This is a genomic window from Burkholderia sp. Bp9015, assembly GCF_003853505.1.
GTDB lineage: Bacteria > Pseudomonadota > Gammaproteobacteria > Burkholderiales > Burkholderiaceae > Burkholderia.
Genome location: NZ_QTPZ01000011.1, coordinates 1 through 115,343, shown reverse-complemented (window position 1 = coordinate 115,343; position 115,343 = coordinate 1). Strand labels below are relative to the sequence as shown.

At 64.3% G+C, this 115,343-nt stretch carries 87 protein-coding genes, 1 tRNA gene and 4 pseudogenes (1 of these 92 running past the window's edge); 44 read left to right on the top strand and 48 right to left on the bottom strand.

Translation table 11 applies throughout. The features are described 5' to 3' along the window. From DIE12_RS14255 to DIE12_RS14240, 4 genes are all read left to right on the top strand, one after another. On the top strand, positions 1-130 hold the 3' portion of the coding sequence (locus DIE12_RS14255) for a YggL family protein (protein ID WP_044844709.1). The gene continues 206 nt to the left of window position 1, outside the view; only the last 130 of its 336 coding nucleotides appear in the window; its start codon lies beyond the left edge, outside the window; the stop codon is at positions 128-130. A gap of 300 nt (positions 131-430) precedes the next feature. Then, positions 431-1,396 carry a PRC-barrel domain-containing protein gene (locus tag DIE12_RS14250; RefSeq protein ID WP_124487208.1) on the top strand — a complete coding sequence of 322 codons (966 nt, stop codon included), beginning with the start codon at positions 431-433 and terminating at the stop codon, positions 1,394-1,396. After that, positions 1,393-2,652, top strand: a complete 1,260-nt coding sequence (locus DIE12_RS14245) for an MFS transporter (RefSeq protein WP_124487207.1) — start codon at positions 1,393-1,395, stop codon at positions 2,650-2,652. Before DIE12_RS14250 ends, DIE12_RS14245 begins: the two co-directional genes overlap by 4 nt. A 35-nt stretch (positions 2,653-2,687) precedes the next feature. After that, positions 2,688-3,266 (top strand): aromatic acid exporter family protein, encoded by a 579-nt coding sequence (locus tag DIE12_RS14240; protein WP_044844713.1) that lies wholly within the window; start codon positions 2,688-2,690, stop codon positions 3,264-3,266. A 67-nt stretch (positions 3,267-3,333) separates the two neighbouring features. Here DIE12_RS14240 and DIE12_RS14235 read toward each other — a convergent pair whose 3' ends face one another. Further along, positions 3,334-3,726 (bottom strand): RcnB family protein, encoded by a 393-nt coding sequence (locus DIE12_RS14235; protein ID WP_124487206.1) that lies wholly within the window; start codon positions 3,724-3,726, stop codon positions 3,334-3,336. A gap of 88 nt (positions 3,727-3,814) precedes the next feature. Beyond that, positions 3,815-5,566, bottom strand: a complete 1,752-nt coding sequence (gene msbA, locus DIE12_RS14230) for a lipid A export permease/ATP-binding protein MsbA (RefSeq protein WP_260426288.1) — start codon at positions 5,564-5,566, stop codon at positions 3,815-3,817. 223 nt (positions 5,567-5,789) lie between these two features. Here msbA and DIE12_RS14225 point away from each other — a divergent pair, with 223 nt between their 5' ends. From DIE12_RS14225 to DIE12_RS14215, 3 genes are all read left to right on the top strand, one after another. After that, a complete protein-coding gene (locus tag DIE12_RS14225) occupies positions 5,790-6,542 on the top strand; it encodes a glycosyltransferase family 2 protein (protein WP_124487204.1) in 753 nt (250 codons plus the stop codon). Between the two features lie 146 nt (positions 6,543-6,688). After that, a complete protein-coding gene (locus DIE12_RS14220) occupies positions 6,689-7,531 on the top strand; it encodes a glycosyltransferase family 2 protein (protein ID WP_044844717.1) in 843 nt (280 codons plus the stop codon). A 134-nt stretch (positions 7,532-7,665) separates the two neighbouring features. Beyond that, complete coding sequence (locus DIE12_RS14215) at positions 7,666-8,946, top strand: O-antigen ligase (protein ID WP_124487203.1); 1,281 nt, start codon at positions 7,666-7,668, stop codon at positions 8,944-8,946. Positions 8,947-9,134: 188 nt separating this feature from the next. On the opposite strand, the gene DIE12_RS14210 is transcribed toward DIE12_RS14215, so the two are convergent. The 3 genes from DIE12_RS14210 to dnaE all read right to left on the bottom strand — a co-directional run bounded on the left by DIE12_RS14210 (position 9,135) and on the right by dnaE (position 15,602). Further along, on the bottom strand, positions 9,135-10,313 hold the full coding sequence (locus tag DIE12_RS14210) for a glycosyltransferase family 9 protein (RefSeq protein WP_124522469.1): 1,179 nt from the start codon (positions 10,311-10,313) through the stop codon (positions 9,135-9,137). 331 nt (positions 10,314-10,644) lie between these two features. Further along, positions 10,645-11,748: a glycosyltransferase family 9 protein gene (locus tag DIE12_RS14200; RefSeq protein WP_124522467.1), complete on the bottom strand. Its 1,104-nt coding sequence runs from the start codon at positions 11,746-11,748 to the stop codon at positions 10,645-10,647. A 323-nt stretch (positions 11,749-12,071) separates the two neighbouring features. Beyond that, entirely contained in the window at positions 12,072-15,602 is a 3,531-nt protein-coding gene (dnaE, locus tag DIE12_RS14195; RefSeq protein WP_124487200.1) for a DNA polymerase III subunit alpha, read from the bottom strand. 222 nt (positions 15,603-15,824) lie between these two features. Here dnaE and DIE12_RS14190 point away from each other — a divergent pair, with 222 nt between their 5' ends. Both DIE12_RS14190 and gluQRS read left to right on the top strand, forming a co-directional pair. Beyond that, complete coding sequence (locus DIE12_RS14190) at positions 15,825-16,679, top strand: sulfurtransferase (protein ID WP_044844723.1); 855 nt, start codon at positions 15,825-15,827, stop codon at positions 16,677-16,679. Between the two features lie 22 nt (positions 16,680-16,701). Then, positions 16,702-17,595: a tRNA glutamyl-Q(34) synthetase GluQRS gene (gene gluQRS, locus DIE12_RS14185; RefSeq protein WP_124487199.1), complete on the top strand. Its 894-nt coding sequence runs from the start codon at positions 16,702-16,704 to the stop codon at positions 17,593-17,595. 282 nt (positions 17,596-17,877) lie between these two features. Here gluQRS and DIE12_RS14180 read toward each other — a convergent pair whose 3' ends face one another. The 4 genes from DIE12_RS14180 to purT form a co-directional block, all read right to left on the bottom strand. Continuing rightward, positions 17,878-19,428, bottom strand: a complete 1,551-nt coding sequence (locus DIE12_RS14180; protein WP_124487198.1) for a DEAD/DEAH box helicase — start codon at positions 19,426-19,428, stop codon at positions 17,878-17,880. Between the two features lie 432 nt (positions 19,429-19,860). Next, positions 19,861-20,244, bottom strand: coding sequence for an MliC family protein (locus DIE12_RS14170; RefSeq protein ID WP_124522465.1), 384 nt, complete (start codon positions 20,242-20,244; stop codon positions 19,861-19,863). An 82-nt stretch (positions 20,245-20,326) separates the two neighbouring features. Further along, complete coding sequence (locus tag DIE12_RS14165) at positions 20,327-20,521, bottom strand: DUF6726 family protein (protein WP_044844727.1); 195 nt, start codon at positions 20,519-20,521, stop codon at positions 20,327-20,329. A gap of 18 nt (positions 20,522-20,539) precedes the next feature. After that, on the bottom strand, positions 20,540-21,754 hold the full coding sequence (purT, locus tag DIE12_RS14160) for a formate-dependent phosphoribosylglycinamide formyltransferase (RefSeq protein WP_044844728.1): 1,215 nt from the start codon (positions 21,752-21,754) through the stop codon (positions 20,540-20,542). Positions 21,755-21,991: 237 nt separating this feature from the next. Between purT and DIE12_RS14155 the strand changes: the two genes are divergently transcribed. The 3 genes and pseudogenes from DIE12_RS14155 to DIE12_RS39050 all read left to right on the top strand — a co-directional run. Next, the gene (locus tag DIE12_RS14155) at positions 21,992-22,537 is read left to right on the top strand and encodes an META domain-containing protein (protein ID WP_124487195.1); all 546 of its coding nucleotides are present in this window, start codon (positions 21,992-21,994) and stop codon (positions 22,535-22,537) included. A 180-nt stretch (positions 22,538-22,717) separates the two neighbouring features. Further along, positions 22,718-24,031: pseudogene (locus DIE12_RS39055) on the top strand (DNA translocase FtsK); the annotation flags it as partial. Between the two features lie 1,194 nt (positions 24,032-25,225). Next, positions 25,226-27,472 (top strand): annotated as a pseudogene (locus tag DIE12_RS39050) (DNA translocase FtsK); the annotation flags it as partial. A gap of 110 nt (positions 27,473-27,582) precedes the next feature. Here the strand turns inward: DIE12_RS39050 and DIE12_RS14145 are convergent. Continuing rightward, positions 27,583-28,830 carry a lactonase family protein gene (locus DIE12_RS14145; protein WP_124521605.1) on the bottom strand — a complete coding sequence of 416 codons (1,248 nt, stop codon included), beginning with the start codon at positions 28,828-28,830 and terminating at the stop codon, positions 27,583-27,585. A gap of 166 nt (positions 28,831-28,996) precedes the next feature. Between DIE12_RS14145 and DIE12_RS14135 the strand changes: the two genes are divergently transcribed. Further along, positions 28,997-30,826 (top strand): glycoside hydrolase family 15 protein, encoded by a 1,830-nt coding sequence (locus DIE12_RS14135; protein ID WP_044849192.1) that lies wholly within the window; start codon positions 28,997-28,999, stop codon positions 30,824-30,826. A gap of 208 nt (positions 30,827-31,034) precedes the next feature. Next, positions 31,035-32,522 carry a polyhydroxyalkanoate depolymerase gene (locus DIE12_RS14125; RefSeq protein ID WP_124487192.1) on the top strand — a complete coding sequence of 496 codons (1,488 nt, stop codon included), beginning with the start codon at positions 31,035-31,037 and terminating at the stop codon, positions 32,520-32,522. A 138-nt stretch (positions 32,523-32,660) separates the two neighbouring features. Here DIE12_RS14125 and DIE12_RS14120 read toward each other — a convergent pair whose 3' ends face one another. Beyond that, positions 32,661-33,293 carry a TetR family transcriptional regulator gene (locus DIE12_RS14120; protein WP_044849194.1) on the bottom strand — a complete coding sequence of 211 codons (633 nt, stop codon included), beginning with the start codon at positions 33,291-33,293 and terminating at the stop codon, positions 32,661-32,663. A gap of 162 nt (positions 33,294-33,455) precedes the next feature. Here DIE12_RS14120 and rsxB point away from each other — a divergent pair, with 162 nt between their 5' ends. After that, positions 33,456-34,451, top strand: a complete 996-nt coding sequence (gene rsxB, locus DIE12_RS14115) for an electron transport complex subunit RsxB (RefSeq protein WP_124521603.1) — start codon at positions 33,456-33,458, stop codon at positions 34,449-34,451. Continuing rightward, positions 34,448-35,092 carry an endonuclease III gene (gene nth / locus DIE12_RS14110; RefSeq protein ID WP_124487190.1) on the top strand — a complete coding sequence of 215 codons (645 nt, stop codon included), beginning with the start codon at positions 34,448-34,450 and terminating at the stop codon, positions 35,090-35,092. The genes rsxB and nth overlap by 4 nt, the downstream gene beginning before the upstream one ends. Before the next feature lie 115 nt (positions 35,093-35,207). Here the strand turns inward: nth and DIE12_RS14105 are convergent, their stop codons facing one another. After that, positions 35,208-36,137 (bottom strand): DMT family transporter, encoded by a 930-nt coding sequence (locus tag DIE12_RS14105; protein ID WP_124487189.1) that lies wholly within the window; start codon positions 36,135-36,137, stop codon positions 35,208-35,210. A 279-nt stretch (positions 36,138-36,416) separates the two neighbouring features. Here DIE12_RS14105 and DIE12_RS14100 point away from each other — a divergent pair, with 279 nt between their 5' ends. Next, complete coding sequence (locus tag DIE12_RS14100; RefSeq protein WP_374692714.1) at positions 36,417-36,884, top strand: DUF1841 family protein; 468 nt, start codon at positions 36,417-36,419, stop codon at positions 36,882-36,884. 72 nt (positions 36,885-36,956) lie between these two features. On the opposite strand, the gene DIE12_RS14095 is transcribed toward DIE12_RS14100, so the two are convergent. Together DIE12_RS14095 and DIE12_RS14090 are read right to left on the bottom strand one after the other, a co-directional pair. Further along, complete coding sequence (locus tag DIE12_RS14095; RefSeq protein ID WP_011885615.1) at positions 36,957-37,316, bottom strand: cytochrome c; 360 nt, start codon at positions 37,314-37,316, stop codon at positions 36,957-36,959. 40 nt (positions 37,317-37,356) lie between these two features. Further along, a complete protein-coding gene (locus DIE12_RS14090) occupies positions 37,357-37,716 on the bottom strand; it encodes a c-type cytochrome (protein ID WP_011352793.1) in 360 nt (119 codons plus the stop codon). A gap of 244 nt (positions 37,717-37,960) precedes the next feature. On the opposite strand from DIE12_RS14090, the gene DIE12_RS14085 reads away from it, so the two are divergent. The 5 genes from DIE12_RS14085 (at position 37,961) to DIE12_RS14065 (ending at position 43,096) form a co-directional block, all read left to right on the top strand. Then, complete coding sequence (locus tag DIE12_RS14085) at positions 37,961-38,803, top strand: MoxR family ATPase (RefSeq protein WP_124487188.1); 843 nt, start codon at positions 37,961-37,963, stop codon at positions 38,801-38,803. A gap of 21 nt (positions 38,804-38,824) precedes the next feature. Continuing rightward, complete coding sequence (locus DIE12_RS14080) at positions 38,825-40,000, top strand: VWA domain-containing protein (RefSeq protein WP_124521601.1); 1,176 nt, start codon at positions 38,825-38,827, stop codon at positions 39,998-40,000. Between the two features lie 56 nt (positions 40,001-40,056). After that, positions 40,057-41,268 (top strand): benzoate/H(+) symporter BenE family transporter, encoded by a 1,212-nt coding sequence (locus DIE12_RS14075; protein ID WP_044846441.1) that lies wholly within the window; start codon positions 40,057-40,059, stop codon positions 41,266-41,268. Positions 41,269-41,436: 168 nt separating this feature from the next. Next, positions 41,437-42,390 carry a transaldolase gene (tal, locus tag DIE12_RS14070; RefSeq protein WP_044846440.1) on the top strand — a complete coding sequence of 318 codons (954 nt, stop codon included), beginning with the start codon at positions 41,437-41,439 and terminating at the stop codon, positions 42,388-42,390. A 250-nt stretch (positions 42,391-42,640) separates the two neighbouring features. After that, entirely contained in the window at positions 42,641-43,096 is a 456-nt protein-coding gene (locus DIE12_RS14065) for a VOC family protein (protein WP_124487186.1), read from the top strand. Positions 43,097-43,186: 90 nt separating this feature from the next. Here DIE12_RS14065 and mctP read toward each other — a convergent pair whose 3' ends face one another. The 3 genes from mctP to DIE12_RS14050 form a co-directional block, all read right to left on the bottom strand. Next, positions 43,187-44,737: a monocarboxylate uptake permease MctP gene (gene mctP / locus DIE12_RS14060; RefSeq protein WP_044846438.1), complete on the bottom strand. Its 1,551-nt coding sequence runs from the start codon at positions 44,735-44,737 to the stop codon at positions 43,187-43,189. Further along, positions 44,734-44,976: a DUF3311 domain-containing protein gene (locus DIE12_RS14055; protein ID WP_011657556.1), complete on the bottom strand. Its 243-nt coding sequence runs from the start codon at positions 44,974-44,976 to the stop codon at positions 44,734-44,736. Before DIE12_RS14055 ends, mctP begins: the two co-directional genes overlap by 4 nt. Positions 44,977-45,174: 198 nt before the next feature. Further along, the gene (locus DIE12_RS14050) at positions 45,175-46,092 is read right to left on the bottom strand and encodes a spermidine synthase (protein ID WP_124487185.1); all 918 of its coding nucleotides are present in this window, start codon (positions 46,090-46,092) and stop codon (positions 45,175-45,177) included. 148 nt (positions 46,093-46,240) lie between these two features. Here DIE12_RS14050 and DIE12_RS14045 point away from each other — a divergent pair, with 148 nt between their 5' ends. The 4 genes from DIE12_RS14045 (at position 46,241) to DIE12_RS14030 (ending at position 49,416) form a co-directional block, all read left to right on the top strand. After that, a complete protein-coding gene (locus DIE12_RS14045) occupies positions 46,241-46,495 on the top strand; it encodes a hypothetical protein (protein ID WP_124487184.1) in 255 nt (84 codons plus the stop codon). A 325-nt stretch (positions 46,496-46,820) separates the two neighbouring features. Next, the gene (locus tag DIE12_RS14040; protein ID WP_044846435.1) at positions 46,821-47,183 is read left to right on the top strand and encodes a type II toxin-antitoxin system RelE/ParE family toxin; all 363 of its coding nucleotides are present in this window, start codon (positions 46,821-46,823) and stop codon (positions 47,181-47,183) included. Beyond that, on the top strand, positions 47,180-47,503 hold the full coding sequence (locus DIE12_RS14035; RefSeq protein WP_039319579.1) for a helix-turn-helix domain-containing protein: 324 nt from the start codon (positions 47,180-47,182) through the stop codon (positions 47,501-47,503). The genes DIE12_RS14040 and DIE12_RS14035 overlap by 4 nt, the downstream gene beginning before the upstream one ends. Before the next feature lie 110 nt (positions 47,504-47,613). Next, complete coding sequence (locus tag DIE12_RS14030) at positions 47,614-49,416, top strand: alkaline phosphatase (protein ID WP_124521599.1); 1,803 nt, start codon at positions 47,614-47,616, stop codon at positions 49,414-49,416. Between the two features lie 2 nt (positions 49,417-49,418). Here DIE12_RS14030 and DIE12_RS14025 read toward each other — a convergent pair whose 3' ends face one another. After that, positions 49,419-49,607: a hypothetical protein gene (locus tag DIE12_RS14025; RefSeq protein ID WP_124521597.1), complete on the bottom strand. Its 189-nt coding sequence runs from the start codon at positions 49,605-49,607 to the stop codon at positions 49,419-49,421. Between DIE12_RS14025 and DIE12_RS14020 the strand changes: the two genes are divergently transcribed. Together DIE12_RS14020 and DIE12_RS14015 are read left to right on the top strand one after the other, a co-directional pair. Beyond that, positions 49,606-50,301, top strand: a complete 696-nt coding sequence (locus tag DIE12_RS14020) for a mobilization protein (protein WP_039319584.1) — start codon at positions 49,606-49,608, stop codon at positions 50,299-50,301. The genes DIE12_RS14025 and DIE12_RS14020 overlap by 2 nt on opposite strands. 75 nt (positions 50,302-50,376) lie before the next feature. Continuing rightward, positions 50,377-51,180, top strand: a complete 804-nt coding sequence (locus DIE12_RS14015; RefSeq protein WP_124487181.1) for a hypothetical protein — start codon at positions 50,377-50,379, stop codon at positions 51,178-51,180. 35 nt (positions 51,181-51,215) lie between these two features. Here DIE12_RS14015 and DIE12_RS14010 read toward each other — a convergent pair whose 3' ends face one another. The 4 genes from DIE12_RS14010 to DIE12_RS13995 form a co-directional block, all read right to left on the bottom strand. Further along, positions 51,216-51,692, bottom strand: a complete 477-nt coding sequence (locus DIE12_RS14010) for a DNA-deoxyinosine glycosylase (protein WP_044846432.1) — start codon at positions 51,690-51,692, stop codon at positions 51,216-51,218. Then, on the bottom strand, positions 51,692-52,291 hold the full coding sequence (locus DIE12_RS14005; protein ID WP_044846453.1) for a chorismate lyase: 600 nt from the start codon (positions 52,289-52,291) through the stop codon (positions 51,692-51,694). The genes DIE12_RS14010 and DIE12_RS14005 overlap by 1 nt, the downstream gene beginning before the upstream one ends. Before the next feature lie 8 nt (positions 52,292-52,299). Next, positions 52,300-54,198 carry a molecular chaperone HtpG gene (htpG, locus tag DIE12_RS14000; protein ID WP_124521595.1) on the bottom strand — a complete coding sequence of 633 codons (1,899 nt, stop codon included), beginning with the start codon at positions 54,196-54,198 and terminating at the stop codon, positions 52,300-52,302. A 158-nt stretch (positions 54,199-54,356) separates the two neighbouring features. Beyond that, positions 54,357-55,817 (bottom strand): PLP-dependent aminotransferase family protein, encoded by a 1,461-nt coding sequence (locus DIE12_RS13995; protein ID WP_124487178.1) that lies wholly within the window; start codon positions 55,815-55,817, stop codon positions 54,357-54,359. 230 nt (positions 55,818-56,047) lie between these two features. Between DIE12_RS13995 and DIE12_RS13990 the strand changes: the two genes are divergently transcribed. The 7 genes from DIE12_RS13990 to DIE12_RS13960 all read left to right on the top strand — a co-directional run bounded on the left by DIE12_RS13990 (position 56,048) and on the right by DIE12_RS13960 (position 64,418). Continuing rightward, positions 56,048-56,740, top strand: a complete 693-nt coding sequence (locus DIE12_RS13990) for a VOC family protein (protein ID WP_124521593.1) — start codon at positions 56,048-56,050, stop codon at positions 56,738-56,740. Between the two features lie 55 nt (positions 56,741-56,795). Further along, positions 56,796-57,704, top strand: a complete 909-nt coding sequence (locus DIE12_RS13985; protein ID WP_124521591.1) for a DMT family transporter — start codon at positions 56,796-56,798, stop codon at positions 57,702-57,704. Positions 57,705-57,856: 152 nt separating this feature from the next. Next, positions 57,857-59,038 (top strand): PLP-dependent aminotransferase family protein, encoded by a 1,182-nt coding sequence (locus tag DIE12_RS13980; protein ID WP_124487176.1) that lies wholly within the window; start codon positions 57,857-57,859, stop codon positions 59,036-59,038. Between the two features lie 50 nt (positions 59,039-59,088). Beyond that, positions 59,089-59,547, top strand: a complete 459-nt coding sequence (locus DIE12_RS13975; protein ID WP_034190720.1) for a RidA family protein — start codon at positions 59,089-59,091, stop codon at positions 59,545-59,547. A 13-nt stretch (positions 59,548-59,560) separates the two neighbouring features. Beyond that, a complete protein-coding gene (locus DIE12_RS13970) occupies positions 59,561-60,442 on the top strand; it encodes a PhzF family phenazine biosynthesis protein (RefSeq protein WP_124487175.1) in 882 nt (293 codons plus the stop codon). A gap of 220 nt (positions 60,443-60,662) precedes the next feature. Next, on the top strand, positions 60,663-63,002 hold the full coding sequence (locus tag DIE12_RS13965; protein WP_124487174.1) for an EAL domain-containing protein: 2,340 nt from the start codon (positions 60,663-60,665) through the stop codon (positions 63,000-63,002). Positions 63,003-63,209: 207 nt separating this feature from the next. Beyond that, positions 63,210-64,418 (top strand): chromate transporter, encoded by a 1,209-nt coding sequence (locus tag DIE12_RS13960; protein WP_124487173.1) that lies wholly within the window; start codon positions 63,210-63,212, stop codon positions 64,416-64,418. A gap of 43 nt (positions 64,419-64,461) precedes the next feature. Here DIE12_RS13960 and DIE12_RS13955 read toward each other — a convergent pair whose 3' ends face one another. Next, positions 64,462-64,908, bottom strand: a complete 447-nt coding sequence (locus DIE12_RS13955; RefSeq protein WP_124521589.1) for a multidrug/biocide efflux PACE transporter — start codon at positions 64,906-64,908, stop codon at positions 64,462-64,464. A 113-nt stretch (positions 64,909-65,021) separates the two neighbouring features. On the opposite strand from DIE12_RS13955, the gene DIE12_RS13950 reads away from it, so the two are divergent. Then, positions 65,022-65,906, top strand: coding sequence for a LysR family transcriptional regulator (locus DIE12_RS13950; RefSeq protein WP_124521587.1), 885 nt, complete (start codon positions 65,022-65,024; stop codon positions 65,904-65,906). Between the two features lie 67 nt (positions 65,907-65,973). Here DIE12_RS13950 and DIE12_RS13945 read toward each other — a convergent pair whose 3' ends face one another. The 5 genes from DIE12_RS13945 to DIE12_RS13920 all read right to left on the bottom strand — a co-directional run bounded on the left by DIE12_RS13945 (position 65,974) and on the right by DIE12_RS13920 (position 73,925). Beyond that, positions 65,974-66,432 carry a CopD family protein gene (locus tag DIE12_RS13945; RefSeq protein ID WP_044846424.1) on the bottom strand — a complete coding sequence of 153 codons (459 nt, stop codon included), beginning with the start codon at positions 66,430-66,432 and terminating at the stop codon, positions 65,974-65,976. A gap of 246 nt (positions 66,433-66,678) precedes the next feature. Then, positions 66,679-69,000, bottom strand: a complete 2,322-nt coding sequence (gene parC / locus DIE12_RS13940) for a DNA topoisomerase IV subunit A (RefSeq protein ID WP_044846423.1) — start codon at positions 68,998-69,000, stop codon at positions 66,679-66,681. A 62-nt stretch (positions 69,001-69,062) separates the two neighbouring features. Next, positions 69,063-71,045: a DNA topoisomerase IV subunit B gene (locus DIE12_RS13935; RefSeq protein WP_124487170.1), complete on the bottom strand. Its 1,983-nt coding sequence runs from the start codon at positions 71,043-71,045 to the stop codon at positions 69,063-69,065. Between the two features lie 258 nt (positions 71,046-71,303). Next, positions 71,304-73,289 carry an ATP-binding cassette domain-containing protein gene (locus tag DIE12_RS13930; protein WP_185500430.1) on the bottom strand — a complete coding sequence of 662 codons (1,986 nt, stop codon included), beginning with the start codon at positions 73,287-73,289 and terminating at the stop codon, positions 71,304-71,306. 228 nt (positions 73,290-73,517) lie between these two features. Continuing rightward, entirely contained in the window at positions 73,518-73,925 is a 408-nt protein-coding gene (locus tag DIE12_RS13920; RefSeq protein WP_124487169.1) for a DUF4399 domain-containing protein, read from the bottom strand. 198 nt (positions 73,926-74,123) lie between these two features. On the opposite strand from DIE12_RS13920, the gene DIE12_RS13915 reads away from it, so the two are divergent. Next, positions 74,124-74,306 (top strand): rubredoxin, encoded by a 183-nt coding sequence (locus DIE12_RS13915; RefSeq protein WP_006478164.1) that lies wholly within the window; start codon positions 74,124-74,126, stop codon positions 74,304-74,306. Between the two features lie 331 nt (positions 74,307-74,637). On the opposite strand, the gene DIE12_RS13910 is transcribed toward DIE12_RS13915, so the two are convergent. From DIE12_RS13910 to DIE12_RS13880, 7 genes and pseudogenes are all read right to left on the bottom strand, one after another. After that, positions 74,638-76,398: a ShlB/FhaC/HecB family hemolysin secretion/activation protein gene (locus DIE12_RS13910; RefSeq protein ID WP_124522800.1), complete on the bottom strand. Its 1,761-nt coding sequence runs from the start codon at positions 76,396-76,398 to the stop codon at positions 74,638-74,640. An 8-nt stretch (positions 76,399-76,406) separates the two neighbouring features. Continuing rightward, a complete protein-coding gene (locus DIE12_RS13905) occupies positions 76,407-76,796 on the bottom strand; it encodes a hypothetical protein (RefSeq protein ID WP_124522798.1) in 390 nt (129 codons plus the stop codon). 35 nt (positions 76,797-76,831) lie between these two features. Continuing rightward, on the bottom strand, positions 76,832-77,296 hold the full coding sequence (locus tag DIE12_RS13900) for a hypothetical protein (RefSeq protein ID WP_124522796.1): 465 nt from the start codon (positions 77,294-77,296) through the stop codon (positions 76,832-76,834). Beyond that, entirely contained in the window at positions 77,293-86,268 is an 8,976-nt protein-coding gene (locus DIE12_RS13895; protein ID WP_124522795.1) for a hemagglutinin repeat-containing protein, read from the bottom strand. Before DIE12_RS13895 ends, DIE12_RS13900 begins: the two co-directional genes overlap by 4 nt. A gap of 207 nt (positions 86,269-86,475) precedes the next feature. Then, positions 86,476-87,264 (bottom strand): DNA adenine methylase, encoded by a 789-nt coding sequence (locus tag DIE12_RS13890; protein WP_124522793.1) that lies wholly within the window; start codon positions 87,262-87,264, stop codon positions 86,476-86,478. 167 nt (positions 87,265-87,431) lie between these two features. Continuing rightward, entirely contained in the window at positions 87,432-87,926 is a 495-nt protein-coding gene (locus DIE12_RS13885) for a DUF2514 family protein (protein ID WP_124522791.1), read from the bottom strand. Further along, a pseudogene (locus DIE12_RS13880) lies at positions 87,923-88,174 on the bottom strand (lysozyme); the annotation flags it as partial. The pseudogene DIE12_RS13880 and the gene DIE12_RS13885, both read right to left, overlap by 4 nt. Before the next feature lie 128 nt (positions 88,175-88,302). Here DIE12_RS13880 and DIE12_RS13875 point away from each other — a divergent pair. Genes DIE12_RS13875 through DIE12_RS13860 form a run of 4 tightly spaced genes read left to right on the top strand, consistent with a single transcriptional unit; the run spans position 88,303 to position 89,973 of the window. Further along, positions 88,303-88,779: a hypothetical protein gene (locus DIE12_RS13875; protein WP_311768013.1), complete on the top strand. Its 477-nt coding sequence runs from the start codon at positions 88,303-88,305 to the stop codon at positions 88,777-88,779. A gap of 1 nt (position 88,780) precedes the next feature. Continuing rightward, positions 88,781-89,239, top strand: a complete 459-nt coding sequence (locus DIE12_RS13870) for a hypothetical protein (protein WP_124522790.1) — start codon at positions 88,781-88,783, stop codon at positions 89,237-89,239. 12 nt (positions 89,240-89,251) lie between these two features. Beyond that, positions 89,252-89,746: an ead/Ea22-like family protein gene (locus tag DIE12_RS13865; RefSeq protein WP_124522789.1), complete on the top strand. Its 495-nt coding sequence runs from the start codon at positions 89,252-89,254 to the stop codon at positions 89,744-89,746. Then, positions 89,743-89,973 (top strand): hypothetical protein, encoded by a 231-nt coding sequence (locus DIE12_RS13860; RefSeq protein WP_124522787.1) that lies wholly within the window; start codon positions 89,743-89,745, stop codon positions 89,971-89,973. Before DIE12_RS13865 ends, DIE12_RS13860 begins: the two co-directional genes overlap by 4 nt. A 51-nt stretch (positions 89,974-90,024) precedes the next feature. Here the strand turns inward: DIE12_RS13860 and DIE12_RS13855 are convergent, their stop codons facing one another. Continuing rightward, a complete protein-coding gene (locus DIE12_RS13855) occupies positions 90,025-90,879 on the bottom strand; it encodes a hypothetical protein (protein WP_124522786.1) in 855 nt (284 codons plus the stop codon). Next, positions 90,863-92,044 carry a site-specific integrase gene (locus DIE12_RS13850; protein ID WP_124522785.1) on the bottom strand — a complete coding sequence of 394 codons (1,182 nt, stop codon included), beginning with the start codon at positions 92,042-92,044 and terminating at the stop codon, positions 90,863-90,865. The genes DIE12_RS13855 and DIE12_RS13850 overlap by 17 nt, the downstream gene beginning before the upstream one ends. A 174-nt stretch (positions 92,045-92,218) precedes the next feature. Here DIE12_RS13850 and DIE12_RS13845 point away from each other — a divergent pair. Beyond that, a tRNA-Arg gene (locus DIE12_RS13845) sits at positions 92,219-92,293 on the top strand. 163 nt (positions 92,294-92,456) lie between these two features. Beyond that, positions 92,457-93,644 (top strand): phage integrase central domain-containing protein, encoded by a 1,188-nt coding sequence (locus DIE12_RS13840; RefSeq protein WP_124487168.1) that lies wholly within the window; start codon positions 92,457-92,459, stop codon positions 93,642-93,644. 131 nt (positions 93,645-93,775) lie between these two features. On the opposite strand, the gene DIE12_RS13835 is transcribed toward DIE12_RS13840, so the two are convergent. The 11 genes from DIE12_RS13835 to DIE12_RS13785 all read right to left on the bottom strand — a co-directional run bounded on the left by DIE12_RS13835 (position 93,776) and on the right by DIE12_RS13785 (position 114,896). Then, positions 93,776-99,349 (bottom strand): DEAD/DEAH box helicase, encoded by a 5,574-nt coding sequence (locus DIE12_RS13835; protein ID WP_221622581.1) that lies wholly within the window; start codon positions 99,347-99,349, stop codon positions 93,776-93,778. After that, positions 99,315-100,388, bottom strand: coding sequence for a hypothetical protein (locus DIE12_RS13830; RefSeq protein WP_124487167.1), 1,074 nt, complete (start codon positions 100,386-100,388; stop codon positions 99,315-99,317). Before DIE12_RS13830 ends, DIE12_RS13835 begins: the two co-directional genes overlap by 35 nt. Continuing rightward, positions 100,385-102,319, bottom strand: coding sequence for a hypothetical protein (locus tag DIE12_RS13825; RefSeq protein ID WP_124487166.1), 1,935 nt, complete (start codon positions 102,317-102,319; stop codon positions 100,385-100,387). The genes DIE12_RS13830 and DIE12_RS13825 overlap by 4 nt, the downstream gene beginning before the upstream one ends. Further along, complete coding sequence (locus DIE12_RS13820; protein WP_124487165.1) at positions 102,316-103,068, bottom strand: hypothetical protein; 753 nt, start codon at positions 103,066-103,068, stop codon at positions 102,316-102,318. The genes DIE12_RS13825 and DIE12_RS13820 overlap by 4 nt, the downstream gene beginning before the upstream one ends. A gap of 974 nt (positions 103,069-104,042) precedes the next feature. Continuing rightward, entirely contained in the window at positions 104,043-105,428 is a 1,386-nt protein-coding gene (locus DIE12_RS13815) for a DUF4338 domain-containing protein (protein ID WP_260427345.1), read from the bottom strand. 350 nt (positions 105,429-105,778) lie between these two features. Next, positions 105,779-106,042, bottom strand: a complete 264-nt coding sequence (locus tag DIE12_RS13810) for a PAAR domain-containing protein (RefSeq protein WP_124487164.1) — start codon at positions 106,040-106,042, stop codon at positions 105,779-105,781. An 18-nt stretch (positions 106,043-106,060) separates the two neighbouring features. Beyond that, positions 106,061-107,743, bottom strand: a complete 1,683-nt coding sequence (locus DIE12_RS13805; RefSeq protein WP_124487163.1) for a DUF2875 family protein — start codon at positions 107,741-107,743, stop codon at positions 106,061-106,063. Beyond that, a complete protein-coding gene (locus DIE12_RS13800) occupies positions 107,740-109,824 on the bottom strand; it encodes a DUF3274 domain-containing protein (RefSeq protein WP_124487162.1) in 2,085 nt (694 codons plus the stop codon). Before DIE12_RS13800 ends, DIE12_RS13805 begins: the two co-directional genes overlap by 4 nt. 13 nt (positions 109,825-109,837) lie before the next feature. Next, a complete protein-coding gene (locus DIE12_RS13795; protein WP_124487161.1) occupies positions 109,838-112,624 on the bottom strand; it encodes a type VI secretion system Vgr family protein in 2,787 nt (928 codons plus the stop codon). A 550-nt stretch (positions 112,625-113,174) separates the two neighbouring features. After that, the gene (locus DIE12_RS13790) at positions 113,175-113,633 is read right to left on the bottom strand and encodes a hypothetical protein (RefSeq protein ID WP_124487160.1); all 459 of its coding nucleotides are present in this window, start codon (positions 113,631-113,633) and stop codon (positions 113,175-113,177) included. A 957-nt stretch (positions 113,634-114,590) separates the two neighbouring features. After that, positions 114,591-114,896, bottom strand: a complete 306-nt coding sequence (locus DIE12_RS13785; protein ID WP_311768012.1) for an XRE family transcriptional regulator — start codon at positions 114,894-114,896, stop codon at positions 114,591-114,593. Between the two features lie 187 nt (positions 114,897-115,083). Between DIE12_RS13785 and DIE12_RS13780 the strand changes: the two are divergent. Continuing rightward, positions 115,084-115,343 (top strand): annotated as a pseudogene (locus DIE12_RS13780) (hypothetical protein); the annotation flags it as partial.

Here is a 115,343-nt window from a genome sequence, read left to right as displayed (position 1 = left end):
CTCCGGCGCGCCGCGCGGCACGACCACCGACGCCGACCGCGAGAACGTGCGGGCGTGGCTGGCCGCACGTCCGGAGCTGACCGACGTCCGGGTCAGCGAATTCACCGACGCGTGGTATCCGGACGCCTGACGCTCCGTTTTCTCCCTGCTTCATGCAGCGCCCGCGCCTGCCCGCCACGACGGCGGCGGGCCGGGGCGGCACCCGTGTGAGCCGCCCCTCATCCGCCGGCCTTCCCCGTCGCCCGACTGCGACGCGACGGCCGCCGATCCCTACCTTTCCCCGACAGTCCGCCTCCAGCAAGCCATCGAAATCGGCCCTGAAAGGAAGACACGTTAAACTCTCACCTCGCGTGGTGCGCCGCCCGCACCCGCCATCCATCGCCAGCCGCGCGCCTCCGGGCCCGGCCCCCGACCCATGGAGTGAGTGTCAATGAGCGGCGGATTTCCGTTTCCCGCATCCCGCATGTCGTTCCCGTCCTCGACGGTCTTCCTCGTTCTCGCCGCCGCGCTGCTGTCCGGCTGCGGGCTGCTGCCGACGCAGAATCCGCCCGCGCCGATCAGCGAAGCGCTCGTCGAGCCCGTCGAGGAAACCGCCGGCGAACCGCTGACGATGCCGCCCGTGCCGGCGCCGACGCAGCCGGAAGCGCCGGAAGCACCGAAGAAACCGCACCGCGAAGTGACGCGGCCGAAACCCGTGCAGCGCCCCGAAACACCGACGCCTCCGCCACCACCGCCCGCCCCGATCGTCGCGACGCGCCCGCTCGACCGCACGCAGATCCATGCGCTGCTCGACAGCGAGGTCGCGCGCCGCAACGGCAAGGTGATCGGCCGCGCGGTCGACATGGTGGCCGACGCGAGCGGCAAGCCGCGCGAGATGATCGTCAACCTGCAGGGCTTCATGGGTGTCGGCGACCGCAAGGTCATCTTCCCGTGGAACGTGTTCCGCTTCACGCCGGGCGGCAAACAGGAGCCGATCGTGCTCGACGTGCCGTCGGGCGACCTGCCTCCGGCCGCGCGGCCGAAGGCCGTGCCGCTGTCGGGTTCGGCCGCGGCGTCGCCCGCGACGCGACTGCCGATGCTCGACAGCGATGTCGAGCGCCCGAACGGCACGAAGATCGGCCGCATCGTCGACGTGCTGATCGACCGCGCCGCGCAGCCGCAGGCGGTCGTGCTCGACCTCGGCGGGCTCGTCAACACCGACCGCCGCTCGATCGCCGCGAGCTGGGGCGCGCTGCGCTTCGTCACGCGCGACAAGGCGCTGCATCCGCAGCTCGACCTGAACGATGCGCAGATCAAGGCGTCGCCGCCCTACGCGGCCGACAAGCCGATCATCGCGGTCTTCCCGCCCGTTGCCCCGGCACCGGTGCCGGCTTCGTCTGCGAGTGCCACCCGATGACGATCAAGCATTCCGTCAGCGTGCGCAGTCTGCGGTCCCTCGACTGGCTCAACTTTTTCGTTGCAAACGTTCAAACCGGGTTCGGTCCGTTCATCGCGTCCTACCTCGCGTCGCACAAGTGGACGCAGGGCGAGATCGGCATGGTGCTGTCGATCGGCACGATCAGCGCGATGGTCAGCCAGGTGCCGGGCGGCGCGGCCGTCGATGCGCTGAAGAACAAGAAAGGCGCGGCCGCGTGGGCGATCGCGGCCATCATCCTGTCCGCGGTGCTGCTCGCGTCGAGCCCGACGATCGTGCCGGTGATCGCGGCCGAGGTGTTCCACGGCTTCGCGAGCTGCATGCTCGTGCCGGCGATGGCCGCGATCTCGTTCTCGCTGGTCGGCCGTGCCGATCTCGGCGACCGGCTCGGCCGCAACGCACGCTGGGCGTCGATCGGCAGCGCGGTCGCGGCGGGCCTGATGGGGCTCACCGGCGAGTATTTCTCCGCGCGCGCGGTGTTCTGGCTGACCGCCGTGCTGGCGTTGCCCGCGCTGTTCGCGCTCGCGATGATCCAGCCGACCCACGAAGTGATCCCGCAATCGTCGAAACCCGACGATCACGACGAAGGCGAGCACCGCGAGACACTGCTCGAACTGCTGCGCGATCGCCGGATGCTGATCTTCGCGGCGTGCGTCGTGCTGTTCCACCTGTCGAACGCGGCGATGCTCAACCTCGCGGCCGGCGAAGTGACGGCCGGGATGGGCGAGAACGTGCAGCTCGTGATCGCCGCGTGCATCATCGTGCCGCAGGCGATCGTCGCGATGCTGTCGCCGTGGGTCGGCCGTTCCTCGCAACGCTGGGGACGCCGGCCGATCCTGCTGCTCGGCTTCTCCGCGCTGCCGGTGCGCGCGCTGCTGTTCGCCGGCGTGAGCAGCCCGTACCTGCTCGTGCCGGTGCAGATGCTCGACGGCATCAGCGCGGCCGTGTTCGGCGTGATGCTGCCGCTGATCGCGGCCGACGTCGCGGGCGGCAAGGGCCGCTACAACCTGTGCATCGGGCTGTTCGGGCTCGCGGCCGGGATCGGCGCGACGCTCAGCACGGCCGTGGCCGGCTATGTCGCCGATCACTTCGGCAATGCGATCAGCTTCTTCGGGCTCGCCGCTGCTGGCGCGCTCGCGGTCCTGCTCGTCTGGCTCGCGATGCCCGAAACGCGCGTCGAGAACGGCGACGCACCCGAGGGCACGCCGGCCGCCGCCTCGTCCGAACAGGCGCACTGACACACGCACCGCCGCCCCGCTTCTTGGCCGACACGATGGATACGATCAGGACCCTCAACGAAGCCCGCCAACAGATCCAGCAGTCGATCTTCGATCTGTTCAAGGGGCTGACTTTCGGCGAACGCCTCACGCAAGGCGCGCTGATGGCGCTGCAGGCCGTGTGCGGCGCGTGCCTCGCATACGCGATCGGCCGCGCGTTGCACACCGAGCAGGCCGTGTGGGCGGCGATCACCGCGATCGCCGTCACGCAGCACAACTATTCGGACACGATGTCGCTGTCGCGCGACCAGTTCATCGGCGCGATGATCGGCGGCGTGGTCGGCTTCGCGGGGGCCGCGCTCGGCGGCGATCGCCTCGTCGCCTATGCGATCGCGGTCGCGATCACGATCGTCGGCTGCTGGTGCCTGAACGTCGGCAGCGCGGCGCGTCTCGGCGGCGTCACCGCGACGATCGTGCTGCTGTTTCCGGGTAACGGCCCGCTGTGGGACATTCCGCTGATGCGGCTCGGGGAAGTCGCGCTCGGCACCGTTTGCGCGCTGGCGGTGTGCTGGGCAATGTCGCGGATCGAGCGACGCTGGTTCCGCCGGGCGGCGAAGTCGGACCAGGACAAGTGACGCGATTGCCGGGACGCACGCCCCGGCAACCGGATGAAGCGATGAGCGGCGGCAGGTGTGGCCGGTGTTACGGACCGACCCGCAGCACGATGCCCGAGCCGATCTGCACGAGCAGATAGTCGCCGCCGACGCCGACCCAGTGATAGCCGCGCGGCGGCGGGCTCAGCCGATAGCCGCGCCAGTCGTCGACCACGTACTGGCGATCGCGGAATTCGTCCGGGAGCCGGTCGCCCTTGTGCCAGTCGCGGCGCGGCTGGTCGGCCCAGCGCGGCGGTACGTCGTCGTCGCGATGCATCGCCTGGCCGGGCGGCATGTGCTTCGGGCCGTGGCCGCGGTGCATGCCGTGATTGCCGTGGTCACCGTGGTTGTCGTCGTTGCCGTGCCCCTGCGCCATCGCGACCGGCGCGGCGAAACTCGCCGCAACCAGCGCGGCCAGCATCATCCCGTGCATCTTCCTCATCGTCCTTCCCTCCGTGTTGTCACGTCGAACCGGAAACAACTGGACTTGCCCGATCAAGACTAGCACACGGGTGCGACCCGACTTTGTGTCACGCCGCCTGCTGCTGGTACTGGATCCGGTGCAGGTGCGCGTACAGCCCGCCGTGGCGCAGAAGTTCTTCGTGGCTGCCCTCTTCGACGATCTTGCCGGCTTCGAGCACGAGGATCCGGTCCGCGCGCTCGATCGTCGACAGCCGGTGCGCGATCACGAGCGTCGTGCGCCCTTCCATCAACCGCTCGAGCGCGGCCTGCACGTGACGCTCGGATTCCGAATCGAGCGCGGAAGTCGCCTCGTCGAGGATCAGGATCGGCGCGTCCTTGTAGATCGCGCGCGCGATCGCGAGCCGCTGCCGCTGACCGCCCGACAGTCGCATCCCGTTGCCGCCGACCAGCGTGTCGAGCCCGTCGGGCATCGCGGCGACCGCGTCGGCGAGGTTCGCGGCCTCGAGCGCCGCCTGCACGCGTGCGCGGTCGGGCGTCTGCCCGTACGCGACGTTCGCGGCGATCGTGTCGTTGAACAGCACGACGTCCTGGCTGACCATCGCCATCTGGCCGCGCAGCGCGTGGATGTCGTAGTCGGCCACCGGCACGCCGTCGACCAGGATCGCGCCGCCAGTCGGATCGAAGAAGCGCGGCAGCAGGTTCACGAGGGTCGTCTTGCCGCTGCCGGACGGCCCCGCGAGCGCGATCATCTCGCCCGGCGCGACCTTGAACGAAATGCGGTCGAGCGTCGGCCGCTCGGAGGCGCCGTAGTCGAACGACACGTCGCGGAATTCGATCTCGCCGCGCGCGTGCGCGAGCGCCCGGCCGCCGCCCTGCGGCTCGGCGGGCTCGTCGATCAGCCCGAAGATCAGCTCGGCGGCCGTCATCCCGCGCTGCAGCGGCTGGTTGACATCGATCAGGTGCTTGAGCGGCGAAATCACCAGCAGCATCGACGTGACGAACGCGACGAAACCGCCGACCGTCGTCTGGTCGTTGGTCGACTGCACGACCGCGATCGTGATCACGACCGCGAGCGCGATCGACGCGAGGAACTGCGTCAGCGGCTGCGCGAGCCCGCCCGAGATCGTCATGCGCATCGCGTAGCCGCGCAGGCGCTTGCTCATCGTCGTGAAGCGGTCCATCTCGTACGCTTCGCCGTTGTGCACCTTGACGACCTTGTAGCCGCCGACCGTCTCCTCGACGATGTACGACAGCTCGTTGGTCAGCGTCTGGTGCTCGCGGTTCAGGCGGCGCAGGCGGCGGTTGATCTTGCTGACGAGCCAGCCGATGCCCGGCAGGATCACCGCGACGATCAGCGTGAGCCGCCAGTTCAGGTAGAACAGGTAGCCGAGCAGGAACACCACGGTCAGCGAGTCGCGCACGAGCGTGACCATCACGCCGGTCAGCACCGACAGGATCTGGTTGACCTCGAACACGATCGCGTTGATCACCGTGCTCGCGGTCTCGCGCTGGAAGAACGACGCGCCGGTGTGGAGCATCCGCTGGAACATCTCGAGCCGCAGTTGCAGCAGGATGCGGTTCGATACGTAGTTGAGCAGGTAATTCGACGTGTACTGCGACACGCCGCGCACGAGCGCGAGGCCGATCACCGCGATCGGCACGTACCATTTCGCGCTGTCGCTGCCGTGCGAGCCGAAGCCGTGGTCGAGCAGCGGCTTGAGCAGCGCCGGGATCCCGGCTTCCGTGGCCGCGACGACGCCCATCGTCATCACGGCGAGCAGCACGATGCCGATGAGCGGCCGGATGTACGGCCACAGGCGCTTGAGGACCGTGAGCGGCGAGGTACCGGTGCCGTCCATCGGTTTGCGAAGAGTGTTCTGGGTTTCCAAGGCAATCCTTCTTGAGCCGCGACGCGGCGCCCGGGGCGTGACTGCCCGGAATTCGCCCCGTCCGGCGGGTGCCGAAAAAGGCCCAACATTATAGCTGGACCGCCCCCGCCGGCATGGCCGTCGCCGAAGCGGCCTCCTGCCTGCGCGCGGGTATACTGCCGCTCACCGTTTTCTCCGCCTTTTCGACGATTTCATGGCAGAACCCACCCTCGGCGTCGCCCTCATCGCCCTCAACGCGGCCGCGCGGCTCGCGCAGTGCCTCGACGCGCTGACCTTCGCCGACGACGTCGTCGTGATCGACGGCGGCAGCACCGACGATACGGTCGAGATCGCCCGCGCGCACGGCGCGCGCGTGATCGTCGAGCGCGACTGGCCGGGCTTCGGCCCGCAGAAGAACCGCGCGCTCGACGCGCTCGACACCGACTGGATCCTGTCGCTCGACACCGACGAGGTAGTCAGCCCGGAACTCGCGCAGTCGATCCGCGCGGCCATCCGCACGCCGGCCGCGCAGGTCTACGCGCTCGACCGGCTGTCGAGCTTCTGCGGCCAGTGGATCCGCCATAGCGGCTGGTATCCGGACTGGGTGCCGCGCCTGTTCCGGCGCGGCACCGCCCGCTTCTCCGACGACCTGGTGCACGAGCGGCTCGTCTTCGACACCCCTGCGCAGCGGCTGCCGGGCAAGCTGATGCACTATTCATACGAGGATTTCGAAACCGTCGTGCGCAAGCTCGATGCGTATTCGACGGCCGGCGCGCGCCAGCGCCGCGCGGCCGGCCAGCGCGGCGGCTTCGGCAAGGCGCTCGCGCGCGGCGCATGGGCGTTCGTGCGGACCTACGTGCTGCGGCGCGGGTTTCTCGACGGCCGCGCGGGCTTCATGATCGCCGTGTTCAACGCGGAAACCGTCTACTACCGGTTCCTGAAGCTCGGCCACGAAGCGGCCCGCTGACCGCGCCCGCCCTGCCGCCACCCTGACGCCGCCGGCATGCGGCCGGCCCGGCGTTACAATGCCGGGCTGCCCGCGCGCCATGCGCGCCCGAGCACACGGCGCAGCGCTGCGCGCCGCCGATACGACGACCACCGAATCCGACCGCCATGTTCTCCATCATCATCCCGACCTGGAACAACCTGCCGTACCTCAAGCTCGTCGTCGACAGCCTGCGCCGTCATTCGGCGTACGACCACCAGATCATCGTGCACGTGAACGACGGCGCGGACGGCACGCTCGACTGGGTGCGCAGCGAAGGCATCGAGCACACCGCGTCGCCGGCCAACATCGGCATCTGCCACGCGGTGAACCTGGCCGCCGCCCGCGCGACGCGCGACTACGTCGTCTACATGAACGACGACATGTACTGCTGCCCGGGCTGGGACGCGGCGCTCGTGCGGCGCATCGAGCAGATGCCGACCGACCTGTTCATGCTGTCCGGCACGATGGTCGAGCCGGTCGACACGCGCAACCCGTGCGTCGTCGTCAGCAACTTCGGCCGCGACGCCGAACAGTTCGACGCGGCCGGCCTCGTCGCGGCCACGCCGCGGCTCGCGCGCGCGGACTGGCTCGGCTCGACCTGGCCGCCGACGCTCGTGCACCGCGACTGGTGGAACCGCATCGGCGGCTACAGCAGCGAGCTGTCGCCGGGGATGAGCAGCGACAACGACTTCTCGATGAAATTCTGGGACGCCGGCTGCCGGATCTTCCTCGGCGTGGGCGACAGCCTCGTCTATCACTTCCAGCAGAAGAGCACCGGCAAGATCGTCAAGAACGACGGCCGCCGCCAGTTCCTCAACAAATGGGGCATGACGCAGGCCACGTTCGACCGCTATTACCTGCATCGCGGCGAGCCGGCCGGCGCGCGTGTCGCGCTCGACACGCCGGCCGTCGAAGGGCGCCTCAAGCGTGCGCTGCTGCGCTCGCGGATCAAGCGCGCGTTCAGCTGACCCGACCCCGGAAACGGCACGGAAACGCCCGCGGCTTCGCGTATACTGCGCGCTTCGTCCCGCGCGGTGCCGCCGGGACGCGCGGCGCGCAGCACGGTGCCCGCATGCCGCATTCGTCCATTCGACAGGTTCCGATGCTTTCGTTTTCCGCTCCCGCCTCGCGGCGCCTGACCGCCGCCCGCGCCTTCGCCGTCGTCGCGCTCTGCATGGTGCCCGTCTCGACCGCGCTGACCAACGTGTTCTGCGGGCTGTTCGCGGCCGCGCTCGTCATCTCCCCCGAATTCTGGCGCGACCTGCGCACGTTCGTCGCCGAACCGGCGTCGCTCGCGGCGCTCCTGATCCTCGCGGCACTGGCCGCGAGCGTCACCTATACGGTCGCGCCGCACCCGAAGGCGTGGAACTGGGTCGCCAAGTACGACAAGCTGTTGCTGCTGCCGTTTGCCGTGCTGGCCTTCCGCCATTCGAACTGGGCGCCGATCGTGCGGCGCGCCTGGTTCGGCACGCTGTGCGTGATCCTGCTGCTGTCGACCACCAACTATCTCGGGCTGACCGCGATCGGGCCCGCGCATTCGAGCGAGCTGCCGCTGTCGCGCGCCTGGGTGTTCAAGAACCACATCGCGGCCGGCATGTTCGGCGCGCTGCTGTTCTACCAGGCGGCCGACCTCGCGCTGTCGGCCCGCACCGCGCTGTCGCGTGCCGCGTATGCCGCCGTGGCCGCATGGTCGCTGATCAACGTGTTCGTGATGCTGCAGGGACGCACCGGGCAGGTCATCGCGCTGCTGCTGATCCTCGTCGTCGCGGTGCGCTTCGTGCTGCTGCTGCGCCGCCAGTCGGCGCTGCGCGCGGGGCTCGCCGCCGGGGCGCTGGTCCTGGCCGGCGTCGCGCTCGTCGTCGCCGCGTGCACGGTGCACAACGGCCGGCTCGTGAAGGTCGTGTCGGAAGTGCAGCAGTATCGGCAGACCGATGCGGTCACGTCGACCGGGCTGCGTCTCGAGTGGTACAAGAAGGGGCTCGAGCTGTATCGCCAGCGCCCGGTGATCGGCTACGGCGCCGGCGGCCTCGAGTTCGAGTTCGAGAAGCTCACGGCCGGCAAGACGGCTGCCGAAGGCCAGCTCACGTCGAATCCGCATAACGAATACCTGCTGATGGCCGTGCAGCTCGGCACGCTCGGCGTATTGCTGTTCGTGAACCTGATCGTGCAGATCGCGCGCGGCAGCCGCGCGCTCGACCCGCGCTCGCGGCATGTGCTGCTCGGGTGGCTCGCGATCTTCGCGATCGGCAGCCTTGCGAATTCGCTGCTGCTCGATTTCGCCGAAGGTCACCTGCTGGTGCTGCTTGCCGGGATCCTGCTCGGCTGCGGCACGCGCACGGAAGCGCTGCCGCGCGAAACGTCGGCGATCCGGCGCAGCGCGTAACGCATCATCCGCCGGGCCGGCGGGCAGCGCGCGTTGCCGCCTGCCGCCGGTTCGGCTTCTACGGCTACTACGGCTTCAGTGGCTTCAGTGGCGGCGCATGCGTGCCGCTTGTCGGAAGCACGGCCGCGCGGCGGCGCCGCGTCGCCACTCCCCGCTTTTCGACTCAGGAAACGTACCGCTTTCGCGCGTCAGGCCGGGCGCGCGCGGTGCAGTCGCGACGTGTCGACGACCGCGTCGGCGGCGCCCGGCGGATTCAGTCCGAGCATCTCGGCGGCCGCCGCCTTCACGCGCTGCGTGCCGAGATTGACGAGACAGTCGCTGTGGCTGTCGACATGGCGCTCGCAGCCTTCGTGCCGGCACGGCACGCAATCGCCCTCGCCCTGCAGCAGCCATACGTTGCCGTGCCGCGCGGAGCCGCGCAGCGCCCACGGGTTCTCGGTCGCCGGCCAGTGCTGCGGCCACGGCCCCCAACGCACCGGATCGGACGGACCGAACAGCGCGATCGTGTCGGTGCCCGTCGCGGCCGCAACGTGCGTCGCGCCCGTATCGGGCCCGATGAACAGCCGCGCGCGCCGCACCAGCTCCGCGCTTTCGCCGAACGTGAGGCGGCCGACCAGGTTCAGCACGTCGCCGCCCGCCTCGGCCGCGACCTGCTCCGCGTACTCGCGCTCGCGATCGGCCGGGCCACCCGACAGCGCGATCGCAAACCCCTGCGCGCGCAGCCATTCGATCATCTCGACCCAGCCCTCGAGCCGCCATTGCTTGTAGCGGAACATCGGATACGGATGCAGCACGACGAGCGGCTTGCCGTCGCGGATCGCCGGCGATTCGGCGAGCCACGCGTCGAAACGCGCGCGCCGCGCGGGATCGTCGCCGATGCCCGGCGCGACCACCTCGGATACGGGCTCGATGCCGATCACCGGCGCGAGCGCGAGCGTGCTGACGACCGTATGCGCGGACTCGTGATGATTGATCGCGATGCCGTTCAGCATCATTCGAGTCAGCCACGTGACGCGGTTCGGATCGACGAGACCGACGCGCTTGCGGCCGGCGAACCAGCTGTAGAAGCGCGGCCGGTCGGAGCTCAGTGCCGCGCATGCGAGATCGTAGCGGCGCCACATCGACAGCGCATCGCGCAGCCGCTCGCGGAACCCCGCGCGCTGCGCGACGACGATCACGCGCCGCACGTCGGGGTTGTGCTCCAGCACGCCCTCGGTGCCGCGAAACACCAGCATGTCGATCTGCGCATCGGGCCAGCGCGCCTTCAGCGAACGCACGAGCGGCGTCGTCAGCAGCACGTCGCCGATACGGCGCGGGGCTGCGACGAGGATGGTTCGGGGCGGGCGGGCGGAAGAAAACAGGGCCACGGCGATCGTTCCGTCTAGCTGGCTGGACAAGGCTCGCAATGTACAGGATTTTGCGGCCGGTGGCGTGGCGTCGGGTGCGGGCGTCGGCGAAGTGCCGCGGTTGGCGGTTGGCGGTTGGCGGTTGGCGGTTGGCGGTTGGCGGTTGGCGGTGGGCGGTGGGCGGTGGGCGGTGGGCGGTGGGCGGTGGGTGGTGGCCGGTCGCCGGTCGCCGGCGGTTGGCAACACGGCAGGCAACGACGCACGGCGGGGCCTGCCGCCGCCGCGCCGCGTGGCCCCGTTTGCGCGTCCGATGGCGGTGCCGGCAATGCAGGCGCCGCCGGCCTTCCGGGGGCTACGAAACGATCGCGCCGACCGCGGGTGCCGCGGGTGCCGCGAGCGTCGCGGCCGGGAGCGGCATCGCACCCCCCATCGCGTCGTCGAGCTGTCCGGCCTGCGTCAACAGATGAAGCACCGCGCGCTCGAGCGCGTCGATGCCGATCGCGTCGACCGTCGCGCCGGCCCGCAGGATCATGTGCGGCACGCCGAGCGGATGCCAGCGCCGGTATTTCTCGGGGCGGTCCTCGAACAGCGCGGCGACCGGCACGCCGAGCGCCGACGCGAGATGCACGGGGGCGCTGTCGGCCGACACGATCGCGTCGAGCAGGCTCGCGGCGGCCACCAGTTCGACGACCGACGACGGCGCGACATGCCGGGCGTTGACGTCCCGCCACGCGTCGCGGTCGGCGTCGGCCTCGGCCGACACGGCGGAATCGCGGAACACGATCACGTCGGCGAACGGTGCGAGCCGTCGGCCGAGGTCGCGCCATCGATCGGCCGGCCAGCGCCGCTCGGCCGCCTTGTTCGACACGAACAGCCCGACGCGCGGTTTCGTGCGCGGCCCGAGCAGCCGATACCACGTGTCCTGCAGCGCACGGTCCGGGTGGACGGACAGCACGAGACCGTCGAGATCGGCGCGGCCGAGTTCGGGCACGAGCCGGAATCCCGACAGCGCTTCATGGCAAATCGGCCGCGACGCGACATGGTCGGGCTTGCGGTCGTCGAATTCGGAATCGGCATCGTGCCAGCGGCAATCCTTCACGCCGAGCTGCCGCGCGAACCGGATGCTGCTGCGATGCATGCCGCCGTTCGGCACGACCACGAGGTCGAACCGCAGGCGGCGCAGCCGGCGCACGAGCCGCAGCCGGTCGAAGAACGCGCGCATCCGTCCGGGGCGGTCGTTGCGCTCGCACTGACGGCTGTACACGTAGGTATGGACCGTGTGCACGTCCGGGTTGCCGGCCAGCGCGGCCGCGTTGTAGCGGTTCGCGACCACGTGCAGCTCCTTGCCCGACCAGCGCTGTTTCAGCGCGCCGAGAAAAGCGGTCGTGCACAGCATGTCGCCCAGAAAATCAATCCGGATCACGAGGATCCGCCCCGTCGGTTTCCCGTTGGCCATCGTTGTTGTGATGCTGTCGATTTTTTATCGTCGCGCACCAGCCGGCATCCTGGCGTTCTTTACCGTGCCGGCTTCGTCGCGTGGTCGCTCGCGGCACCGCGACGCATCGCGTGCCGCGCGGAACCGTCCCCGTCTGATTCGCGCGCGCGATGTCGCCGCCGGCCGGCGGACAGACCGCAACCGGCGCCGTATCGGCGTCGCGCGACGGATTGTATAGCGTCCGGATGACGGCCCCAAGCATCCGCCGACATGAAAACGGCCCGCCGCACCGCACGATGGCGATGCGACGGGCCGCGCAGGCAACGACCGTCCGGCGGGGACCGTCAGTAAGTGATTTCGACGATGCTGCCGTCGAACGTCGCGCGCAACTCCGCGAGCAGCGTGTCGCTCGGCTTCACGCGCCACGCGTCACCGAGACGCATTTCCCCTTGCGCGCGCGCGTTGCTGTAGTGAACCTGGACCGCGAGCCCGTTCGGCAGCGGCGCCTGCGGGCGACGCCCGCCGTCGCGCCCGCCGCCGCGCGGCGCGGGTACCTCGACCGCGGGCGCGGCCGAATCGTCCTTCGACACGTGCGGCTCGAGCACGCGGCGCAGCGCCGCCGCATCCGCATTGCCGTTCATCGTGAGCCGCACCGCCTGCGCGTAGCGGCTACGCGCGCGTTCGAGATCCATCACCGTGTCGGCCGTGAAGCGGATGCCGCCGGTGAACGCATCGTTGCGCGCCTGCCCCTGCACGATCAGCAGTTCGTCTTCCTTGAACAGCGCCTTGTTCGCCTCGAACTGCTCGTTGAAGATCGTGATCTCGCACTGGCCCGAGCCGTCGTCGAGCAGCGCGATCAGCATCTTGCCGCGCTGGGTCATCTGCGTGCGCAGCGATGCGATGATGCCCGCGACGAGCTTGTCGCGCCCTTCCTTCAGGTCGCCGACCTTCTGCCGCACGAACCGGCGCACTTCGTCGCGATACGCGTCGAACAGGTGGCCGGACAGGTAGAAGCCGAGTGCGCCCTTCTCTTCCTGCAGGCGGCGCTTGTCGTCCCACGCGGGTTCGTCGACGAGCGCATGCGCGTGCGGCGACTCGGCGCCCATGTCGAACAGCCCGGCCTGCATCGCGTTCGCTTCGGCCTGGTCGGCCGCTTCCATCGCGAGCGGCACCGACGCAATCAGCTGCGCGCGGTTCGCGTTCAGCGAATCGAACGCGCCGGCGCGGATCAGCGCCTCGACCGTGCGGCGGTTGACGACGCGCCGGTCGATCCGCTCGCAGAAGTCGAACAGGTCGGTGAACGGCTTTTCGTCGCGGGCGCGCAGGATCTCCTCGATCGCGTTCTGGCCGCTGCCCTTCACCGCGCCGAGACCGTAGCGGATCGTGCGCGAGCGCTTGCCGTCGGCTTCGGCGACCGGCTCGAATCGGTAATGCGATGCGTTGATGTCCGGCGGCAGCACGGCGAGGTTGTTCACGACGCAGTCGTCGTACAGGATCTTCACCTTGTCGGTGTCGTCCATCGCGAGCGTCATGTTGGCCGCCATGAATTCGGCCGGATGGTGCGCCTTCAGCCACGCGGTGTAATACGCGAGCAGCGCATAGGCGGCCGCGTGCGACTTGTTGAAGCCGTAGCCCGCGAACTTCTCCATCAAGTCGAAGATCTCGTCGGACTTCTCGCGCGTCAGGCCGTTCTTCGCCGCACCCTCGGCGAAGATCTCGCGGTGCTTGGCCATCTCCTCGGGCTTCTTCTTGCCCATCGCGCGACGCAACAGGTCGGCGCCGCCGAGCGAGTAGCCGCCGATGATCTGCGCCATCTGCATCACCTGCTCCTGATAGACCATGATGCCGTAGGTCTCTTTCAGGACGGGTTCGACGCGCGGATCCGGATAGTCGACCTTCTCGCGGCCGTGCTTCCGTGCGCAGAAGCTCGGGATCAGGTCCATCGGGCCCGGACGGTACAACGACACGAGCGCGATGATGTCCTCGAAGCGGTCGGGCTGCGCATCCTTCAGCATGCCCTGCATCCCGCGGCTTTCCAGCTGGAACACGGCGACCGTGTTGGCCTTCTTCAGGATCTGGAACGACGCCGGATCGTCGAGCGGCACCTGCGCGAGCGACCAGTCGGCCTTCGACGCATCGAGGCGGCGAATGTAGCGCTCGGCCCAGTCGAGGATCGTCAGCGTCGTGAGACCCAGAAAGTCGAACTTCACGAGGCCGACGGCTTCGACGTCGTCCTTGTCGTACTGGCTGACGACGCCGCCGTCGTCGCCCTGCGTGTACAGCGGGCAGAAATCGGTCAGCTTGCCGGGCGCGATCAGCACGCCGCCCGCGTGCATCCCGACGTTACGCGTCAGGCCCTCGACGCGCTGCGCGAGGTCGAGCAGCTGGTGCACTTCGTCCTCGTGGTCGTAGCGCTCCTGCAGCTGCGGCTCTTCCTTCATCGCGTCGGCGATGGTCACGTGCTTGCCCGGCTTGAACGGGATCAGCTTCGCGACGCCGTCGGTGAACATGTAGCCGAGATCGAGCACGCGGCCGATGTCGCGCACGGCCGCCTTCGCGGCCATCGTGCCGAAGGTGGCGATCTGCGACACGGCATCCGCGCCGTATTTTTCCTTCACGTACTGGATCACGCGATCGCGGCCGTGCTGGCAGAAGTCGATGTCGAAGTCGGGCATCGACACGCGTTCCGGATTCAGGAATCGCTCGAACAGCAGGTTGTAGCGCAGCGGGTCCAGATCGGTAATGCCGAGCGCGTACGCGACCAGCGAACCGGCACCCGAGCCGCGGCCCGGACCGACCGGCACGCCGTTGTTCTTCGCCCAGTTGATGAAGTCGGCCACGATCAGGAAGTAGCCCGGGAAGCCCATCTTCGTGATGGTCCCGCACTCGAATTCGAGCCGCTTGTAGTACGTGTCGCGCTGCGCGTCGCGCTCCGTCGCATCCGGATACAGCTGTTCGAGGCGCTTCTCGAGCCCCTCCTTCGACAGCTGGACGAGGTAGTCGTCGAGCGACATGCCGTCCGGCGTCGGGAACAGCGGCAGCTTCGGCTTGCCGAGTTCGAGCTTCAGGTTGCAGCGCTTCGCGATCTCGACCGTGTTCGCGACCGCCGACGGCAGGTCGGCGAACAGCGCGACCATCTCGTCCTGCGTGCGGAAGTACTGATCGGTCGTGAAGCGCTTCTGGCGCCGCGGATTCGCGAGCATGTCGCCTTCCGAGATGCACACGCGCGCTTCGTGCGCGGTGAAATCGTCGTCGGTCATGAACTGCGTCGGATGCGTCGCGACGACCGGCAGCTTCAGCGACGCGGCGAGCGTCGCGGCCTGCTGGATGTACGCCTCGGCGCCCGGCTGGCCGTAACGCTGCAGCTCGATGTAGAAGCCGCCCGGGAACACTTTCGCCCAGCGCTCGGCGTGCCGGCGCGCGGCCTCCTCGTTACCGGCCGCGAACGCGAGCCCGATATCGCCCTGCTGCGCGCCCGAAAGCGCGAGCAGCCCTTGCGACAGCTCGCCGTCGAGCCAGCTCGCGTCGAGCTCCGCGCGGCCGCGGTACTGGTTCGTGAGCCACGCCTTCGACAGCAGTTCGCACAGGTTCAGGTAGCCGGTCTTGTCCTTCACCAGCAGCAGCAGGCGCGACGGTTTGTCGCGATCGTCCGGATTGGTGATCCAGACGTCGCAGCCGGCGATCGGCTTGATGCCCTTGCCGCGGGCTTCCTGGTAGAAACGGACGAGGCCGAACGCGTTGCCGAGATCGGTGAGGGCGAGCGCGCCCTGGCCGTCTGCGGCCGCCGCCTTGACGATGTCGTCGAGACGCACGATGCCGTCGGCAATCGAGAATTCGGAGTGAACGCGAAGATGGACGAAGCGGGGATCTGACATGGGCGTTATTGTAGCCGCGTCGCCGCGCAGGCTGCCCAAAAAATCCCCGCGCCCGGCCGTTCGGCCGATGCGCGCGACGCCGGCCGAACGGCCGGGTGCCGGCAGACGTGCAGTTTGCGGGATAATACGGGTTTTCGAATCACCGCCCCGGCTTCGCACCCTTTTTTGCGGGGCCGCCGTGCGCCCGCCGCACGGCCGCGGCCGTTTTCCCGTCGGACCACCATGACCATCGTCAACCTCGCCGCCTACCACTTCGTGTCGCTCGACGCGACCGAGCAATGGCGCCCGCTCGTCACCGCCCGCTGCAACGAACTCGGCCTGCGCGGCACGATCCTGCTCGCGCCGGAAGGCATCAACCTGTTCATCGCCGGCCCGCGCGACGCGACCGACGCTTTCATCGACTACCTCCGCCACGATCCGCTGTTCGAAGGCAAGTTCGCGACGCTGCAGTTCAAGGAGAGCCTGTCCGACTCGCAGCCGTTCCGCCGGATGCTCGTGCGCCTGAAGCGCGAGATCATCACGATGAAGAAGCCCGCGATCAAGCCGGAGCTCGGCCGCGCTCCGTCGGTCGACGCGCACACGCTGAAGGCGTGGCTCGACCGCGGCCACGACGACGCCGGCCGCCCGGTCGTGATGCTCGACACGCGCAACGCGTTCGAAGTGGACGTCGGCACGTTCGACGACGCGCTCGACTACCGGATCGACAAGTTCAGCGAGTTCCCGGAAGTGATCGACGCGAACCGCGCCGATCTCGAGGGCAAGACGGTCGTGTCGTTCTGCACCGGCGGCATCCGCTGCGAGAAGGCGGCGATCCACATGAAGGAAATCGGCATCGAGAACGTGTACCAGCTCGAGGGCGGGATCCTGAAGTATTTCGAGGAAGTCGGCGGCGCGCACTATCACGGCGACTGCTTCGTGTTCGACTACCGCACCGCGCTGAACCCGCAACTGCAGCCGACCGAGAACGTCACGTGCTTCGCGTGCCGCGCGGTCGTCACGCCGGAAGCCCAGCAAGCGCCGAGCTACGTGCCCGGCAAGTCGTGCCCGGCCTGCGCGCAGGCAGCCAGCGCCGCGTAAGCGCCCGTCGCACCGCGTCCCGATGAACGGCTACCGCGGCCGCTTCGCGCCGTCGCCCACCGGCCCGCTGCATTTCGGCTCGCTGGTCGGCGCGCTCGCGAGCTGGCTCGACGCGCGCGCGCACGGTGGCGCATGGCTCGTGCGCATCGAGGACATCGACGGCCCACGCACGGTGCCCGGCGCCGCCGACGACATCCTCGCGACGCTCGCGCATTTCGGCATGACGCCCGACGAGCCGCCCGTGTGGCAAAGCACGCGCGAGGCCGACTATGCGGCCGCGCTCGAACGGCTCGTCGCCGCGGGGCTCGTCTATCCGTGCGGCTGCACGCGCAAGGAAATCGCCGATTCGCTGCGTGCCGCGCACGAGCGCCACACGACGCTCGCCTACCCGGGCACCTGCCGCACCGGCCTGCACGGCAAGCCCGCCCGCGCGTGGCGGCTGCGCGTGCCGGACGGCGACGCGGCGCTCGTCACGTTCGACGACCGCTGGCAGCACACGCAAGCGCAGAACCTCGCGACCGAGGTCGGCGATTTCGTGCTGAAGCGCGCCGACGGCCAATGGGCGTATCAGCTCGCGGTCGTGGTCGACGATGCCGACGCGGGCATCACGCACGTCGTGCGCGGCGCCGACCTGCTCGACTCGACCGCGCGCCAGATCTACCTGCAGCGCTGTCTCGGCGTGCCGACGCCGGCGTACCTGCACGTGCCCGTCGTCGTCGACGCGAACGGCGAAAAGCTCAGCAAGCAGACGGGCGCGATCGCGCTCGAGCGCGACGATCCGCTGCCGGCGCTGCGCGCCGCCGCCGCGCATCTCGGCCTGTGGGCCGACGGCGATCCGTCGATCGATACGCTCGATGCGTTCTACGCGGCCGCGACCGACGCGTGGGCGCGTCGCTTCGGGCCACGCGCCGGTTGAGGCGCTCGCGGGACACCCGTTCGTGTCGACCGTGTTCCTGCGTCCGTCAGCGGTGAGTCCGGTCGCATGCAAGCGTGATGGCAGCCTGAACGGAACGCCCGCCGGCGACACGGCATCGGAGTAGTCCCGCAGGCTGCCCCCGCCCCACGCGACAAGTCGCCGCCCATCCCGCCCGCTCCTTCACGAATCGTCTCGCCCAATGAAAAACGGGCACATGCTCATCGCATGCACCCGTTTCCGCGGCAGCGCTCGCGCGCCGCACCGACCGCCTGAACCGCCTGCTTACGCCGACGGCTTGCGCGGCATCCCGAAGCCGCCCAGCAGCGCGGCGACCTGACGCTTCGGCCCCTTCTTCTCGGGCTGCTGCGCGGACTTCGTATCTTCCGGCTGCTTCGCCGGCGCCGACGGTTCGTACGGCTTCAGGAAGAAGTCGTCGACCGGCGCCTCGTGACGACGGTGATGGCCGCGCTCGGACCCGCCCGAACGACGCCCCGACGCGCCGCGATGCTCGTCGCGATCGCGACGGCTGCCGCGATCACCGCGCTCACTACGGTCGCCCCCGCGCTCGCCGCCACGATCGTCGTGACGATGGCGCGCCGGCTTGTCGAGCGCGAGCGTCTGCACCTCGAGCGGACGCTTGATCAGTTTTTCGATATCGGCGAGCTGCTTGCGCTCGTTCGGGCTGCACAGCGACAGCGCATCGCCCGTCGCACCCGCGCGGCCCGTGCGGCCGATCCGGTGCACGTAGTCTTCCGCGTTGAACGGCAGGTCGAAGTTGATCACGGCCGGCAGTTCGGCGATGTCGAGGCCGCGCGCGGCCACGTCGGTCGCGACCAGCGCCTCGATCTCGCCGCGCTTGAACGCGTCGAGGGCCTGCATCCGCTCGATCTGCGTCTTGTCGCCGTGGATCGCCGACGCGACCACGCCGTCGCGCTCGAGGTTGCGGGCCAGCCGGCTCGCGCCGATCTTGCTGTTGCAGAACACGATCACCTGCTTGAGCCCGCGATCGCGCAGCAGCTGCACGACGGCGGCCTGCTTGTCGCCTTCGGCGACGTCGTAGACGATCTGCGTGACGTTCGCGTTGGTCGAGTTGCTGCGCGCGACCTCGATCGTCTGCGGGTTGCGCAGGTAGGTCGACGCGAGCTTCTTGATTTCCGGCGAGAAGGTGGCCGAGAACAGCAGCGTCTGGCGTTCCTTCGGCAGCAGGTTCAGGATGCGCTGCAGGTCCGGCAGGAAGCCCATGTCGAGCATCCGGTCGGCCTCGTCGAGCACGAGCATCTGCACCTGCCCGAGGTTCGCTGTCTTTTGCTGCACGTGGTCGAGCAGGCGGCCCGGCGTCGCGATCAGGATCTCGACGCCGCGGCGCAACTCGGCCATCTGCGGGTTCATGTCGACGCCGCCGAACACGACCGCGCTGCGCAACGGCGTGTGCTTGCCGTATGCATGCACGTTCGCGGCGACCTGATCGGCGAGTTCGCGGGTCGGCGTGAGGATCAGCGCGCGCACCGGGTGGCGCGCGGGTGATGCGCTCGTGTTGGCCTGCGGCAGCAGGCGCTGGAGGATCGGCAGCGAGAAACTCGCGGTCTTGCCGGTGCCCGTTTGCGCGGCGCCCATGACGTCGCGGCCGGCGAGCACGACCGGAATGGCCTGCGCCTGGATCGGCGTCGGCGTCGTATAGCCCTGCTCCGCAATGGCTTTCAGGATATCGGCGGCAAGGCCGAATTGATCGAAGGTTGCGTCGACTGGCTTGGCGACAGAATCGGACATGGTGGCGTTTCGCTCAAAAGGCGCGGCGGGGACTTCGTGCGTCAGGCCGGCCGGGCCTGCGCTCATCACATTTCGGAAGTAGACGGAGCCGCGGCGCGCCGCGCGGCGCCGCTCTGGCGCTCGGGACCGGTTCAATTCGAACATCGGGCGCCACAGGCCGTGCGGACTCCGTTCGGCGCGAATGCCGGCGGAAAGGGCCGTATTGTAGCACTGCGCAGCAATCTGTCCGTGACAACGCCGCGAACGGCCCCGGCGGCGGCTCGCGGCGTGCGCCGGCAGGCCGGCGCGGGGCGGATGCGTCGTGCGATCGGGCTATCTCGATCGGCTGATGGTGGAAATACGGGGTCGAATCTCGGGCATCTGCCGCGAGGAATCAGCCGGCGGCCGGCGAGCCCGGGCGCCGCCGGCGCCACCTTCCGGTCAGAGGTCGAACCCGGCTGCCCGCACCGATCGCGGCAACCGGCACGCCCGCGCGGCGCAGCCGATCGCGCGCCGCGTTCAACCCTTCTTCTTTTTCTTCTTCTCGACCTGCACGCAGTCGCTCAGCAGCGGTGCCGCGTTCTGGTCGGCGATCTCGTCGCGCAGCGTCCCTTCCTTGCCCTTCGTCCACCAGGTATAGCGTCCGGCCTGGTAACGCGCGCCCGACGCCGAAACGGTATCGACGAACAGCAGCTGCTGCCCGTTGACCGGCACCAGTGCGAAGCTCTGGCCGTTGCCCGCGCGCCAGTACGACACGCGTACGGGCTGTTTCTGGTTCGCGCACTGATAGAGGGTCTGCACGCGCGCATCGGCGTCGATCTCCTCGACGGTCAGTTGCGCGGCCTGCGCGACGGAAACGGCGGTGCCGGCCAGCGCGAGCGCGGCAAGGGTGTGACGAATCATGCAGTTCCTCTCACGAGACGGGTGGAAGCGCGCCCTCGCGGGACGCGCGATTGTCGTTGGTTAGGGATCGAGGGTTCGCCCGTCAGGGATCGATGACGTCGGCGCACGCGTCGGTCGGCGCGGCCGCGACGTGGCCGACGAGCGGCACGATCTTCAGCCCGGCCGATGCGACCCGGCACGGCGCGGCCGCGAGGCCGCACCCCGCGAGACTCGCGACCAGCGCCAGCGCGGCGCCCAGCTTGCCGAGCCGTCCGATCCGCTGCCATGTCGACGCCATCGCGCTCTCCTGGTCCGGTCAGCGTGCCGACACGGGCCGCACGGCCGCCGCGGCGCGCTTCGCGCGTTCGCGGGCTTCGTCGACGGTCGCGCCGGTCGCGAGCGCGACGCCCATGCGCCGCTTCGCGAAGCTTTCCGGTTTGCCGAACAGGCGCAGGTCGGCGCCCGGCACGGCCAGCGCGTCGCGCACGCCCTCGAACGCGATACCGCGCTCGTCGAGCCCGCCGTAGATCACCGCGGACGCGGCCGGCGAGCCGAGCGCCGGATCGACCGGCAGCCCGAGAATCGCGCGCGCGTGCAGTTCGAACTCCGACTGGCGCTGCGACGCGAGCGTGACGAGGCCGGTGTCGTGCGGCCGCGGGCTCACCTCGGAGAACCAGACTTCGTCGCCGCGCACGAACAGCTCGACGCCGAACAGCCCGCGCCCGCCGAGCGCCTCGGTCACCTTGTGCGCGATCTCGCGCGACTTTTCCAGCGCGACGGCGCTCATCGGCTGCGGCTGCCACGATTCGACGTAGTCGCCCGCCACCTGCACGTGCCCGACCGGCTCGCAGAAGTAGGTGCGCGTCTCGAGCGTCGCGGGGTCGATCGCGCGCACGGTCAGCTGCGTGATCTCGTAGTCGAAATCGACGAAACCCTCGACGATCACGCGGCCGTGGTTCACGCGGCCGCCCGCCATCGCGTAGTCCCAGGCGGGCTTCACGTCGGCCTCGGTCCGCACGACCGACTGTCCCTTGCCCGACGACGACATCACCGGCTTCACGACGCACGGCATGCCGATCTTCGCGACGGCCGCGCTGAATGCGTCGAACGAATCGGCGAACGCGTACGGCGAAGTTGCCAGCCCGAGTTCCTCGGCCGCGAGACGGCGGATGCCTTCGCGGTTCATCGTGAGCTGCGTCGCGCGTGCGGTCGGGATCACCTCGGCCAGGCCGGCCGCCTCGATCGCCGCGAGCGCATCGGTTGCGATCGCCTCGATCTCCGGCACGATCAGGTGCGGACGCTCGGCCTCGACGACCGCGCGCAGCGCGGCGGCGTCGGTCATGTCGATCACGTGCGCGCGATGCGCGACCTGATGGCCCGGTGCGTCCGGATAGCGGTCGACCGCGACGACTTCGACGCCGAGCCGCTGCAACGCGATGATGACTTCCTTGCCGAGTTCGCCCGCGCCGAGCAGCATGACGCGCGTGGCCGAGGGTGAGAGCGGCGTACCGAGCCGCTGACCGATCTGCATGTGATTTCCCGCTGGTTCTGTTGGAGGACGAAAACGGCTTCGATGTTAACACGCACACCCGACGCACACCTCACGCGCACCCGCGCCGGTCCGGCCGGTTTCGTCGCATCGCCCCCCGCAGCGCGAGGCTCGCGGGCGGATTGCGAACGTTTTCACGCGCGAAGTGTCGGCTCGCCTCGCGCGGGGCGGGTGCGTTACTCTTACGCCTTGATCAGAATCCGATGAGGAACGAGGCTCATGTCCCACCTGTCCGCCGCCGCACGCGCACGCACCGGCCTGCTTCGCCCGCTGCGCGCGCCGCTCTGCGCGTTGACGCTTGCCACGCTTCTCGCCGCCTGCGCGATGCCGACCCACCCCGATTCCGCCGCCCCCGCACCCGACCCGTACAACCCCGCCGCCGTCCAGCTGCTCGACGACACGAGCTGGGAACTCACGAGTTGGGTGAACGCCGACGGCACGCCGCGCACGATTCCGCACGGCGACAACGGCGAGCCGATCAAGCTCGCGCTGTCCACCGAAGCGGGCGTCCGGCGCGCCAGCGGCTTTTCGGGCTGCAACCGCTATACGGGAACCTATGCGCTGAAGAACGGCCTGCTGAGCTTCGGGCCGCTCGCCGGCACGCGCATGGCATGCACGAACACGCTCGGCGGCCAGCTCGAGCACGCGTACCTCGATGCGCTCGCGCACATCGGGAAGACCGGCGTGCAGATGCGCGAGCCGCAGCAGTTGCAGATCGTGACCGAAGCCGGCGCGACGCTGACCTTCACGCGCCGGAGCCCCTGATGCAGCGCGCGGGCGAAGGCCGATCGGCCGCCTTCGCCGCGCGCGGATCCCGGACGCATGCGTCCCGCGGCCTGGAAGCGCTTCGACGCCTTCAAACTGCCTTAGAGTCCTGTTCGTCGGCCGGTTAAACTCGGCGGGTCGCGCACCGCGCTCCCCGCCCTCTTCCTGTTTCATCAAAGCATGCACACGGTTGTCTTCGGCTGGTTCGGCATCTCCGCCGTCTGGTTCCTCCTTCTCATCTGGCGTCTCGTTCAGGCGATGCTGCCCGGCGGCGGCGGACTCGCCGGCCGCGGCTCGATTCGCCTGTGGCTCGGCTTCGCGGCCGTGTTCGTCGCGACCTGCGCGCTGACGAGCCCGCTGTCGGGCCCCGACTCGAATGCGCTCGGCCACGCGTTCTCGAACGGCTTCGCGCATGTGCTCGGCCCGATCGGCACGCCGGTCGCGATGGTCGTGCTGTTCTTCGCGGGCCTGCCGTGGCTGACCGGCATCGGCTGGCGGCAGTTCGCCGCGTGGGTCGACACGTCGTTCGGCGTCAAGCTCGCGCGCGACGTCGACGACGACGACGTGCGCGGCGTTGCCGACCTGCCGCGCAGCGCGCTGCATCGCGACGACGACATCGTGCAGCCGACCACCGCCCATACCGTCAACTCGATGGCGCCGCGGCAAAACGGCCGGTATTCGCGCCCGACGTTGTGGAAGCCCGATCCGCAGGCGCGGCCGAAGCCGCGCAGCAAGCCCGCGCCGCGTCCGCTCGCCGAGCCGGTCGCGCCGACGGGCTGGCTGAAGCCAACGTCGGCCAATCGCATGCCGCCGCCGCCCGCACCGGGCGCGACGAGCGCCATGCCGCCCCCGACGACCGGCAGCACCGCCAGCCTCGCGCGCGCCGCCGCGAACAGCCAGGTGCCGCGCCCGAGTCCGGCCCCGCTGCCGGCCGGGTTCGAGCCCGTTCGGCCGCAACCGACCGCCGCGCGACCGGCCGCAGCCGCGCTGAAGCAACCGGCCGCGCCGCGCACCGCGGTCACGCCGCGCCCGGCCGCCGCGACGCCGCCGCGCACGCCCGCCCGCCCGGTGACGGGCGTCGGCGCCGCCGGCCAGTCGCCGGACGCCGCACGACGCCGCCCCGCGCCGCCGGCCCCGGCACGCGCGCCGCTCTACGCGTGGGTGCAACAGCCCGCGGAGCCGATCACGCCGGCACCGAGCGTTCACGACACGCTGCGCTCGATCGAAGCCAGTACCGCGCAGTGGGCGACGCTGGACGGTGTGCGGCAGGCCGATGTGTCGTCGGCACCGGCCGCCGCGGCGACCGTGGCCGGCGCGGTTGCAGCGGCGGGCAGCGTCGCCGCGTCGGCGTCGACGGCCGTACCGGCCGGAATCGTTGCGGACGCGCATCAGGCCTCGCCCCGCGACGCAGTCCGTCCGGACGCGCACGAAGCCGCGCCGGCCTATGACGACGCACCGATCGTGCTGGATGCATTCATGCCGGCGGAGCCGAGCATGCGCGTGCCTGCTGTCGATACGGATGGCGTGGCATTCGACGAGGCCGTGACGCCATCCGACGACTCACCGATCGTGCTGGATGCGTTCATGCCGGCCGAGCCGGGCGTGCGCGTGCCTGCTGTCGATACGGGTACTCCGGTGTTCGACGAGGCCGTGCGGCATGCCATGCCGGATCCTGGCGTCGAAACCGATGCGCCGACGCGTCACGCGGACCGCGAGCATCGGCATGGCGCCGATGCACCAGCCGCGCCGGCATTCGATGCCCCGATCGACTTTGCGCCTTGGGAAGACATCGTCAGCCCGCCGGTTTCCAGGCTCGGCGCGCCGCATGAAAGCCCGATTGCCGCACCACCGTCGGACGCGGATGAGTCGGTGGCCGCGAGCGCAGCGGTCGGTACGCCTTCGGCCGCTGTCACGTCGACCGTGAGCGCCACGGGCCGCACCGTCGATGCGAAGGATGCGGCAACGGCCGCCGGAATTGCCGGCCAGGTCCAATCGCAAGCTCCGGCGCTTGCCGATACCGCCGTATCGGTCGTCGCTGAAGAACACGCGCACGCGACGCAGGATGTCGTGAAGCCGGTCCAGCCGGTCACGCCGCCTCCCCTCTCCGCTTCGTCGATCGCGGCAACGCCGACGCAGCCGCGTGCCGATGCAGTGCCCGTCGCAGCAGCGACGACGGCAGCCTCGGCCGCGTCGAACACGGCACCGGCCGGCGCCGTGACGGGAACGGTCTGGCACGCGGCAGCAAAGCACGGTAGCGAAACCGCTCCGTTGCCTGCAGGCATGCAACGCGCCACGCCACCGGCACCGGCGGCGGCGGCGGCGGCGGCAACGGTGACACCGGCCGCCGCGGCCATGCAACCTGCGTCCGTCGACGCCGCTGCCTCCTCCGCATCATGGTCGAAGCCGTTGTCCGCTGAGCCCTTCGCTGGTGCGCAGACGACCTCGGCAGCTGACGCGTCGTCGCCCGTCGGCAGCGCATCCGGTTCTGCCGCGCCGGTGCCCGCGAACACGCCGAACAGCACGCCTGTCGCCGCAGCGCCTGCGTTTGCCGGCATGACAACGGCACAACCTTTTGCGGCCGCGCAAAACGCAGCGGCTGCGGCTTCCGCCCTGACGTCTGCGGCGGGCGCTTCCGGCCCGGCCACCGCGCAGCCTTTCGCATCCGCGCCGACCGTGGCAGCCGCCACGGCGCCTGCATCTACTGGCACGTCCTTCAGCGCAACCGGATCGCAACCTGTGCAACGCACGCCGGTGTCGCCTGCCGCCGCGTCTTTCGCCTCGTCGGGCAGCGCATTGGCCGCAGCGTCGACCGCATCGGCGACGCCTTCGGCAGCATCGACCACCCGCATGCCTGACGGTTCGGCATTCGGTGTGCCGGCCGCGACGACTGGAGCGACGCAGACGACAACCGGCGCCGCGCCTGTCGCTGCCACTGCCATCGCCCCGACACCGTCTTCCGGCGCACTCGCCCCGATGAACACGGTCGCCGTTGCCGCGCCCGCCGCGTTCGGCGCCACGCCTGCCGCGACAAATGGCGCGCCAGCCTCCTTCGCCGCTGCCCCGGCCGCGACGGCACCGGCCGCGTCGCCGACTTCCGCGCCCCCGTCGGTCTCGGCATTGCCGACCTACTCCGTGCCGGGCGGATCCGTCGACACGGCGACACCGGCGCAATCCATCGCGTCCGCACCGCTGCCGCAGGCCCCGTCGTTCACGACCCCGCCGGCTCCCGCCGCTGCGCCGGCGAGTTGGTCGATGTCCGACATCGGCACGACGCCCACGACAACCGGCATCACGATCCCGGCCGCCACGACCGTGCCGCTTCCGACCGCAACGCCTCCCGCGGCCACCGTGCCGCCGGCACCGGCGGAATCGGGCGCCCCGGCCGCCGACGCATCGACCGCGCCCGCGCGCCAGCCGCGCCCGAACGCGTTCGAATTCCACGCACCCGCGTCGTTCAACGTGGAGTTGCCGACGCTCGACCTGCTCGAGCCCGCGTCCGACGACGTCGAAACGATCACCGAGGAACACCTCGCGCAGACGGCCCAGGTCATCGAGCAGCGCCTGCAGGAGTTCAAGGTGCCGGTGACGGTGGTCGGCGCATCGGCCGGCCCGGTGATCACGCGCTTCGAGATCGAACCCGCGCTCGGCGTGCGCGGCAGCCAGATCGTCGGCCTGATGAAGGACCTGTCGCGCGGCCTCGGCCTCACGTCGATCCGCGTCGTCGAGACGATTCCCGGCAAGACCTGCATGGGCCTCGAGCTACCGAACGCGAAACGCCAGATGATCCGCCTGTCGGAAATCCTCGAGTCGCGCCAGTACCAGCATTCGGCGTCGCAGCTGACGATCGCGATGGGCAAGGACATCACCGGCCACCCGGTCGTCACCGATCTCGCGAAGGCGCCGCACATGCTGGTCGCCGGCACGACGGGTTCGGGCAAGTCGGTCGCGATCAACGCGATGATCCTGTCGCTGCTGTACAAGGCGACGCCCGAGGACGTGCGGCTGATCATGATCGATCCGAAGATGCTCGAGCTGTCGGTCTACGAAGGCATCCCGCACCTGCTCGCGCCGGTCGTCACCGACATGAAGCTCGCGGCGAACGCACTGAACTGGTGCGTCGGTGAAATGGAGAAACGCTACCGGCTGATGTCGGCCGTCGGCGTGCGCAATCTCGCGGGCTTCAACCAGAAGATCCGCGACGCGGAGGCGAAGGAAAAGAAGATCGGCAACCCGTTCTCGCTGACGCCCGACGATCCCGAGCCGCTGTCGAAGCTGCCGCTGATCGTCGTCGTGATCGACGAGCTGGCCGACCTGATGATGGTCGCCGGCAAGAAGATCGAGGAGCTGATCGCCCGTCTCGCGCAAAAGGCGCGCGCGGCCGGCATCCACCTGATCCTCGCGACCCAGCGCCCGTCCGTCGACGTGATCACCGGCCTCATCAAGGCGAACATCCCGACGCGCGTCGCATTCCAGGTGTCGTCGAAGATCGACTCGCGCACGATCCTCGACCAGATGGGTGCCGAATCGCTGCTCGGCCAGGGCGACATGCTGTTCCTGCCGCCGGGCACGGGCTACCCGCAGCGCGTGCACGGCGCGTTCGTCGCGGACGAGGAAGTGCACCGGATCGTCGAATACCTGAAGCAGTTCGGCGAGCCGCAGTACGAGGAAGGAATTCTCGACGGCCCGGCCGCCGACGGTGCGACGCAGGACCTGTTCGGCGAAGCGCCGGATGCGGAAGCCGATCCGCTGTACGACGAAGCGGTCGCGTTCGTCGTGCGCACGCGGCGCGCGTCGATCTCGTCGGTGCAGCGCCAGTTGCGCATCGGCTACAACCGCGCCGCGCGCCTCGTCGAGCAGATGGAGGCGGCCGGACTGGTGTCGCCGATGGGCATCAACGGCAGCCGCGAGGTGCTCGTGCCGGCGGCGGCCGACTGAGCATGGCGGCAGCACGGCCGCCGACGATCGATCCGGGCGCCCCGCGCAAGCGGCCGCCCGGACGAACAAGGGCGCTGCCTCGGCAGCGCCCTTTTTTGATGGACGGCGATTTACAGCGCCGCCGGCACCAGCTTGAAGTCGACCGGGCTGCCGACCACGACCTTCTGCGGATTCGCGCCGAGCTGCCCCGTTTGGACGTCGCGGCTGAACACGTAGAACGTGTCGCTGTCCTGGTTGCCGACGATCAGCCACTTGCCGGTCGGATCGATCAGGAATTCACGCGGCGTCCTGCCGAGGCTCGACTGGCGCCCGACGGTCTTCAGCCGGCCGTCGGCCTGGTTCACCGCGTAGATCACGATTTCGTTCACGTCGCCGCGATTGCTCGCGTACAGGAAGCGGCCGTCCGGCGACAGGTGGAGCGCGCCGCCGCCGACCTTGCCCTTGAAGCCCGGCACCGTCATCGGCAGCGTCTCGACCGGCGTCAGCTTGCCGTCGCGGTAGCCGAACACCTCGACCGACGCGTTGAGTTCGCTCGTCACGTACGCGAACCGGCCGTCGGCGCCGAATACCATGTGACGCGGGCCGGAGCCGGCCTTCACCGGCGTGTAGCGCGTGTCGGTCGGGCTGATCAGCCCGCGGCTGCCGTCCACCGTGTAGCGGTAGCCGTAGAGCTTGTCCGCGCCGAGGTCCTGCACGAACAGGTAGCGGCCGTCGGGGGAGAACACTGTCGAGTGCACGTGCGCGCCATCCTGGCGCCCCTTCACGGGCCCCGTGCCCTCGTGATGCACCGTCAGCACGGCCGGGCCGGCCGCGCCGCCGTCGCGGATCGGGAACACGGCGAAGCTGCCGCCCGGATCGGCCGCGACCGAGTAGTTGGCCGTGACGAGGTACTTGCCGTCCGGTGACAGCGCGAGATAGCAAGGATCGTTCCCTTCCGACGACACGCGGTCGATGAACGTGAGCGCCCCCGTCTTCGGATCGAAGCCGAACGCGCTGATGCCGCCGCGCTGCGCGGCTGGCCCGTTGTCGCCGGGCAGTTCGTTGACCGCGTAGACGGTGCGACCGTCGCGGCTCGGCAACAGGTAGGACGGATTCACGGTCTTCGCCGACGACACGGGCGCGATGCTGCCCGTTTTCGTATCGAAGCGGTACACGTAGATCCCGTCGCTGCCGTGCCCCGTATAGGTGCCGACGAGCAGGTTGTAGACGCCGTCGGCCGGTGCCGGCGATTGTTGTGCGAAGGCGTGGGTCGCGGACAAGGAAAGCACGAGCGCGAAACCTTTCATCCAGTGAGCGAACCTAAGCGGGAACCCTCGTGTCGAAGCGCGCGCGTCACGCTCGCGTAAACGGTTGGGCATTGAATCCTCCTTGCATCGAGTCGCTTCAAGTGTTGAGATAGGACGAAACGCCGGCCGTTCATGCGCTCCGCCGCCCGGGCGAGTATACGGGGCGCGACGCCGGCGCGTGAAGCCCGGGCGCCGCAGCCCTGCATCGTGAACTCGAATATCCAAGGACCGCTTGCCCATGCCCGCCCTGATCGAAGACTACGCCCTCGTCGGCGACGGCCACACTGCCGCGCTGATCTCGAAAGACGGCTCCGTCGACTGGCTGTGCTGGCCCCGCTTCGATTCGGGCGCCTGTTTCGCGGCGCTGGTCGGCACGCCCGAGCACGGCCGCTGGCTGCTCGCGCCGGCCGCCGACGCCGCGATCACGCACACGACGCGCCGCTATCGCGGCGACACGCTGATCCTCGAAACCGACTACGAAAGCGCCGACGGCGCGGTCACCGTGATCGACTTCATGCCGCCCGGCAACGGCTGGTCCGAACTGGTGCGGATCGTCGTCGGCCGCCACGGCACGATGAAGATGCGCATGGAACTGGTGTTGCGCTTCGACTACGGTTTCTCGATCCCGTGGGTCACGCAGCTGACGCGCGAGGACGGCATGAAGGCGATCGCCGGCCCCGATACCGTCGTGCTGCGCACGCCGGTGCCGCTCACCGGCAAGAACCTCCATACGCTCGCGGAATTCACGGTGAGCGCCGACGAACGTGTGCCGTTTTCGCTCAGCTATGCGGCGTCGCACCTGCGGCTGCCGCCCGCGCGCGATCCGCTGTCGATGCTCGCGCGCACCGAGAACTACTGGCTCGAATGGTCGGGCCGCTGCCAGGTGCAGGGCCGCTACGCGGCCGCCGTGCGCCGTTCGCTGATCACGCTGAAGGCGCTCGCGTACGAGCCGACCGGCGGCATCGTCGCGGCGCCGACCACGTCGCTGCCCGAGAAGATCGGCGGCAACCGCAACTGGGACTACCGCTACTGCTGGCTGCGCGACGCGACGATCACGCTGCTCGCGCTGATGCGCGGCGGCTATTACGACGAGGCGCGCGCGTGGCGCACGTGGCTCGGCCGCGTGATGGCCGGCTCGCCCGAGCAGATCCAGATCATGTACGGGATCGCGGGCGAGCGCCGGCTGCCGGAAATGGAGCTCGACTGGCTGCCCGGCTACCAGGATTCGAAACCGGTGCGCGTCGGCAACGGCGCCGCGAACCAGCTCCAGCTCGACGTGTTCGGCGAAGTGATGGCCGCGCTGCACCTCGCGCGCGTGGGCGGCCTGCAGGCCGACGACACGGTGTGGTCCGTCCAGTGCTCGCTGCTCGACCATCTCGAGAAGATCTGGCGGGAACCCGACGAGGGCATCTGGGAGACGCGCGGCGGCCGCCGCCACTTCACGTTCTCGAAGGTGATGGCGTGGGTCGCGTTCGACCGCGCGATCAAGTCGGCGGAGATGTTCCGGCTGCCCGCGTCGCTCGACCGCTGGCGCGCGCTGCGCGACCGGATCCACGCGGACGTGTGCGACAACGCATGGCATGAAGGCAAACAGGCGTTTGCCCAGAGCTACGGCAGCGACGAGCTCGACGCGAGCGTGCTGCTGCTGCCGCTGCTCGGCTTCCTGCCGCCGGAAGACCCGCGCATCGTCGGCACGGTCGACGCGATCGAGCGGGAATTGCTGCACGACGGCCTCGTGATGCGCTACCGCACGACCGAGTACGACGACGGCCTGCCGCCGGGCGAAGGCACGTTCCTCGCGTGCAGCTTCTGGCTGGTCGACAACTACGCGCTGCTCGGCCGGATCGACGACGCGCACCGGCTGTTCAGCCGGCTGCTCGCGCTGTCGAACGACCTCGGGCTGCTCGCCGAGGAATACGATCCGGTCGATGGCCGGCTCGTCGGCAATTTCCCGCAGGCGTTCTCGCACGTGGCGCTCGTGCATACCGCGATGAACCTGATGCACCACGAAGAAGCGATGGCGCGCGCGGCCGGCCAGCCGGCGCCGGCCGTGGCGACGGGGCGCTGACCGGGGGTGGAGCGGCTTCTTCAGAGATCGTCAATTCGCAAACGTTTGATGAAAAATCGGAAAAATGTTGCATTGCAACATTGATCGTTGTCCGATATGATCGACTCGATTGTCCGGCCGCACTGCAACATGGCCGGTCGCTGACCCACACGGCACGCCGCGACGCCACACGCCCCTGCGCACCGTCCCCCAAGCGGGAGTAGTCTGCATGCTTTACCAACTGCACGAATTCCAGCGGGCGATGCTGAGCCCGCTCACGGCCTGGGCCCAGGCCGCCTCCAAGTCGTTCGCCAATCCGTCCAGCCCGTTCTCGCTGATGCCCGGCGCGCCGCGGATGGCCGCCGCGTACGAACTGATGTACCGGCTCGGCAAGGATTACGAGAAGCCCGAATTCAACATTCACCAGATCGTCAAGGACGGCCACAACATCCCGATCGTCGAGCAGACGATCATCGAGAAGCCGTTCTGCCGGCTGCTGCGTTTCAAGCGCTATTCGGACGACGCCGATGCCGTCACGCAGCTGAAGGACGAGCCGGTCGTGCTGGTCTGCGCGCCGCTGTCGGGCCACCACTCGACGCTGCTGCGCGACACCGTGCGCACGCTGCTGCAGGATCACAAGGTGTACATCACCGACTGGATCGATGCGCGGATGGTGCCGGTCGAGGTCGGCCCGTTCCACCTGCACGACTACATCGCGTACATCCAGGAATTCATCCGCCACATCGGCGCGCGCAACCTGCACGTGATCTCCGTGTGCCAGCCGACCGTGCCGGTGCTCGCGGCAATCTCGCTGATGGCGAGCCGCGGCGAGGACACGCCGCTCACGATGACGATGATGGGCGGCCCGATCGACGCGCGCCGCAGCCCGACGTCGGTGAATTCGCTGGCTACGCAACACTCGACCGCGTGGTTCGAGAACAACGTGATCCACACGGTGCCCGCGAACTATCCGGGCGAAGGCCGCCACGTGTATCCGGGCTTCCTGCAGCACACGGGCTTCGTCGCGATGAACCCGGAACGTCACGCGCAATCGCACTGGGACTTCTACCAGAGCCTGCTGCGCGGCGACGAGGACGACGCCGAGGCGCACCGCCGCTTCTACGACGAGTACAACGCGGTGCTCGACATGGCGGCCGAGTACTACCTCGAGACGATCCGCGTCGTGTTCCAGGAATTCCGGCTCGCGGAAGGCACGTGGGATGTCGCAGGCGAGCGCGTGCGTCCGCAGGACATCAAGCACACCGCGCTGATGACGATCGAGGGTGAACTCGACGACATCTCGGGCAGCGGCCAGACGCACGTCGCGCATGAGCTGTGCACGGGCATCCCGCAGGACGACCGCCGCAGCCTGACCGCCGAGAAGTGCGGTCACTACGGGATCTTTTCGGGCCGCCGCTGGCGCACGATCATCTATCCGCAGTTGCGCGACTTCATCCGCGAGCATGCGCCGGAACCGAAGAACGGCACGACGAAGTTGCCTCCCGATGCACAGGACGCGACCACGATCGGCGCCGTGCCGGCCGCCACGCCGCAGCCTGAAACGACGGCGCGCGCCACCGCCGCGAAGCGCACTCGCCCGAAAGCGCCGGCCGTGACGGTCGCACCCGCCAGGACGGCCGTCGCGAAGGCCGCACCTGCCGCGAAACGCGCAGGCAGCACGCGCGCCAAGCCCGCGCGGGCGCGCAAGGCCGCCTGACGCACCGCGTCCCGACGCAAAAACGCCGCCGGTGCTTGCGCACGGCGGCGTTTTTTTATCCGGCGGTCGCGCTCGCGGCGACTCATCGATTCATCGACGCGTCGGTTCATCGGCGCGTCGGTTCGACGGTTCGTCGACTCAGCGCCGCAGCAGATACGCGAGCAGCAACTCGGTGTTCATCCTGACCATCTCCGCGCGCTCGTCGGCTTCGCTGAAGTCGCGGCCGAGCGTCGCGGCGAGCGTGAAGCGGTTCGACACGATGTAATAGCCGAGCCCCGACAGCGTCACGTAGAAGCGCAGCGGATCGACGTCGCTGCGGAACAGCCCGGCTTTCTGGCCGCGCATCAGCACGTTGCCGAGCTTCGCGACGATCGGCGACATCATCTCGCGGATCCGCGTCGACTTGTGCAGGTAGCGCGCTTCGTGCAGGTTCTCGTTGTTGATGAGCCGCAGCAGCTCGGGATGATCGCGGTAGTAGTCCCACACGAAATGCGCGAGCCGCGTGACGGCCTCGACGGGCGCCACGCCATCCAGGTCGAGCACGCGCTCGGCCTCGGTCAGCGCGGAGAACGCGTGTTCGAGCACGGCCGTAAACAGCTGCTCCTTGCTGCCGAAGTAGTAATAGAGCATGCGCTCGTTGGTCTCGGCCCGGCGCGCGATCTGGTCGACACGTGCGCCGAACAGCCCTCCACCCGCGAACTCTTCGGCTGCCGCCATCAGGATGCGGCGGCGTGTACCTTCAGGATCTCTTTTGATTTTTGGCTGATTCATGGTGGCGTTTTGCTATGTGAGCCGCGTGATCCTGATCCGGACCGGCACCCCCACCGCCTCGGCGCCGGCTGCCCTGGAACGAGCGCGCCGCATGCGGCCGCCCTCCTGCTGAGCCCCTGCAAAAAAGCGGTTCGATTATGCGCACAGACAGCGTCCAGCGCAATGCGGGAAATCGGCGATAATCAAGGTTTGGCAAACCTTTCCGGCCGCGCCAGACGCGGCCGAGAGCCATTCGGCGCTGCTGCGCCCGTTGTCACCGTGACTGATTCCAAGACCCTCGCGGATCGCATCGAAGATCTGCTTCCCCAGACGCAATGCACGAAGTGCGGCTATAACGGCTGCCGTCCGTACGCCGAAGCGATCGCCGCCGGCGACGCGAACTACAACCAGTGCCCGCCCGGCGGCGCCGAAGGCATCGCACGCCTCGCGCGCCTGCTCGGCAAGCCCGTGATCCCGCTGAATCCCGTCAACGGCGCCGAGCATCCGCGCGCCGTCGCGTTCATCGACGAAAGCCTGTGCATCGGCTGCACGCTGTGCATGCAGGCGTGCCCGGTCGACGCGATCATCGGCGCACCGAAACAGATGCACACGATCGTCGAATCGCTGTGCACGGGCTGCGACCTGTGCGTACCGCCCTGCCCGGTCGACTGCATCGCGATGGTCCCCGTGACCGACGAGCGCACCGGCTGGGACGCGTGGTCGCAGGAACAGGCGGACGCCGCGCGCGAGCGCCACGACCGCCGGCTCGCGCGCCAGCGTCGCGAACGCGAGGCCGCCGAGGCGCGCGCCGCCGCCCGCCGCGCGGCCAGCGCCGGCGCCGGCGCGGCCAAGGCTGCGCCGGCCGCGGAACAGCCGGGCGCACCGGGCGCTGCCCCGGCCGACGACGCCGACGCGAAGAAGCGCGCGATCATCGCCGCCGCGCTCGAACGCGCACGCAAGAAGAAGGAAGAACTGTCCGGGCAAGGCGCCGGGCCGAAGAACACCGAAGGCGTGAGCGCGGCCGTGCAGGCGCAGATCGACGCGGCCGAAGCCCGCCGCAAGCGGCTCGCCGAACAGCAGGCGCAGCGCGACGCCGAGGCCGCCGGCGACACCCGCGACGATCCGAACCACGACGACCGGAACGGCCCGTCCGCGCCGCCCGACAAGAACCGTCCATGAACGCCACGAAACGACGCGCGATCTACGAAACGCTGCAAAGCCTCAATCCGCATCCGACCACCGAGCTCGAATACACGACGCCGTTCGAGTTGCTGATCGCGGTGATGCTGTCCGCGCAGGCGACCGACGTGTCGGTCAACAAGGCGATGCGCAAGATGTTCCCGGTCGCGAACACCCCGCGACAAATCGTCGCGCTCGGTGAAGAAGGCGTCGCCGACTACATCAAGACGATCGGCCTGTACCGCACCAAGGCCAAGAACGTGATCGCGACGTGCAACATCCTGCTCGAGCGCTACGACGGCGAGGTGCCGGCCGATCGCGAAGCGCTCGAGAGCCTGCCAGGCGTCGGCCGCAAGACCGCGAACGTCGTGCTGAACACTGCGTTCGGCCAGCCGACGATCGCGGTCGACACGCACATCTTCCGCGTCGCGAACCGCACGGGGCTCGCGCCGGGCAAGGACGTGCGGGCCGTGGAGGCCGCGCTCGAGAAGTTCACGCCGAAGGAATTCCTGCAGGACGCGCATCACTGGCTGATCCTGCACGGACGCTATGTGTGCAAGGCGCGCAAGCCCGAATGCTGGCACTGCGTGATCGAGCCGCTGTGCGAATTCCGGCCGAAGACGCCGCCGCCGAACGAGTGAGCGTCAGCCGCGGCTGACGCACTGCACGCGGCCGCTCGTGCCGCTCGTGCGCGCGGGCAGCGCGCGGCACGACCAGCGGACGCCATTGCGGCGCCCGCGGCTTGTCCCTGCCCTGCTATGCGTTGGACGTCGCCGTCGCGTCGTCGGCCGCCGCGCCGCCCGCGCGCACGAGCGCGAGCACGGCCGCGAGGATCGCGACGCCGCCGATCCACTGCAACGGCGACAGCGCCTCGCCGAACAGCAGCGCCGCGAGCGCGACCGTCACGACCGGCTCGAGCGTCGACAGCATCGACGTGCGCGCGGCCCCCAGCCGCTCGAGCCCGGCGAAGAACGCGAGCATCGCGGCGACCGTCGACACCAAGGCGATCGCGAGCATCGACGCCCAGCCGGCAGCCGTCGCCGGCCAGCGCGGCGGCGCACCGAACGCCGCGGTCCGCACGATCGCGATCGCGACGAGCGTCGCGGTCGCCGACAGGCAGATGACGGCGGTCGTCGCGAGCGGATCGACGCCGCGCGTCGCCTTCGTGCCGCCGACGATGTACAGCGAATAGATCACCGCGGCGGCCAGCGCGAGCGCGATGCCGAGCGGCTCGCCGTGGCCGCCGCCGACCATCAGCGCGGAGCCCGCGACGCAGAGCACGAGCGCGACCGCCTTCGCGCGCGTGAGGCGCTCGCCGAGCCACCATGCGGCCAGCAGCGTGACAAAGGCCGGATACAGGTACAGCAGCAATGCGACGAGGCTCGCCTGCGCATGCTGGAGCGCACTGAAATAGCAGAACGACTGCCCGACGTAGCCGAGCGCCCCCATCGCCACGAGCGGCGCGAGCGTGCGGCCGCGCGGCCATGCGACGCGGCGGTGCCGCGCGATCGCGGCAAGGATCGCGCCGCCGATCGCGAAGCGCACGATCAGCAGCCCGAGCACGTCGACGCCGGCCGCATACGCATAGCGGCCGAAGATCGCCATCGCGCCGAAGGCGGCGGCGGACAACGCGACATAGAGCGCGCCCTGTAGCGCGGCGGACGATGAGCGGACGGTGGCGGACATGATGGAGCGGTGCGAGCGCGACGACGGGAATCGTCGGAGTGTAGCGGCGCGGCGGCCGGCAGCCTAGCCCGCGCTTACCCGTTGCGCGGCGGCCGGCGCCGCGCCGGCCCGCACCTATCGGCCCGATGCCCGATGCCCGATCTCCCGATCTCCCGATATGCCTGATATGCCTGATATGCCTGATGTGCCCGATGCATCCGCTGCGCGCCGCAAGCGCCCCGCCGGCCCCACCCGCCGCCAGCGCCGCGCGCCGACCCGGCGTACAATGCGCGACGCGGCATGACGCCGCCCGAATCACGACGTTTCCCCACCATGTTCAATCCGAGTCGCGACGAAGTCCGTCGCTTTTTCACCGAGACCTGGCGCAAGCAGCGCGCCGGCGAGATCCTGACGCCGCTGGAAGCGATGGCAGCCGACTGGATCGTCGAGCATCCGGAATACCACGACGACCTCGCGGACGCCGACGGCGCCGCCGCGCGCAACTACACGCCCGAGGAAGGCCGCACGAACCCGTTCCTGCATCTGTCGATGCACCTCGCGATCAGCGAGCAGCTGTCGATCGACCAGCCGCCCGGCATTCGCGCCGCGCACGACAAGCTGGCCGCGAAGCTCGACTCGACCCACGAGGCGCAGCACATGATCATGGAGTGCCTCGGCGAGACGATCTGGGAAGCGCAGCGCACCGGCACGCCGCCCGATACGGACGCGTACCTGCAGCGCATCCTGCGCCGCGCGTCGCGCGACTGAGCGCCGCGGACAAAAAAATACCCCGCCGCGGCGGGGTATTCCGGCTGCACGGACCGGCAAGGTCCGGCGCGCTTACTTCTTGAAGACGAGATCCGTCTCTTTAAGCGACTCGATGTAGGCCGCGATGTCCTTCATGTCGCTGACCGACAGGTTCTGCACCTGCGCCTGCATGATCGCGTTGTTGCGACCGAGCAGCGGGTTCGTCAGCCCCATCTGGTACTGGCGCATCGCCCACACGAGGTAGTCGGCGTGCTGGCCCGCGAGGCGCGGATATTCTGCGTTGATCGGCTTGTTCAGCTGCGCGCCGTGGCAGGCCGCGCAGTTGTGCGACTCGACCAGCTCCTTGCCCTTCGTGGTGTCCGCCGCATGCGCGGTACCGATCGCGAGGCCGGCCGCCAGTGCAACCGCCGCCGTCTTGAATGCGTTGTTCATGAATGCTCCTGTCCCGCCGGTCAGATCGGCGGCGCGCGCTTTACTTGTAGGGATTGTCCTTCGTGTCGGCCTTCTGGACGGCGTAGTAAGCCGCCAGATCCGCGATGTCCTGGTCCGTCAGCGAACCGGCGATCGCGTTCATCGACGGGAAGTGACGATCTTTCTTGCGGTAGGCCTTCAGCGCGTTCTCGAGGTATTGCTGGTTCTGGCCGCCGAGGACGGGCACCCGGTAGACCTCCGGATACGCCGCGCGGTAATCCTGGATGCCGTGGCAACCGATACACATGGCGGCCTTGCTTGCCCCGTCCTTCGGGTTGCCGACCACACCGGCCGCCTGCGCGCTGCCCGCGAGCGCCACGAGCGCTGCGACAACGACGTGTTTGCCGACGAATTTGTTCATAGCTCTTGTAACCTAGCTTGAGGGGAAACTGGCGCCGAAGCGGCAACGGCCCGCGCCGTTTTGCTTGTCGGTCGCCACGCAGGCCAAAAAAAACGGCCAGATTGTACCGCGTCGGCGGGGAATGCGTCCATACGGCGCCCCGGTCCGCCCCGCCGCAGCCCCGCAACGATACGCGGCCCCGGCCCAACCGGACAGCCCTTCTGACTTATACTGGGTTTTTTTGCGACCAGGAAAGAGCGCCGCCATGCGTTTCGAAGGATCCTCGCACTACGTCGCCACCGACGACCTGAAGCTCGCGGTCAATGCCGCGCTGACGCTGCAGCGCCCGCTGCTGATCAAGGGCGAGCCCGGCACCGGCAAGACCATGCTCGCCGAGGAAGTGGCGGCCGCGCTCGACATGCCGCTGCTGCAGTGGCACATCAAGTCGACGACGAAGGCGCAGCAGGGCCTGTACGAATACGACGCCGTGTCGCGGCTGCGCGACTCGCAGCTCGGCGACGCGCGCGTGAAGGACATCGCGAACTACATCGTGAAGGGCGTGCTGTGGCAGGCGTTCGACGCCGAGCACCCGAGCGTGCTGCTGATCGACGAGATCGACAAGGCCGACATCGAATTCCCGAACGACCTGCTGCGCGAGCTCGACCGGATGGAATTCCACGTGTACGAGACGCGCGAGACCGTGCGCGCGAAGCACCGCCCGCTCGTGATCATCACGTCGAACAACGAGAAGGAGCTGCCCGACGCATTCCTGCGCCGCTGCTTCTTCCACTACATCCAGTTTCCCGATCCGTCGACGATGCAGCAGATCGTCGCGGTCCACTTCCCGGACATCCGCGAGGAACTGCTGCGCGCGGCGCTCGAGAGCTTCTTCGAGCTGCGCGCCGTGTCGGGGCTGAAGAAGAAGCCGTCGACGTCCGAGCTGCTCGACTGGCTGAAGCTGCTGCTCGCCGAGAACATCCCGGCCGACGCGCTGCGCGGCGTCGACGCGAAGCAGATCGTGCCGCCGCTCGCGGGCGCGCTGCTGAAGAACGAGCAGGATCTGAGCCTGCTCGAGCGGCTCGTCTACATGAACCGGCACAACCGGTAACCCACCCGCGAAGGCCCGGCCATGCTGCTCAATTTCTTCTACGCGCTGCGCGCAGCCAAGCTGCCCGTCTCGGTGAAGGAATACCTGACGCTGCTCGAATCGCTGAAGGCCGGGCTGATCTCGCCGTCGATCGACGCGTTCTACTTCCTCGCGCGGATGACGCTCGTCAAGGACGAGCAGTACTTCGACAAGTTCGACCAGGCGTTCGGCGCGTATTTCCACGGCGTGTCCGCCCTGCCTTCCGAGGCGTTCGACGTTCCGCTCGACTGGCTCGAGAAACGCCTCGAGCGCGAGCTGTCGCCGGAGGAAAAGGCGCAGATCGAAGCGATGGGCGGCCTCGACAAGCTGATGGAGCGCCTGAAGGAACTGCTCGACGAGCAGAAGGAACGCCACGAAGGCGGCAACAAGTGGATCGGCACCGGCGGCACGTCGCCGTTCGGGCACGGCGGCTACAACCCCGAAGGCATGCGCATCGGCGGCCCGTCGAACGGCAACCGCACCGCGGTCAAGGTGTGGGAAGCGCGCGCCTATCGCGACTACGACGATTCCGTCGAGATCGGCACGCGCAACATCAAGGTCGCGCTGCGGCGCCTGCGCCGCTTCGCGCGCGAAGGCGCGGCCGAGGAGCTCGACCTGCCCGGCACGATCCGCAGCACGGCCGCGAACGCCGGCTGGCTCGACCTGCGGATGGTGCCCGAGCGCCACAACAACGTGAAGGTGCTGATGCTGCTCGACGTCGGCGGCTCGATGGACGACCACATCAAGCGCACCGAGGAGCTGTTCTCGGCCGCGAAGGCCGAGTTCAAGCACCTGGAGTTCTACTACTTCCACAACTGCGTGTACGACCACCTGTGGAAGAACAACCGCCGCCGCCACGCGGAGCGCACCGCGACGTGGGACGTGCTGCACAAGTTCACGCCCGACTACAAGCTGATCTTCGTCGGCGACGCGACGATGAGCCCGTACGAGGTGCTGCAACCCGGCGGCTCGGTCGAATACAACAATCCGGAAGCCGGCGCCGTCTGGCTGCGCCGCCTCGCCGACCAGTTCCCCCACCATGCCTGGCTGAACCCGGAGCCCGAGCGGCTATGGGAATACCGGCAATCGGTCTCGATCATTCGCGACGTGCTCGGTCAGCGCATGTACCCGCTCACGCTCGCGGGCCTCGAAACCGCGATGCGCGCACTCAGCAAGTAACGAACCCACCCTGCAGACACGAAGGCCGCGTCCAGGCGGCCTCCCCCGGAGATAGCATGAACCCTTCGCCCACCGCGAGCGCTGGCCGCGCCGGCGGCCGCCGCTTTTTCACCGATACGTCCGTCTCGGCGCTCGTCGCCGGCTTCGTCGCGATGATGACGGGCTACACGAGCTCGCTCGTGCTGATGTTCCAGGCCGGCCGCGCCGCGCACCTGACCGACGCGCAGATCTCGTCGTGGATCTGGGCGCTGTCGATCGGCATGGCGCTGACGACGATCGGCCTGTCGCTGCGCTTTCGCGCGCCCGTCGTGGTCGCGTGGTCGACGCCCGGCGCCGCGCTGCTGATCGCGTCGCTGCCCGGCGTACCGTATCCCGAAGCCATCGGCGCGTTCGTCGTGTGCGCACTGCTGCTGACCGCGGTCGGCCTGAGCGGGCTGTTCGACACGCTGATGCGGCGCATTCCGGCCGGCATCGCTGCCGCCCTGCTCGCGGGCATCCTGTTCGAGATCGGCATCGAGATCTTCCGCGCCGCGCAGTTCCAGACCGCGCTCGTGCTCGCGATGTTCTTCACCTACCTGATCGTCAAGCGGCTCGCGCCGCGCTACGCGATCGTCACGACGCTGCTCGTCGGCACCGTGGCGGCCGGCGGCCTCGGGCTGCTCGACTTCAGCCGCTTCCACATCGCGCTCGCGCAACCCGTGTTCACGATGCCCGCGTTCTCGATCGCGTCGATCGTCAGCATCGGCATTCCGCTGTTCGTCGTCGCGATGGCGTCGCAGAACGTGCCGGGCATCGCGGTGCTGCGCGCGGACGGCTATTCGACCCCGTCGTCGCCGCTGATCGCGTCCACCGGCCTCGCGTCGCTGCTGCTCGCGCCGTTCGGCTCGCACGGCGTGAACCTCGCGGCGATCACCGCGGCGATCTGCACGGGCCCCGAAGCGCACGAGGATCACGCGAAGCGCTACACGGCCGCCGTGTGGTGCGGCACGTTCTACCTGATCGCCGGGATCTTCGGCGCGACGATCGCCGCGCTGTTCGCGGCACTGCCGAAGGCGCTCGTCGTGTCGGTCGCCGCGCTCGCGCTGTTCGGCTCGATCATGAGCGGGCTCGCGAACGCGATGCAGGACGTGAAGCAGCGCGAAGCCGCGCTCGTCACGTTCATGGTCACCGCGTCGGGTCTGACGCTGTTGTCGATCGGCTCGGCGTTCTGGGGCCTCGTCGCGGGGATCGTCACGCAGGTGATCCTGAACGCGCGTCGCCCCGCGTGATGCGGCGCGACGCCCGCCACGGCAGGCGCCGGACCCGCCAAAACGTGCCCGACACGAATCGGGCCTAAAATGATGGATCGAAGGCGGCGCCCGGCGCCGCCTCGCTTCGCCGCCGCGCTCGCGCGGCCCGTGAGAACCCGGCGCGCCGCGCCCTTCTTCCGAATCGCCATGACTACCGCACTCGACCAGCTGAAGCAGTACACGACCGTCGTCGCCGACACGGGCGATTTCCAGCAGCTTGCGCAATACAAGCCGCAGGATGCGACCACGAACCCGTCGCTGATCCTGAAGGCCGTCCAGAAGGACGCGTACAAGCCGATCCTCGAGAAAACCGTCCGCGATCATCGCAACGAAAGCACCGATTTCATCATCGACCGCCTGCTGATCGCATTCGGCACCGAGATCCTGAAGCTGATTCCGGGCCGCGTGTCGACCGAGGTCGATGCGCGCCTGTCGTTCGACACGCAGCGCTCGATCGACAAGGGTCGCGAACTCATCGCACTGTACGAGGCCGCCGGCGTCGGCCGCGAGCGCATCCTGATCAAGCTCGCGTCGACGTGGGAAGGCATTCGCGCGGCCGAGGTGCTGCAGAAGGAAGGGATCAAGTGCAACATGACCCTGCTTTTCTCGCTCGTGCAGGCCGCCGCGTGCGCGGAAGCCGGCGCGCAACTGATCTCGCCGTTCGTCGGCCGCATCTACGACTGGTACAAGAAGCAGGCCGGCGCCGACTGGGATGAAGCGAAGAACGGCGGTGCGAACGATCCGGGCGTGCAGTCGGTGCGCCGCATCTACACCTACTACAAGACGTTCGGCTACAACACCGAAGTGATGGGCGCGAGCTTCCGCACGACGAGCCAGATCACCGAGCTCGCGGGCTGCGACCTGCTGACGATCAGCCCCGATTTGCTGCAGAAGCTGCACGACAGCACCGAAACGGTGGCGCGCAAGCTGTCGCCGGACGCGCTGCAGGACAAGCCGACCGAGCGCGTCGCGATCGACGAGGCGTCGTTCCGCTTCCAGCTGAACGACGAAGCGATGGCGACCGAAAAGCTGTCCGAAGGCATCCGCGTGTTCGCCGCCGATGCGGTGAAGCTCGAAAAGCTGATCGACGGGCTGCGCTGAACCACGCCGCACCTGACGTGACGGCCGGCAGTTGAACTGTCAGCAACCCTGACAACAGCCGTCAGCAGCGTGACGAACGGCCGCGAACCGCGTGTTCGCGGCCGTTTTTATTTTTCATTCCATCGTCAGACGCGCGCACTACAATCCACGTCACGAGTGCGCCGGCCGCATCCCGGCGTGCTCTTCCCGGTCAATCTTGGAAGTACCCGCGCCGGCACCGACACGCCGGCCCGGTCAACAGGAGACAACGATGCAAGTCCAACCGTATCTGACGTTCTACGGCCGCGCGGAAGAGGCCCTTCAGTTCTACGAAAAGGCGCTCGGCGCGAAGACGATGTTCAAGATGCGCTTCAAGGATGCGCCGCCGAATCCCGAACACGCGATCACGCCCGAGATGGCCGACAAGGTGATGCATGCGAGCTTCACGATCGGCGACTCGATGATCATGTGCTCGGACGGCGACTGCAGCCAGCCGGCCGGCGCCGCGCATGCCGGCTATTCGCTGTCGCTGAACCCGGCGACGGTCGAGGAAGGCCAGAAGTTGTTCAATGCGCTCGCCGACGGCGGCGAAGTGACGATGCCGTTCGGCAAGACATTCTGGGCGCTCGGCTTCGGGATGGCGAAGGACCGTTTCGGCGTGCACTGGATGGTCAACGTCGAAGACCTGTCGCAACGCGAGGATCTCGTGAAACGCGCGCAGGGCTGACACCCGCGAAAACGCCCGCCACTTCGCAGTGACGGGCGTCGTTGCCGCTGCGCGATGCGCGGCCCGCGACACGCGGCCGCGCCGCCCGCATCAACCCTCGACGACGTCGAGATAGTCCTCCGGCCGCGTGCGATCCTCCGCATGCGCCATGCCCATCGCGCGCACCAGCACGCTCACCGCCACCGCCACCACCAGGTTCACGACCAGCGACCACACGGCCGCGTAGCCGGGAATCGCGAGGCCGAACAGGTGGATCGTGAAGATCGAGCTCGCGAGCTTCAGCGACACCGCCATCCACGTGCCGCACACGATGCCTGCCGCCCAGCCGGCCAGCAGGCCGCGATGGTCGAGCAGCCGCGTGTAAAGGCCGAGCACGATCGCGGGCAGCGTCTGGATGATCCAGATCCCGCCGAGCAGCTGCAGCTGGATCGCATAGGTGAGCGGCAGCCCGAGGATGAACGCGACCGCGCCGACCTTCACGATCAGCGACGTGAGCTTCGCGACGTGCGTCTCCTGGTCGTGCGTCATGTCGCGGTTGATGAACTCGCGGTGGATGTTGCGCGTATAGAGGTTCGCGGCCGCGATCGACATGATCGCCGCCGGCACCAGCGCGCCGATGCCGATCGCCGCGAACGCGACGCCGACGAACCACGACGGGAAATACTCGAGGAACAGCGCGGGCACCGCGAAGTTCGGGCCGAACGCCTTGAAGTACGGCGCGTACTGCGGCATGTCCTTCACGCCCGCTGCAAGCGCCATGTAGCCGAGCAGCGCGAGCAGGCCGAGCACGAACGAGTACGCGGGCAGCATCGCCATGTTGCGGCGGATCGAGTTGCCGGACGACGACGACAGGATCGCCGTGACCGAGTGCGGATACAGGAACAGCGCGAGCGCCGAGCCGATCGCGAGCGTCACGTACGCGCTGTAGCCGTTCAGGCTCGCCGCGTCCGGCGCCTTCAGCAGCAGCTTCGCGGGCGGCACGCTCGCGAAGATGTGGCCGAAGCCGCCGAGCTTCGCCGGGATCACGATGACCGCCGCGGCGATCGTGATGTAGATCAGGATGTCCTTCACGATCGCGATCATCGCGGGCGCGCGCAGCCCCGACGTGTACGTGTACGCGGCGAGGATCGCGAACGCGATGATCAGCGGCAGGTCGCCGACGAAGCCCGTCGTGTCGAAGCCGAGCGCGCCGATCACGACTTCGATGCCGACGAGCTGCAGCGCGATGTAGGGCATCGTCGCGAGGATGCCCGTCACCGCGATCGCGAGCGCGAGCATCCGGCTGCCGTAGCGTGCGTTCACGAAGTCGGCGGCCGTCACGTAGCCGTGACGCTTCGCGATGCTCCACAGCTTCGGGAACACGACGAACGCGAACGGGTAGATCAGGATCGTGTACGGCAGCGCGAAGAAGCCCATCGCGCCGGCGCCGAACACGAGCGCGGGCACCGCGACGAACGTATAGGCCGTGTAGAGGTCGCCGCCGAGCAGGAACCACGTGACGATCGTGCCGAAGCGGCGGCCGCCGAGGCCCCATTCGTCGAGATGGGCGAGATCGCCGCGCCGCCAGTTGGCGGCCAGGAAACCGATGATCGTGACACCGATGAACAGGAGCACGAAAACGAAGGTCGCGCCGAGATTCATCGCGCACCTCCCTGCGGGCCGCTCGCCTTCCACGCGTTCTTGGTCTTGAAATAGACGAACGCGGTAATCACCGCGCTAATGAAGACCCAAAGGAGCTGGTACCAGTAGAAGAACGGAAATCCGAACCATTGCGGTTCGATCTTGCTGTACGACGGTACCCACACCATCGCGATCAGCGGTAGTACCAGCAGCCAGAGCCAGCGCTTGGCGGCCCGATTGGCGTCGGCATCGTGAGCCATGACGTCTCCTCATCTTTCCCGGTTATCGATCTTGTCAAGCGGGTGCGGCGGCGAGAGGAGCGGCAAAACGGGTAAGCTGCGGCTCCCCTGGCTTCGCGCCAGTATAGGAGCCGCGAACGCGCGGTCAAGCGGGGGCGAACCCGAGGTGATCCGCCCCCAGTCATGCGGTTGCACCGGCATGCGGCCGGCGCATGAGCGTCAGATCGCGAACGAGGATTCGCGTGCGCCGATCGTTTCTTTCAAAGCTTTCACCCACTTGCGCGCGGGCAGCTTCAGCGTGTCCTCGATCAGTTTCGCGCGGGCTTCCAGCTGCGCGAACGACACGTCGAGCGCGGGGCCCGAGAACGCGATCGCGATCCGGTTGCCGTCGTGCACTTCGGGCAGCGCGATCACGCGATGGTCGAACGCCGCGTTCAGGTGCTTCATGTTGCGCACGAAGCTCGGATGGTCGCCGAACAGGTTGATCGTCGCGATGCCCGCGTCGGCGAGGCAGCCGCGCACCGCGCGATAGAACGCGACGCTGTCGAGCACCGGGCCGCGTGCGGTCGCGTCGTACAGGTCGATCTGCAGTGCGCCCGTCGTGCCGCGGTTGGCCGGATCGTTGACGAAGTCCCACGCGTCGGCTTCGTGCACGACGAGGCGTGCGTCGTCGGGCGGCAGCGCGAACATCGTGCGTGCGGCGACGATCACGGCCGGGTTCAGTTCGACGGCCTCGACCTTCGCGTGCGGCAGGAAGCGGTGCGAGAACTTCGTCAGCGCGCCGGTGCCGAGCCCGAGCTGGACGATCCGCTCGGGCGTTTCGAGGAACAGCAGCCACGCCATCATCTGCTGCGCGTATTCGAGCTCGATGGCGAGCGGCTTCGAAATCCGCATCGCGCCCTGCACCCATTCGGTACCGAAGTGCAGGAAGCGCACGCCGCGCTCTTCCGAGAACGTGACGGGCGCGAAGCGCGGCTTGCGCGGTGCGTCGAGGACGGGCACGTCGTCGTGTTCGTCGATCTCCGGGCGGCGCTTCACGCGCGGCGGCTGGAGCTGTTCGGAGCCGTTGTAGGCGGACGGCTTGCGTTTTTTGAACGCGCGCGCCTCGGCGGACGCGCGCTTGATCAGTCGGGTCATGATTGAATCTCGCTGGGTGACGCTGGATGAGCGGACGAGAGGATAGCATTGGTGGCGGTGGGAACCGTACCGAACGCCTGGTGATGCACGACTTCGACTTCACCGCGCCGTTGGCGCTACGCCGCGTTCATTGATCGAAGGAGGACGCATGACCTCGAACGGCAAGAAGATCTGGTTTCCCGCGAAGCGCAACGGCTGGGGATGGGGTTTGCCTGTCGCATGGCAAGGTTGGGTCGTGCTGCTGCTGTTCGCGACCGGGATCATCGCGAGCGCGTGGCTGGTGCCGCCGCACCAATCGCCGATCGCATACGGTGCCTGCATCGTGGTACTGGTCGCGCTGCTGACTGCCGTTTGCTGGCTCAAGGGCGAGAAGCCCGGGTGGCGATGGGGCAAGGACGATTGATCGTCCGGCGCGACACGCACGCACGTACGATCGCCGTTCTTCGGCAACGAACAACCCGCTTCCCGCCGTCATCGCCCCAAATCGATCGCCCTCTGTCGAACGGCTGAATTGCCCCGGCCTCCCCGCGACGCAAAGATGTGAAGGAACGGCCATCGGCCGGAAGATCACGCGCGCGCTCGCCTTCGTCAACACGCACCGCGGTGCCGCCGGCATCGCCCGTCGGCGTTCACCTCCAGCCTGCCCCGCCCTCACACCGCATGCGAACGGTCGCACCGGGTTCCTGCGCGCACCTTGAAAATATACCCAAATAGGGATAAATTCATCGATGGATCCGTACATCAAACCGCTGTACTGGCTCGGTTCGGCGCGCAAGGACCTCAAAGCGATGCCCGAAGCCGTGCAGGACACGTTCGGTTATGCGCTCTATCTGGCGCAGACCGGACGCAAGCACGAGCAGGCGAAACCGTTGCGAGGGTTCGGATCGGCCGGCGTGCTCGAGATCGTGGAATCGGAAGACAACGGCACGTACCGCGCCGTCTACACGGTGAAGCTCGGGAGCAGCGTCTACGTGCTGCACTGCTTCCAGAAGAAATCATCGTGCGGCATCGCGACGCCGAAGCCGGACGGCGATCTCGTCCGCGCACGCCTGAAAGCAGCCGAAGCACACGCACAAGGAGCAAGACGATGATCGAAATCGAACCGGGCAGCGGGAACGTCTACGCTGATCTGGGCATGCGCGATGCCGACGAAATGCGCGTGAAGGCTCAACTCGCCGCCAAGATCGCGGAGATCATCAAGGCACGCAAATGGACGCAGCAGCAGGCGGCCCGGTTGCTCGGCATGACGCAGCCGAAGCTGTCGAACATGCTGCGCGGGCAGTTTCGCGGCGTGAGCGAAACGAAGATGCTCGAATGTCTGGCGAAGCTCGGACGCGACGTGCAGATCGTCGTCGGGCCTGACCGTCAGTCCGAAGTCGAAGGGCACATCGAAGTCGTATTCGCCGCCTGACGGCAACGTCGTGCCGATGTTCCGGATTGCAGGGCGAGCGACGCGATCGCGTACTGCTGCGTCGCGACGCTCCTCTCCTGGCATCCTTGGTATGTCGATCGGGAGGATCGATGGATCGCCGCCATTTCCTCAAGTCGTCGACCTTTTTCACGGTTGCGGCAGCCACCGGTACGCTCGTCGTTCCGCTGTCGGCCCGATCTGCCGGCACCGCGCGCAAGGGCAGGTATCGGTTCCCGCAAGGCGTCGCCAGCGGTGATCCGCGCGATCGCTCCGTCGTGTTCTGGACGCGCTGCGTGCCCGTCGCCGAGAACGCGCGGCACCGCGCGAAAGGCGTCGCGCACACGATCCCGTTACGACTCGAAGTATCGACGCGGCCGGATTTCTCGACGCTCGTCGCCAGCGTCCCGTTGGGAGCACGCGCCACCTATGACTTCACCGTGCGCGCGAAGGTAACGCAGCTCGCACCGAATCTCACGTACCACTACCGGTTCGTCGCCGGCGGCGACGTGAGTGCCACCGGCGTCGCGCGCACGGCTCCGGATGCCGACGAGGCCAACCACCGCGTTCGCTTCGCATGGCTCACCTGCCAGGACTGGAGCATCAATCACTGGCAAGCCATGCGCCTGCTGGCAGCCGAAAGCGATCTCGATTTCGTCGTGCATGTGGGCGATTACATCTATGAGACGGTTGGGGCCTCGAGACCCGGCACGGTCGAGGCGGCGCACCCGCCGCTGCGCCTGCCTGACGGAAAGCCGCTCGCCGATGGCCGCGTGTATGCCGATACGCTCGAAGACTATCGGACGCTCTATCGCACTTATCGTACCGACGCGCGCTTGCAGACGCTGCACCAGCGCCTGCCGATGATCGCGATATGGGACGACCACGAATTTTCCGACGACTGCTGGCAGGATCACCAGGTCTACACCAACGAGGAAAGGCAGGAGACGCAGCGCCGCCGCAACGCCAGTCGCGCGTGGGCGGAGTACATGCCGGTGGACTGGAGCGACGTGCGCTTCGAACCGGACAATCCGTCGTACACCAACATTCGTATCTATCGCGAATTTCGCTTCGGCACGCTGATGCATCTCGTGATGACGGACGAGCGGCTGTATCGCGACGACCATGTCGTCAGCGAGGCGTCTGTCGCGCGTACACGCGGGCACGACCCGGTCAACGGCGACGACGCAGCCGGCTCGCGCTACTTCGTCAACCAGGGTGTGCTGCAGCGCCTGGAGGCGCAGGCTGCCGCGCAGCTTGGTCGCGCGCCGTCGATGCTCGGCCCGGAGCAGACGCAATGGTGGAAGGCCACGATGAAAGGTTCGCCCGCGACCTGGAAGGTGTGGGGCAACGAGGTGATGTTGAACCGTCTGTGGGCCGTGATGCCAGGCGCGCCGCAGACACCGGCAGCACGCCTCGTGGTCGATTGCGACGCATGGGACGGCTATCCGGCGCACAAGCACGAACTGCTCTCATACCTGAACGAGCAGGGAATCCGCAACGTCGTCGCGATCAGCGGGGACCTGCATGCGTTTCAGTGCGGCGTCGTGCGGGACGACCCCGACCCTGCAAAAGGCACGCCCGTGGCCGTCGACTTCGTCTGCGCAGGCATCAGCAGCGCGTCCTTCTATTCCTACCTGAAAGCCGCATGGAGCGGCACGCCGTTTGCATCGCTGGCCTCCACCCCGGCCAAACTCGACACCTTCCTGACGACGAACAACCCCGATCTGCGCCACGCCGACCACGACGCACAGGGCTATGCGTCAGCCACCGTCACGCCGGAGCTTTTTTGCGTGGTGTTCAACAAAGTAAGGCCGCTGAACCCGGACGGCACCGCGCCCGCGGAGGCCCTGCTCGACCGCACGCTCCTGACCGTGCCCAAGGACTCGGTCGAGGTGCGCGTCGAGCGCTTCTAGGGTCACGCTTCAGAGATGGCGCATGCTGGCGCTGCCATTTTGTTCAGTTTGACATCGGCGTCGATCAGACAGCATGCTGCTGTCGCACCTGCATTTTCTTTCGACGTGACCTGATACGCCGTAACGTCATCGAAGCCTGCCAACATCCGTTCCGGCCATACCGGCTCCATCACACGGGATTTCGTAATCATGAGTCACATCCACTTCATCGGCGGGGAAAAAGGCGGCGTCGGCAAATCGCTCGCCGCCCGTGTGCTGGCCCAGTATTTCATCGATCGGAGCGTGCCCTTCATGGGCTTCGATACCGACCGATCGCACGGCGCGCTACTGCGGTTCTATGCCGATTTTGCCGCGCCTGCCGTGCTCGACCAGCATGACAGCCTCGATCCGGTCATGGAATCGGCGCTCGAAGATCCGCAGCGGCGCATACTGGTCGACCTCGCGGCCCAGACGCGGCAGTCGCTCGCAAGATGGCTCGACGATTCGGACGTGCTGGATTTTGCCGAAGAACACGGCCTCACGTTGACGTGGTGGCACGTGATGGACACCGGACGCGATTCGGTCGATCTGCTGCGGCATTGGCTCGACGAATTCGGTGGACGCATCAGGCTGGTGCTGGTACTGAATGAAGTCCGCGGCGATCGCTTCGAGATTCTGGAGGCGTCCGGCGAACGCGAGCGGGCCGAGGCCCTCGGCGCCAGCGTGATTACGCTGCGCCGCCTGCCCGACACGACGATGCAGAAGATCGATCGTCAAAGCGCGAGCTTCTGGGCGGCGGTCAATCATCCCGACCGCGCCGCCACGGGGCTCGGCTTGCTGGAGCGGCAGCGCGTCAAGGTCTGGCTGCATCGTACTTATGAGGAGCTGGGTACGCTCGCGTTGTAGTGCGGGCCCCTGCGACGGCGCGGAGGGTGCGGCGCGTTGCCGGAATGGCTCATACACGGAAACCTGGAGGTTGCGATGGCCGATCACGACAGACTGCATCCACTCCGTCCGTTCCTGAAGAATTGGGTTTGGGAGCACGGCCGAATCGGGACGCGCTATCTCGACTGCGTCGATGGCGAAATCAAGTTCGATGCAGGCAAGAAATCGCATTTCGCTGCCGAGAAATATATCTACGTGCCGCTGGGCATGAACACTGACGACGACGCATCCGCGGAGGGTCCTGCGATCCACGAGGAAGGACTTGCCCGCTTTTTGCGGGCTGCGCAACTAGGCACGCCAGGGGAAGCCGGTTCTGTAGCGGAGGTTCAGCGCGCGGTGCAGGACTGCGTGGAGATCGGCCTGTTCAGCGCGTATCAACGGGAGGCTCGACAGGCGTTTGCCCGCTACGCGCAGGAAGCCATGTTCGACGACGAGATCCGCGCGGCGGTTGTCGACGACATCCGTCGAATTTACGTCGCCATGCGAGAGCAGCTGGCGCTGTACGATTTCAGTGTGCTCTACGGCTTGCCCACGCCGCTGCTGATCAGCGACACACCGTTCATCGACTGGCGCGTGAGCGCCAGTCCGGCACTTCCGTTCGTATCGCTTCCGCTGGGACCTTACTGCCTGCTGGTAGGCGCGCCGTCGGGCAGGAGTAGCCGAATCGGCCCGGTGGTCTGGAAGGCCGCTGCCGCGATGGGTCCGTTGAAGGACCACAACCGCCGGATCGAGGAGCACGCACGTCTGTGGCTGGTGGCGACCACCGACGACCAACTCGTCGCTGCACAAGGTCGCATTGCCGCGGCCAGGGGCGCCAGGCACCTGCCGCCGCCCACCTGATACCGCTTCACCGGATACTCGGAATCCGGCGCGCCTCAGGTGCGAAGGGCGCGCCAGAGCACCAGTTTCTGTTCGAACGACAACGTCGCATTCGCCGGACTCGACGAAGGCAACACGAGCGTTTCATAACCCGCCGCGCCGATCACATCGGCAAACCGCCCTGCCGTCTTGCCGTTGAAGCAGACTTTCTTCAGCAACGGCGCATGCTCGCGCAACGAAGCAAAGTCGTTCGGCTTCGCATTCCGGATCGCCGAATCGAGACTGCCTTTGCGATGGCATGCATCGAGCACGTCCCAGATGCCGATGCCGTGCGCAAGCACGCGTTCGAGCCGCGCGTCATACACGAGTTCGTGCAGCCCGGGTTCGCCGAGCACCGCACCGAGCAACCGCCAGAACTGGTTGCGCGGATGCGCGTAGTACTGCGCGGCATCGAGCGACGCCTCGCCCGGAAAGCTGCCGAGAATCATCGTATGCGTATGCGGCCCGACGACCGGCGGAAAGCCTTGCAGCATCACGCTGCTCCGCGCGGTCCGACGGAGCGCGGCCCGTCGCCGTGCGCATCGAGATGGCGCCACAGCGCGGGCAACATGCATTCGGTGACCATCAGCGGCTTGCCGCGCCGCTGGAACACCGAGCGCCGCGCGGCGAACGCATGCGGCGCGCGCACGCCCGCGCCGAGCGCATGGCTCGCGAGCGCATACAGCGGATGACCTGCGATCACGCGCCGGCTGACGAGCGCGGAGCGCTCGACCTGCGGATCGCTGTACAGCAGCTCCGCGAGCGGCCGCGTGCGCAGCCGCCGCATCGCCTGCCACACGCCCTTGCTGGCCGCGAGCGGCGCGATGCTGTGCGCGGCGACGTACGGCGTGCCGTCGACCGACAGGATCACCTCGCGAACCCACATCGGCGCGCGCGGCGCACTGTCGAGCGCGTCCGGCTCGTCGAACCACGGACAGTCGACGGCCTCGCGCGTCACGCGCACGCTCACGCTGCCAAGCCGCGCGAGATGCGCGGTCAGCGAACCGCCGCGCGTGAGCCAGTCGCGCTGGTCGAGCGTGCAGCCGGGCCGGGGCGTGTCGCGCCAGCCCGCCCGTGCGCCGTCGAATCGCATTCGCGTGTTCACGCGGTGCGCGACAGCAGCAGCGCGTTGGTCCGCTTCACGAAGCTCGCCGGATCGTCGAGCATCCCGCCTTCGGCCAGCAACGCCTGGTCGAACAGCAGATGGCACCAGTCGCCGAAGTTGGCGCTATCGGCGTTCAGCTGCTTCACCAGCGCATGCTCCGGATTGATTTCGAGGATCGGCTGCATCGCCGGCGCGTTCTGGCCGGCCGCCTTCAGCATCCGCTGCAGATAGCCGCTCATGTCGTTGTCGTCGGCGACGAGGCACGACGGCGAATCGGTCAGGCGGAACGTGACGCGCACTTCCTTCACCTTGTCGCCGAGCGCTTCCTTCATCTTCTCGACGACCGGCTTGATTGCCTCGCCCGCCTGCTCCTGCGCCTTCTTTTCCTCGTCGTTCAGCTCGCCGAGGTCGAGATCGCCGCGCGCCACGCTCGCGAGCGGCTTGCCGTCGAACTCGTGCAGGAACGACAGCATCCATTCGTCGACGCGATCGGTCAGCAGCAGCACCTCGACACCCTTCTTGCGGAACACCTCCAGGTGCGGGCTGTTCTTCGCGGCCTGCCACGTATCGGCGGTCACGTAGTAGATCTTGCTCTGCTCGGGCTTCATGCGCGACACGTAGTCGGCGAGCGACACGTCCTGCGCGTTGGTGTCGCCGTGCGTCGACGCGAAGCGCAGCAGCTTCGCGATGCGCTCGCGGTTCGCGTGATCCTCGCCAAGGCCTTCCTTCAGCACCTGGCCGAACGCGCTCCAGAACGTCTTGTACTTCTCCTTGCCGGCATCCTCTTCCGCGTTCGCGAGCTCCTCGAGCATCGACAGCGCGCGCTTGGTCACGCCTTCGCGGATCGCCTTCACGTCACGGCTTTCCTGCAGGATTTCACGCGATACGTTGAGCGGCAGGTCGGCCGAATCGACGACGCCCTTCACGAAGCGCAGGTATTGCGGCAACAGCTGCTCGGCGTCGTCCATGATGAACACGCGCTTCACGTACAGCTTCAGGCCGCCGCGGTAGTCGCGGTTCCACAGGTCGAACGGCGCGTGCGCCGGCACGAACAGCAGCTGCGTGTATTCGCTGCGGCCCTCGACGCGGTTGTGGGTCCACGTGAGCGGATCCTGGTGGTCGTGCGCGATGTGCTGGTAGAACTGCGTGTACTGTTCGTCGGTGACGTCGCTCTTCGAACGCGTCCACAGTGCGCTCGCCTGGTTGACCGTCTCGTCCTCGTCCTTCAGGACCATCTCGCCCTTTTCCTGATCCCACTCTTCCTTCTGCATCAGGATCGGCAGCGCGATGTGATCGGAATACTTCTGGATGATCGACTTCAGGCGGTGCGACGACAGCAGCTCGTCCTCGCCTTCGCGCAGGTGCAGCGTGATCTTCGTGCCGCGCTGCGCGCGCTCGATCGCGTCGATCGTGAAATCGCCCTCGCCCGCGCTTTCCCAGCGCACGGCTTCGTTCGCCGGCAGGCCGGCGCGGCGCGTCTCGACGGTGATCCTGTCCGCGACGATGAAGCCCGAGTAGAAGCCGACGCCGAACTGGCCGATCAGCGCCGCATCCTTCTGCTGGTCGCCGGACAGCTTCGTGAAGAATTCCTTGGTGCCCGAACGCGCGATCGTGCCGAGGTTCGCGATCGCCTCGTCGCGGCTCATGCCGATGCCGTTGTCCTCGATCGTGATCGTGCGTACCGCCTTGTCGAAGCCGATGCGGATGCGCAGGTTCGGATCGTTCTCGTACAGCGCGTTGTCCGCGAGCCCTTCGAAACGCAGCTTGTCGGCCGCGTCGGACGCGTTCGACACCAGTTCGCGCAGGAAGATTTCCTTGTTGCTGTAGAGCGAATGAATCATCAGGTGGAGGAGTTGCTTGACCTCTGCCTGAAAGCTCATCGTTTCGTGTGCCATGGATGCTGTTTCCTCTTACTTGAACTTGAATGGTGTAGCGCGGGTGCGCCGGCGCGCGATGCCGGCGGGCCCGTCAAGGACGACCGCCTGGCGCAGGCGGTTTGCGCGGGTATCTGGGGACGGGCGAGCGCATTTCAAGGGCGGCGTGCCGCCCGGCGTCACGACGCGCGCCGCGCCGCCGATTCGATATAGCGCGCGAGAAACCCCGGCAGCGCCGGATCGCCGCAGTTCGCGACATTGAAGCGCGTCCATGTCGACGACGACTGCTGCGGCGAGAACAGGCTCCCCGGCGTCAGCAGGAAGCCTTCCTCGTGCGCGGCGGCCGCGAGCGCATCCGAATCGACGCCCGTGTCGGCCCACAGGAACATCCCGGCCGCCGGCATCGTGAAGAGCCGCAGCCCGGTACGCTCGAGCATGCGCGCGGTCTTGTCGCGCACGCCGTCGAGCCGCGCGCGCAGCCGCTCGACGTGGCGCCGGTAGTGCCCTTCGGTCAGGATCTTGTACAACACGCGCTCGTTGAGCTCCGGCGTCGTCATCCCGACCAGCATCTTCTGGTCGGTGACCGCCTTCGCGATCTCCGGCGCGCAGGCGACATAGCCGACCCGCAAATTCGCCGCGAGCGTCTTCGAATAGCTGCCCAGGTAGATCACGCGCTTCAACTGGTCGAGGCTCGCGAGCCGCGTGGCCGAATAGCTCGGCGGGCACAGGTCGCCGTACACGTCGTCCTCGACGACGAGGAAATCGTACGCCTCCGCGAGCTTCAGGATCCGGAACGCCTGCGCGGCCGACAGCGACGTGCCGGTCGGGTTCTGCAGCACCGAATTGATCACGAGCATCTTCGGCCGCCACATCTGCACGAGCGTTTCCAGCGCGTCGAGATCGGGGCCGTCCGGCGTATAGGGCATCCCGACCAGTTGCGCGCCCTGCGACGCGAAGCGGCCGAACATCTGGAACCACGCGGGATCGCCGACGATCACCGCATCGCCGGGACGCACGTAGATCCGCGAGATCAGGTCGATCGCCTGCGTGATGCCCGACACCAGCACGAGCTGCTCGGGCTTCGCGCCGATCTCGACTTCCGCGAGCCGCGTCTGCAGCTGCTGGCGCAGCGGCAGGAAACCCTGCGCGGTGCCGAAACCGAGCATCTGCGCGCCGGACTGGCGCCCGAGCGCGCGCAGCGCACCGGTGATCAGCTCGCCGTCGAGCCAGCGGCCCGGCAGGTAGCCGAGACCCGGCCCTTTTTCCGGGCTGGCGGTATGCAGCATGTTGCGCAGCAGCCAGACCACGTCGATCGTGTTGTGCACCGGCGCGGCCTCGGCCACGCGCACCACGTTGTCGGCCGGCAGCGGGCCGGTGGCCGTGCGCTCGCGCACGTAAAAGCCCGAGCCGCGCCGCGAGTCGAGGTAGCCCTGCGCGACGAGCCGTTCGTACGCTTCCACCACGGTGAAGCGCGACACGCTCTTGTCGAGCGCGAGCTTGCGGATCGACGGCATCCGCATGCCGGGCCGGAACACGCGTTCGTCGATGCGGCGCCGCGCCCACTGGACGAGCTGGTCGACGAGCGTGAGCGTGGCCGTATCGTGCGGCGCGGGAATCTGGGCGAGTGGGACGGTGGACATGGGCGGCGGCTCCAACTGTACCGAAGGCTATCGCGCCGATTGTACCGTTACTGTGCCGGTGCCGACGATTACAGTTGACCGGAATGGCGATCGTGCGGCCGCCGTTCCGGCCCTGCCGTATGCGGCGCAGCCCCGTCCGGCCTGCATTCGCGGCCGGACACCGGTCGGCCGCCCAACCGTCCCGCGCGTCGCCCGCCCACCATGACACTTTCGCTTCCCGACCGACGTTCATGCCAGCCCGCTCCCTGACCCTCGACCATCTCGTGATCGCCGCGCGTACGCTCGACGAAGGCGTGCGCCACGTCGCCGACGCGCTCGGCATCGAACCGGCCGGCGGCGGCCGCCATCCGCTGATGCGCACCCACAACGCGCTGTTCGGCGCGTGGGGCGGGCTGTACCTCGAAGTGATCGCGATCGATCCCGACGCGCCCATGGCAGGCGACGACGCCACGCCGCCGCGCGCGCGGCTGTTCGGCCTCGACGATCCGGCGATGCACGCGCGGCTCGCGCAGGGCCCGTTCCTCGCGCACTGGGTCGCGCGCGTCGACCGCCCGCGCCGGCTCGCGCTGTGGCAAAGCCAGTACCCGACGCGCATCGCACCGGTCGTCGCGATGCGGCGCGGCGACCTGAGCTGGGGCCTCACGGTGCCCGACGACGGCGCGTTCCCCGCATGGCAAGGCGCCGGCGACGGCCTCGTGCCGTCGCTGATCCAGTGGGACAGCCCGCGCCATCCGGCCGAATCGCTGCCGGACAACGGCGTCGCGCTGAAGGCGCTCAAGGGCGTCCACCCGCGTGCGGATGCCGTCCGCGAGCAGCTCGACTGGCTCGGCGCCGGCCATCTGCTCGACCTCGACACCGGCGACGGCCCGCCGGCGCTCGTCGCCGAATTCGACACGCCGCAGGGCGCACGCACGCTGCGCTGACCGCCCCGGCGCCCTTTCGATTACCCGAACCCTGCAATACGGAGACACCCAGTCCATGAATTCGCGCGAAACCCGGGGCATGCTGCTCGGCCTCATCGGCGTGATGATCTTCAGCCTCACGCTGCCGATGACGCGTATCGTCGTCTCCGAACTCAACCCGCTGCTGAACGGGCTCGGCCGCGCGCTCGCCGCGTCGGTGCCGGCCGGCCTGCTGCTGTGGTGGCGCCGCGAACGGCTGCCGACCCGCGCGCAACTGAAAAGCCTCGCGGTCGTGTCGGCCGGCGTGATCATCGCGTATCCGGTGTTCTCCGCGTGGGCGATGAAGACCGTGCCGGCGTCGCACGGCGCGGTCGTCAACGGCCTGCAGCCGCTGTTCGTCGCGCTGTACGCGGCGTGGCTGTCGCATGAACGGCCGTCGAAGGCGTTCTGGGCCAGTGCGCTGGCCGGCAGCGCGCTGGTGATCGCGTTCGCGCTGCGCGACGGCGGCGGGACGGTGCAGGCCGGCGACGCGCTGATGCTCGTCGCGGTCGGCATCGGCGCGCTCGGCTATGCGGAAGGCGCGCGCCTCGCGCGCCAGATCGGCGGCTGGCAGGTGATCTGCTGGGCGCTCGTCGTGTCCGCGCCGTTCCTCGTGCTGCCGGTCGGCTGGCTCGCATGGACGCAGCACGCCGCGCACCCTGCCCCGCTCGCGCTGCGCACGTGGCTCGCGTTCGGCTACGTGACCCTCTTTTCGCAATTCATCGGCTTTTTCGCGTGGTACGCGGGGCTCGCCATGGGCGGCATCGCGCGCGTCGGCCAGGTGCAACTGCTGCAGATCTTCTTCACGATCGCCTTTTCCGCGCTGCTGTTCGGCGAAACGGTGATGCCGTCGACCTGGCTGTTCGCGGCCGCCGTGATCGCGACCGTGATGCTCGGCCGGCGCTCGGCGGTGGCCACGGCCCCGCGTCCCGCTCGCGCCGGTTGATGAGGTGCGCCATAATGTCCGTTTTGCCTGAACGGTTTTGCCCACCCGGCCGCGACGGCCCGATCGCGCTCCCGCACGCCCACCCGGCTGCGTCGACGCAATCTGCCTGACCGACCTTTCTTGACTGACCACGATATCCGAACGAGGAGACTATGAATCCGAGCGACCTGCATCCGCCGCACTGGCAGCTTTCCGAACGCGCCCGCAAGCTGACGAGCTCTGCGATCCGCGAGATCCTGAAGGTCACGGAACGCCCCGAGGTCATCTCGTTCGCAGGCGGCCTGCCCGCTCCCGCGACGTTCCCGGCCGAGCGCATGCGCGCCGCGGCCGACCGCGTGCTGCGCGATGCGCCCGCCGCCGCACTCCAGTACAGCGCGACCGAAGGCTACCTGCCGCTGCGCGAATGGATCGCCGAGCGCTACAGCGTGCGCGTGTCGCAGGTGCTGATCACGACCGGCTCGCAGCAGGCGCTCGACCTGCTCGGCAAGGCGCTGATCGATCCGGACAGCCCGATCCTCGTCGAAACCCCGACCTACCTCGGCGCGCTGCAGTCGTTCTCGCTGTACGAGCCGCGCTACGTGCAGGTGCCGACCGACGAGCAGGGCCTGCTGCCCGAAGGCCTCACGCCCGCGCTCACGCAAGGCGCGCGCCTGCTGTACGCGCAGCCGAACTTCCAGAACCCGACCGGCCGCCGCCTGCCCGTCGAGCGCCGCCGCGCGCTCGCCGCGTTCGCGCAGTCGAGCCCGTTCCCGGTGCTGGAAGACGACCCGTACGGCGCACTGAACTACCAGGGCGAGCCGCTGCCGACGATGCTGTCGATGGCGCCCGACCATATCGTGCACCTCGGCACGTTCTCGAAGGTGCTCGCGCCGGGCCTGCGGATCGGCTACATCATTGCCCCCGAGGAACTCCACTTCAAGCTCGTGCAGGCCAAGCAGGCCACCGACCTGCACACGCCGACGCTCACGCAGCGCATCGCGCACGAAGTGATCAAGGACGGCTTCCTCGACGAGCACATCCCGACGATCCGCCAGCTGTACGGCGCGCAATGCGAGGCGATGCTCGCGTCGCTCGCGCGCCACATGCCGGAAGGCGTCACGTGGAACCGCCCGGACGGCGGCATGTTCATCTGGGTGAACCTGCCCGCGCAGATCGACAGCATGAAGCTGCTCGAGGCCGCGGTCGCCAACCACGTCGCCTTCGTGCCGGGCGCGCCGTTCTTCGCGAACGACCCGCAGCAGAACACGCTGCGCCTGTCGTTCGTGACGGTGCCGCCGGAGAAGATCGAGGAAGGCGTCGCGCGCCTCGGCAAGCTGCTGCGCGAGCGTCTCTGATCCGCTTTTTCCCTGTCACGACTCTCTACGATCCACGAGGAATCGAATCCATGGCTAACGTCTACGACAAGCTGAAGTCGCTCGGCATCGAGCTCCCGACCGCCGGCGCACCGGCCGCCGCCTACGTGATGAGCGCGCAAAGCGGCAACACGGTCTACCTGTCGGGCCACATTGCGAAGAAGGACGGCAAGGTCTGGGCCGGCAAGCTCGGCGCGGACCTGCAGACGGAAGACGGCAAGGCGGCTGCGCGCGCGATCGCGATCGACCTGCTCGCGACGCTGCACGCGCACACGGGCGACCTGAACAAGGTCACGCGCATCGTGAAGCTGATGAGCCTCGTCAACTCGACGCTCGACTTCACCGAACAGCACGTCGTGACGAACGGTGCGTCGGAACTGATCGCCGAGGTGTTCGGCGACGCCGGCAAGCACGCGCGTTCGGCGTTCGGCGTCGCGCAGATTCCGCTCGGCGCGTGCGTCGAGATCGAACTGATCGCCGAAGTCGCGTAACGGGGGCATCGAGGTGACCGGTCGTCTCGTCCGCTTCAAGCAGGTCGACGTGTTCACGTCGGTGCTGTTCAAGGGCAACCCGCTCGCCGTGGTGTTCGACGCCGACTCGCTCGGCGACGACGCCATGCTCGCGATCGCCCGCTGGACGAACCTGTCGGAAACCACGTTCGTCTGCACGCCGACCGATCCGGGCGCCGACTACCGCGTGCGGATCTTCACGACGGCGGGCGAGCTGCCGTTCGCCGGCCACCCGACGCTCGGCACCGCGCATGCGTTCCTGGAAAGCGGCGCGCGGCCGCGCACGCCGGGCCGGCTGGTCCAGCAATGCGGGGTCGGCCTGGTCGAACTGCGCGAACAGGCCGATGGCTGGGCATTTGCCGCGCCGCCGGCACGGTTCACGCCGCTCGACCGTTCGGACTACCCGGCACTGGTGGCCGCGTTGCGCAGCGACGCGATCGACCTGGAAGCCGAGCCGTGCGCGATCGACAATGGCGCGCCGTGGCTGGTCGTGCGGCTGAAGTCGGCCGACGCGTGCATCGGGCTGGCGCCCGATCCGGCCGCGCTGGAGGCGCTCACGCGCCGCTACGGCACGGACGGCCTCGCGGTCTACGCGCCGCATGCCGAAGGCGGTCCCGCGACCTTCGAAATCCGCTGCCTGATGACGGGCGGCGACTTCGGCTTCGGCGAGGACCCGGTCACCGGCAGCGCAAACGCCGCGCTGGCCGGGCTGCTGACGCGGCAGGGACGCCGCCCCGGCCAGTCGTATACGGCCCGCCAGGGCACGGCGATCGGCCGCGACGGCCGCATCTTCGTCAGCTATGCCGAAGACGGCACCACGTGGATCGGCGGCCACGTCGTCACGGTCGTCGACGGCACCTTCCGGTCCCCCGTGTAACATTTCGCGATGTGCGATGGCGCCGGCCCGGCCGGCGCCCTACGATTCCCCCGGCTATCGCAAAAACGTTCCAGCCAGTAATATCGGGCCTAATCCGTCGCTTCGGCGGGTCTGTCCATGGTTGCGCATCCCGCGTACGAACAGACGCCGGTGCGACCCCAACCATAGCCGGCCATCCCGACGCGGGATGGCGCACGCGAGCAGGACGCCGCCCTCTTCGATGAGCTCCGCCCGGTCAAACCACCCGCCGCCGAACCGGCCGCTACGCGCGCCACGCAAGTCGCGCCGGCGCGCGCTGTTCGCGATCCCGCTGCTCGGGATGCTCGCGCTCGCGCTGCTGTGGGCCGTGATCATCGCGCGGCTGTCGGTCGAAAAGGACAGCGCGTACAAGGAAGCGGCGGCTTCCGCGGCGATCCTGTCGTCCGCGCTCGAACAGCACACGGTCAAGGCGATCCACCAGGTCGACCAGATCACCCGCTTCGTCAAGTTCGAATTCGAGAAATCGCCCGCGCGCTTCAACCTCGCGAGCACGGTCGAAAAAGGCGTCGTGCCGAGCGACACGCTGATCCAGGTTTCGCTCGTCAACGCGAAGGGCATCCTGTTCGCGAACACGGCCGAACTCCACCCGAAACCGATCAACCTGTCCGACCGCGAGCACTTCAAGGTCCACCTCGCGCACAACGACGATCGCCTGTACATCAGCAAGCCCGTGCTCGGCCGCGTGTCGAGCCACTGGACGCTGCAGATGACGCGGCGCCTGAACAACCCGGACGGCAGCTTCGCCGGCATCGTCGTGGTGTCGGAAGACCCGAGCTACTTCACGAACGACTTCTACAACAACGCGGCGATCGGCAAGGAAGGCGTGATCTCCGTCGTGTCGGATACGGGTGCCGTGCTCGCGCGGCGCACCGGCTCGCTCAACAACGCACCGGGGGCGTTCTCCGCATCGGGCGTCTACCCGATCGCCGAGCGCGTCACGGGCACGATCATCGACCCGATCGACGGCGTCACGCGCATCGTGTCGTACCGCCACCTCGACGGCTACCCGCTCGCCGTGATGGTCGGGCTGTCGCAGACCGAGGAATACGCGGACTACTACCATACGCGCAACGTCTACCTGCTGATGACGAGCTTCATCACGCTCGCGATGCTCGCGTTCTTCGGCGTCGCGACGGGGCTGATCGGCAAGCTGCTCGGCCGCGAGCGCGAGATGACCCAGCTCGCCGAATACGACCTGCTCACCGGCCTCGCGAACCGCTACGCGACCCTGCGCGGGCTGCGCAACGACGTGTCGATGCCGGCCAGCCTGTCGCGGCTCGGCCTGCTGTTCATCGACCTCGACAACTTCAAGACCGTCAACGACACGCTCGGCCACAACGCCGGCGACATCGTGCTGCAGATGACCGCGTCGCGCCTGTCGGATGCCGTCGGCGACGAAGGCTCGCTCGCACGGATCGGCGGCGACGAGTTCGTCGTCGTGATGAAGGGCGACGACGTCGAACGGCGCGCGGTGCGGCTCGCGGAAGCGATCATCCGGATGTTCGGCGAGCCGTTCGACGTGCGCGGCAGTTCGTTCGTGCTGCATGCGAGCATCGGCATCGCGCTGCACACCGTCGCGAACGAAAGCGAAATCGACCTGCTGAAGAAGGCCGACCTCGCGATGTACAGCGCGAAGGATGCGGGCAAGAACTGCTACCAGTTCTACGCGCCGCACCTGTCGCATCGCGCGGATCACCTGATGCGCTGGGAACAGCAACTGCGCGTCGCGCTCGCCGACGGGCAGCTGTTCCTCGCGTACCAGCCGAAGATCGACCTGACGCACCGCACGATCACCGGCTTCGAGGCGCTCGCGCGTTGGGATCACCCCGAGCACGGGGTCATCTCCGCGAACGAATTCATTTCGATCGCCGAATCGACGGGCCTGATCGTGCCGATCGGCGACTTCGTGATCCGAACCGCGTGCGAACAGATCGCGCGCTGGCGCGACGACGGCCACGACACGCTGACGCTCGCGGTCAACATCTCGCCGGTACAGTTCTGGCGCGGCGACCTGATCGAGACGATTTCGCAGGCGCTGCAGGACACCGGCATCGACGCGAACCGGCTCGAGCTCGAGATCACCGAGACCGCGATGATGGAATATCCGGAGCTCGTGTCCGAGAAGATCGTCGCGCTGAAGAAGCTCGGCATCCGGATCGCGCTCGACGACTTCGGCACCGGCTACTCGTCGCTGTCGTACCTGCACCGCTTCTCCGTCGATACGTTGAAGGTCGACCGCTCGTTCGTGCAGGCGATCCCGAACGATCGCAGCGTGTGCGTGATGGTGTCGTCGATCGTGCATCTCGCGCGCTCGCTCGGCCTGACGGTCGTCGTCGAAGGCACCGAAACCGAGGAGCAGATCGCATGGCTGTCCGCGCTCGGCGAGATCGAGGCGCAGGGCTTCCTGTTCTCGCGCCCCGTGCCGGCCGACGCGATCCCCGCGCTGATCGCGCGCTTCGGCGTGCGCGGCAACCGGCCGAACGTCCTCGCGCACCGCGCGACCGGCAGCACCGGCGCCTGAACCCGCAACCTGCAACCCGCACGGCCCATGTTGCGCGGCACATCGATCATTTCGGCTTCCGATGCGGTTGTTTAGTTCATTTACTAGCGTTTTCGCGCATGGCAGTGTCATGACTCGCGGCGGACAATCGGGAGGGCCATCGTGTCGGCGGGCCGCCGGCACGTCCCTATGCGCGAGACCAGGCCCGGCGCCAACCGCAACACCATCATGACCACCGTCGAAGTCGAAGCGGCCGAACGTGTCGAACAGGCACAGGCATCCCTGTGGGCCTTGTTCAAGGTCGTCGCCGGCATTTCCGCGCTGTCGTGGGGCGGGCTTTCGATGATGGCGCAGCTCGAACGCCACTACGTCGAGCGGTGGCAGCGCATCGAGCCGCACGTGTTCGCCGATTTCGTCGCCCTTGCATGGCTCGTGCCAGGCCCCGTCGGCTGTAATGTCGCCGTGCAGGTCGGCCAGACGCTGCACGGCCGCGCAGGCGCGTGGGTCGCCGGCATCGCGAGCGTCCTTCCGTTCTCCGTGCTGATGACGCTGTTTGCGATCTTCTACCGCACGCCGGTCGTGCGCTCGCTGGCCGCGCCGGTGCTGATCAATCACTTCGGGATGGTGCTTGCCGCGCTGATCGGCGTCACGTGGGTCAAGCAGTGGCGCGCGCTCGCGCGCACGCGGCTCGAACAGGTGATCGCCGCGCTGTCGACGATTCTGCTCGCTTTCGCGCATAGTCCGGCCGCTTTCGTCGGGATTCTTTTCGCGGCGTTTGCAGCTGGCTGGCTCACCGGGCCGCCGCAACACGCCACGGTCGACGTCACGCTGTCGAAACGCGACCGCAACCTGCTCGTGCTGCTGGCCGTACTCGTCGCGGTATTCGCACTGCCGCTGCCCGGCGACTACCAGGAGACGCTGCTGTGGCCGCGGCTCGCCGGCGCCGGCATGACGCTGTTCGGCGGCGGCTTCTCCGCGCTGCCCGTGCTCAAGACGCTGTTCGTGTCGCCGGCCACCGGCATCTCCGATCGCGACTTCACGCTCGCCTTCGCGCTGTCGCCGGTGGCGCCCGGCCCGCTGCTGAACGTCGTGCCGTTTCTCGGCTACCTGACCGACGGCTGGAGCGGTGCGCTGCTCGCGACCGCCGCGCTGTTCATTCCGTCGGGATGTCTCGTCGTGTTCGCGCAGAACCATCTGTTCCGGCTCAAGCGCCATTCGCGCTTCGAGCACGGGATGCGCCTGCTGCGCGCGGCGACGACGGGCTTTCTCGTCGTCGCCGTCGTGAAGATCCTGCATCGCGAACCGGCCGATCCCGTCTATTGGCTCACGGGCGCCTTCGCGACGCTGTGCTTCACGCGCTTCAAGGTGCCCGTGTATGCCGTCTACGGTGCGGTCGCGATCGCATGCGGCGTGTGGCTGTGGGCCGTCGCCCACTGACGGCTGGCCCCGGTCGCCGCCCCCGCCGCCGGACGCTTGCGGCTCAGCCCGCCGGTACCGCGACGCGGCGTGCGGCCCAGCGTGCGCGCAGCGCGTCGTACGCGAGGTTGAAGCAGAACGTGTAGGGCAGGAAGAACAGCACGATGCCGAGGTCGAGCAGCAGCGCCTCGACGAGGCTCACGTTCAGCCACCACGCGGCGACCGGCACCACCATCGCGACGAGGCCGAGCTCGAACAGGACCGCATGCGCGATCCGCATGCCGAGCGTGCGCGTGAGGCCCGCCCGCCGCTCGAAGCGGTCGAACAGCGTGTTGAACGTCATGTTCCAGGCCATCGCGATCAGCGACACCATCACCGTCAGCACGCCGACGTGCGACACCGGCATGTCGAGCAGCCACGCACCGATCGGCGCGCACAGCGCGATCGCCACCAGCTCGAACGTCAGCGCATGAACGAGACGTTCCGTCACCGTTTTGTTGATCTGTTTCATGGTTCCCTCCGATGTGTTCGTACAATCCATGCCGGGCATTTTGATCGGCGAAACCGCGCGAATCCAGTTTGATATCATCGGTTTTACCGATATAAAACCCTGAGGTTCGCCGCATGCGCCACGCCCCCGAAGCCCTGCTCGCCTTCGCCGAAGCCGCGCTGCTCGGCTCGTTCACGGCCGCCGCCCGCAAGCTCGGCAAGCGCCAGTCGACGGTGTCCGAAGCGATCGCGAACCTCGAGATCGATCTCGGCGTGCAGCTGTTCGACCGCTCGACGCGCGCGCCGACGCTGACCGATGCCGGCCGCGCGCTGCTCCCGCAGGTGCAGCGCGCGCTGGAGGCCGGCGCGGCAATCGACCGCACCGCCGCGCGGCTCGCGCAGGGCGAGGAAGCGCGGCTGACGCTCGTCGTGTCCGACACGTACCAGTCGAAGCGTTACGAGGAAACCTTGATGGCGCTCGAGCGGCGCTTTCCGGCGCTCGAGCTCGAATGCCAGATTGCCGAGCACGAGGACGTACTCGACCTGATCCAGCAGGGTCGCGCACAGCTCGGGCTGATGGCCGCGCGCGCGGTCTATCCGCCCGATATCGGCGCGGCGACGGTGGCGGAAGAGTCGGAGATCGGCCTGTTCGTCGGGCGCACGCACGCGCTGGCGGCCTATGGCGACGCCGACGTGCCGCATGCGGCGCTGCGCGACGCGCGCGAGCTGCGCCTCAATACGTATGTGAAACCGGAGGATCGCGGCGCTGCCGACCGGATCGTCGTCGGCACGCAGCGCTGGCTCGCGCCGAGCTACCTGATGCTGCTGGAGATGGCGGTGCTGGGGTTCGGCTGGGCCGAGCTGCCGCGCTGGATGGTCGAGCACTTCGCGCGCGATCGGCTGTGCGAACTGCGCGCGCGCGGCTGGCCGCGCCGCGTGCGGGTCGATGCCGTGTGGTCGCGCAACCGGCCGCTCGGCCCGGCCGGCGCGTGGCTGCTCGACGCGATGCTGGCCGCGTAGCGGCGCGCGGCACCGCACCGGCGGCGAGCGCCGAACGGCGCCGCGAAATCAGAGGCCGGCGAGGCGATCAGAAGCCGCGCGACAGCACGGCCGCGCCGATCGTCACGACGCCGAGCACGAGGTTGACGACGACCAGCAGGCGCACCGTGTTCACCGCGCGCGCACCGTCCGGCCAGTTCTGCGCCTGCACCGCGCGGCGGATGCGCGGGAACAGCGCGAAGCGGATATGGCCGAAGATCAGCATCATCACGACGCCGAGCCCCGCCATCGCATGCAGCGTCCACGTCGCGTGCGCGCCGCCGAAGGCCGTGAGCAGGAAACCGCCGGACAGCAGGATCACGATCACCGAGCCCGACACCCAGTTGAAGAAGCGGCCGAACACGCCCTCGATCAGCGGCAGCCGCAGCTGTGGCGTCAGGTCGGACAGCGCCGGGCGCAGGCAGAAGTGCGCGAAGACCATCCCGCCCACCCACACGGCGACGGCCAGCAGATGAAGAAACAGCGCGACGGCAACAGCGTGGGACATGGCGGCAATCCTGTTATGAGTTGAGTGCAACGAACAGCCGCGTCACGCGCGGTCTCGAGCGACGTTCGACCGGCGGACCGCCGGTCGGTTCAGACCCCCGGCGGTATTTCACAATATTTGCAAGTTCCGCGTGACGGCGCCACGCTCGCTTTCCTGCATGCGTCGCCCCAAAACAAACAGGCCGCACGCCCGCCGAAGCGGAGGTGCGGCCTTCGATGCCGGTCGAGCCGGCGACCGGATGCGGCGTCAGCCGAGCAGCGGACGCAGCTCGTTGACGACCTTGAGCTTCGTTTCCGGCGCGCGGCCCTTGCGTGCGCGCTTGCCGACGTGCGGCGCGAGCCCCGCGTACGACAGCGTCTCGTCCTGCGCCTTGCCGCCGCGCCCGGTGCCGATCAGCACGACACCGGCCGGGTCGATCGCGAGCGCCTGCACGAGCGTTTCCTTGTCGTCGAGCGCCATCAGGATCACGCCGCGGCCGCCGCCCGACAGCGTCTTCATCTCGTCCATCCCGAACACCAGCAGACGGCCGCCGCTCGACAGACACGCGACCTGCGTCGCGTTCGGCAGTACCGGCATCGGCGCGAGCGGCACCGCGCCTGCATCGATCGTCATGAACGACTTGCCGGCCTTCACGCGGCTCACCATGTCGCCGACCTTCGCGAGGAAGCCGAAGCCGTTGCTCGACGCGAGCAGCAGTTGCTGATCGGCCGGCGCCGCGTAGTAGTGCATCAGATGCGAGCCCGATTCGAGCTCGATCAGCGACGTGACCGGCACGCCGTCGCCGCGCCCGCCCGGCAGCACCGACACGTCGACCGAGTACACGCGGCCGCTGCTGCCCCATGCGATCAGGCGATCGGGCGTGCGGCACTGGAACGCCGCGTACAGGTGATCGCCGGCCTTGAACGTGAAGCCGGCCGGGTCGAGCCCGTGGCCCTTCAGCGCACGCACCCAGCCCTTCTGCGACACGACGACCGTCACCGGCTCGTCGACGACCTTCGCCTCGAACGTCGCGCGCTTTTCCTGCTGGATCAGCGTGCGGCGATCGTCGCCGTACTGCTTCGCGTCGGCCTCGATCTCCTTGATCATCAGCCGCTTCATCGCGCTTTCGTTCGCGAGCAGTTCCTCGAGCTTCGCCTTCTCGTCGCGCAGCGCCTCGAGTTCCTTCTCGATCTTGATCTTCTCGAGCCGCGCGAGCTGACGCAGGCGGATTTCGAGGATGTCTTCCGCCTGGCGGTCGGAGAGGCCGAACGCGCTCATCAGCGCGGCCTTCGGCTCGTCCGACTCGCGGATGATGCGGATCACCTCGTCGATGTTCAGGAAGACGATCATCCGCCCTTCGAGGATGTGGATGCGGTCGTCGACCTTCGCGAGACGATGGCGGCAGCGGCGCGTCATCGTCAGCTGGCGGAACTTCACCCACTCGTCGAGGATCGTCAGCAGCCCCTTCTGGCCCGGCCGGCCGTCGGCGCCGATCATCACGAGGTTCAGCGTCGCGTTCGATTCGAGGCTCGTGTACGCGAGCAGCGTGTTCACGAATTCCGTCTGGTCGATCGTGCGCGACTTCGGCTCGAACACGAGCCGCACCGCCGCTTCCTTGCCCGACTCGTCGCGCACCGCGTCGAGCAGGTCGAGCATCGCCTTCTTGGTGTTGAGCTGCTCGGGCGTGAGCGTCTTCTTGCCGAGCTTGAGCTTCGGGTTGGTCAGTTCCTCGATTTCCTCGAGCACCTTCTGGCCCGACGTGTTCGGCGGCAGCTCGGTGACGACGAGTTGCCACTGGCCGCGCGCGAGATCCTCGATCTTCCAGCGCGCGCGCACCTTCAGGCTGCCGCGGCCGGTTTCATAGGCCGCCGCGATCTCGGTGTCGCTCGAGATGATCTGGCCGCCGCCCGGGAAATCCGGGCCGGGAATCAGGTTCATCAGCTCCGCGTGCGAAAGCTTCGGATTGCGGATCAACGCGACCGCCGCCGCCGCGACTTCACGCAGGTTGTGCGACGGGATTTCGGTGGCCAGGCCGACCGCGATGCCCGACGCGCCGTTCAGCAGCACGAACGGCATGCGGCTCGGCAGCGTCTTCGGCTCCTCGAACGAGCCGTCGTAGTTCGGCATGAAGTCGACCGTGCCCTGGTCGATCTCGTCGAGCAGCAGCTTCGAGATCGGCGTGAGCCGCGCTTCGGTGTAGCGCATCGCCGCCGCGCCGTCGCCGTCGCGCGAGCCGAAGTTGCCCTGCCCGTCGATCAGCGGATAGCGCAGCGAGAAATCCTGCGCGAGACGCACGAGCGCGTCGTACGCCGACTGGTCGCCGTGCGGGTGATATTTACCGAGCACGTCGCCGACCACGCGCGCCGACTTCACCGGCTTCGCGTCGGGGCCGAGGCCCATTTCGTTCATCGCGAACAGGATCCGGCGCTGCACCGGCTTCTGGCCGTCGCACACGTCGGGCAGCGCGCGGCTCTTCACGACGCTGACCGCGTAGCTGAGGTACGCCTGCTCCGCGTAGTTGCCGAGCGTCAGCGCATCGGCTTCCGGTGCGTCGGACCCGGCGAAGAGATCGGAAGTATTGTCGTCCATCTGAATTCCGTATTCGTAAGTGGCGTGAGGCCGGGCCGGGCGTCATGCCCGGCCGCGCGGGTTTAGATGTCCGCTTCGACGTCGTTGCCCTTTTCCTCGAGCCAGCCGCGTCGCGCGGCTGCCTCGCCCTTGCCCATCAGCATCGTCATGCGCGCAACCGTCGCCTCGTAGTCGAGCTCGCCGAGCTTCACCGGCATCAGGCGGCGCGTGTCGGGATTCATCGTCGTGTCCCACAGCTGCTCCGCGCTCATTTCGCCGAGACCCTTGAAGCGGCTGATGCTCCACTGCGTTTCGCGCACGCCGTCCTTGCGCAGCTTGTCGAGGGTCGCCTCGAGTTCGCCGTCGTCGAGCGCATAGAGTTTCTGCGCGGGCTTCTTGCCGCGCGCCGGCGCATCGACGCGGAACAGCGGCGGCCGCGCGACGTGCACGTGACCGCGCTCGATCAGCTGCGGGAAATGCTTGAAGAACAGCGTGAGCAACAGCACCTGGATGTGCGAGCCGTCGACGTCCGCGTCCGACAGGATGCAGATCTTGCCGTAGCGCAGGTTCGACAGGTCGACGGTGTCGTCCGGGCTGTGCGGATCGACGCCGATCGCGACCGAGATGTCGTGCACCTCGTTGTTCGCGAACAGGCGATCGCGCTCGGTTTCCCACGTATTCAGCACCTTGCCGCGCAGCGGCAGGATCGCCTGGTACTCCTTGTCGCGGCCCATCTTCGCCGAACCGCCCGCCGAGTCGCCCTCGACGAGGAACAGTTCGTTGCGCGCGATGTCTTCCGTCTCGCAATCGGTCAGCTTGCCCGGCAGCACCGCGACGCCCGAGCTCTTGCGCTTCTCGACCTTCTGGCCCGCGCGCGTGCGCGCCTGTGCCTGCTTGATCACGAGTTCGGCGAGCTTCTTGCCGTGCTCGACGTGCTGGTTCAGCCACAGTTCGAGCGCCGGACGCGAGAACGACGACACGAGCTTCACAGCATCGCGGCTGTTCAGGCGTTCCTTGATCTGCCCCTGGAACTGCGGATCGAGCACCTTCGCGGACAGCACGAACGACACGCGCGCGAACACGTCTTCCGCGAGCAGCTTCACGCCCTTCGGCTGCAGGTTGTGCAGTTCGACGAAGCTCTTCACCGCCTGGTAGAGGCCGTCGCGCAGGCCCGACTCGTGCGTGCCGCCGGCCGGCGTCGGGATCAGGTTCACGTACGACTCGCGCACGAGCGAACCTTCCTCGCTCCATGCGACGACCCACGACGCGCCCTCGCCCTCGGCGAATGTGTCGTCAGTCGAACGCGCATCGGCGAAACGCTCGCCTTCGAACAGCGGGATCAGCAGCTCGCTGCCGTTCATCTCGTCGAGCAGGTAGCCGCGCAGGCCGTCCTCGTATTTCCATGCCTGGCGCTCGCCGGTCTTCTCGTTGACGAGCACGACCTCGACGCCCGGCAGCAGCACGGCCTTCGAGCGCAGCAGACGCTGCAGCTCGCCGAGCGGCAGGTTCGGCGAATCGAAGTACTTCGGATTCGGCCACACCTGCACGCGCGTGCCGGATTTCTTCTCGCCGCGGCCCGCGCCTTGCGTCGCGAGCGGCTTCACGACGTCGCCGTCGGCGAAGCCGAGTTCGGCGATCTTGCCGTCGCGCCAGACCGTCACGTCGAGACGCGTCGCGAGCGCGTTCGTCACCGACACGCCGACACCGTGCAGGCCGCCCGAGAACGTGTACGCGCCGCCGGCGGCCTTGTCGAACTTGCCGCCTGCGTGCAGGCGCGTGAACACGATCTCGACGACCGGCACGCCCTCTTCGGGATGCATCCCGAACGGGATGCCGCGGCCGTCGTCCTCGACCGACACCGACTGGTCGGCGTGCAGCGTGACCGTGATCTGCTTGCCGTAGCCGCCGAGCGCCTCGTCGGACGCGTTGTCGATGACTTCCTGGATGATGTGCAGCGGATTTTCGGTACGGGTGTACATGCCGGGCCGCTGCTTGACCGGCTCGAGGCCCTTGAGCACCTTGATCGATGCTTCGCTATAGGCCGCGCTGGGCTTCTTCGTTGACATAGGCGCTGAATTTCGTCATTCATCGGGACGTTGTCCACACCTCGTGTGGATAACGTCGTGGACAAAACGTTGAGTTCCGTAAAAAAGCGAATCGAAACAACGGTGTGCTTGGACTGCTCCGAAAGCGGGCGCGCGGCGTGCGCCGAGCGACCCGGGACGCGCGGTATTTTACTGGTTCCGCGTGGCGCGCCGCCGCAAGATCGTCGCACGGCGCTGCCGGCCGGCGCTCCGACGCGCCGGGCCGCCACGCGTGGTGCGTCAGACCGGCTTGCGCTTTGCCTCGAGCGTCTCCCACCGCTCGAGCGCGGCGAGGAGCTCGTCGTCGATCGCCGCGAACCGCTCGGTCAGGCGCGTGCCTTCCTGCGGATCCTTCGCGAAGATCGAGCCATCTTCGAGTTGCGCGTTGATCGTCTTCTGTTCTTCCTCGAGCGCCGCGATCTTCTCCGGCAGCGCATCGAGTTCGCGCTGCTCGTTGAACGACAGCTTCACCGTGCGCTGCGCGTTGCGGCCGGCCGCGCCTTTCGCCGCGTCTTCCTTGACCGGCGCCGCTTCCTTCACCGCGCGCTTCGCCGCTTCCTGCTGCGCGAGCTGCTGCGAACGCTCGCTCTGGATCTGCCAGTCGGTGAAGCCGCCGACGTATTCGCGCCACTTGCCGTCGCCTTCGGCCGCGATCACCGACGTCACGACGTTGTCGAGGAACGCGCGATCGTGGCTGACGAGCAGCACCGTGCCGTCGTAGTCGGCCAGCAGCTCTTCGAGCAGTTCGAGCGTCGGGATGTCGAGATCGTTGGTCGGTTCGTCGAGCACCAGCACGTTGGCCGGACGCGCGAACAGGCGCGCGAGCAGCAGCCGGTTGCGCTCGCCGCCCGACAGCGACTTCACCGGCGAGCGCGCACGCTCCGGCGCGAACAGGAAGTCGCCCAGATAGCTCATCACGTGCTTGCGCACGCCGCCGATCTCGACCCACTCGCTACCGGGGCTGATGGTGTCGGCCAGGCTCTTTTCCTGGTCGAGCTGCGCGCGCATCTGGTCGAAATATGCGACCTGCAGGTTCGTGCCGGTGCGCACCGTGCCCGCGTCGGGCTTCAGCTCGCCGAGGATCAGCTTGAGCAGCGTGGTCTTGCCGGCGCCGTTCGGGCCGACGAAGCCGATCTTGTCGCCGCGCATCACGGTCGTCGAGAAGGTGTCGACGACCGTGCGATCGCCGTAGCGCTTCGTCACGTCCGTCAGTTCCGCGACGATCTTGCCCGACTTCTCGCCCTGCGCGACGTCGAGCTTCACGTTGCCCTGCGAATTGCGGCGCTCCGCGCGCTCGTTGCGCATCTGCACCAGCCGCGCGATGCGGCCGACGCTGCGCGTGCGGCGCGCCTCGACGCCCTTGCGGATCCACACTTCTTCCTGCGCGAGCAGCTTGTCGAATTTCTCGTTTTCCACGCGCTCGACTTCGAGCTGCTGCGCCTTGCGCGTCTGGTACGCGGAGAAATTGCCCGGATACGACAGCAACCGGCCGCGATCGAGCTCGACGATACGGGTCGCGACGCGGTCGAGGAACGCGCGATCGTGCGTGATGAACAACAGGCCCGCACGCTGCGCGACCAGCAGTTCTTCCAGCCAGCGGATGCCGTCGAAGTCGAGGTGGTTGGTCGGTTCGTCGAGCAGCAGCACGTCGGGCTGCAGCACCAGCGCGCGCGCCAGCGCGACGCGCTTCTGCATCCCGCCCGACAATGCGTCGACCTGCGCGTCGCCGTCGGTCAGGCCGATCTGCGCGAGCGTCATCGACACGCGCGTGCGCCAGTTCCATGCGTCGTGCGCATCGAGCGACGACTGCAGCGCGTTCATCCGCGCGAGCAGCGCGTCGTGTTCGGCGCCTTCCGGTGTTTCGGCGAGGCGATGCGCGATCGAATCGTATTCTTCGAGCACTTCGCGCGTGTGCGTGAGCCCCGATGCCACGGCGTCGAACACGGTCGCGCCGGGTTCGAATTCGGGCTCCTGCGGCACATAGACGGTCACGAGCTCCTGCTGGCGCGTAATCAGCCCGTCATCGGGCTTCGCGAGCCCGGCGACGATCTTCAGCAGCGACGACTTGCCCGCGCCGTTGCGACCGATCAGGCCGACGCGCTCGCCGGCCTCCAGCGAGAAGTCCGCGTGATCGAGCAACGCGACGTGACCGAACGCGAGTTGCGCGCCGGTAATGGAATAAAGCGACATGGGGAGACGGCGAAGAGAGAAATCGGAAGCGCCCATTGTACCGGTGGCGGACGCCTGCGCCGGGATGGCCGGATGGACTAGGCCGGAGGGCGAATCATTTTGTGCAGCTTAAGCGCTGCGTTAGCGCTGCGTTTTTGCTGCGGCGGCATGATGGCGCGCGCTCGGCGGACGGGGCCGGCATCGCGCGCGTTGGCGTCATGCGGGGCCGGCGGCGGGCATCCGGCCGCAGTTTCCCGGCCGGGCGCCCGCAGGCGGAACGCGCGATTATTTCACGTTGACCGTGATCGTCGAGCTCAGCTCGGGACCGTACGAGCGGTGCGCGCCTTCGCCGAGCTGCAGCGTCAGCGTATGCTGGCCGGGCGGCAGCTTCAGGTCGGTTTCGGTCTGGCCCTTGCCGAAGTGCAGCGAATGGTCGGTGGCGGGGATCACGTCGCCCTTCGGCACCGGCTTGCCGTCGACCAGCAGGTGATGGTGGCCCGTGTCCGGCGTCATGTCGCCGGCCGGCTTGAGTTCCATCCCTTCAAGGCCGAACTTCACGTGCACGGGGCTCGAGACCGTCGCGCCATCCTTCGGCTCGGCGAAGTACACGCGCGCCTCGGCACGCGCGAGCGTCGACGCGGCCAGCGCCGCGACACAAACCACACCCGCGATCCATTTCTTCTTGTTGAGCATCGTTTTTCTCCTTCAGATTGAAAGGCTCACGAAGCATACACTGCGTGCCCGGCCCGCGCGATGACGGCGGTTGTTCGCGATGCGTACGTTTAAAACGACGTTGCGGAGGCGTTCGGCGAAATTCCGGTACCATTGCGCCTTTCGTCCGCCGGCCACGCCGCGGACGGCGTCACCGACTTTCATCATCCCGAGCGCCACATGAGCGAAGTAACCGAATACCAGAGCTGGGTCTGCCTGATTTGCGGGTGGGTCTACAACGAAGCGGAAGGCCTGCCCGACGAGGGCATCCCCGCCGGCACCCGTTTCGCCGACATTCCCGCCGACTGGCGCTGCCCGCTGTGCGACGTGGGCAAGGAAGATTTCGTCGTCGTCGATTTCTGATTCGGCTTTTTCGGACACGACCGGGCGCGCGCGGCGCGTATCGGCACGCATTCCCTCCGCCGATGCGCGTCGCGTTTGCTATACTCTGCGCGCTGTCCACATCGCCGTCCCGGTCGCGTCTTCCGCACGCGATATCGCGGACATGGCTCTCCCCGTAGTTCAGGGGATGGAATGATAAGCGCAAGGCTTGTCCAGCAAGGCTTCCGCCCCTTGCCGTAGCAAATTTGTAGCATGCAAAATCTCGTTCACAGCGCGATTCGCGATAAGAGCGCGTCCAAACTTGCTTTGCTGCGTACCGAACCGCAGATCGAGCTGCGGCTCCCGCCGTCCATCAGAACTGTCCGGTCAACTGAAAGCCTAGCGTCACGCGGGCCGTTGGAAATCCGGTCGGCTTGTACACCGGCGTGCCAGCAAACAGGTCATACCCGTAGGCTCCAAAGCGCGTGCCGATGCTTCCCTTGACGCCGATTACCGCGCCGGCCAACTGCGTGCCAACGAGTGCGACCGGCTGCGGCCCCCACACGCGGCCGTAGTCCAATCCGGCATAGATCGCCTGTCCGGTCTGTCCGATCGGCATTTGCAGCTCGTTGCGCCAGTAAAAACCGCGCGCTGCGGCCAACATCGTTTCACCGTCGAAGCCGCGCACCGTGTAGCGGCTGCCGATCGTCAAGTCGTCGATGTAATACAACGAGTTGCCGGTGTATTGGCCGTGAACCGAGCCGACGTAGCGGAACGGCTGATTTGCGATTGCGAAAGGCACCGAGAGGTTCGCATCCACGACGGCCATTTTGTACCGGTAAGTCGGACCGCCGTCGACCGCCAGCACGTCATCTTGTGCCCCAAATGCACCGATCCCCTGACGATAGGCGAGCGTGCCGTCGAACTGGGCGCCACCGAAATAGTGACGGTCAGTCAGGCCAAGTTCGACGAATGTGTTGTTGCGGCGCTGCTGAGGAATTTCCGTATCTTCGATGAAGCTCTGCCCGAAGCGGCGCGACAGGCGAACGTAACCTCCGAACACGTCATTCTGACTACGGGCCAATACGCGGGCCAGTTTGAAATCGATCGTTTTGGAGTTCCCGCTTGCCACGAACGTCTGATTGACGCCCGCGATCTGCTGATAGTACGTGTTCGTGTATGCCGAGAGCGTCGCGGTCCAATACCCCCACGGGATCGAATAGAAACCGTTCCAGCCGTGCGAACCGAGGCGCTTGTCACCAAATTCGAGGTCTTGACTCACGCCGACATTGAAGATGTCATTCAGGCCAAGCGGGTTAACGATGCCAACCGACAGGTTGCCTTGCAACTTGCCGGTCGCGCGTGTTCCCGAATTGTCGATCGACGCGACGACCGTCCAAGGCTTGCCGCGCTTTACGTCAAGCACGACATCGCTCTCGCCCGGTACGTCGCCCGGAACGATCTGCATCGACACGTCCTGGCTGGTGACGCGCTTCATCTGTTCTAGCCCTTGCTCGAGGTCTCGCAGATTCAGCAGTTCGCCACCGCGAGTCGGAAACGCGGTCTTCCACGTGCCCCGCAACTTTTCATCGGCGAAACGCACGCGCCGGATCACGCCGGGAACCAGTGCAACCTTGAGCGTGCCGGTGGTCAAGTCTTGCTCGGGCAACAGGACGCGTGTCGTGATGTAGCCGCGTGCCAAGATCGCGCGAGACAACCCGTTGATGATCGTATCGACGCCTTGCTTACCGACACACTGACCCGCGTAGTGGGCAAGCCATTCGCGCGCGAACGCAAAGCGATCCATCGGCAGCGCGGACGCCCCTTGCATCTTTACGGAATCGGGAAGCGAATCCGGCACGTCGAGCGCGAATCGATCAATGTGGAAGCATGGCTGCTCGCTCGGCAGCGCGGGATAGGTTTCGGCGCGCGGCACGTCGGACCGTACAGTTGGAGCCTGCACCGCCGCGTCCCGCTGCTGCGCGTCGCGTTGCTGCTGCGCTTGTCGATCCTGTTCCGCGTTTGCACGCGCAGCAGCGGCTTGGTCGGCCGGCGTTGGTGCTTGCTGCGCGTGTATCCCCAGTGATACCAACGCTGTGAGCGGCAAAACCGCCAGCCGTTTTGTTAGTTTCATCGATATATTCAAAGCGAGAAAGTCGCAATGCTTTCGGTTTTTGCGGCACCCAAAAGAAATTGACGAAATACCGCCAATTCCGAAATTAATCCCGCCCTTGCAATCCTCGCAGTCACAGGCTTTCCGTCTTGCGTCCATCGGTAGATAAACTCCAAATCGCCGTCGCCCGACTTTTCGAGGCTCAATATCTGATCGATCAGCGCATTCGCTATCAGATCGATAATCGAAGCATCCACCAACTCCTCTTCAAACTGATCAAATAATGTGCCATGAGCATCATTGAATTTTGACCAAAAATATCCGGACGCGGATGAAAAAAACCACTCCGAAAGCTCACCGGACAAGCGAAACTGAGCTGCACCGCTACCAAGCGATACGGAGGATTCTTGCATTCTCATCGTTGTTATTCAGTGCGATTCCGCCTTAAAGTTCATTATGGACCAATGCCCTCACCACTGGAGAATCGCCCCATCGTTACAAACACTTCCTCTGCATCATCATCGAAAATGTGATTTACCTGCCACTCGGCCCCGGGAAATTGGATACGTACTCGCTCGCGCCATAGTTCCACGATGCAAATCGCAATTTCCTTCGCCTTTTCATACGATATCCCGTTGAGCACATCTGTTATCTCAACCAAGTTGGCCCATGCTTGGGCTTGATCTTCGGCCATTCCATTAATTCGATACTCTTGATATTTCTTTTCATCAAACCAATCAGCGACAGTCACGACACCATCAAATAGCGCAAACCGCGGGAAAAACAAATTTCCGATACAAACAAAAAAATCAGCTGGCAACGAGACCTTTGTTGTTACAGCATGCAAAAAATCCAATGGGGAAAATTTTTCGCCGTTGGCCTTCGAAAATTCACTGATTTTCCATTCTGAAATATTCATTTTCCATTGCCTTTCGGGATTTCACTAGGTGTAGCTGGCCGAACTACACCCTTGCCGATAAATACCGATCCATCTGGCGCAGTATTTATGCCAGTTTCCTTCACGTTCGGGCGGGGAATTCCGCCGTGATCTTGTCCAGACCCTCGATATTGCATCCAGGTGCCATCACTGCGGTATGTAGTGTACTGTCCGTCAGGTCCGGGTTTTTCAATAATTGTATGAGGCAAACCAGCCGCTTCCGCCAGAGGAGCGGGTGGCTTATTCCTCATCTTGCCGGCTCCACCCAACGCGCCCGTCACAGACGTGGTCGGCACAGCAGCCAACCCGTCCTCCAAGCGCTGCGTCAAGTTAACTTGACCAACCATCGCGCGCTCTTTGTCCAACTCCTTCCGAAGCGCCGCCATATCCTTCTGCGCCTCGGTTTCGTTCTTATCGTTGTTCTGATTGTAGAGATTGACGCTCGACGCAGTTGCTGCGCCAGCACTTCCACCGACCAACGCACCACCCAGTCCCGACACGATGTTTCCTGCGATGTTGCCGATCAATTGCGAGCCGGTTGCGCTGCCGATCGAATCGGACAGTTGCTTCGTCTGTCCGGCCAGCAGATTCGACAGCCCGGCACCCGCTGCGCCACCAAACGCGCCAGTGAGAGCACTACTGCCGCCCAAGCCGCCAATCAACGCACCGCCGCCCATTTGGAGCATACCTCGACTGGCCCCGCCCTCCTTCCACGCCTCGGCTGTATCGAGCGCGGCCGCTGCGGCGTCGAGATCGCCATTCGCGAGTGCTGTCTTCGCATCAGCTATCGCTTGATCGCGCTTCATATCAGCATACGCACCGATGCCTTGCGATACGACCTGCCCGGCCGCCTGCGCAGCATTCATGGTGTCGGCCTGCTTATCCAGCAGATTTTGCACGTCCGGCGTTTTCGATACCGTCCCATTCAGATTCGACGTATCGCGGTTCAGCCCCGCGACATCTTGTGTCTGGCCCGCCGGGTTCGTGATGTTGATCGTGCCTGTGCTGACGCCACTGCGGGTGGTCGCGCTTTCGCTGCCACTATCCGACTGCGAAATCATCGGCGTCACGCCACCTGCACCGCTGACCGATCCGGGTCCGGTCGCCTTGCCGGTCACACCGACGCCAGCACCCGCGCTGAAACCGCTGCTATCCGCGTTGTAGGTCGAATGGTTCTGGATATCACGATAGGTGAGCGTGCCCGTCGTCAGCGTATTCTTCGACGGATCGGCCGTACTGGCGATCGCCGCGCCCGTCAGGTCCGTATTGCCCTTGACGTTCACATTGAAACCACCTTCGCCGGCCTGAATGCCCGCCTGCTCGTTCACACCCGCATAATTGCCATTCGCATCCCCGTGCGACGAGCTGAAGCTGGCGCTACCGCCCATCGTGCTGACGCTGATGCCCCCACCTGCGCTGCTTTGATGTGCGCTGCTGACGGTCGTATCCTGCACACTGTGCATGTTCAGGTTGCCGCCGACATCCGCCGTAACGGTACGGCCGGATACGGTCGAGCCGATCACGTTCGTATCGCCGCCGCTGACGAGCGTCACGCTGTTCGCGCCCGTGACGTGCGAATTGTTCTGCATCGCCGCATCGCTGTTGCCGTCACCGTGCGCACGCGACATCGATGCCGAAACGCCGATGCCGTTCGTACCGATCGACACACCAACGCTGCTGCCCGACGACGAATTCGAACTGCGTGTCAAATCGGTGTTCGTCGTGTTTTGCAGGTCGATCTGGTTCTTGGCAGCGAGCAACACGTCTTTGCCGGACACGTTCGAGCCAGCGACCGTAATGTTGCCGCTACCCGGCGTGCCATTGCCCGTCGCAATCAACGAAGTCGTACCGCCTGCGCCGAGGCTCGAACCGCGCTGCGTCGTCTGGTTTTCCGACGTGTCCAAGCGGCTATGGCTCGATCCGACGCTCACCTGGACACCAATGCTCGGCGTACCACCGCCCGCAAGTGCACCGCCGGTCAGGCCGGCGACGCCCATCGCGGCATTGCCGGCCGCTGCGATCGCGTGCAGCGCAGTAGCGCGGCTATCGCCGCTGCCGCTCTTGGCGGCTTGCGCCTGTTGGTAAGCACCATTGATCGCATCGCCGACGCTGCCCGACAAGCCGAGCGTGACGCCGCTGCTGCTCGTCTCTTGGCTATGCGTTTTGTTCGCGGTATCCGTCGCCGAGTCGATCACGATATTCGATGCCGCGCCGGTCAGGTTCTTCCCGGCGATCAGATCGCTACCGGTCACGTGCAGCGTATCGCCGGCCGTGACATTCAGGTTACCGTTGAGCGACCCGACCGTGCTTGCGTTGTTCGTGACGGACGACGCATGATCCGTTTCCTTCCGCGACTGCGTGCCGATGCTGACAGTCAGTCCGCTCGTTCCCAGACCCGAATGCGTCTCACGGTAGTAGCTGTCTTGCGAGACAGAATCCTTCGAGGTCGTGATGTTGACGTTGTTCGTCGCCGCGAGGTTCACGTCGTTCGTGCCGACGACCGTGCTGCCCTGAACGGTCAGGTCGCGCCCCGACTGAATGTTGACGGTGTTGCCCGACACCGTGCTGCCGACACCGACATTGGCGTGCGTGTCGGTCATCCCGTCGGTCTTCGTGCTGCTGACGAAGCTGCCGCGTTGGACTTGCACCGACTGGTACTTGTCGTGTTCCTCGCGGGCCTCGTTGATCGTGACGTTGCCCGTCGCACCGATGTTTGCCGAGCCGGTACCGCTCTCGACGCCGTTGGTCATACCCGCAGTCATAGCGGAGCCGGTCAGCGTCACGTTGCCCTTGGACTTGTCGGCACTCACAGCCGCAAGCGTCGCGTTTCCGCCCGCAGTGAATTGCGTGCCGACCGCATGCTCGTCGTAGTTGTGATCCGTTTCCTTTCGCGTCTTACTGTCCGCCGCGACGTTATCAAGCTTCGCCGTATCCGTGACGGTCGTCGCCGTCAGGTTGCCACCAGCGATCACCGACAGATCCTTGCCGGACGAAACCGTAGCACCCTTGAGCGTCGTATCGTTGCCGCTTTGCATCGCCAAGCCGCCGCCAGCGGTTACCCCGCTCGTCACGTTCTTCGTCGTCGACTCTTCCCAATGATGCTGATCGTTCAGATACATCGACTGGTTCGTGGTCGACTGAACCGTATCGACGTTGATATTCCGGCCTGCCGTCACCAGCGCATCGCCGCCAGCCGACAAATTCGCGCCGTGAAGCGTCAGATCGCGACCGGCTTGTACGGCCAGATCGCCGGTCGCCGAGATCGTCCCCTGCTGGCCGATTAAGCTCGTATTGACCTTGCTCGCGCCCGATGCGCCGGTTGCGCCTACGGCATCGACCAGCGTCGTGTTGACGATATCGCGGCCGGCCATCACGGCAACCCGGTTGCCGGAAATCTGGCCCGACGCGTTGACGACATCGTTGCTCGCCGACACGACGGTCGTGCCGTTCTTGGCGCTGCTCGAAATCGTGCCGCCACGGTTCAAGATATCCGTCGCGGTCAGGACGGTTTTCGTGCCGCCCTTGATCACACCGGAGTTCGTCGTGCTACCCGCCGTATGGATCTCGACATCGTCCGCGGCTATCAATGCACCGGTCGGTTGCAGGTCGTTCGCGTGCGTCTGCGCCATGTAGACCACCGGGGCCAGCACGTGCGTCGTACTGCCATCGGGCAGGGTCACGGTCTGGTCGACGAGCCACACGATATCGCTCGTGAGCGCATCCATTTGTGCGGCGGTCAGCGCCATGCCAGGCACCAGGCCGAACTCCTTCGCGTAGTTCACGCCGTTGGTCATCAACGCACGATATTCATCTTCGGCGCTCGCGTAGCCCGGCAGGAAGGTGCGTCCCGTCAACTGCGTGATCTGGTTGCGCACCATCTGCTGCTCGTACATCCCGTCGCCCAAGCGCTTTTCGATGCTCGCCGGATTCAGGTTCAACTGCCCGAGCATGTAGTCGCTCGAGATGAACTTCGTGTAGCTGGTCAGGCGCGGATCCGTCACGATCAGATACGGCTGCCCCGGCGCGGGATTGATCGAATACATGCCGCTCGTCGGCAACGTAATCGACAATGCACCCGTGGCGCTCGCGACCGACTGCAGTGCGGGGACCGTCGTCGTGCCGCTTGCGGTGCCGACCTTGGTCTGGTTGCCACCCGATACACCTTGATTCGCTGCGTTGCTGCCGAGCGTGCCGCCCGTCGCACCGGTCGCCGAGTTTTGCGCAGCGACGTTCTGGTTATTGACGTTCTGCGCGTTAATCGACACCGATTGGTTCGCGATGATCGTGCCGCCGGTGCCGCCAATCGCGACCGGTGTATAAACGATGGACGGCTCGACAATCGTGCCACGATCCTGCGTCGTGTCTTCGTTCCACGCGTACATCGACGTAATGTCGTCGCGCTGGTATTGATACAGCGTACGACCGACGTTGTTCACCGTCGTGCCGCCATAGCTGCCACTACCGACGGATCCGCCTTGCTGGGTGCTACCAATCTGAATCGACTTGCCCGCCGTGATCGCGCTGTAGTTGTTGTTGATCGTCCCAACGTTCGCCATCGTGATACTGCCGCCGGCCACGAGCTGCGCTTGCTGCGCCTGACTCGTCACCTTGTCCTGCTGGACAGTGGTCGTCGTATCGCGCCAGATCTCGACTCGTTGATAGCCGTTATGGCCGTCGCTGCGGGTCGCATACTCCGAATCCGGCACATAGTTCACGTGCGGGTCATACGCATCCCAATAATTGACCGTAACCGTCCCGTCCGCATTCGTCGTCAGCGTGTTGTAGTAGATCGTCTGCTGCTGCCCGTTCACGTTCACGACGAGCACCTTGTCGGTCGCGTTCGGCCCGGACGTTTGCGACAGGACTTGCGAAGGACTATAGGTTGAAGTCAACGGCGTCTTGTAGCCATTCACCCACATCGCCTGCGAGCAGCCCCCGTTCGGGTCTGCATTCATCGTCGCGCATACGATGTACTTCTGGCGCTTGGTTTCGTGCTTGCTAGACGTGCTCGTCGTTTCGGTCGCGACCGTCGGTGCGGGACGCGTATTGGTGAACGTGCCGGCAGCCAGTTCAATGTTGCCCTGCGCTTCGATCGTGGACTGGTCGTTCAGCACGTTTTGCGTGCGGTTCGCGAGGAAACCATTTGCATCACGCTGACCGTTCGCCGCGATATTGATATCGCCGACGCTGTACAGGTTTGCGCCACCGGTGTTCGACAACTGATTCGTCGCGTACAGATTCAGCTGGTTCGCGGCGGCGAAGACAGCAGCGGCGCCCGTGTTGGTGATCGTGGCCGCGTTCGACGTGACGTTGCCACCGATCACGGTTCCAGTATTGTTGAGCGCTGCGCTGTTGGTCGTGACCGCATCGCCTTCAATGCGGCCCGCGTTATCGATCGTGCCGCCGTTGGCGTTGACCGTCGTGTTCGCGGAATTCAGGTCCGCGCCGCTCTGGTTGTCGACGTTCGCAGCATTCACCGTGAGCGCACCATTGGCGTCCATCACGCCCTGGTTCGTCAGCTTGCCCGACGTGGAAAACGTCAGGTCGCCGTTCGCGTGCAGCCTGTTCGCTGCCGTCTGCGTATAGTCGCTGCCAAGCGTCACTACACCGTTGCGGCCGGCAACGATCGACCCGTCTCCGGTCAGTGTGCCACTCGTCAACGACAGATCCTGATCGCTGCCAATCGCGCCCCCCTGATTCGACAGAGCACCGGTTTGAATCGACACGCTGCCGCCGCTACCCGCGTCATTGCCCAATTTGCCCGACGTATTGTCGACCGATGCGGCTTGCACCGAAAGCACGCCATTCGCGCGAACCGAGCCATTCTGGTTCGACAGCGTAGCGTTAGGACCAACGAAGTTCAGGTTATTCCCTGCCGAAAGGACACCCGCATTGTTGTTCGCGTTGCTGCCGACGTTCAGTGTCAGATCATGGCCGGCGAGCGTCTGACCGCCCTGCGCGTTCGTCAGGGCCTGCGTGGTCAGCGTGACGTCACCGTTGCCGCCGATCGTACCGGCACCCGCTGTACCGGACGCATTCGTGTTCGTAATCGATGCGCCGCCGTCGATCGTCGTCGCCCCGCTGCCAATGTTGGCGATGCGCGCGTCACTGTTGTCGATACTGGCACCAGACAGGTCGAGCGTCGACGTCGCGCCGTTCGCTTCGATTTGACCCGCATGGTTGTTCACCGCGCCTTGCGCGCGGACTTTCAGATTCCCGTTCGACTGGATCAGCCCCGCCGCGTTCGCGAGCGCGCCACTCGACTGCACCGACAACGACCGCGATGCGAGCAGCGAGCCGCCAGAATTGTCGACGCTGCCGGCGTTGACCGAGACGTCGCCGTTACCGCCGATCGTGCCGTTCGCCGTATTGGTCAACGCGTTCGCCGCCGTGACCGACAACGCGCCTGAGCCGAGTTGCTTAATTGAGCCGCCGTCGTTCGCCAGGCTGTCCCCGGACACCGTGAGACCATTACTGGCTTCGACCGTGCCGGCGCGATTGTTAATCGCCGATTGTGCTTTCAGCACAAGGCTGTCTGCGCCGATATAGCCGCCCGCGCTGTTGTCGAGCGACTGCACATCGAGCGCGGCCTGCCGCTGAGCCGACAGCACACCCGCTTGGTTCGACACGGCGGCGGCCGTCAGCTTCATCGCGCCATTGGTCGCGATCATGCCGCCTTGGTTCGAGACTGCACCCGTGCCGATGGTCAACGTGCCGATGCCGGCGTGCGCAATCTTGCCGTGGTCGTTGATCAATGCGGCCGGCGTCAGGCTGAGGTCGGTACTGTTCGTTTGAATGGTTCCCGAGCTATTGTCCAGCGTGCCCGAAACCGCGATCGCTGCCGGTCCCGAGCCCGTCTGCGTGATCGTGCCCGACTGATTTTTGAGATTGGTCGCTGACAGCGACAACTGGCTGGCCTGAATTGCCCCTGCACCGTTGTCCAGACTGGTCGCGCGAACGTTTGCCAACGCACCTGCGGAAATGCTGCCTGCTGCATTCGTGAGCGCGGTGCCGGCATCGATCGTCGCATTCTGGCCTGCCGCCAGCGAACCGTTGCCGTTGTCGACCGATTGCGCGCCGACAGCCAGATCCGTGTTCGCGCTGATTGATCCATGGTTCGCTAGGCTGCTCGCCTGAATCGTAACGGAGCCGTCACCGCCGATCACACCGCCTTGTGCGCCGTTCGCTGTCGTACCCGCAGCGTTCGTGAGCTGGCCGCTCGTTGCGATGGACAGGCCGTCGCCATTGAGGGACGTCACGCGCCCGGCCGAGTTATCCAAGGATGTGCCGCCGACGCTCATCCGGCCCGCGCTCTGGAGGATGCCCTGTTGGTTCTGGATCGCACCACCGTGGACGTCCGCCGTACTTTGCGAAACCAGCGTACCGGCCTGATTCGCGATCTGTCCGGCCGACTGCACCGACAGCGGGCCTTGGGACGAGACCGTGCCGCCTTGGTTCGACACGCTGCCCGCCGTCAACGTCGCGCCGCTCTGGCTCGAAAGATTGCCGTGGTCGTTGACAAGCGCTCCGGCGGCGCTCGCGTTGAGTGCGCCCTGCGCACTCGTCGTCGCGTTCGAAAGGTTGAGGTCGCCGGCACTGGCGCTCAGCGTCATGCCGCCGTTAGCCGCCGTCTGGCCGCCTGCAAGATTCACGCTGCCGCCAGTCAGCGTTGCGTTGCCGCCGGCAAGATTCTGGCCCGTCGCGTTCAGTTGGCCCGACGCGGTAACGTTCAGATCGCCGCTGCGGCTCACGGAGCCGTCGTTGTTCACGCCTGCACCGAGCGCGCCGGTTGAACTGACGGTCGCGGCGCTGATCGTTGTATTCTGTTGCGCCGCAAGCGTGCCGCTATTTGACAGCGTGCCGCTAGCCGCGACGTTCGCGCTCTGCTGCGCGTAGGTCGTCCCGGTATTCTGGATATCGCTGCCGTTTGCCGTAAGGTTGCCGCTCGCGATCGTCTTGCCCGACAGCACAAGCTGTCCGTTCGACTGCAGCGTCAGATCACCGGCCTGTGCGGCGATCGTGCCAGCATTTGCCACGCCGACACCGTTCTGATTAGCGACAAGAAACACCCTATTGGCGTACATTCCGCCCAATTGACCAACGTCAATTGCGATGGCCGGTGCGGGGCCACCGTCCTGAATCGGTGTTGTGGCGAGCGTATCGTGATTGACTTGGTTCGGGCCGGTGATTACATTCAGATTTTTCGCATAAATCGCCGCATTTGCCTGAACCGCACGGGCGATAATGTCAACCTGATCGACATTGGCCGCATTCAAACCAGCGCCGGACACTGTGACGAGGCCTTGGTTTACATTAAACCCAGCCACCGAACCGTCAGCACCGTAATACGGCACCCCGGTTGTCAAGACAGCGCGCGAGGTATTAATAAAGCCGCCGCCATCGACCAGAAGGCCAGCGGAATTCGACAAGATAATCTCAGCCTTGGGGCCCGCTACCTCAACATACCCCCTGATGACCGAGGGATTATTGCTGTTAACCTGATTAACGATAATCCGCGCGGAATCATTGGGCCCGAAATTCGGGTTCCCATTGATATATCCTGCTTGCTGCGTATTGACGATCGTCGGCGAGTTATTGATTATTGCGCCGGGTTTCTGTACGTCGAATTGATTATAGGTATTTAACGATACGCCAGATCCACCCGGCTTATTAATATTGACTTGCGGTAATCCATTTTGCGTCTGGATCACCGACGGCGCATGCGCACCGCCGCCGACAATTTGCGCATTCGCCCATATCGGTGTCGCGCCGACCGCAACCAGGGATGCCAATGCGATGCTCCGGAGGGCAAATCGCACAATCGATTCGCGCTCAACCGCCGCGCCACGCGTCTCGCCCCGGCCCGCGTTGCCCGACGCACTGGCAGTCTCTTCGACGGCAATCAACATGCCGCGTACACGGCTGTACACCAAACGGTAGTTATTTTGATTCATTTTTCTGGCCTACTCGCAACTTGAGCGACTGCGCCCTACGGATTATCGGATGGCGGCATCTTCTCGCAACCCACGCAGTCGTGTCTCGGCGAGCGGGTCAACTATTGTCAAACGTCGGGTAAACGCGACAATGATCGAGGGGCGCCCTTGGCGTGAGGATTTTTCGGCAATCGGCCACCGTGTCTTTCGACACGGTGGTCTCCGCAATCAGAAGAGCCCAGCCGGCTGCGCCGCGTCGTCCCAACTGAAGATAATCAGCTCGTTTCGCTCGACACCCTTGCCTCCGCCAACCGTGTACTGAATCGGCACGGTCTCGATATGAAACCCGTCGAATACGCGCCGAATGTCGGGATGGTCGTTCAGGCTCACGATCGCGCGCCCCTTGATCGCGCGCAGCTTTACCGCCATCTTTTCATACTCGGCAAACGGAAACGCGACGCCGTATCCTTCGGTCTCGTAGTACGGCGGATCCAAATAAAACAGCGTGTGCGCCCGGTCGTATCGATCAATGCACGCGGCCCAATCGAGCCGCTCGACAAACGTGTTCGCAAGCCGCAGGTGCGCCGCTGACAGCTCCTCTTCGATGCGCAGCAGGTTCAGGCCGGGCGGCGTTGTCGTCGCCGTCCCGAAGGTCTGCCCTTCGAGCTTCGCTCCAAAGCAACTTTTCTGCAGGTAATAGAACCGGGCAGCACGCTGGATATCGGTGAGGGTTTCCGGGATCGTCTGCTTCAGCCATTCGAACACCTGCCGGCTCGTCAGCGCCCACTTGAACTGCCGCACAAACTCCTCCAGGTGATGCTGCACGACGCGGTACAGGTTGATCAGCTCGCCGTTCACGTCGTTAATGACTTCGACCTTGGCCGGCGGGCGCAGGAAATACAGCGCCGCTCCGCCTGCGAACACCTCGACATAGCAGTCGTGCGCAGGGAAACGCGGAATGATGTGGTCTGCCAGACGACGCTTGCCGCCGATCCAAGGAATGATGGGATTTGCCATTGTGAAAGCCGTTTTTAAACTTGGTGTAGAATCCGGCCCGCCTACGTAGGTAAGCAGGGCCTTGGCTGATTCACTGGCACGCTCAGTGGAAAAGCGACCGGGTAAATGCGCGAACATTCCCCCGGTCGCCCTGTTTCTTTCGAGACCGCGCAGCCTCGATTGCCGCGTTACTGCGGCAGATTGGTTGATGCGTCGGCGATCAACGCGTCGTAACTCCGCTCACACTGCTGGCCGGCGATTCCTCGCTCGTCAGCGATCTTCGCCAACTCTCCCGCGCGCTCGTCAACCCGGCCGAACAGGTCGGCAAGCAAATCGAGGGCGTTGCCGGCTGCCGGGCTTCCGGCCGTAGCGCCGGAACGCCGGACGTCGGCAACGAGTGCGGCGATTTGCTTGCGCAGCCCGTCAGCAACACCATCGGCAACAGCAGCATCTGCGCGCGCCTGATCACGATCTTTCGCAGCATCGGTTGCGATCTCCTGTTGCGCCACCAATCGGCGGCGGAATTCATCACGTTCAGCGCGCAGATGGTCAATCTGCCGTGCCTGATCGGCGACCGTCGCGGACTGATCCGCATCACGGTGCCCCTTCGAATAGCCGGCAGCAGCGCCGACGAAAACGGCCGCGATAAGCGCGAGCCAGAGCCGAGGATCGAACCACGTCATGCGCCGCTCCGCATCATTGACGCAAGACGCTTCGCGCGATCGCCGACCTGTCGCGCCCACAGGCTGTCGAGCATCTCGACTGCCGCCACGTTCCAGTCGCCCCGCTGCGTCGCCGCGAGAAACTTGCGGAACCCGAGCAACTTGCCCTGCATGTTGAATGCCATATTCATCATCACGCGTTGGCGCACCGGATCGAGCGTGGACCACCACGGCAGATTGCGATTGAGCCATGCCTCGGTCTCTGCGATGAACGCCCCGATTTGTCGGATGTCCTGACGGCCATCGGGCATAAGCAACGGATTGCGTCGAATCGGGAGCTGCTCGACGCCGCATTCCCGACTTACAAAGCGAAGCTGGCTCTTGGCCCTGCGGCCGCATGGCCGTTCCCGACCGGAGCCGCAAATTGACCCCGCGCCCGGCCCTTTCTACCCCACGTCCGCTGCCGCGAAAGCGGGAACACGCAACGAAGCGCCCGGCTATCGCGCTGGCGAGCGTCAACTGCACGTCGATGCAGTCTGACTACAACGGGCTGACGCCCGCAAAAGCAATTCAGAAGGACGCTGCGCCGCTCGCGCGGCGAAAACCTACCCAGACAAACGAAGCCTTGGCGGGTACCCGCCAAGGCAGGCTCGCGCGGCTCGACGCCCTTCGCATCGAGATCCGCGCGCTGATCACCGAGATCTCGCACGCGGCCGACGTCGAGCTGCTGGACCTGATGGCCGACGAGATCGGATCGTTCACTCGCCACAAGGCGGCGCAGGACGCACGCACCTGGGCAGCAACCGCCGGGATCACGCTGGAAACCGGCTTGATGCAGCTCGCCCACGCCCTTCCACCATACGAGGCAAAGTGAAATGACCCGACGAAGCAGCCCATTTGAAGTGTGCGGACTCAAACCGATCAGGCAAGACAGCGAAGGCCCTCTCTTCGATCCCGTAGAGGCGGCCACGATGATCGCTAATTCCATCAACGCAGATACCAACTACTTTCAGCGCAAAACTAAAGCTATGAACACCGATTTTGCAAAAGCGGAGTCCGCCACCCAAGATGCAATCGCACTCTTTGAGCGCTCACTATCTCGTATGGTCGACGCAGAGAAGCAAGTTGCAGAGTCGACGAAGAAAGCAGCAGGTAGCGTGCGAAAGTCCGCAAACGAACTTGGCGACACAATGCAACGGCTCTTGAAAACGGCCGACGTTGACCGCCTTGAACGGTACGCCACTGTTCTCGAACGCATGGCAGCAGCGATGCAGACGTTGGCCACTTTGGAGATCGACGGCAAGCTCGATCGTATCGTCAACGCCATTCGATAACCGGGGACCAACATGGAAAATATCACCAGCAACTACGATGCCCTGCAAGCGGCTGCCGAAAAAGCAACCAAGGGGACCTGGATTAACGTCGGCGCGTGGGTAGAGAATGGGCGTGACGACTTGAAGGATATCTGCGACTGCCGCCCGAACGGGAACGAAGATGACGAGCAAGCGCTGCTCGATGCCGCCTATATCGCCCTCGCGAACCCGGACACCATCCTTCGCCTTCTTCGCAATTGGCGTGCCGCGCGCGAAGTCGCCTCGCAACGCCACATGCAAGCAAGTGTTGCAGCCATTCAATACGCTCTTGACGCGGACGAAGGCTTCGAATGGTTGTCGCTCTGGAACGAAGGTGAATTTGAGCGGTGCAGACGGGATTGGCCCGACGCTCCGGACGACTGCTACATCGGCGCCGACCCGATGCATCCCGAAACACAGCGGTTGCTCGCTGCAACGACCAGCGAGCGGGTGACGAATTACGCGGACGATGGAGAGACGATCCAATGAGCTTGCTTACCCGCGCATATATCCTCGAAAAGTACGGCCCCCGCATGACGCTGGCGCAGCTGGCGCAGCTATTGCTGATGTCGGAGGGAACCATCCGCAACCAGATCAGCGCCGAGACGTTCCCGATCCCGACGTATAAGGAAGGCGGCGGCCGGTTCGCCGCATATGACGCGGTCGCCGACTACCTTGATGAAATGTCGACGCGCGCGCGACAAATGGCAGCATGACCACATGTCCCACTGGTGTCGATAACTCTCTCACCAGTGGGTGCCACCAAGTTACGGCACTGGTTGGTATCGAAGTCTCTTGACGTCGTCGCACCGACCGAACCATTTGCAGCCGATACCTTCAAACGGCATTCTCGCCCGAGCATCGTCAATCTCGGCAATCGCGCTCCATTGCACAAACATCAAGTGTCCGTCCGGTCTCTTCACTAACACGCCACGGTCCAGATACCGCAGCAATACAAGCTTTGACAGTTCTTCTTTGCTCGAAAGCACGATTGTCGCCGACGGAGCTTCTTTCAAATTTTCGATGGCGCGGCTGTCTCCTGCAACATACGCCGTGGCAGCGATCACCGGACCGACGGCGATCACTACCCCAAGCCCCCTCACCCACTCAGCGTTATCGGGAAGCAGCTTGGCTGCGGCAAGAATCCACGCAAGCCCCAACATGAAAAGCATCGCACCGTAATACTCACTGCCCGACCACAGGAAGCTGCACACCGCGAGTGCCGCCATCGACCATATGTATATCGAAGGAGTGAAGAAGAACCACATTAACCAACGGATCACGAAGTTTGACTGCGCTGCGGTTTGGATTTTCTCGCGCCTCACTTCATTTGGGTCGCGCCAATCGTCCATCCACCGATTGATCACATGCTGAAGCACGGCACCGAGCAGTGCGAACCCTAATGCCGGAGCCCATATGACGGCGGATCTCGCGTGGTCACTTAATGAAGTCGGAACTTGCGACATATTCAAGCCGAGCCGCGAGAAATATGCCCAATCGAACACCACGGAACATGGCAATACGAGCATCGCAAGCAGAGTCATCGCGCTTACAATGCTTTCGACGGCTGGCTTTTTTTCCCTCTCAGCCAACACCGGCTGACTCTCAATCAACTCGCCCATCCCCCACCTCCCCGATCAGCGATCTATCGTCATCAATCTGACCAACTGCTTGCCCCTTCTTCGCAACGTCGTCCGGTCGCAGATTCGTGTACCGCCTCAAATTGCGCCAATCCTTATGCCCCGTCACGGTTGCGACCTCTGGAATATCCCACCCGCCCTCGAAGAGGGCACTCGTCGCTTCGTGCCGCAGATCGTGCAATCGAAGATCGACGATGCCTTTGTCGTCGCAGGCCAGCTTGAAGTACTTGCTCGCAGTGCTCTTGTCGAACCGAAAAATGTACTCGTTCGGATGCGGCTCGATCTTCGGGTCCGCCTTGCGCTTCGCCTCGTATGCCGGCGGCACCGGATATCGCGCCTGGCGCAGCAACACTTCAAGCGAGTCGCCGATCAGCGGCACCCACTCGTCGTTGCCCTTCTTCTGTCGCGGATGTTTGCGATCGCGGACAAGCGCGAGCCGGCGCTCGACGTCGAGATCCGACCACGTCAACCGAAATAGCTCGCCGCGCCGGAACGCGCTTTTCATCGCCACGCGGATGACATCCGGCACCGCCTGTTCGCGCTCTGGATGTTCAGCAAACCACTCGAAGATCTTCACGATCTCTTCGCGCGTTGGCCGCCGATCGCGATGCTTCCCCGGCCCGATGAGCTGCAGGTGATCGAGGGTCGGCCGCGCAATGCTCGGAGCGTGCGGCAACCGGAGATCGAGTAGCGAGGCCATGTGTTTGTACACCGTCCCGAGCTTGGATATGTCCATGTCGATCGTGTACTGCCCTGCACCCTCTTTCTTTCGCTCTTGGGCAAACTTGACTAGCCGCTTGGTCGATAGCTTCGCCGCCACCTCATCATCAAAGTGACTTTCCAGCCGCTTGAGCATGTAATCTTCGTTCGACTTCTCCGTGACCGGCCGGCCTGAATCGTTGCGAGCGTTTCGATACAAACGCACCAACTCGCCGACCGTGATGGTCTGCTCGTCGACGGCGGCCTGCCCCTTGTCGATACCGCCCTCGATCTCTCGCGCCCATGCTTCGGCCGCGCCCTTGGTTCGAAACGTCTTTGATATACTCTGTCCCCGCCGGCGGACTTGAGCACGCCAGCGGTCGCCGATCTTGAGGATCGAAGCCATGAAACACCCCGTTTGTGGACTGTAGCAATGCGTCATCCACATACGCTGCTACAGGGTCGATTTGTAGCAGAATTGTAGCAGGCGGGGCGTTAAACTATGCTTCACAACTCGTCATTTCGCGTCATGCGCGGAAAGACGAAAATCCCGGAAAGGCACACGGGACAAGGCTAAGAGCCTGATTCACAAGAGTTCAGTCCATCCCGCTCAAACTATCCGCTCCCCGTAGTTCAATGGATAGAACAAGCGCCTCCTAAGCGCTAGATACAGGTTCGATTCCTGTCGGGGGGACCAATCTTCCGTCTCGCTCAATCCCCCAGAATTCCCGCAACCCGTGGTAGCATAAGGCTTCTCGGGTTTTTCAATTCCGTCTGCGTCCGGTAACGTACTACGACAGCCGGGGGTATTTGGGGGTATCTCTCGGGGTATCCAAGATACCCCTTGGAAGGATACCCCCATGCCCTTGACCGACAAAGCCGTCAAGAATGCGAAAGCGGACGACAAGCCCGTAAAGTTGTTCGACGGCGGCGGAATGTTCTTGCTCGTTACCCCGGCCGGTCAGCGCTACTGGCGGCTCAAATATCGCGTCAACGGCAAGGAGAAGTTGCTGGCACTCGGCGTGTACCCGGACGTTTCACTAGCAGTCGCACGCAGAAAGCGTGACGAGGCGCGGGAAAAGCTTGCAGCAGGTATCGATCCCAATGAAGCAAAGAGAGAAGTCAAACGAGCCGCGCGCATCGCAGCCGCTAGTTCGTTCGAGGCGGTTGCGCGCGAGTGGTTCGAGAATCAGCTCGCAGGATGGACCGAGACCTACGCTGAGAAAGTCATCCACTCGCTTGAGATCGATGCATTTCCGAAGATCGGCTCACGGCCCATCGCCAGCATCGAAGCGCCGGAAATGCTGGAGATGATCCGCGCAATCGAAGCACGGGGGGTCCGGGAAACTGCCAAGCGACTGTTGCAGCGTTCGCGCGCCGTATTCCAGTACGCAATCATGACTGGCCGTTGCACCCGTAACCCGTCTGCTGACATCGATGCGGAAACGATCTTAAAAAAGGGACCGGGCGTACAGCACATGGCTAGGGTCAAGCCGTTGGAGATCCCACAGCTCATGCGCGACATCGCTGCGTACCCAGGTGAGCCAGTTACCCGGCTGGCGCTGGAATTGATGGCCCTTACCTTCGTCCGGACGAAGGAGATGATTCGCGCTCAATGGGCCGAGTTCGACGAGATTGCAGCAGAGTGGCGCATCCCGCCCGACAGAATGAAAATGCGGGATCCACATATCGTCCCGCTGTCACGACAATCGCTGGCGGTGTTGATGCAGCTCCGGCAAATCAATGGTGATCGGCCACACGTGTTCTACAGCGTACATGGCCGAGCACCAATCTCGAACAACACCATGTTGTTCGCGCTTTACCGCATGGGCTACAAGTCACGAATGACCGGACACGGCTTCCGTGGACTCGCCGCCACGGTGTTACGTGAACTAGGGTACAGCCGAGACGTTGTAGATCGTCAACTCGCGCATGCGGAGCGCAATCAGGTCACGGCAGCCTACGTTCACGCCGAGTACTTGCCTGAACGACGCAGGATGATGCAGCATTGGGCTGATCATCTCGACAAGCTCAAAGCTGGTTCGTGAGCCCATGCTTTCGCCGCAACGCTCCACCCGAGCATAGGTGCAATTGCTCACCTCAACAGAGTTGATCACGGCCTCACCCGTTCTCGCACATTCTTCTTCCCCCCGGATGAGGACGCTTATCGCAGCAATTTTTACGCAAGCAGCCTGCGAATCTCCGCGTGAACCGCTGGCAAGTCACGTCTGAGCGCCAGTTCGGTCAGTTGATATACCGATTCGCCCTGCCGATTTTCAAACGCGACGTCCGGTGATGCTAATAAGCCAGGGTACAAGTTAGCTAACACCGACTTTCCGCTCAAACTAGCCTGAAGCGGAATGACCTGGCCATTGAGCAGAGTGTTGAACGCACACGAGATTCCGTCGAGCTCCAGACTGCTTGCAAGCGGGCGTAACGTAAACTCTTGCTCCTCAGGTCGCGCACTTTCCGGTACGGTACCGAACATGCCATACCGAAGAAGCGCCGCTCCAAGCTTTCGGTCGAGCTGCGCCTTGAGGTGTTGATTATGGAAATGGTCGAGACAGTCAGTACAGGAAGTGTCGCAATTGCAGCCCTCCAACAGGGAAAGTGTCTCGCCCGCAATTTCGCCAAAGTACTTAGCAGCGAGTTCGGCATAGCCAGCACCGCCGGACAAAGTATCGTATAGATAGACATCAAGCAACACCTGCCCATCTTCGTCAGTCGGCAAGATTCGATGCCCTGCCCCGAACTCAGTGGGATCCAAGTCAAGCTGATGATGTCTGCTTGCAGCCAACCTCAGCGCCTCAGCCAAACTGTGTGCCGCGCTCTCAAGTGTCCGGACGACATACGAAGAACCTACATCCGTAACTAGTGGCCGAGTAATTTTTATGCGCAACAGGAGTAAATCCGTCGAGAAACTATAACCAAGGAAAGTCTGGACGAATTCGCCATCGCAATGCTTTGACGCCATCTTGCTACTAATAAGATATGGGCGAATGTGTTTCCCAGACTTCGGACTTTGCATATCAAATACGTCAGCACATCCGCATTTGTTACACACTGAAAACCCGTGCCCTTCTCTACCTGTAGTTTTCCCTTTGTTCAAGGTCAACAAACGCTTGTCAACAGCGTGAGCATATCGAAGATATGTCCCTCCGTGTGCGAAGTCGAACGACTCCCCGTCCGTAGGCTGAGGATATTGCGCCATCGTCGCATATGTAAACTCTTGGTCGCGGTCTTCCTCCGAAAGCGCACGAGCGTTCTCAGGACCGAACACTTCGGGCTCAATCATCAATTGAGTTTTTAAAATTCCGTCGCAAACCGGACAAATCGATAGCAATTTCGCCGTAGAATAAGGATCTTGGACGAAAGAGCACGCATCACATATCACCAATCGTTTTGCATTTCCTTGTTCAAAAAGTTTCGTTGCTCGATTTCCGTCCTGCGCGGGGGCACTTGCAAATACCCCGCCTGACCGATAAGTTTTTTTGTTTATAACAACCAAGCGTCCGGGTGCGTACTCGCTGAGCGCTTGCCCCGTTGATAGTTGCGGTTGTTGTTCAAGCTTTATCTCTAAATACCCCTTGCTATTTCGGGCCCATTCCTCGACTAAAAAGCTGCACAAGCTTGTTGGAAATGCATAGGTAGGCAACAACTGGTGGAAGAAGAGAAATTCAAGGAGGTCCAATTGTTCAAGTTGCCTCTCGTCCGCCTCGAGTCCATCTTCGTCGTTGTCATGGCCCGCCTCAGTATCATCGGACTCCATATCCGGAAGTGAGCCCACCTCGGTCGATAGCGCTTGTAGCCTATCGACAAAATGTCGAGATGTCTCGAGAACCCATTCCACCACCGCCGTCGACTCTATGCTAAGGCCACTCGGCAGCCAACCTGCGATCACTTGCGCGAGGCGGTGGGGAACAACGAATACATTCGTGTTCATCCACTCCATGAATCTCTTGAGATTTGGCCCCTCAGCAGAGTCGTCAAAAAAATCGCGCGTCTTGCCGAGCGCCTTTTGCAAAATTGCGCTGCTGACGCCCGCCGCCGTTCCAGCAACAGCGGGGTCCTGAAAAAATGTTTGCAAAAGAAAGGCGTGGATGTGCCGAACCGCAATTTTTGGATTGTCGACCTTCAATTCCGGCGTTCTTGGCGGCCCTGCCACCATCCGCTCTGCATTTGCGAAATAGTAGCTATCGTGTGGGCCGTTCTGTGAAAACGCAACAACCGACGACACCGTGGCTCCCCTTCGCCCTGCACGTCCTGCCCGTTGCTGGTAATTCTCGCGCTGCGGCGGCATATTTCTAAGTGCAACTGCAACCAATGACCCAATATCGATACCGACTTCCATGGTGGTCGTGCAGCTCAACACATCTACTGGTCGGTCTTTGTCCCTTAGTAGGATGTCTTGAAATCGCAGCTCATGAAGCTCAGTGGTCGAGTGAACATTCCGATAGTCTCGATTCGACAACTGCGCAGTATGCTCTTCGACGGACATGTTGCTAATGGTCGAGCCAGGCCTCAGTGCGAATTCGACTGGGTCGCGCCAGAATGACTTACGCGCCCTGAGATAGCGGTCTGTCGCAGGCTCGAGAAGTCGAGTTTGACGAGAGCCGCACAAGAGACATGAGCCTCGAAAGTCCAATGGCATAAGGCCGGTGCACTCATCACATTGCACCCACTTTTGCCCAAGGTCGATAGTAAGTTTCAGGACGTTCGCATTCAGGAAGTACCCTTCCTTGTTCTCCGCTAGCACTGCCCGGAAAACATCCTCAACTAAGTTCAGACCCGCTTCACCGAGTCCCAGTGTGTCCACGAGCGCGCGTCTGAACTGGTGACGAAACTGGCCCTTGCTGCCCCAATGGGGCCTCCAAAATCCATTTGCCTGCTCGCGCAAATGCTCAGAAAATTGGGCATCAAATGAGAAATCCGATAGTTGTTCGCCTATCCATGCGACCGCTAGCGCTCGAAGCTCGCTATGGTCGAGGGTCAACCCTCGGTCCTTGACTTGCTGCACTAAACGATTTGCTGCGAGCTTGGTTGGCTCGACGAATCCAATTGTTGTTCCATTGAGCGAGTAGTAGCTGCTACACAGGAGCTTTAGTAAAGCGAGTCGATAACGCCAAGGTGGCTCCCCGGGTTGAAAACTCTCAGTTAATGCCTCACCGAGGTCGCCACCGAAATCACGTCGAAAGGCGGTTATATGTTGGTCAAGCTTGTCGGCATCGATTCCGTCAAACATCGAAATGTTGTTTCTAGCCAGAGCCGCAAGAAATCCTATGTATAAGACGGTGGAGGTCGGCTTTGTCTCACGACCGACATCCGATAGAAGCTTCGTAGCTAGCGCCACAGCCTGCCGAAATAGATCCAATTCCATATCGCGCGGCATGTCTCTCGCAAGACGCGCTGCTTTCTGCCGTCCATCCGAAAACACGAGCACTTTACGACCGCCATTGGGAAATGTTTCCGACGATTCACGGCTCGCGGGCTGATGGAACATCTGCGCTCGAACCAAGGTCGCAAATGGTGCTTCGCCCTTCGTCACGTGGTCCATTATCTTGGATGGGTCCGAGGGGGATTTGCGAGTCTTGCTGCAGCACAACGGACACTCGTCGAATCTCAACTCCTGCGTAACATTTAGGTCTTTATCGGGGATACGGACATGCCTGAAACCTCGCAAATCCGACGGTCGCGTCATAGTGAGTCGTCCACTCGCGTAATGCAGCCATGCGTCTGAGTAGCGTCCCGATGGGTGAACCTTCGTCTCGACCATCATTTCGATGGGGAAAAGCTGTCGCTCGCGATTTTCAGAATCCACGGTCTCCGGCTCGTGCCATACGAAATCTCGTTTTTCGTCGACCCAACCGGTTATAAAAGCAGCGCCACAGTCTCTATGCGTATAGAAATCATAGACGCGTGCTTTGCTTTCACATGTGCATGCGAGCAGCGGTTTCGTATGAAACCTTCCAAGAATCGTGGGCCCGTCAGAGTGGAACAATCTTCCAGTGCAATTCGGGTCAGTACAGGAATATAGCCCCGGGAGCCCGCGATGAAATAGATGTAGCCGCGTCGGCAACAGCACCCGCCCGTCTTTCGCGCGTTTCGCGTGAGAGCATAAAGCGAGAAGTGCATCAATAGTGCGTGAAGCTACGTCAGGAGCACCGTTCGGGCAGACGATTTCTGTCAATGCATCAAGCGCGGTCGCGCGCCCAGACACGCGATTAATTAGAAGGTCTACTGGCTCTGCCTGAGATAGATGTGTGAATAAGTAGTCCGGCAGATCACCAGAGTTTTCCGGCGGTGCCGGCCAACCGAGAGCGCCAGAAAGCCGCTTGATTTCCGCAAGTGCCTCTTGAGTCCCAGTGCTGAAGTCGCTAAACCGATCTACTCGGAATTCGCTCAGCGCACTGCGCTCCCTATCGTTTGCGGGACGACCGTCTCGTCGTTTTTCAAGCGTCCCAATTACGACTCGAAACTGTGAGCGTGCCGAAGCATCTAACGACCCGGTCAGGTCCATTGCGAACTGTTCCGCATCGCGAACGGCATCGCCACCATCACCAAGGCTCGCACTTGTCAGAATACACCTGACGCGAGAACGGGGTACTCCGAGTCGAGCAATTAAGCGACGAATGAGTAGTGCGACTTCGGCCCCACCAGCGCCTCGATACATGTGCGCCTCATCCAAGACTAAGATGAGTTGATTTCGCCCGTCCGCCTTTAGCCATGCAGAAGTTTGGTCGAAAATCTCTCGCTCGATTGGGCGCATCAACATGTATTCAAGCATCGAATAGTTCGTAACGAGAATGTCGGGGCACTCCCGTTGCATCTCGTCCCGAGTCATCAGTTCACGGTCGCTCGGTTGAGTGATAAGCCGATACTTCCAATTGTGGCTTGTGTAATTCTGGCCTGCCTTCTTCGCTCCGTCCTTGTACACCTTCTTTTCGGCTGCAGCCGCGTTGTAGAACGCGGCAAGATCCTTGCTGGGCCAGCGTCCGACTCTCTGTAACTGCGCCTTGAGCTCTGGCTTTTCGTCGATCCGATTGTAGAAATCGTCAAATAAGGGAGCAATACGAGAGCTGTCTCGGTTACTACTCCTGGGACCGGGATATGGAGTACGCCCGGTATAGCTCCCAAATCGTATTGGACGACCTCGCCCCTCGCTGACAATCTTGTTGACGCGCGGGTTGCCTAGCAAACGGCGAATACGTGCGAGTTGGTCATTGACCAGCGCATTCATGGGATAGAGCAATATCGCTCTGCACCCCGGCAGCGAACGACTGGCTAGTCTTTCTTCACTTTCGACAGCGAGAGTTCCGACTATAGGCATTAGAAAGCTCTCCGTTTTGCCGGAGCCGGTGCCCGTCGCTACGACCAAGTCCTTGGGTTCGGGCCCGAGGAATGCTTCGAGTGCGTCCGCCTGATGCTTGTATGGAGTTGGGTACAGGCCGCTGTTATCCGCAACGGAAGCTATATCTGACAACGCCCTTTTTGCACGTTCGGGGATAGCGAGGTTGTTGTAGGGCTCGCCGAATTCATACACTGGCGTCGCTTCGACGAACGCTCTCTGGGCGATGACCTGTGGCTCCCTGAGCAAAGCGTTACGCTCGGATACCAGTCCTTCATCCCGAATGTGGTACTGCGCCTCAATATACGCCCGGAGAGCATCATGCAAACCCGATGCAGTGTCATGTACGCCGTAGCGCTTCCCGTTTGCGTCATCAGCCATTGCCAGCCCCCCCGTCAAGTTGCTCAATTAGTTGATATCCCAGTAGCTCGAATGCTTCCGTCAGCAACGGCACCAACCGGCCAGAAAACGTGTACTTTCTAGGCCAGTCTCCCGGTGCTGAACGGTCTCGCATCCATCCCAAGCTAAGAAAGACGCTTTCCGGCATGGGCATAGGCCTCGGCAGCAGAACGACAACGTTGCCTCTCCACCTTTGAAACTTAACTGTCTGTGCTTGGCCGCCGGTGCTTGGCATACTCCCTTGGAGCCGACGAGCATCGTCCCTGCTTATTGATAACGCTGACGCGACCGTTGGGCAACCGTCACCCGAAAAATTCAGGCGGCACAACCCATACTCACTATGTGGATGGCCGCCTACCGATACCTTCCGTCGATATAACTGAGGAGAACTGAGATGTTCCTTAAGCTCTGCAACGCGCCGCCAACTGCCACTTGAGAAAACGTCGACATCCTCGAGCCCCTCAACTACGGCTAGATTTCGCACATTGCTCTCAACAAACGCGCTGGACCAGACATCGACGCTTTCGTTCGGACCGCCCATCCAGTCGACCAAACGCTGAAGTGGAATGAAATCCATCGCTCCAGCCTTCTGTGAGTCAATCAATCTTGCTCTGCCTATCACTTGTACGGCTTTACGTACACGGAATGGAAGTGCAGCCAATGGAAACGGCGACACAAGGAGCAACGTACTATCTTCGACGAGGATGAATCGCTCAGGTGCAGGAATCCAGTGGAACGAGTCCACTTTCATAAACTCACCGAGTTTCGCCAACTGCCCTAATTCCTCAAGAATCAGATCAGCACCGTAGTCGTCGCCGGCGAATTCCGGCCAGAGAGGAGAGAGACGTTGTCGGACCGTTCTGGTAATCGTAGACGTCGCGACGGGAAGAATTTGTCTATCTCCCTGACGCCGGCTCTCTATCATCACCGCAGCTCGGATGTGTTCGTCTACGGCAGCCACCTTGGTGGCTGCTTCATCGGATGCACAACCGAACTCTTTCTCTAACGCGCCTACAACGTCGAGGCGAGTCACTGATTCGAGTATCACGTCGCTCGCTCCCCGAGCAATCCGTCGAGAGCACTACGGACGAATGGCATGCTCAATTGCTCGGAAGCATACGACACGATAGCGGCTTCGCACTTTGCTCTCTGTAAGCCACGAGCTTTTGCCCACGGCAAAATCCAAGTTGCTAGCGCTATTGAGAGATTGCTCTCAAACGAAGCCCCAGGTAGCCCGAACAGGATACTTATAAACCGAGAAAATGCTAAGCGCCACAGTCGGTTAGGCGGAAACTCCAGTGCGTCTACGAGTTGCAGTACTTCGGAAACGTGCTCGCGAGAACGGGTTTGCACTTCTTCCAGATGCCCCACATCTATGGCAATCTCACCGAACCTCATCTTGTTTACGTCGGAGGAACTACTCCAAGCCAGCAGGTCGGTATCGATAACTGGACCAAGCTCGACTAACGCAGCGCTTCCCGGCAAAGTCGCAGGCCCCTCCACCCAAGTCGCAATTAAACTAGGTTGACCAATTGCAGCGACTCGCGTGAGCTGGCGGTGCAAAACAACGTCGCGGATACCAGTCCCATACACTTCGAAGGCAGAGCGGTTGACTCCTCTTAACAGTAGCGCCTGTGGCGTTGGCACCTGCTGCTCCGCCATCTGCAGCAGTAAGTCAACGTCACAACCGTTGTTGAGACCCAGCGGCACCTGCCACGAGAATACGTTCCCAGCGCCCACGCTAGCACATGCGGCCCCGCCTAAAACGTCGGCGAGCGAGCCACAGCACTGAAGCAACTGGCCAGCAAGTGTCGCGGAAACTACCGTCCGAGCGACGGCATCGGAATCGGTTCGACGAATTGCGGAAGCTACGAGGTTCTCGAGAACGAGCTCGAACATCTCTCCCACGTCGTCAATTCGCGCGGACTGAGGCCCACTACTTCCCCTAGTCCATTTGAGCACGCCTGCCGGTGATTGAAGTGGACTTACATTAACGTCACAAGACCCTGATGCATCATGTGGCATTGGACCTGCATCGACGGGAGCCATTAGTGTACTCGCCAGCTCCTCGTATCTATCGCAAACAGCGACTAAGTCTCGGCGAGAGTCTGCAACCTCACTTGCGAGTCCGCTCAGATCACTGCATAAAGTGCTGTATTCGCTACGCAAGTCTTCGACGGACACTTGCCAAACGTCTTTGCTATCCTTCAGAAGCGCATCAAGCTGCCCTCGCAGGGTATCGACTTGTTCTGTGAGCGATGCAATCTCGTCAGATCGTCCGGTCGAAAGCTGCGCTTCGACAACGGATATCCTGCGCTCCGTATTGCCGGATATATCAAGCGCTCGTTGCACTGTATTCGCTGCGGCTACCGCTCCCGCTCGAGCAGCATCAACATCCAATAGCACATTCTCAAGGTCTTGCTTTACGTCCAGGATCTGGTGACGCAGGGTAGCGACATCGTCGGGTAGCTTTGCGAGTGCACGATCGCGCTCTAAAGTTGCCCTTGCAGGCAACGCATCGACGAACGCAGAAATCGATTCTACGCTCGGCAAGCCACTGAACAGCATGAGGCGTTCAATGTCCTCGCGCGCGCACCCTGCCTTCTCTGATTCAATAAGCTTACGGAGAAATTCGTGCGCTTCTTGTTCCGTTGCATATTCGAAATCGTAAGGGCCATCGGGGAAATGGGTAAATTTTTCGCGCCCCCACGCTGCCCACAAAAAACCGAGCGCATTCCAATCTACGGACGACGCACGCGGAGACTTTTCGTCTAAGGTATGGGAGATAGCTGCCGCTAAGAGCTCACACTTTTTCTTCAGAACGTGAGGTCCATTTGGTCGAAAGCCAGGCACCCGCGGGAGAGTCGCGACGATTTTATTTCGAAGTCCAGATGATACTTCCTCGATAAAGGCAACGATGGAGCTAGCGCCTTGCTGAGCCACCCGCCGCTTCGCACTATCACTGTAGGTAAACCTCATTCCACCCTCGACATCATTCTTAGTGCATCATCCCCGAAATATGACTCAAGTGCGGCTTTGAGCGTTCGCCAAGTCGCGGTGGCCAAAATGTCCGGTGTGCTGTGCAAAAATGTTGAAATTATTTTTGAGTCCGTGACTACGCGCGCATCTAGTGCCGGAAGAAGATAGCGCTGAGTCTGAAAAAGATATGCTAGCAACCGACCTCTGAGTTCCCCTGGGAGAGACAGATCCTTCACGACCTCGCGTTTCATCCAGCCGGCGGAACGTACACGGCCAAGCGCTCCAAAATCCAAGAACAGGTCCAGCCCAGGATTCATCAACGCCACCACAAGTTGCTCGCAAGCGGACGGCGCCAATAGTTTCGCGTGCTTGCAGTGATGAGCCGAAGCTGCCGTGGCTCGTAGCTTTAATTGAGTCTCCCAAATTCCGTCACGTCCCACATTAAGCGTGCCCGTGACATGCGGAGGCAACGACAAGTAAGAGAAAGACGCCCTCCGATGTCGGATTTCATCAAGCCATTGAATTGACACTTGGTCGTGTAACCCAACAGATTTGATGGTGCCGTCACCGTCTACACCGACGAGCTCAACGGCTGGCATCGGCGCCCGGTCACTACCGAGGACGAAATCGATGGTCGCTTGGTATCGGCTTGGCCCCTGGCATGTGACCTCTATCACCGACTCGTTGTCCGGAATCAACCGAAAGAATGGCTCGTTGATATTTTTTGTATTCGCGCCAAGTGTTTGCATGGGAGCACGCGCAAACAGCGCGTTGACGCCGGACCTACCTGTCGCTGTCAAGCATCCAGCGTGTAGCATGACAGGCAGCTTCTGTTGAGCCTCGACGAGCCCCGCAGTTACCTTCCTCATAAGTGGCGGCCAAACCGCCACAATCTCCACTGCCGACATGCTTAGCGGCAGGCCCGTGAACTCCTTTAACCAGTGCTGAACGTCCGGTTGGAGAGGATGAGATAGTGTAATTAGCGCGGCTTCCCAATCCGGTCGTCGCTTTAACCTCTCACACTCCAATTGTGCGGGGAATTCGGGATTGGCGTTTGTTGGCCAAACGAAGACATAGGTGCGGCCAACCTTCAATTCGCACACTCTCGGAACCACTTGACCGCTAGGACGGCCCACTTCGCCAAAGACAGTCGCTCTCTCGGCATCTAATGCTGCGCAATTGCGTCGAAGACTTGCAGCTAGCGGCGAGTGGCTAGGCGTTACAGACACGACGTCGTAACTTGTCGTCTGAGGTTCAGCGGTAACGTTCTTTAGTAATTCGCGCTCGCTGGAGCAGCGAACCACTTGAGTCCTACCGCCGACGTCGACGGTCACTTCGACACCAAGAAGGCCACCCGTTGGTACCGTTAGTTCGAGGCCCCAGCCGCGTTGCGCCCGCGAGTCCGAAAGCCGCAAGCCGAGGCTAACTTCACAGGGCCCGCTGTATTGATTCGGGAGAACAGTAGTTGCACCGAGACCCTGCGCCATCCCTTCGACGTATAAGTGGCAATCGTTGCCACTGCTTCCCGGCATGTGCGCAAAGTAAGGTCGCTTTGAGTGACCCGCACGCAAGGACACGGGCGCGCGACACTCGGGGCATCGATAGACCCAAGCGTCGTAACTTGCGTTCTCAGCATCGACGTACTGCCCCGTTATACGGTCCAGGGCTTCTCGCAAGGTTTATCCCCGACATCTCGCCCCAGCCCAAAACAGCACCGGCGGCATTATGCTGCGTTATAGGCAGCCCCCGTTCTTCGTCGCGAATACGATGCCCTTATCAGCTGTGGCAGCATATCGACTGACCACTCTAAGTGCTCTGGTCGTGTCTCTGCGCGACGAATCATCCACCGTTCTACCGCGAGCGCCCCAATTTCGGGGACTGAACGCAGCGTGGCAAGCCTTGGCTTGCCCTTTCCGGTACGAAGCATTGTAATTGCATTGTCTGCGAAAAGTGAAATGAACACCTCTCGCTGAATGCCGTGCTTCAAGACGTCCCCCTTGAAGCCAAGCGAGGACATTGCAGCTCGAATAGTCCTTATCCGCCAGTTCGGGCCGTCTCCGTACTCATGGGTGTCGGCGTACGGGTGACCGATATCTCTCAAGTAATCACGGAATTCCACAAAGAGGCCATCGGGAACGTGAAAGTGCCCCCAACCACCGCTGTAACCGAGACTCTCAAAATACTGAACACCTTCAAGTTTCAAGCGATTGTACAGGGACGAGCGCCCCATTGAGGATGAGGTCGTGACGGCCAGAAGTCTCGGCTTTTTATGTTGCTGCGAAATAATGCCCTTCGAATCGCTATACTCAAGCGCAAACTCTTCGTAGACCTCTCTACTGCGAACAAGACACGCTACGAGCTTCCCGCCAAGCAGCATGTTGTATGGCGGGATAGCACCCAACACATACGCATCCATCACGTTGACCAAGCGGTCTGCACGGTCCGCGCCGGTCCATCCAATGTGCTTGTCTCTCACGGAGAGGTTGAACACTGGGTCGCCAATAGCGAAGATGCCAATGAGCTTGCCATTGCTATCGTCCCAAACGAGAAAGCGCAACCGTCGTCCGAAGCCGCTCGACACCGGCACAGACCACGTTAGCGAAGCCAACCGAAATAGGTCCGACTGCCATGTATCGCCAAAAACGCGCTCAATTCTCGGTTGCACTGCGTCGACGCGCACGTCCTCGCCCGACGCAAAGTAGCTCTGTAGCTTCGGCAACTTATTTGCGATGAACTTCGACTGCGCTCGCAGAATTTCTTTTCGCTGCGCTGCATGCAGTTGCCTGACAACGTCTTTCGTCGTTTCCGGTACCTCAAGACCACCAGTGGCATTTCTACGGAACCCGAGGTTCGAAAGGTGGCGGCGGAGTCTCCGCTTCAGAAGTGCTTCCCTCGTGCTGACGTAAATCAGCTTCGCGGTGTGTTTCGGAGGCATCAGGATCGTGACGTTGGGTGAATGGCGGAACGCTATGATTATATGTCCAATGGGGCACCACTTTGGCCCAACTGCACTTTTCAGGCGACCGAGATTCGATGATCGCCAAGACACGTCCCGTTTTTGCGGCTCACAAATGCCGCTCTTGGTCGTGACTGAAAGGGCAAAAGTCACGACATCACCGCGATCGAGCACGTTCCCATGGCCATTGGTGGCCAACACGATGGCCCCGACGCAAATCTGGAGTTTCTCGAGCGCGCATCGCGATGGCACTGTAGGACGGGTTGCGAGCGAGACTACCGCTGCAACCTCTTGCCGATCCAGTCTCGGTGTCGTCGAGCGCCTTCTCGACTCCGAGAAAGCCGTGAGGTGGATAGCCCCACGGCGGCCAGCAAATTATCCCCCCTCACTCGAATCCTCCGCAATGTATGCGAGCGGGTCCCGCGCAGGGGAAACATTCACGACCAGCGATGTTCGCCAAGAGGGCAGACATCACTCCGGTTCCCGACCCGACGTATGCCCTGCTAAGCACGCCCCGATGTCGGAATCGACGAAATCAGCGCAGCGCCACACGATGTCTTGTGACCGTCAAAAGCGACCGCTCGACCATCAATACGCACGTTTTCGTCGCCTTCCACGATTTCGCAGTGGTCGTGACCTGACATGGGGCAGGTGCAGCGATCCCCAACGCATGCGACGGCTCGTCCCATCACCGTTGAATTCTCGCGGCCAGTTTGAACACGCCCACCATGCGAAGTCGAGTCACCGATTCGTATTACACCGCGCATACGCGTCTCCCAAACTGGTTAATGCGGCATCCGATATCGGAAGGGATTCTGGCCACGATGCTCCGAATTCTTGGCCTTGGTTGCCTCGTCCGGGGGACTGACCATCACTATGCTCGCTCGACCATCGTCCATCAGGTTGACCGTCGCACTACTTCCGCCGTCCTCATAGTTCGCGATAGTCGCGAGCGACAATTGGACGAGTGCCGAGCTAACGCCAGTATTGCCGATGCGTCGACCGACATCGTAGCCCTCCTTGACGTTACCGAGGTCGATACCTTCCGTGTTCCCGTGCAACGCTTGCGTAAGTGGGATCGTCCACTCGCGATCTCGAGTTGTGTCATAAAACACTCGCGTGGGCTTTGCGCCATCCGGTAGCGTCGCCACTGCCTGCTTCCAGCCCTCCTGCAACTGCTTCACTTGTTCCGCTCGCTTCAACAGCTTCCCGTTGTCATCGGTCAACTTGATGTCGACAGGGCGATGAAGGTAGCCCAACAGAGGCGCTTCATCGAACTCCTCGACTTGCCAGTTGGCCCAGCGAACCGGTAGGTACGGACTAGACTTGAATTCTCCTGGCCCCTTGTTGGTCACCTCTTTCCACAACTCGGGCAATTTCGATATCCACCAGTCGGAACGCATTGTCGGAGGGCCATAAAAGTGCCCTCCGGCTTCGGTCTCTACCTGCTCCGAAAAAGCACTATCTTCCTTCCAGTAGAAGTTCCACAGCTTAACGACGTCGTATTGTGTTTTTGTGTTATCGATATCACCTGGCATGTCGATCTGATACGGGCGAACGAGTTTATTAACCCGATCGGTTCTTGCGACAAGCAATGCGCTCATGCTATCGACGACAGGTGGAATAAACGCGCCTTGCGGCTCTTTAGGTGCTCCGGGTGTATTTAGCCCCCAACGATTAACCATACTATCTTGACTCATCACCAGTGCAGCCGGAACATCAGGATGCTCATCGAAAAATTTAAAAAGCTTATCGATAGCAGGCGCCGCGCTGCTGGCATTGGCGTCATCCAACCAAAGAAATTGAGTAACGCCAAGCCCCGCCTTTTGGCGCACATCGGAAATTTCATATGCCGCTCGATAATGGCTGCCAGCCCCTTTGGGCGGCCCATAAATAATCACAGGAACTGGCCAGTGATCAACAGCTTCGCCAGCGGCATATTTAAATGAAGCACCAGCAGCGACTTCTGCAAAGATCCTACGTTCATCCGGATTTTCCCCGTAATCCTTCGGGTCGGAGGAAAGAACCGTCTCGTAATTATTCGATTTTGCGACAATTTGCTTCCAGATCGTGTCTTGGTGTCGCCCTGTTACCGCCAACCCAACCGCACGAATCTCCAATGCGTATTTGGCCCCCGTCCCTGCCAAAATTTTAGCGCTCTCGGAGTTCGTCTGCGGCGTGGCCACTTCAGCGGCCGTCGCAACAGGCTGCACCGTTGCTGCCCGACCTTCGCCATGCGACGCTCGCCAGATCCACTGCCCAGCATATGCAGCGGCAACCAAGCCTACAATTACCAAAAAACCGTTGCGTATCGTACTGCCCATATGCGGATCCTCGATGCCAGTGTTTTCCCAGTAGTGATATGACCGCACCAGCGTAACAGCCGTCCAAGCCAACGCCAGCGCGATAAATATCAACACGTACCCGCGCAACCGGGGGCGCGACAAAGGTGACAAGCTTACATTCATTGGCGTTTCTCGCGTTGAGCAAATGTCTCCCCGTCCACCATCTTTGGTGGCATTTTGGGAACAATGTCGGACGGAAACTCTCCCCGAGAATAATACTTAGAACTTTTTTCAATTATCCCTTGAGACGAACCAAGCAAATTTCCATAACACCTGTTATTCTGAACTTCTTTAAGCTTTGTTGAATCCAATTTCCAGTCAGCAATCGCCACCAACAACTTTCTCATATCTGGATCATCGAGACTGCGCGCTTGACCAATCGCAACATCCATAGCCGCAACACGCCGCATGTTATTCGAATCCCGATAAATCGCGGAATGGTATGAATTATCGTCCCATTTACCACTATCTGTTTCCAATCGCGCTCGCGTCTCGTTGGGCGACTCCTCGCGCTCCCAATGTATTCCATACCCGTCGGCTGCGCGAACGGCATTGGTTTGATCCTCGGGGTCCGCAATCTTGCTGTTATACCATTTCATGATCGCCGGACTCCCCTGCTTGCGCACATCTTCGGGCAAACCACTCAAGGGAATGAACTTCACCTTAGCCTTGGGATTGCCGAGAAGCGTGTCACGCGCCACGTAGTCCGGCTTATCCTTACCCGCCTTGCGCTCCGTGCCGCGAATTGCTTCATCACCATAAAGGTTTGGCTGATACGGCGGAAACAACTCATCTGCGTTGATCAAGCGCTTCTCGAACTTGTGGTCATCCCCAAGGTATTGCCCGTCATAGTATTCGGGTTTTTTCCCGACAAAACGAGGCCGACCGTATAAATCGGTAGGAACCTTCGACCAGAGTCGCTGGTAGAACCGATGAGCCTTCAGCACGTCCATTGCTTTTAGCGTCGTTGTAGATTTCATCGGCATCCCCAACACCTTGCGTGTCCCCTGCCACACTTCATCAACAGTGTCAGGCACGCCATGTGTGCCAATACCTTTGACCGTGACGAGATCCACCGTGGTGTCCTCAGTGCAGAAGTACAAGTACACTTTTCCTCGGTTGTCCCGTTCCGTGAACGGATAGGCCTTGCCATCCTTGTCTTTTCGGCTTGCCTGCACGGGACTCCATCCGCGTCCGGTACGCCCCTGATGATCTGGGTTGTCATCCTTACAGACGAGTTGCGATAGCGGCGGCTCCGCGTGTGGATGTGCGGTGATTGCCTGGACAATGTTGATGAGAGTATTGAGCTTGCCGCGAAGCGTATAAGGAGTCGCACTCGGTTGAGCAATCTGGGCCATCGCAGGCTCGGTCAGGCTGTACGGGCTGTCGGCCAAGATCACACAGTCAGCACATCGAGACCCGTCCTCGTTACTCTCCGCAAGCATCGCCTGCGCAAGCAGCGTAATAACGGTCCCTTGACTATGAGCCATTACGGTCACCGTTTCGTTCGGGTCAACTCGCCGAATCTCGCGAATCAACATCGCGAGACGTACTGCGGCCAAAACGTAGTAGTGCCGCTTCGGGCTTGATGAACTGTACTGATAGTCGCTCATGAACAGACCAGCGCCCCAGTTGGCAGCGTTGTCCATCCATCCAGCATCGTACATTGCCGGAATGTTCGTGGTTGCATTGTTGAACATCCCGCCGCCTTTCGCGAACTTCTTGCCCAAGCGGTTTCCGTTTCCGTCCTGATACTGACCACGAAACGTCGACGGATTTTTTTCCCCGCCTTTGATCTCGCTGTCCGACGCTCGATATCCCCAATAAAACGGGATAAACATACTATGAGTCTTGCCCTGACCTTCTGTGATTTCGGTTCGCTGATAAAGATAGGTGTCCGGATCGTACTTGATGTCCTTCCACTGATCAAAGTTGGGATTGTCACTCTTATACTTCACGGCCTTGTTAAAGAGCGCACCATACACCCCCGGCTTCAGATCGCTGCGACTGAGGCGTTCGTTCAACCCTTCGCATAACCCCTGTTCGATGTGGTCATAGTTGGCACCCGGATCATTAACGCCATGCAGGAAAATTACAACGCCTGGCCGATCGGCCGGAATCTGGACGTTTCGCGGGCCGGGACGATTGGACATCGTCACAGCCATGCCCTGCGAAACAACGGTCGGTTGCGAGGTATTGGTCATCGTCGTAGCTAGCTCAAGCGAGCGGATTTTTCAGGATATCGATCTTGACGATCCGCATCGCATCGTCCGATACGAGATCTGTCAATCCGTCGGGGCCACTCTTGCCTTCGATGACGCGCCCATCATCGAGCGTCATTCGATATGCGCGGTTCGCGGCAACCGGCGTGTCGCCGTCCTGTCCTGGAAAATGCAAACGGAAACGCTGATCGGTTGGTTGGTTTGCGAAGGAAGTCTTCGAAGCTTGTTGCGTCGATGGTCCACCCCATTGATGCGAAGCTGATAGCAGCTTGATATCGCCGTTCGTGCCGAGCGTCACACCATCGCCGATCTTGATATAGCTGCCATCCTCAGCGACTAGCCGAATCGTTGGTGCGGTCACCAACACCTCGTTCTCGTTGGTCGCGATCTTAACCCCCTTCTGCGCATTCGCCGTTAGCGAATCAGCCTGAGCCTGCAGCAACATCGGACCTTCGCCTGCGACGGCTTGCACACCCGTGCCACGCGCAAACAACTGCATGCCCTGACCCGCAGTTGCGTTAAAACGCTGGCCGCTCATCAGTTGGAGATGCTGCTGCGCGACCTGATCGATATTCTCCCCCGCGTAGGTAACATGCGTCTTTGGAGTGACATTGACCGACCCAGCCTGCGCGCCTAACGCCATCAAGGCCTGCGAAGTTGCTGCGGCCCCAGATCCGGCTTCCGACGTACCGCTGCTTGGTGCCCAGCTCTTGAAAGCTTGCGAAACAGCGGCCTGACCTGCCGTATCAGCAGCTTGGCCGCCGTGCTGCCCGGCGTAATCACCGAGCGACTTAAATAGCTCGGTACATTCACCAAGTAGTTGAAGTAATTCGTCGCGGTCGAGTTGCCCGCCGCTCGCCTGCGACCGCGCATAGGTCGTCAGCAGAATGCCTTGCGCCGCCCGTAAGGCGGCCGCTGCATCGGTGCGCAGTTCCGCGCCTTCGCCACGATCCTGCCCCACACCATTGTCACGTGGTTGGGTCAGGTAGCCAAGGTTCAATTGGGTATGCGCATGCTCACTCGCCAACTGGCTGGAAATTTGCCCCGGTGTATCGTCCAGCCTGAGCTGGTTGTACCGCTTGCCCTTAATTTCCTTTGTCTTGATCCCAGACACATAACGGTTTCCCGGCAATGAGCCGGTATGGGTGAATGTAGCCGGCTGATTCACGCCGTTCCCCAGCACCGAAATGATCACCAACCGGTCGGGATCGCCCCCGATGCTGCCCAGCAAAACCTCCATTCCGGCGCGAGGCAGGAACGAAGCTCCGAACTGTGTTCCCGCCAGGCTCGATGCGACGCGTATCGGAGCACTATCACCAACGTTGTCGTTAGTGCCAGCGCCTTGCGCGTGGGTGTGATCCGCCGGATCGAGCCCTTGGATCCGCACGTAGACTCGGCCGAGTTCGTCGCAGACGACTTCCTCTCCATTACGCGTCACGATCACACCAGTCAGCAGGTGCACCGGCGGTAAATCGATTTTCGGATCGTAGGCCGGTGTGAGCGGCACACCACGGCGCACGCAGGTGAATGTATTTTCGTAACGCGTGTCCGCCTCTTCCGCCGACGCAGACGGCCGCGGTCGTGATTGGAACGCAAGATTGTGGCTTGCAGCGAACAGTGCCTGCACGCGTTCGGTCAATCCCTTCGGAAGATTGTTCCAGACATCGTGATCGATCGATGTAAGGACGAACTGTCTCTTGTCGATCGACTGCATATCCAAGTCTGGATCGCCGGCCAGGGTGATCCATGTGCCAACAGCAAGATCGCGTACGCCGCTTGCTCCGTCGTACTGCTCAGCCTCGAACTGATGCGCCAGCATCCGCGCGCGCGTGAGCCGTTCATGATCGTCCCACGAGTCACCCGCATGCGGGACGTCGATCGCCACGTCGGTCAAGAGCTTCGCAAGATCATTGCCGGCCTCGCCCTGATCAACGCTGCCCGCCACAGTCGATTCGTCGATTCGAGCCTTCTTGTAGTCCCACGATGGGCGGCTGATCATGCCCGGCACCAGCCGCGCATGCAGCGCAAACAACGTGACCGTATCGCGCTCCTCCGTGCCGGCATAACGAGGGTGCAAGCGCACCGTACCAGCTGGCGCTTCAGGTAGCGACCCGGGATCATCGCAACACACCAGTGTATGAGTCGGTGTGTCGTCATGGGTAGTGCGCTCGCTCTGAGCCGTCCCGGCTTTGGCGAAAACCGTGATCCCTTCACGACGCAACAGGCGACGTACGAATTTCGCGTCTGATTCGTTTACCTGTCGAGTTAATTCGCGAGCCGGATAGCGATCCCGGCTTAGACCGGACAGGTCGAACTCAAACGCACGAGCAAGAGCAGGACTGCGCTGCCGCCATTCGTTGAACAGCGTACCCAGGATATCAACAACACTCAGCTTGCGAAACACTCGAGAATTGGTGCGCTTGTCCATCAGGGATAGAGCGTCGCAGACTGTGAGCTGGTACACACAGAGTTCGCCGTCGCTCTGGCCAATCTGTACGTCCTGGACGATCGCGTTGATCAAATGAAGCTGACCACGGTCAGTGACAAGCCGCACCGAGATAGGCACGCCAATGAACAGCTTCGGTGAAAGATCATGGCGAGCCGATACGCAGGTGAGGTGTCCGTGGATGCCGGCCATTAACCCCTCGCGAACGTTTGCGTGCTGAAGCGCAAGCAAATGCCCTAAGGTACTTTGCAACCGACCAAAGTTCAGCGCTACAGGACGCCTATTCCAGTCAACCGCCCCCGCGGCAAAGCTACTTATGGTTTCGGATAGTGACACAGCCGCCCTCTCGATTTTTTTTCGATTTCGTATTGATTTAGGCGATCAACCCACACACCGGGACGAGCGAATCACCATTTCGTACATTACAGGATACCAAATCTACAGACGAGAGCAGGAGATTGGCGCAGCACCTACATGTACATAGGCCTCATTTAACCAAAATTGACAGGCTGGCACGCAAATGTACCGAACCTTTCAGAACAGAAAGATTATCAATTGCTTCGCTAATCGTGCCAATTGAAAGCTATGCGAAGGAGAGTACCCAAAGCGCGTCCCTTCCATAGACATAGCTTCTTGCAAGCCGCTGTCCGTCTCTCGAAGGGTCATGTCGCTCAAAGAAGCAATGCGCATCCAACTGGTGGTTGCTGCCCGTCACATCCAACCCTCCGCATCCCGCCGATCTAAATCGATACTCGGCCCCATCCGTCATCAATACCATCCCCAGGCTGCAGGCTGGCACGACAACCCAGCAAGTACGAAAACATCCGCACCGGCGGTCACAAATCGTTGCAGCGATGGTCAGCTCTTCGCCTGCCATGTCGCGCCTCTACAAGTCTTCGCTATCCGGGCTGATCGGGAATCCGAGGAAGCCCTGAACCCCTTGCCTCGGCTTAGTCGCTTCTCCCACGCTATTCGCTTGGGATCGGAGGCGTTTCGAGTCAATGCTGGCCATACCGCTTTGCGACGACTTCGTGTTCGGACCTGGCACCGGTTGACACCGTTCCGCTTCCCGTCCGCCGTGCCGAGCTCGTCCCTTTCCATCCGCACGACGCATCGCATATCTCAGAGAATTGAGGCTCACACCGATGCCGTCTTGTGCCGCTTGTTCAACCAGTTCCAGCAGCGTGTAACCCTTTTCACGCGCTGCGCTGATTTGCTTCCGAATCGACTTGACGCCATCCCCGACCTTGACCGACTGCTCGTCTTTGGGTTTTTCCGGCAGTGCGTCAAGTCTGCGACCAAACGCTTCCCACTGCGCTCGCGTGAAACGTCTGGATACCGACATGACTCGCTCCGACATATACCGTTGATAGCATCTTGCGCAGGCATCAACTCAACGTCAACACTGGTTGAATGCGGTTTTCAGATGAGAGGAACGCATCAGCAACCCGAGGAATGTCTCGGAATGCAAAATATTTTTTATCTTGTCGTCCATGTCCCATTCGACACGCGCGGAAGCACACCCGCCCTCTCATTCGTGCACACGCACGTAAATCTCGGCGACCATCATACGCTTGGCACGTCGCGCCCAAGAACACCGAGAACGCATTCGATCGTACCAGCGCGCGGACGCAACATGCACCACTAGCTCCCTGCAATTTGCAACGCCTTCGCGATACACCTGCCGCTGCCTTGCGTAGATGGTCGCAGCCAAGCGACCTTAGATCAGTTGCGATTCGCAGTCTGACGACACGGTGCGATTCGTCGAGCACACCATACCGACGATGCGATCTAACACGCTACCGTCCACTCATCTACAGCTATCGCACTGGGGATCGATCGCCTATGCATGCCGGGCTAACTTTCTTGCGCCGCCAGCCTCACACACCGACACATTGCGATTGCAGAGGACGCGAGTTTTCATTGCACACGATCTGCACATCGCGCGCGCAAAAATCACGTTAACGCCAAGAAAAATATGAAAAGCAAAGTAGTGCAGGATAGGCTTGCGCCGGTTTTGGGCGCCATGCACATGGAACTCTACGCGCACCATTGATAGGTCGAAGCAGTGAGGCTCAATTGTCGGTATGGGCAGCATGTACGCCACCGACTCACCATGACGGCAACTGAGAGCGTCTGGGTCCCACGTCCATGTTGATTGCGCCGGTGTAGCGGTGGCTGCGGCACGAAGTCGCGCCGAACCGGCAGCGAACGGTGTGTGCGGTTCGACCGCCGACAAGTTGCAGTCAGGGAGGTGTCCCCATATTCGCCCGCCTCGGCCAGTTACATCATCACGTTGCGATCAATTGTCCTCGGTGCCGTCCGACTCCCCCGACACGGGTCCGTTAATCGCGTCGACCAGCGCTAGCACGCCCCTCTTCTCCCGGCTCTTCAATTCTCTGAAGCCTGCGAGAAGGCGCTCCTCCTCATCGGCAAGCCGGAGCGTCGCCGGATTTGACGTTTGACCAGTCAGCAGATACTGAACATCAACCCCGGCCTCTGCAATTCCAACCAGGTAGTTGGCGTCCGGGTACCGCAAACCCTTCTCATAGTTGGACTGCGCCTGTTTTCGAACGCCACCAGAGTTGCCCAATTCGTCCTGCGTCATACGCAGGCGCCGCCGCTCCTGCCTCAGACGCAGCGCAAAGTTATCCAAACGTGGATTATCAGTTGACATATACGTTTTTGTTGACTAGCGTGATCAGTACACGATCGAGCTTCGACGTTGTCCGCGTGCAGGAAAATTCGACTGCATACGCCCCGAAAAACAGCAGTCCTTTGCTGGAGTAGATGCTATGTCATTCACCTACGAAATCTGTGGCACCTTGTCCGTTCTCGACAATTTTCGGCACAGTCACGCCCAACAGTTCGCCGAGAGTATCGCGAACCCGGCCGACGTCTATTTCGCGACCGATGCCGTCACGCACTCCTTCATGACCCGTATTCGCGGCGCGCTCACCGACGACGAAGCGGAGTCGGTCGAAGACACACTGGAAGAATTCTCCCAAAAATGGGCGCGGACCGGCGCCATCTTCAAACGCGTGCGGTATAGAGA

Excerpts from the sequence above, each read along its gene's own strand:
- htpG (WP_124521595.1), bottom strand. The coding sequence starts at position 54,198 with ATGGCACACGAAACGATGAGCTTTCAGGCAGAGGTCAAGCAACTCCTC.
- DIE12_RS14085 (WP_124487188.1), top strand. The coding sequence starts at position 37,961 with ATGCGTTTCGAAGGATCCTCGCACTACGTCGCCACCGACGACCTGAAG.
- DIE12_RS13900 (WP_124522796.1), bottom strand. The coding sequence starts at position 77,296 with ATGAATATTTCAGAATGGAAAATCAGTGAATTTTCGAAGGCCAACGGC.
- dnaE (WP_124487200.1), bottom strand. The coding sequence starts at position 15,602 with ATGTCAGATCCCCGCTTCGTCCATCTTCGCGTTCACTCCGAATTCTCG.
- DIE12_RS14180 (WP_124487198.1), bottom strand. The coding sequence starts at position 19,428 with ATGAGCGCAGGCCCGGCCGGCCTGACGCACGAAGTCCCCGCCGCGCCT.
- DIE12_RS13995 (WP_124487178.1), bottom strand. The coding sequence starts at position 55,817 with ATGTCCACCGTCCCACTCGCCCAGATTCCCGCGCCGCACGATACGGCC.
- DIE12_RS14035 (WP_039319579.1), top strand. The coding sequence starts at position 47,180 with ATGATCGAAATCGAACCGGGCAGCGGGAACGTCTACGCTGATCTGGGC.
- DIE12_RS13820 (WP_124487165.1), bottom strand. The coding sequence starts at position 103,068 with ATGCAAACACTTGGCGCGAATACAAAAAATATCAACGAGCCATTCTTT.
- DIE12_RS13950 (WP_124521587.1), top strand. The coding sequence starts at position 65,022 with ATGCGCCACGCCCCCGAAGCCCTGCTCGCCTTCGCCGAAGCCGCGCTG.
- DIE12_RS13790 (WP_124487160.1), bottom strand. The coding sequence starts at position 113,633 with ATGTCGGTATCCAGACGTTTCACGCGAGCGCAGTGGGAAGCGTTTGGT.
- DIE12_RS14010 (WP_044846432.1), bottom strand. The coding sequence starts at position 51,692 with ATGCTGCAAGGCTTTCCGCCGGTCGTCGGGCCGCATACGCATACGATG.
- DIE12_RS14015 (WP_124487181.1), top strand. The coding sequence starts at position 50,377 with ATGGCCGATCACGACAGACTGCATCCACTCCGTCCGTTCCTGAAGAAT.
- DIE12_RS13895 (WP_124522795.1), bottom strand. The coding sequence starts at position 86,268 with ATGAATCAAAATAACTACCGTTTGGTGTACAGCCGTGTACGCGGCATG.
- DIE12_RS14045 (WP_124487184.1), top strand. The coding sequence starts at position 46,241 with ATGACCTCGAACGGCAAGAAGATCTGGTTTCCCGCGAAGCGCAACGGC.
- DIE12_RS14245 (WP_124487207.1), top strand. The coding sequence starts at position 1,393 with ATGACGATCAAGCATTCCGTCAGCGTGCGCAGTCTGCGGTCCCTCGAC.
- DIE12_RS13975 (WP_034190720.1), top strand. The coding sequence starts at position 59,089 with ATGGCTAACGTCTACGACAAGCTGAAGTCGCTCGGCATCGAGCTCCCG.
- DIE12_RS14250 (WP_124487208.1), top strand. The coding sequence starts at position 431 with ATGAGCGGCGGATTTCCGTTTCCCGCATCCCGCATGTCGTTCCCGTCC.
- DIE12_RS13960 (WP_124487173.1), top strand. The coding sequence starts at position 63,210 with ATGACCACCGTCGAAGTCGAAGCGGCCGAACGTGTCGAACAGGCACAG.
- DIE12_RS13875 (WP_311768013.1), top strand. The coding sequence starts at position 88,303 with ATGGCCGTTCCCGACCGGAGCCGCAAATTGACCCCGCGCCCGGCCCTT.
- DIE12_RS13805 (WP_124487163.1), bottom strand. The coding sequence starts at position 107,743 with ATGAATGTAAGCTTGTCACCTTTGTCGCGCCCCCGGTTGCGCGGGTAC.
- purT (WP_044844728.1), bottom strand. The coding sequence starts at position 21,754 with ATGCAGATCGGTCAGCGGCTCGGTACGCCGCTCTCACCCTCGGCCACG.
- DIE12_RS14065 (WP_124487186.1), top strand. The coding sequence starts at position 42,641 with ATGCAAGTCCAACCGTATCTGACGTTCTACGGCCGCGCGGAAGAGGCC.
- msbA (WP_260426288.1), bottom strand. The coding sequence starts at position 5,566 with ATGGACGGCACCGGTACCTCGCCGCTCACGGTCCTCAAGCGCCTGTGG.
- DIE12_RS13980 (WP_124487176.1), top strand. The coding sequence starts at position 57,857 with ATGAATCCGAGCGACCTGCATCCGCCGCACTGGCAGCTTTCCGAACGC.
- DIE12_RS14200 (WP_124522467.1), bottom strand. The coding sequence starts at position 11,748 with ATGGCCAACGGGAAACCGACGGGGCGGATCCTCGTGATCCGGATTGAT.
- DIE12_RS14215 (WP_124487203.1), top strand. The coding sequence starts at position 7,666 with ATGCTTTCGTTTTCCGCTCCCGCCTCGCGGCGCCTGACCGCCGCCCGC.
- DIE12_RS14235 (WP_124487206.1), bottom strand. The coding sequence starts at position 3,726 with ATGAGGAAGATGCACGGGATGATGCTGGCCGCGCTGGTTGCGGCGAGT.
- DIE12_RS14105 (WP_124487189.1), bottom strand. The coding sequence starts at position 36,137 with ATGTCCGCCACCGTCCGCTCATCGTCCGCCGCGCTACAGGGCGCGCTC.
- mctP (WP_044846438.1), bottom strand. The coding sequence starts at position 44,737 with ATGAATCTCGGCGCGACCTTCGTTTTCGTGCTCCTGTTCATCGGTGTC.
- DIE12_RS13810 (WP_124487164.1), bottom strand. The coding sequence starts at position 106,042 with ATGCGCGGTGTAATACGAATCGGTGACTCGACTTCGCATGGTGGGCGT.
- DIE12_RS14030 (WP_124521599.1), top strand. The coding sequence starts at position 47,614 with ATGGATCGCCGCCATTTCCTCAAGTCGTCGACCTTTTTCACGGTTGCG.
- DIE12_RS13860 (WP_124522787.1), top strand. The coding sequence starts at position 89,743 with ATGAGCTTGCTTACCCGCGCATATATCCTCGAAAAGTACGGCCCCCGC.
- DIE12_RS14005 (WP_044846453.1), bottom strand. The coding sequence starts at position 52,291 with ATGCGATTCGACGGCGCACGGGCGGGCTGGCGCGACACGCCCCGGCCC.
- DIE12_RS14020 (WP_039319584.1), top strand. The coding sequence starts at position 49,606 with ATGAGTCACATCCACTTCATCGGCGGGGAAAAAGGCGGCGTCGGCAAA.
- rsxB (WP_124521603.1), top strand. The coding sequence starts at position 33,456 with ATGCGGGAAATCGGCGATAATCAAGGTTTGGCAAACCTTTCCGGCCGC.
- DIE12_RS13930 (WP_185500430.1), bottom strand. The coding sequence starts at position 73,289 with ATGGGCGCTTCCGATTTCTCTCTTCGCCGTCTCCCCATGTCGCTTTAT.
- DIE12_RS13840 (WP_124487168.1), top strand. The coding sequence starts at position 92,457 with ATGCCCTTGACCGACAAAGCCGTCAAGAATGCGAAAGCGGACGACAAG.
- DIE12_RS13800 (WP_124487162.1), bottom strand. The coding sequence starts at position 109,824 with ATGACCAATACCTCGCAACCGACCGTTGTTTCGCAGGGCATGGCTGTG.
- DIE12_RS13955 (WP_124521589.1), bottom strand. The coding sequence starts at position 64,908 with ATGAAACAGATCAACAAAACGGTGACGGAACGTCTCGTTCATGCGCTG.
- DIE12_RS13865 (WP_124522789.1), top strand. The coding sequence starts at position 89,252 with ATGGAAAATATCACCAGCAACTACGATGCCCTGCAAGCGGCTGCCGAA.
- DIE12_RS14135 (WP_044849192.1), top strand. The coding sequence starts at position 28,997 with ATGCCCGCCCTGATCGAAGACTACGCCCTCGTCGGCGACGGCCACACT.
- DIE12_RS13965 (WP_124487174.1), top strand. The coding sequence starts at position 60,663 with ATGAGCTCCGCCCGGTCAAACCACCCGCCGCCGAACCGGCCGCTACGC.
- DIE12_RS14170 (WP_124522465.1), bottom strand. The coding sequence starts at position 20,244 with ATGATTCGTCACACCCTTGCCGCGCTCGCGCTGGCCGGCACCGCCGTT.
- DIE12_RS13985 (WP_124521591.1), top strand. The coding sequence starts at position 56,796 with ATGAATTCGCGCGAAACCCGGGGCATGCTGCTCGGCCTCATCGGCGTG.
- DIE12_RS14155 (WP_124487195.1), top strand. The coding sequence starts at position 21,992 with ATGTCCCACCTGTCCGCCGCCGCACGCGCACGCACCGGCCTGCTTCGC.
- DIE12_RS13870 (WP_124522790.1), top strand. The coding sequence starts at position 88,781 with ATGACCCGACGAAGCAGCCCATTTGAAGTGTGCGGACTCAAACCGATC.
- DIE12_RS13885 (WP_124522791.1), bottom strand. The coding sequence starts at position 87,926 with ATGACGTGGTTCGATCCTCGGCTCTGGCTCGCGCTTATCGCGGCCGTT.
- DIE12_RS13920 (WP_124487169.1), bottom strand. The coding sequence starts at position 73,925 with ATGCTCAACAAGAAGAAATGGATCGCGGGTGTGGTTTGTGTCGCGGCG.
- DIE12_RS14225 (WP_124487204.1), top strand. The coding sequence starts at position 5,790 with ATGGCAGAACCCACCCTCGGCGTCGCCCTCATCGCCCTCAACGCGGCC.
- DIE12_RS14080 (WP_124521601.1), top strand. The coding sequence starts at position 38,825 with ATGCTGCTCAATTTCTTCTACGCGCTGCGCGCAGCCAAGCTGCCCGTC.
- DIE12_RS14100 (WP_374692714.1), top strand. The coding sequence starts at position 36,417 with ATGACGCCGCCCGAATCACGACGTTTCCCCACCATGTTCAATCCGAGT.
- DIE12_RS13990 (WP_124521593.1), top strand. The coding sequence starts at position 56,048 with ATGCCAGCCCGCTCCCTGACCCTCGACCATCTCGTGATCGCCGCGCGT.
- DIE12_RS14095 (WP_011885615.1), bottom strand. The coding sequence starts at position 37,316 with ATGAACAACGCATTCAAGACGGCGGCGGTTGCACTGGCGGCCGGCCTC.
- DIE12_RS13915 (WP_006478164.1), top strand. The coding sequence starts at position 74,124 with ATGAGCGAAGTAACCGAATACCAGAGCTGGGTCTGCCTGATTTGCGGG.
- DIE12_RS13945 (WP_044846424.1), bottom strand. The coding sequence starts at position 66,432 with ATGTCCCACGCTGTTGCCGTCGCGCTGTTTCTTCATCTGCTGGCCGTC.
- DIE12_RS14050 (WP_124487185.1), bottom strand. The coding sequence starts at position 46,092 with ATGACCCGACTGATCAAGCGCGCGTCCGCCGAGGCGCGCGCGTTCAAA.
- gluQRS (WP_124487199.1), top strand. The coding sequence starts at position 16,702 with ATGAACGGCTACCGCGGCCGCTTCGCGCCGTCGCCCACCGGCCCGCTG.
- nth (WP_124487190.1), top strand. The coding sequence starts at position 34,448 with ATGAACGCCACGAAACGACGCGCGATCTACGAAACGCTGCAAAGCCTC.
- DIE12_RS14165 (WP_044844727.1), bottom strand. The coding sequence starts at position 20,521 with ATGGCGTCGACATGGCAGCGGATCGGACGGCTCGGCAAGCTGGGCGCC.
- parC (WP_044846423.1), bottom strand. The coding sequence starts at position 69,000 with ATGGACGACAATACTTCCGATCTCTTCGCCGGGTCCGACGCACCGGAA.
- DIE12_RS13935 (WP_124487170.1), bottom strand. The coding sequence starts at position 71,045 with ATGTCAACGAAGAAGCCCAGCGCGGCCTATAGCGAAGCATCGATCAAG.
- DIE12_RS14120 (WP_044849194.1), bottom strand. The coding sequence starts at position 33,293 with ATGAATCAGCCAAAAATCAAAAGAGATCCTGAAGGTACACGCCGCCGC.
- DIE12_RS14040 (WP_044846435.1), top strand. The coding sequence starts at position 46,821 with ATGGATCCGTACATCAAACCGCTGTACTGGCTCGGTTCGGCGCGCAAG.
- DIE12_RS13890 (WP_124522793.1), bottom strand. The coding sequence starts at position 87,264 with ATGGCAAATCCCATCATTCCTTGGATCGGCGGCAAGCGTCGTCTGGCA.
- DIE12_RS14190 (WP_044844723.1), top strand. The coding sequence starts at position 15,825 with ATGACCATCGTCAACCTCGCCGCCTACCACTTCGTGTCGCTCGACGCG.
- DIE12_RS14055 (WP_011657556.1), bottom strand. The coding sequence starts at position 44,976 with ATGGCTCACGATGCCGACGCCAATCGGGCCGCCAAGCGCTGGCTCTGG.
- DIE12_RS13855 (WP_124522786.1), bottom strand. The coding sequence starts at position 90,879 with ATGGGCGAGTTGATTGAGAGTCAGCCGGTGTTGGCTGAGAGGGAAAAA.
- DIE12_RS14025 (WP_124521597.1), bottom strand. The coding sequence starts at position 49,607 with ATGATTACGAAATCCCGTGTGATGGAGCCGGTATGGCCGGAACGGATG.
- DIE12_RS13785 (WP_311768012.1), bottom strand. The coding sequence starts at position 114,896 with ATGACGCAGGACGAATTGGGCAACTCTGGTGGCGTTCGAAAACAGGCG.
- DIE12_RS13910 (WP_124522800.1), bottom strand. The coding sequence starts at position 76,398 with ATGAAACTAACAAAACGGCTGGCGGTTTTGCCGCTCACAGCGTTGGTA.
- tal (WP_044846440.1), top strand. The coding sequence starts at position 41,437 with ATGACTACCGCACTCGACCAGCTGAAGCAGTACACGACCGTCGTCGCC.
- DIE12_RS14145 (WP_124521605.1), bottom strand. The coding sequence starts at position 28,830 with ATGCCCAACCGTTTACGCGAGCGTGACGCGCGCGCTTCGACACGAGGG.
- DIE12_RS13825 (WP_124487166.1), bottom strand. The coding sequence starts at position 102,319 with ATGAGGTTTACCTACAGTGATAGTGCGAAGCGGCGGGTGGCTCAGCAA.
- DIE12_RS14090 (WP_011352793.1), bottom strand. The coding sequence starts at position 37,716 with ATGAACAAATTCGTCGGCAAACACGTCGTTGTCGCAGCGCTCGTGGCG.
- DIE12_RS14125 (WP_124487192.1), top strand. The coding sequence starts at position 31,035 with ATGCTTTACCAACTGCACGAATTCCAGCGGGCGATGCTGAGCCCGCTC.
- DIE12_RS13850 (WP_124522785.1), bottom strand. The coding sequence starts at position 92,044 with ATGTGGATGACGCATTGCTACAGTCCACAAACGGGGTGTTTCATGGCT.
- DIE12_RS14220 (WP_044844717.1), top strand. The coding sequence starts at position 6,689 with ATGTTCTCCATCATCATCCCGACCTGGAACAACCTGCCGTACCTCAAG.
- DIE12_RS14240 (WP_044844713.1), top strand. The coding sequence starts at position 2,688 with ATGGATACGATCAGGACCCTCAACGAAGCCCGCCAACAGATCCAGCAG.
- DIE12_RS13905 (WP_124522798.1), bottom strand. The coding sequence starts at position 76,796 with ATGAGAATGCAAGAATCCTCCGTATCGCTTGGTAGCGGTGCAGCTCAG.
- DIE12_RS14075 (WP_044846441.1), top strand. The coding sequence starts at position 40,057 with ATGAACCCTTCGCCCACCGCGAGCGCTGGCCGCGCCGGCGGCCGCCGC.